The following is a 91,147-nucleotide window of genomic DNA, read 5'->3' on the forward strand; positions in this document are numbered from 1 at the left end:
CCCGGCCGGCAACGAGAGCTCCGGCGGCTTCGGCAACTGGCTGCTGATCCTGCTCGGCGGGCTCTTCGTGGCGATCGGTGTCGGCACGATCGTGCTGCTCTGGATGAAGCGCAAGGAGAACGAGGACCCCGATCCCGACGGTGAGCCCGTCGCCGGGGCACCGGCCGGTGCGGTTCCCGCAGCCCGTGGCTCGTTCGCCGGGGCGGACGACCAGACCCGGGTGGTGAACCGGGTCGGCTCCGCTCCGGATCCGACCATGGTGGGCGGTCCGGGCCTGGCCAACGCGCCGACGATGATGCACCAGCCGGTGGTCGACGACGTCCCGCCGGACCCGTACGGTGCGCCTCCGCAGCCGTACGGCGCGGCGGGCGGTTCGGGGCAGCAGGCATGGTCGGGCGGTTACGGCGACGAGCAGGGCGGCGGCTACGGCGGCGGTCCGGGCTACGGCAACGCCCCGTCCTCCGGTGGCGGCTACGGCAACGCACCCTCCTCGGGCGGGGGCTACGGCACCAGCCCGTCCTCGGGTGGCGGCTACGGCAGTCGTGACTACGGCGCGGGCGGCAGTGGGTCGGAGTACCCGCCGGCCGGTGCCGGTGGTGCCGCCGGCTACGGCGAGCGGTACGACGAGCCGACCGGCCGCTACCAGGGCGACGACACCCGTTACCCGGCGCCTGCCGACCCGTACGCGACCGGCGTCTACCAGCCGGAGGGCGGCCAGGGTTACGGCCAGCCCGAGCCTGGTGGCTACGGTCGCGGCGAGCCCGGTGGTGCCGGCTACGGCCAGGGCGAGCCCGGTGGCTACGGCCAGGGCGGCGACGCCACCCGAGGCTACGGCCAGGGCGACCCGACCGGCGGTTACGGCCAGGGCGGGCCCGGCGGCTACGGCCAGGGCGGCGGTGACGCCCCCCGGGGCTACGGCCAGGGCGACCCGACCGGCGGTTACGGTCAGGGCGGCGACGCCACCCGTGGCTACGGCCGGGGTGAGCCGACCGGCGGCTACGGTCACGGCGCGGAGCCGACCGGCGGCTACGGCCAGGGCGCCGGTTACGGCCAGGAACCACCGCAGCAGCGCGGCGGCTACGACAACTACAACGAGCCCACCGGTTACGCCCCGGGTGGCTACGGCCAGGGCGGCGGCTACGGCCAGGAACCACCGCAGCAGCGCGGCGGCTACGACAACGCCTACGAGCAGGGCGGCTACGGCCAGGGCGGCGGCTACGGCCAGGAACCGCCACGCCAGCGCGGTGGCTACGACAACGACTACGAGCAGCAGCAACAGGGTGGCGGCTACCACAGCGATCCGGCGCAGAGCGGTCGCGGTCGGCCGGACGGCCCGGGACAGGAGCGGGGCGGTCGCCGGCTGGACTGGATGGACGACTGACCACCCGGACCTCGTATCCCGCTGACGCGGAGGCACCATCGACGAAGGGCCGTGGACCTTCCGGTCCACGGCCCTTCGTCGATGGTGGATCGGTCACGTGTCCGCAGTGATCGGTCGGAACGGTCAGGCGGCGGAGTAGACGCCCTGCCGCAGGAGCGGGACCACATTGGAGGCGTCGACCCGTACCGCGACCTCGACATCGTCGGGGAAACCGGCCTCGATCAGCTCGCGACCGGACACGCAACCCCGGACCGCCGCAGGCACATCCGGCGTGCTGGCCAGCGAGGCGAGTGCCATTGCCGCCTCCACCGACAGACCACCCGGCACTCCGGAGATGGCGTCCAGTACGCAGGCCGCACCGAGCTGGTCCTCCACCGCCGGCCTGAGCGAGCCGTCCGGCCACTGCTCACCGGCGGCGACCACGCCGATCGGATCGGTGGTCGAGCCGTACCCCTGGCGCAGCAGCCAACTCCCGACGGCGCGGGCGTTACGCAGGTTGGCCGCCACCACCGGCAGGCCGGTGGCGCTGGCGGCGGCGCTGATGGCCGATCCGTTCGGGGAGGGCAGCACCAGTTCGGCGACGAAGGGTGCCCGGCTCAACGCGGCAGGCGACAGCGACCACGGATGTTGCGCGGTCTGCCGCCGACCGGTCGCGACCACCGCACCGATCCGCTGTGCGTAGTCGGCGGCCTGGGCGCCCCAGGGGAACGGGTGCACGCGCATCCCCCGGCCGACGGCAACCTCGACGGTGGTGGTGAACGACAACACGTCCACCACCACCAGTGCCGCGCAGACCCGGCCGAGTTCGGCCGCTCCCGCGAGGCCCCAGTCGAACCGGGCTCCCGATCCGGGTTGGGCGAAGACGGCCGAGGCCACCGCCTCAGCGCTCGTCGGATGCGGCAGGCTGCTCAGTGGCACCGGGCTGCGGAGCTTCGGCGCCAGCCTGGTCGACCGGCGCGTTCCCGGCCGTCGAGGTCTCACCGGCGGCGTTAGCCCGGACCGGCGGCGTCGCCCGCTCGGCCGGCCGCTCGTCTACCGACTCGTCCTCGTCCTCGGCACCCGCCGTCGTCGGCTCCTCGGATGCGACGACCGGGCTGTCGGTCGCCGGCACCTCGTCCGCCACCGCCGCCTCGTCCACCACGTCGGCGGTCTCCGGCGTCGCGTCGGCGCTCGGAGCCACCTCGGCGACCGGAGCCGCCTCGGCGGCGTCGGCGGTCGGGGCGACGTCGGCCTGGGCCGACGTCCCGACGGCCTCCGGCGCGGTCACCTCGAACGGCTGCACGCCCCCGAAAAGCTTGGGCAGGGTGCCGGTGTGCGCCTCGCGCAGCTCGTCCAGCTCGACCCGGAACTGGCCGTGCACCTCGAGTGCGGCGGCGGTGGAGTCGGTGACCCCGATCAGCTCCCACGGCACACCGTGCTCGGCGCAGAGCGCGGTGAACGCCTTCTCGTGCCCGCGCGGCACCGAGACCAGCACCCGACCGGCGGACTCGCTGAACAGGAAGACGAACGGCATCGAGCCGCCCTCGAACCGTTCCGGCACCGCGATCCGCGCGCCGACGTTGTGGCGCAGGCAGGACTCCACCAGGCTCTGCGCGAGACCACCATCGGAGAGGTCGTGCGCGGAGCTGAGGTGACCGACCCGGGAAGCGGCGGCCAGCAGCCCGGCGAGCTGCTTCTCGCGCGTCAGGTCGACCTGCGGGGGTACGCCGCCGAGGTGCTCGTGGGTGACCCAGGCCCACTCCGAGCCGGAGAGCTCGACGTGCGTCTCGCCGAGCAGGAAGAGCTGGTCGTGTTCGTTGGTGGGGTGCGCGACGAAGCCGGACGCCACCCGTTCGGCCACGTTCTCCAGCACACCGAGCACGCCGACGACCGGAGTCGGGTGGATTGCCGCCGCACCGGTCTGGTTGTAGAAGCTGACGTTGCCGCCGGTGACCGGGATGCCGAGTTCGGCGCAACCGTCCGCCAGACCGCGTACGGCCTCGGCGAACTGCCACATCACGCCCGGGTCCTCCGGCGAACCGAAGTTCAGGCAGTCGGTGACCGCGATCGGCGTCGCACCGGTGACCGCGACGTTGCGGAACGCCTCGGCCAGCGCCAGCTTGGCGCCGTGGTACGGGTCGAGCCGGGCGTACCGGCCGTTCCCGTCGACCGAGAGCGCCACGCCCAGGCCGGTCTGCTCGTCGATCCGGATCACGCCCGAGTCCTCCGGCTGGGCGAGCACGGTGTTGCCCAGCACGTAGCGGTCGTACTGCTCGGTGACCCAGGTCTTGTCGGCCAGATTCGGCGAGGCGATCATGCGCAGCAGGGTCTCGCGCAGCGCGTCCGGGTCGGTCGGCCGGGGCAGCGTCTCGGCCCGGTCGGCCTGGAGCAGGATCAGGTCGGCGGGCTCCCGCATCGGGCGGGCGTAGACCGGGCCGTCGTCCACCAGCGACCCCGGCGGCACGTCGACCACCAGGTGGTCCCGCCAGGTGATCAGCAGCCGGCCGGGCTGCCCGTCCTGCTGCGGCGCGGTGACCTCGCCGATGGCGGTGGCCAGGACGCCCCACTTCTCGCAGGTCTTGAGCACGGCGTCGAGCTTGTCCGGCTCGACGACCAGGAGCATCCGCTCCTGCGACTCGCTGGCGAGGATCTCGTGCGGCTCCATCGACGGCTCGCGCAGCGGCACCCGCTCCAGCCAGACCCGCATGCCGGTGCCGGCCGCCGCGGCGGTCTCGGTGAGCGCGCAGGTCAGCCCGGCGCCACCGAGGTCCTGGATGCCGGCGACGAGCTGGGCGTCGTACAGCTCCAGGCACGCCTCGATCAGCAGCTTCTCGATGAACGGGTCACCGACCTGCACCGACGGGCGGCGCTTCTCGCTGCCCTCGGTGAAGGTGGCGCTGGCCAGCACGGAGACACCGCCGATGCCGTCCCGGCCGGTCTTGGCGCCCATCAGCACCACGACGTTGCCGGGGCCGACGGCGGCCTTGTTCTGCAGGCGACTGACCGGCAGGACGCCGAGGCAGAGCGCGTTGACCAGCGGGTTGCCCTGGTAGCAGGGGTCGAAGACGACCTCGCCGCCGATGTTGGGCAGACCGAGGCAGTTGCCGTACCCGCCGACTCCGGCCACCACGCCGGGCAGCACCCGGGCGGTGTCGGGGTGGTCGGCGGCACCGAAGCGCAGCGGGTCCATCACCGCCACCGGGCGGGCACCCATGGCCAGGATGTCGCGGACGATACCGCCGACGCCGGTGGCGGCACCCTGGTACGGCTCGACGAAGCTGGGGTGGTTGTGCGACTCGACCTTGAAGGTCACCGCCAGCTCGTCGGAGATCTGCACCACACCGGCGTTCTCGCCGATGCCGGCCAACAGCCGGTCGCTGGGCGGAGCCTTCTCGCCGAACTGCCGCAGGTGGACCTTGCTCGACTTGTAGGAGCAGTGCTCGCTCCACATGATCGAGTACATCGCCAGCTCGGACTGGGTCGGCCGGCGGCCCAGGATGTGCCGGATGCGGTCGTACTCGTCGTCGCGGAGCCCGAGCTCGGCGTACGGCTGAAGCTCGTCCGGGCTGCCGTCGGCGGCCGGGACGGTGTCCACCCCGCCGGTCCAGTCGGTGGCCTCCTGCGCGGCGGCGTGCCGGGGCGGGGCGACCGGGGACGCGGCGGCAGCCGGGTTCGGCTGGACCGGCGCGGCCGGGTATGCCTCCGGGGTCTCCCGTACCGGGTCCGGATGCGTGGTCATGACATCTCCTCGTTGCGCTCGCCGCCGGGGAGGCGGGTGAGCTGACCGTTGATCCCGCAGCCGACGGTCACGCCGGCGCCCCCACCAGGTGCTTGAGCACCGAGGTGAAGAAGCCGAGGCCGTCGAGGGAGGGGCCGGTGAGGGCCTCCACCGCGTGCTCGGGATGCGGCATGATGCCGACCACATTGCCGGCGGGGTTGGTGATCGCGGCGATGTCGCGCTGCGACCCGTTCGGGTTGCCGCCGAGGTACCGGGCCACCACCCGACCCTCGGCCTCCAGCGCGTCGAGCGTCGCCGGGTCGGCGACGTAGCAACCCTCGCCGTTCTTGACCGGGATCAGCACCTCCTGGCCGGGCTGGAACGCGTTCGTCCAGGCCGTGCCGGTCGCCTCGATCCGCAGGACCTGGTCCCGGTTGCGGAAGTGCAGGTGCTGGTTGCGGGTGAGCGCGCCGGGCAGCAGGTGCGCCTCGCAGAGGATCTGGAAGCCGTTGCAGATGCCGAGCACCGGCAGACCACCGGCTGCGGCGTCGACGATCTTCTCCATCACCGGGGCGAACCGGGCGATGGCGCCGCACCGCAGGTAGTCACCGTAGGAGAAGCCGCCGGGCAGGACGACCGCGTCCACCCCGTGCAGCTCGGCGTCCCCGTGCCAGAGGCGGACCGGCTCCGCGCCGGCGATCCGGACGGCCCGGGCCGCGTCCCCGTCGTCGAGCGAGCCGGGGAACGTCACCACACCGACCCGGGCGGTCACGAGCGGGCGTCCGCGGCTTCGTCGGCCTCGACCAGGTGGACGGTGAAGTCCTCGATGACCGGGTTGGCGAGCAACTTGTCGGCGATCTCCCGGGCCCGGTCCAGGTCCGGTTCACCGGTGAAGTCGATCTCGATCCGCCTGCCGATCCGTACCGAGGCGACGTCGTTGACGCCGAGCCGGGGCAGCGCGTTTGCGACGGCCTGGCCCTGAGGATCGAGGATCTCGGGCTTGAGCATGACGTCGACGACGACGCGAGGCACTGGGCACTCCTGACTGTGTACGCAGTTGGGTGCCGACCCACAACGGGCGAGCGCAGCCAGCCTACCTGGCAGATACGGCGCCAGACGCACCGGCCGGACGCGGTCCCGGCGGTGTCCGACCGTACCCGCGTGGGGCCTTCGGGACCGATACGGGTTCGTTGCAGTCTCGATACGGGTTCGTTGCCGGACGGCCCGGTCCGGGCAGGTTTCACCCCCCTCCAGGCGGTCGACGGGCCCTGATCGGCCCGATCCGGCCCCCCTTCCCCGACGCCAGCGAATCCGACTGTTACATCCGGCTGTTTCGATGAACCTCTTGTGAAACACCTCACCGGGCCCTACGGTACATCGTCAGACGTCGATTAACTGTCGTCGCGGTGGCGGTTCACCCCCTCCCGCCAGCGCAGATCGACTCGGTCAACCCGGGTCGCCACACCCCGAAGGAGCCCTACCGATGCGCATCCGATCCCTGATCGTGGCCTTCGCCACAGCCATGGTCGGCGTCGTCGGCGCCAGTTCCGGCGCCGTCGCCTCCCCCGTCAGCCCGTACATCATCGGCGGCAGCACCGTCTCCTCCGCGCCGTGGGCGGCAGCGGTGTTCAGCAACGGCTCGTTCACCTGCTCCGGCACGATCATCGCGCCCCAGTGGGTGCTCACCGCCCAGCACTGCATCGGCAGCAACATGTCCGTCCGGGTGGGCAGCGTGTACCTCTCCTCCGGCGGCGTCACCCGCACGGTCAGCGCCACCTACGGCCGCTACGACCTGGCCCTGATGCGGCTCTCCAGCACGGTGAGCACCAGCTACGTCACGCTGGCCAGCAGCAACCCGCCGGTCAACTCCACCAACTCGATCTACGGCTGGGGCCGGACCTGCTACAGCGGCTGCGCGGCCTCCCCCCAGCTCAAGACCGCGTCGGTCCGGGTGACCAGCACCGGCGTCACCGACGCGTACGGCGGGCAGGCGATCCGGAGCACCCGGATCAACGGCAACGCCTGGCGGGGCGACTCGGGCGGTCCGCAGTTCTACAACGGCGCGCAGGTCGGCGTCGCCTCGACGGCCGACGGGGTGAACATCCAGAACTACGGCAGTGTCGCGTTCAACCGTGCCTGGATCACCTCGGTGGCCGGTGTCTGACGGTTAGCGCCCGGTCGGCGCGGATGGTGGGCTGCGCGCCCGCCGTCCGCGCCGCGTCGTTTTGCAGCATCCGTTCAGGTGAACAACCCTCGCGTTGGCGACCCGCACCGACTGCCAGCATCAGAAACGTGCTGGTCGTGACGACGGACCAACTTCCCGGCTACGAGATCCGCCAGATCCTCGGCGAAGTGGTCTCCTCCATGGCCAGGACCCGCAACCCCTACCGCGAGGGGGTGAAGAACCTGCGCGGTGGCGCGTACGACCCGTCCGCACCGGACAACCTCACCCGCTGGCGTACCGACTCGGTGGCGCGGCTCGGGGAGGAGGCCCGACGGCTCGGCGCGAACGCGGTCGTGGGGATGCGGTTCGACAGCCGCGACTGCGGCGAGATGTGGATGGAGATCTGCGCCTACGGCACCGCCGTGATCGTGGCACCGAAGATGCCCGACGTGATGCCGCCGGACCAGCCCCTCGTGGCGGCCGAGACCGCCCAGGACCCGTCCTTCGCCGAGACCCCGGGCGGCATCGCCGAGCCTGCCAGCGCTCCCAACCTCAGCTCCGCCGCCGAAACCCCCACCCGCGACTGACACCCATCCACCCCACCCACCCCACCCACCCCCACCGCCCCTGGGTCGGCCGGTGGCGTTGATCAAGAAGTTTGGGTCCTCCGGAGCACTCCTGGGCGACCCAAACTTCTTGATCAACGCCTGCGTCGGCGGGGGTGGGGGGTGGGGGGTGGGGGGGTGGGGGGGTGGGGGGAGGGGGGTTAGAGGATTGGTGGGGGGGTGTAGGTGGCGGCGTGTGGGTGGGACTGGACGATCTTGGAGATCCGGGTGGTCACCGCCTGGATCTGGGCGGGGGCGGCGCCGACGAAGGCGGCCCGGTCGGCGACCAGGGCGTCGATCTCGGCGCGGGTGAGGCCCAGCCGGGAGTCGGCGGCGAGGCGGTCGAAGAGGTCGTTGTCGGGCGCACCCTGCTCACGCATGGCGAGCGCCACGGCCACCGCGTGCTCCTTGATCGCCTCGTGGGCGGTCTCCCGGCCCACGCCCCGACGCACCGCCGCCACCAGGATCTTGGTGGTGGCCAGGAACGGAAGGAAGCGCTCCAACTCCCGGTTGATCACCGCCGGGTACGCGCCGAACTCGTCGAGCACGGTGAGGAACGTCTGGAACAGCCCGTCGGCGGCGAAGAAGGCGTCCGGCAGGGCCACCCGGCGGACCACGGAGCAGGAGACGTCCCCCTCGTTCCACTGGTCGCCGGCCAGCTCGCCGACCATCGACAGGTACCCCCGGATGATCACGGCGAAGCCGTTGACCCGCTCCGACGAACGGGTGTTCATCTTGTGCGGCATCGCGCTGGAACCCACCTGGCCCGGTTTGAAGCCCTCGGTGGCCAACTCCTGCCCGACCATCAGCCGGATCGTGGTGGCCAGCGAGGAGGGTGCGGCGGCCACCTGCGCCAGCGCGGCGATCACGGCCATGTCGATCGACCGGGGGTAGACCTGCCCGACGCTGTCCAGCACCCGCTGGAAGCCGAGGTGCTCGGCGACCCGCCGCTCCAGCTCGGCCACCTTCTCGGCGTCGCCGTCGAAGAGGTCCAACTGGTCGGCGGCGGTACCCACCGGCCCCTTGATCCCGCGCAGCGGGTACCAGGAGATCAGGTCCTCCAGCCGCTCGTACGCGATGATCAGTTCCTCGGCGGCCGACGCGAAGCGCTTGCCCAGCGTGGTGGCCTGCGCCGCGACGTTGTGCGAGCGCCCGGCCATCACCACGTCCGCGTACTCGTGGGCGTGCCAGGCGAGCCGGGCCAGCGTCGCCACCACCCGGTCCCGGATCAGCTCCAGCGAGCGACGCACCTGGAGCTGCTCGACGTTCTCGGTGAGGTCCCGCGAGGTCATCCCCTTGTGCACGTGCTCGTACCCGGCGAGCGCGCTGAACTCCTCGATGCGGGCCTTCACGTCGTGCCGGGTGACCCGCTCCCGGGCCGCGATCGAGTCGAGGTCGACGTCGTCGAGCACCCGCTCGTACGCCTCGACCACCCCGTCGGGCACCGGCACGCCGAGGTCCCGCTGGGCCTGGAGCACGGCCAGCCAGAGGCGACGTTCCAGCCGGATCTTCTCCTCCGGCGACCAGAGGGCGACCAGCTCGGGCGAGGCGTACCGGTTGGCGAGCACGTTCGGGATCGTCGTCACCCCGCCATTCTCCCGATGCCGCCGCCGCCCGCCCCGACCGGGTACGGCCGGCGACCCGGAGGTCAGCGTTCCAGGATCGCGGTCACGCCCTGGCCGCCGGCCGCGCAGATCGAGATGAGTCCCCGGCCGCTGCCCTTCTCGGCGAGGAGCTTGGCCAGGGTGGCCACGATCCGGCCGCCGGTGGCCGCGAACGGGTGCCCGGCGGCCAGCGAGGAGCCGTGCACGTTGAGCTTGTCGGTGTCGATGGTGCCGAGCGGGGCGTCCAGACCGAGCCGGTCCTTGCAGAACTCCGGCGACTCCCACGCGGCCAGGGTGGCCAGCACCTGCGAGGCGAACGCCTCGTGGATCTCGTAGTAGTCGAAGTCCTGGAGGGTGAGCCCGGCCCGGGCCAGCATCCGGGGCACCGCGTACGCGGGGGCCATCAGCAGGCCCTCGTCGCCGTGCACGAAGTCCACCGCCGCCGTCTCCGACCAGGTGAACCAGGCCAGCACCGGCAGTTGGTGTGCGGCTGCCCACTCCTCGCTGGCCAGCAGCACGGTGGAGGCGCCGTCGGTGAGCGGCGAGGAGTTGCCGGCGGTCATGGTGGCCCGCTCGGCGTCCGGGCCCTTGGCACCGAAGACCGGCCGCAGCGTGCCGAGCTTCTCCAGCGTGGTGTCGGCGCGGAGGTTTCCGTCGCGGGTGAGCCCCAGGTAGGGGGTCATCAGGTCGTCGAAGAACCCCTTGTCGTACGCGGCGGCGAGCCGCTGGTGCGAGCGCAGCGCCAGCTCGTCCTGGGCCTGCCGGTCGATGTTCCAGCGCAGCGCGGTCTGCGCGGCGTGCTCGCCCATGGAGAGCCCGGTACGCGGCTCGGCGTTGCGGGGGACCTCCGGCTGGAACGGCTGGGCCGGGCGCAGCTTGGCGGCGATCCGCAGCCGCTCGCCCAGCGTCCGGGCCGAGTTGAGCCGGAGCAGCGTGCGCCGCATGTCCTCGTTGACGGCGAGCGGGGCGTCGGAGGTGGTGTCGACACCGCCGGCGATGCCGACGTCGAGCTGACCGAGGGCGATCTTGTTGGCGACCAGGATCGCGGCCTCCAGGCCGGTGCCGCAGGCCTGCTGGATGTCGTACGCCGGGGTGCGCGGGTCGAGCTTCGAACCGAGCACCACCTCGCGGGTCAGGTTGAAGTCCTTGGCGTGTTTGAGCACGGCTCCGGCGACCACCTCGCCGACGCGCTGCCCGGCCAGGCCGAAGCGGGCGACCAGCCCGTCCAGGGCGGCGCCGAGCATGTCACTGTTCGAGGCGCTGGCGTACCGCGAGTTCGAGCGGGCGAAGGGGATCCGGTTGCCGCCGATGACCGCGACCCGTCGAACCTTCTGCACGATCCGCCTCCTCAGGAGTGTTGCCGTACCTTACCCGCCAGTAGGCTACGCCTATGACCGACAGGTACGCGAGTTTTGTCCAGTCGAGCGCCGGTCGAGCGCTGGTCAAGCGCCTCGGGCTACCCGATCCGCCACGACTTCGCCGACATGCGCCGGGTGAGCCGATCCTCCCCGGGCCGGTCCTGCTCGGCACCTCCACCGGGGGCCGGCTCGCCGAGCCGGTCGGCAGGATCCTGACCGGCGCCGGGCTCGCCCTGCGCGATCCGGCCACCGCCGCACCGGACCCCACCTCCGGCCGTACGCCGACCAGCTCCGCCCTGGTCTACGACGCCACCGGCATCACCGACTCGACCGGGCTGCGGCAACTGCACGACTTCTTCCACCCGCAGGCCCGGGCGGTGCAGCCCAGCGGCCGGGTGATCGTGTTGGGCACCCCGCCCGCCGAGTGCGACACGCCGCGTGAGGCGACCGCCCAGCGGGCCCTGGAGGGGCTGACCCGCAGCATCGGCAAGGAGTTCGGACGGGGCATCACCGCCCAACTGGTCCACGTCACGCGGCAGGCCGACGAGAGCACCTGGACCAGCCTGGACGCGACCCTGCGGTTCCTGCTCTCCGGCCGCTCGGCGTACGTGTCGGGGCAGGTGATCCGGGTCGGTGCCGGCCGGGCGAGCGCACCGGTGGACTGGGACCGCCCGCTGGACGGGCAGGTGGTGCTCGTCACCGGCGCCGCCCGGGGCATCGGCGCGGCACTGGCCCGGGTGCTGGCCCGGGACGGGGCGACGGTGGTGGCACTGGACGTGCCGGCCGCCGGGGACGCGCTGGCCGGCGTCGCCAACGAGATCGGCGGCAGCGCCGTGCAGCTCGACCTGACCGCCGCCGACGCGCCGGCCCGGCTCGCCGACCACCTGGCCGAACGACACGGCCGGGTGGACGTGGTGGTGCACAACGCCGGCATCACCCGCGACAAGACCCTGGGCCGGATGGACGCCGACCGCTGGGACCAGGTCATCGACGTCAACCTGTCCAGCCAGGAACGCATCAACGACGTGCTGCTGGACCGGGGCCTGATCCCGGACGGCGGGCGGATCGTCGGCGTCTCCTCGATCGCCGGGATCGCCGGCAACCGGGGCCAGACCAACTACGCGACCAGCAAGGCCGGCGTGATCGGGCTGGTCGACGCACTGGCCCCGGCACTGCGCGACCGGGGGATCAGCGTGAACGCCGTCGCGCCCGGCTTCATCGAGACCCGGCTCACCGCCCGTGTCCCGCTGGTGCTGCGCGAGGCGGGCCGCCGGATGAACAGCCTCTCCCAGGGTGGGCTGCCGGTGGACGTGGCGGAGACCATCGGCTGGCTGGCCTGGCCCGCCTCGGGCGCGGTCAGCGGTAACGTGGTCCGGGTCTGCGGCCAGAGCCTGCTGGGGGCGTGATGGCCACGCAACGGGAGCGGGTGGCGCTGTCCGCACTGCCGGCGGCCGGGCCGTTATACCGGCAGGCCCTGCTGAGCGCGGTGCCGGGGCGCGGCGGGCGGCGGACGGACGAGGTGCCGGCGGTGGAACTGGCCGTCGACCGGGTGGCCGTGGATCCGGACCGGTTGGCCGACTACGACCGGGTGTGCGGTTTCCGGCTCGCCGACCGGTTGCCGGCGACCTTCCCGCACGTGGTGGGCTTCCCGCTGGCGCTGCGCCTGATCAGCGCACCGGACTTCCCGATCCCGCTGACCGGGGTGGTGCACGTGGCGAACCGGATCACCGTGCACCGCCCGGTCACCGTGGCCGACCGGCTGGACTTCACCACGTGGGCGGAGCACCTGCGCCCGCACGACCGGGGGCGCCAGGTCGACGTGGTCCTCGTCGGGTCGGTCGACGGCGAGGAGGTGTGGCGCGGCGTCTCGACGTACCTGGGCCGGCAGCGCACTTCGGGTGGCGGCGAACGGCGCGACCCGGGTGACCGTCCCACGCCGCCGGCCGCGTCCGCGCGGTGGCGGGTCGAGCCCCGGGTGGGTACGGACTACGCGCGGGTCTCCGGCGACCACAACCCGATCCACACCTCGCGGCTGGGCGCGAAGCTGTTCGGCTTCCCCCGGCCGATCGCGCACGGGATGTGGAGCAAGGCCCGCTGCCTGGCGGCGGTGGAGAACCGGCTGCCCGAGGCGTACACGGTCGACGTGGCGTTCAAGCTGCCGGTGCCGTTGCCGAGCACGGTGGCGTTCAGCGCCACGGCGGCCCGGGCCGGGTGGGACGTCGCGCTGCACGACCAGCGAGGTCGACCGCATCTGGTGGGCACGATTCGCTGAGGTGAGGGTCGGGCACTTGCCCGGCCCTCCTTTTCGCGCTAGGTTGTTCTCACATAGAGATGTTCTCAGAGTGAGAGTGATCGAGCGTGAACGAGCAGGACTTCCTCGCCTCCTACGACCCACGGGCCTACCCGGCCGTGGCGGTCACCGCCGACGTGGTCGCGCTGACCATCCGGGACGACGCGCTGCACCTGCTGCTGATCCGCCGCGCCGAGCCGCCGTACGCCGGACACTGGGCACTGCCCGGCGGCTTCGTCCGCCCGGACGAGGACCCGGCCACCGCCGCCCGGCGGGAGCTGGCCGAGGAGACCGGGCTCGGCGGGGAGCGGCTGCGTCGCGTCCACATGGAGCAGCTCGCGAGCTACGGCGCGCCCGAGCGCGACCCCCGGATGCGGGTCGTCTCCATCGCCCACCTCGCCTTCGCCCCCGACCTGCCGGACGCCACCGCCGGCACCGACGCCGACGAGGCCGGCTGGGTGCCGGTCGCCGAGCTGCCCGGCCGGGAACTCGCCTTCGACCACCGCCGGATCGTCGACGACGGGCTGGAGCGGGCCCGCTCCAAGCTGGAGTACACGCCGCTGGCCACCCGGTTCCTCACGCCCGAGTTCACCATCGGCGAGCTGCGCACCGTCTACGAGACGGTCTGGGGTCACCCGCTGCACGCCGGCAACTTCCACCGCAAGGTGCTCTCCGTGCCCGGCTTCGTGGAGAGCACCGGCGCCAACACCGAACGCGGCGGCAGCCGGGGCGGCCCGCGTGCCCGCCTCTACCGGGCCGGCGACGCCCGGCTGCTGCACCCGGCGCTACTGCGGCCCGCCCGGGAGGAGACGGTGCGATGAGGACCGACGAGGCAATCCGCCTGGTCACCGCTGCCCGCGACGACCACGACCTGTTCGGCGCCGACGCACCGGAACGCCGCTACCGGGAACTGGTCACCGCCCTGCACCCCGACCGGCTGGACCGGACCGCCCCGGGCGTACGCGCCGAGGCCACCGAGGCGTTCGTCCGGGTCACCACCCGCTGGCGCGCCCGCCGGGTCACCGTCCTGCGCGGCTACCACTGCGGCGCACCGGCGTACTCGGGTGACCTCGCCGACCTCTACGACGTCGGCGGGGACCGGCTGCTCAAACTGCCCCGCGAGGTCGGCGACAACGACCTGATGATCCGTGAGCAGCGCGCGTTGCGCCGACTCGCCGACCACGGCGACCCCCGCTGGCTGCCGTACGTGCCCCGGCTGGTCGACACGTTCGCGCACCGGGACCCCTCCACCGGGGCGGAACGCCAGGTCACCGTCCTCGCCACCGCACCCGGCCTGCGCAGCCTGGTCGACGTGCGGCAGGCGTACCCGGACGGGTTGGACGCCCGCGACGTGGCCTGGATGTGGCGACGGCTGCTGGTGGCGCTCGGCCTGGCCCACCGGGCCGGCGTCGTGCACGGCGCGGTGCTGCCGCCCCACGTGCTGATCGAGCCCGACGCGCACGGTGTGGTGCTGGTCGACTGGTGCTTCGCCACCGAGCCCGGCGGCGTCGTGCCCGCGCTGGTCCCGGACCACCAGGAGTGGTACCCGGCCGAGGTCACCGGGCGTCGCCCCTGCGGGCCGGGCACCGACATCGACATGGCCACCCGGTGCATGACCTGGCTGATGGGGCACCGGGCCCCGCACGAGCTGCTCGCCTTCGCGGCGGGCTGCCGACAGCGATCGCTGTCGGGCCGCCCCGACGACGCCTGGCGACTGCTCGGCGAACTAGACGAGGTGCTGCACCGGCTCTACGGGCCGCGCACCTTCCGACCCTTCACCCTCACCCCCTAAGGAGGCTGCCATGGGCAGCGGAATGTGGTCCACCGACGTGTACACCGCCGCCGACCGGTACCGCCGGGCCACCGGCAAGAGCGCGTTCTCGTACAGCGACAGCGGAGCCAAGGTGGTGCACCCGCAACTGGACCCGCGTGGCGCGACGCGGGAGAGCCGTGACTCGGCCGAGCACCCGCGGTCGACCCCGGTCACGGTGCTGTTCGACGTGACCGGCTCGATGGGGCACGTGCCCCGCACCCTCCAGGCCAAGCTGCCGCAACTGCTGGGACTGCTGCTGCGCCAGGGGTACGCCCGCGACCCGCAGATCATGTTCGGCGCGATCGGCGACGCCACCTGCGACCGGGTGCCGTTGCAGATCGGCCAGTTCGAGTCCGACAACCGGATGGACGAGGACCTCGGACGGATCGTGCTGGAGGGCGGCGGTGGCGGCCAGATGATGGAGTCCTACGAACTGGCGCTCTACTACATGGCCCGACGGACGGTCACCGACAGCTGGGAGAAGCGGGGCCGACGCGGCTACCTCTTCATCATCGGCGACGAGCTGGCGTACCCGTCGGTCAAGGCCGCCGAGGTGGCCCGCCTGATCGGCGACAACCCGCGCGAGGACGTGCCGGTGCGGCAGATCGTCGACGAGGTGACCCGCCGCTGGGACACGTACTACCTGCTCCCGGCCGGCAGCCACTACTCGGGCAACCGCAAGGTGCTCGACTTCTGGCGCGGCCTGCTCGGCCAGAACGCCCTGGAGCTGGACGACCTCGACGCGGTCTGCGAGACGATCGCGCTCACCGTCGGCCTCGGCGAGCAGGCCATCGACCTCGACACCGGCCTGCGGGACCTGGACCGGACCGGCTCGACGGCCACCCGCACGGTGTCGAAGGCGCTGGCCCGGCTGAACGGCGCGCGCCGCGCCGAGGTGGCCGAGCTGCCGGCCACCCGCACCACCGGCGGCGGGGTCGTCCGGCTGTGAACGAGCCGATGACCGTCACGCGCCCGGGTGTCCCGGCACCCGGGCGCGGCCCGGCAGGCGGGTTGGCCAGCGGGCCGGCGGACCGGTTCACCGGGGGCTCGGCCGGCGGGGCGGGTCCGGAGCACGCGATCGTGGTCGACCTCGGGTACGGCGACGCCGGCAAGGGCACGGTCGTGGACTGGCTCTGCGCCACCCGGCCGGTGCACACCGTGGTCCGGTTCAACGGGGGTGCGCAGGCGGCGCACAACGTCGTCCGGCCCGACGGCCGACACCACACCTTCGCGCAGTTCGGTGCCGGCACCTTCCACCCCGGCGTACGCACCCACCTGTCCCGGCACGTCGTGGTGGACCCGCTGGCGCTCGCCGCCGAGGCCGACCACCTCGCCGCCGTCGGGGTGCCCGACGCGTTCGACCGGTTGACCGTGGACGGGGCGGCGCTGCTGGCCACCCCGTACCACCGGGCCGCCAACCGGGCCCGGGAGACAGCCCGGGGAGCCGACCGGCACGGTTCCTGCGGGCAGGGGGTGGGCGAGACCGTCGCGTACGGGCTCGCCCACCCCGACGAGGCACCCCGGGTCGCCGACTGCCGCGACCCGGAGGTGCTGCGCCGACGGTTGACCGCACTCCGGGACCGGCTCACCGCCGAACTCGGGCCGCTGGATGCCCCACCGGTCGCGGACTGCCTGCCGGCGTACCGGGCCTTCGCCGAACGGGTGGCGATCGTCGACGGCTCCTGGCTGGCCGGGGCGCTGCGGGCCGGGCCGTGCGTGTTCGAGGGCGCCCAGGGGGTGCTGCTGGACGAGTGGCACGGCTTCCACCCGTACACCACGTGGAGCACCACCACCTTCGCCAACGCCGAGGCTCTGCTGGCCGAGGCCGGGCAGGGCGGATCGGCGCTGCGGATCGGGGTGCTGCGGACCGTCACCACCCGGCACGGTCCAGGACCGCTGGTCACCGAGGACCCGTCGCTGCCGCTGACCGACCCGCACAACGCGACGAACCACTGGCAGGGCCGCTTCCGGTTCGGCCACTTCGACGCCGTCGCGCACGCGTACGCCCTGGCGGTCGCGGGCGGGGTGGACGGCCTGGCGCTGACCCACCTGGATCTCACCGAACGCGATCTCGACCTGCGCATCTGCCGCCGCTACGACGGCCTGGACCGGCTGGTCCCGGGTCCGGCCGGCGACCTCGACCGGCAGGCCGCGCTCACCGCCCGCCTGCTGCGGGCACGCCCGGTCTACGACGCCGGTCCGGCAAACTGGCCCGAGGCGGTCGGCGAGGCGCTCGGCGCTCCGGTGCTCCTCACCTCGCACGGCCCCACCTCTGCCGAGAAGCACGTTCGTAAGGAAGGGCACCTTATTAACGCCTGGTGTAGAGGAAGGGCCCCTTCCTAACAGTCCGTGCCCTGAGCATGGAGACATGGAGGCCGCGCTCGACCTGCTCCGACAGACACTCACCTCACCCTGGGTGTACCTGCTGATCTTCGGGCTCACCGCCGTCGACGCGTTCTTCCCGCTGGTGCCCTCCGAGGCGGCGGTCATCAGCGTCACCGTGCTCGCCACCGGCGGCGAGCCGAACCTGGCGCTGATCGTCGTGGCGGCCACGCTCGGCGCGACCGTCGGAGACCACATCTCGTACGGGATCGGACGCGGAGGTGGGTCGCGCCGGCTCGACCACTCACCGGTGGACAGCCGGCGCCGGGCCGGTTCGGAATGGGCCAGGCGGGCGGTCGACCGGCGCGGCGGCGTCATCCTCATCGCCGCCCGTTACGTCCCGGGCGGGCGGACGGCGGTCACCCTGGCCATGGGCGCCGTCCGTTACCCGCTGCGCCGGTTCTTCCTCTTCGACCTGATCGGCTGCGCCTCATGGGCGGTGTACTGCGTCCTGCTCGGCATCTTCGGCGGACTCGCCTTCGAACAGCACCCGCTGCACGGCATCCTGGCCGGCATCGGGCTCTCGGTCTCGGTGACGCTGCTGGTGGAGCTGATCCGCTGGCTCCGGCACCGGGCGCACCGGCGGGCGGCGAGCGGTGCGGACGGCGGCTGTTAACAGGGGACCCCGCTACTACCGCAGGCGTTAATAAGGTGCCCTTCCTTACACCTCGGGCGGGTGCCAGCTCACGCCGCGCAGGAGTTGCCCGGCCCCCAGCCAGGCGGCGTTCATCATCCGGGTCGCGGTCTTCTCCGGGTCGGCGTCAGGGTGGTCCGCGAGCCAGTCACCCAGCGACTCGGTCGCCCCGACCAGGGCGTACGCGACGACTTCCCACTCGGTCTCGGCAGCGGTACGTCCCTCGGCCCGCAGCGCGTGGTCCAGCATCCCGGCGACCACCTCGACCATCCTGGCCCGCATCTGGGCCAGTTCCCGGGCGAACGGCTGCTCGGCGCGGGCCTGCCGGTAGAGCACCGACCAACCGTCCCGGTGTGCGCCGACGAAGCCGAAGAACGCCCGCAGGCCACGCCAGAGTCGTTCGTCGGCGGGCAGGTCGGGGACGGCCGCCCCGGCGATGGCCTCCATCATCCGGGTGCCCTCGCGGTGCAGGCAGGCGACGAAGAGTTCTTCCTTGGTGCCGAGGTACGCGTAGACCATGGGCTTGGAGATGCCGGCGTCCTCGGCGATCTCGTCCATGCTGGCGCCGTGGTAGCCGCGCCGGGAGAAGACCCGCACGGCGGCGTCGAGCATCTGCTGCTCGCGTACGGCCCGGGGGAGGCGCTTGAAGGCGGGTGTCGCGGACACCTTGCGAGCATACCTACTGGTGCGTAGGGTTACGCCTGAGTAACCACTGTTCGAGAGGTGCGTTCCATGACTGACTTCGACCCGGCCAACTTCGCCAACATGGGCCCGAAGGAGTTCGCCCAGCTCGTCAAGAGCACCCCGGATAGCAAGCTCGCCGAGATCATGTCGGGCGACCTGCGCGGAAAGATCCTCGGTGAGGTCTTCCGGCGACTGCCGCAGATCTTCCGCGCGGACCGGGCCGGTTCCACCAACGCGGTGATCCACTGGAACATCACCGGCGCCCCCGACGGCGGCACCGACACGTACGAGGTGGTCATCGCCGACGGCACCTGCACGGTCAACGAGACCCCGCAGCACGAGCCGCGACTGGCCCTGACGCTGGGCCCGGTCGAGTTCCTGAAGATCGTCTCGGGTGGCGCCAACCCGGTCATGATGTTCATGACCGGCAAGCTCAAGGCAAAGGGTGACCTGGGGCTGGCCGCCAACATCGCCAACCTCTTCGACATCCCCAAGGCCTGAGATGGTCGAATTCTCGCTCGACCTGAACGAGGAACAGCGGGATCTGCGCGACTGGGTGCACGGCTTCGCCAGCGAGGTCGTGCGCCCGGCCGCCGCCGAGTGGGACGCCCGGGAGGAGACTCCCTGGCCGGTCATCGGCGAGGCGGCCAAGGTCGGCCTCTACGGCTTCGAGTTCCTCGCCACCTGCTGGGCCGACCCCACCGGGCTCTCGCTGCCGATCGCCAGCGAGGAGCTGTTCTGGGGAGACGCCGGCATCGGGCTGAGCATCTTCGGCACCTCGCTCGCGGTCGCCGCGATCTATGGCAGCGGCACACCCGACCAGCTCGTCGAGTGGGTGCCGCAGTGCTTCGGTGACGTCGACTCGCCGGCGGTCGCCGCGTTCTGCTCCTCCGAGCCGGAAGCCGGTTCGGACGTCTCCGCGATGCGGACCCGGGCCGAGTACGACGAGGCGACCGACGAGTGGGTGCTGCGCGGCCAGAAGGCGTACGCCACCAACGGTGGGATAGCCGCCGTGCACGTGGTGACCGCCTCGGTCGACCCGGAACTGGGCTCGCGAGGTCAGGCCGCGTTCGTCGTACCGCCCGGCACCGCCGGCCTCTCCGCCACCCGCAAGCTGCGCAAACTCGGCCTACGGGCATCTCACACAGCGGATGTCTTCCTCGACGACGTGCGGGTGCCCGGCCGGTGCCTGCTCGGCGGCCGGGAGGCGCTGGAGGAGCGGCTGGCCCGGGCCCGGTCCGGGCAACGCGCCTCCGGCCAGGCCGCGATGCGGACGTTCGAGCTGTCCCGACCCACCGTCGGCGCCCAGGCGCTCGGCGTGGCGCGGGCCGCCTACGAGTACGCCCTGGACTACGCCCGGGAACGGGTCCAGTTCGGCCGCCCGATCATCACCAACCAGGCGGTCGCCTTCGCGCTCGCCGACATGAAGACCGAGATCGACGCCGCCCGGCTGCTGGTCTGGCGGGCCTCCTGGATGGGCCGGAACAACCGGCCGTTCACGGCGGGCGAGGGGTCGATGTCCAAGCTCAAGGCCGGCGAGGTGGCGGTGGCGGTCACCGAGAAGGCGGTCCAGTTGCTCGGCGGGGCCGGCTTCCTCCGTGACCACCCGGTCGAGCGGTGGTACCGCGACGCCAAGATCTACACCATCTTCGAGGGCACCTCCGAGATCCAGCGCCTGGTCATCTCCCGGGCGATCTCCGGGATGCAGATCCGCTGACGTCCGGCCGTCCGACACGGACGGCCCCCGGCCGGTGCTCCCTACGTGAGCGCCGGCCGGTTCCACGTGGGCGAACCACGCCGCCAGCAGGCAAGATCGGAAGGGTGGGCATCGGGCTGCGGAAGGAGAACTCCGGGCATGGGACTGCCGTTCGTCGTCACCACGTTGACCCGGCGGGGCCTGCTCACTCCGGGCCGGCCGATCCGGGTGGCCGCCCAACTCCACGCGCTGCGTACCTGGGGTTGGAGTCTTGCCGGTGAACTACGTCAGGCGGCGGCCCGCGATCCGGACCGGATCGCGATCGTCGACGAGCACGGCACCGAACTGACCTACGCCGACCTGCTCGACCGCTCGATGCGGCTGGCTCGCGCGTTGCGCGCCGGTGTCGGTGTGCAGGCCGGCGACCGGGTCGCCGTGCTCTGCCGCAACCATGCCGGACTCGTCGAGTCGATCGTCGCCGCCACCCTGCTCGGCGCGGACGCCGTACTGGTCAACACCGGTCTCTCCGCCGCGCAGTTGGCCACCGTGGCGCAGGAGCAACGCATCCGGGTGCTGGTGCACGACGACGAGTTCACCGAGCGCACCCTCGGGCTCCCCGCCGACCTGCACCGCCTCGACGAACGGGCCCGCGAGGACCTGATCGTCACCGCTCTCGCCGGTGAGCTGCACCCACCCGACCGTGACGGCCGGATCATCGTGCTCACCTCCGGCACCACCGGGACGCCCAAGGGCGCCCGCCGGCCCATCCCCAACGGTTTCGGTCCGTTGGTGTCCATCATCGACCGCATCCCGATGCACGTTCGGGACCGCGTCCTCATCGCCGCGCCGGTCTTCCACACCTGGGGGTACGCCGCCCTCCAGGTCTGCTTCGCGTTGCGGGCCACGATCGTGCTGCACCGACGGTTCGACCCGGCCACCACCCTGGACGCCCTGGTCCGGCACCGCTGCCAGGCCCTGTTCGCGGTGCCGGTGATGCTGCAACGGTTGATGGAGGTGCCTGCGCCGGATCCCCGTCCGCCGCTCTCCGTGGTGGCCGTCAGCGGATCGGCGCTGCCCGGCGGTCTCCCGGCAGCCTTCATGGACACCTACGGCGACGTGCTCTACAACCTGTACGGCTCGACAGAGGCGTCCTGGGCCTCCATCGCCACCCCCGTCGACCTGCGTACCGCGCCCACCACCGCCGGACGGCCACCGCACGGGACCCGGCTCGCGATCGTCGACGACGATGGCGAGCCGGTGCCCAGCGGCCGGGTCGGCCGGATCCTGGTCGGCAACGACATGCTCTTCGAGGGCTACACCTCGGGCGCCGACCGGGAACGCCACGACGGCCTGCTGGACACCGGCGACCTGGGCCGGATCAACGCCGACGGACTGCTTTTCGTCGACGGCCGAGCCGACGACATGATCGTCTCTGGTGGGGAGAACGTCTTCCCGGCCGAGGTGGAACAACTCCTCGCCCACCTCCCACAGGTACGCGAGGCCGCCGTCATCGGTGTCCGCGACGCGGAGTACGGCCAGCGGCTCACCGCGTTCCTCGCGCTGCACCCCGGCGAGACGCTCGACGCCGAGGCGGTCCGCGAGTACGTGCGGCACTACCTCGCCCGGTTCTCCGTCCCCCGCGACGTCGTCTTCGTCAAGTACCTGCCCCGCAACGCCACCGGCAAGGTGCTCACCCGGGAACTACGCCGCTACTACGGCTGACCGCTCCCGCAGCGTCAGCTGGCCAAACGGCCGGCATCGAGCAACTTTGGCACCTTAAGTTCGATAGGTCTGAATGTTCATGGGATTCTCATTCGTCTCGTCCCGTTGACCACATCCCATCGCCCTCTGTCTAATTGGCGACAGCGATGAGTCCGTCCACAGTTGACTACGGGGGAGGAACGACGAATGGCATCCACGAGCCGTGACGAGGAGGCCGACCAGGGAGAGAGGGCACGGGAACATCTGCATCCTGTGCACGCCACCTATCTCACCACTGCGATGGCGCTCCTGACCGTGCTGCTGTTGGCGGTTCTCGGCGGTTGCAGCAAGACCGACGGTACGGCCATCGCCGGGATCGCGGCGGTAGGAACGATCATGACGGCCGCGTTCGGCGTCGCCGCCGTGTATGCCCGCCGACCGTCCGGCCCCCGGTCCGGCAGCCGTCGTGACGACACGCCGGGGCGATGACCGGGCAGCACCCCGCCTGGACGGATGGCAGGACACGTGTATCCGAGATGCTGGATGTAAGGAGGGGTCCCCTGCTAACGCCTACGGCATAGCAGGGGACCCCTCCTTACACGACAGCTCAGCGTTCGCTGACACGACCTATCGCGGCGGCGACTCCGCTGACCCGGTCGGCGAGCAGGCCGAGCGCGCCCACCGCGCGGTCGACCGGATCGTCGCCGCCCCCGCCCAGTGCCTTCGAGCGCTGGAAGGCGTCCTTCACCTCGACCCACCGGGCGGCCTGTTCCGGGGTGAGCCGGCCACGCAGCTCGGCGAGCTTGAGCAGGTTCGCCTCCGCACCCGCCGCGAGCGTCTGCGCCTCGCCCAGGTAGTGGTCGTCGATCACCGCCTCCAGCTCCTCGTCGGTGAGCACCGGCACGATCCGCTCGGCGAGCTTGTTCATGTTCCGGTAGGAGCCCTGGAGCTGGAACTGCGGCTCGGTGCGGGCGTCGTCGGACTGGGCGGCCGAGGCGATGTACGCCTGGTTGTTGGCCAGCACCACCTGCTGCACCCGCAGCATCTTGCGCAGCACCGACACCATCTGTTCCAGCTCCACCGGCTGGTACGGGTGGGAGAGCTGGTCGGCACGGACCGAGTCGTCCCCGCGTGCCATCCGGACCAGCAGCTCCAGGTCGCCCCGGTCCCGCCCGGAGAGCGGTGCCAGCACCGGGTTGGCGGTGAGCGCGTTCTCGATGTAGCTGAGCGCGAACGCCTCCTCCCGCCCGGAGAGCACGTCACCGAGGTTCCACACGTCGGCCCGGTTGGCGAGCATGTCCGGGATCCGGAACCGCTTCCCCGACTCGGTGTACGGGTTACCGGCCATGCAGACCGCGAACCGCTTGCCGCGCAGGTCGTACGTGCGGGTGCGGCCCTCCCAGACACCCTCCATCCGGCGCTGCCCGTCACAGAGCGAGATGAACTTCTGCAACAGCTCCGGGTTGGTGTGCTGGATGTCGTCCAGGTAGAGCAGCACGTTGTTGCCCAGCTCCAGGGCGAAGGAGATCTTCTCGACCTCCTGCCGGGCGGTGGCGTCGGGCGCCTCGGCCGGGTCCAGCGAGGTGACCTTGGTGCCCAGGGCCGGCCCGTTGACCTTGACGAAGACCAGTCCGAGTCGGCTGGCGACGTACTCCATCAGGGTCGTCTTGCCGTACCCCGGCGGTGAGATCAGCAGCAGCAGGCCGGACTGGTCGACCCGCTTGCCGTCGCCGGTGGCACCGAGCTGCCGGGCCAGGTTGTCGCCGATCAGCGGCAGGTACACCTCGTCGAGCAGCCGGTTGCGGACGAAGGCGTTCATCACCTTCGGCCGGTACTCCTCCAGCCGCAGGCGGTCCCGCTCGGCGTCCACCAGGGCGTTGCGTCGCCGCTGGTAGTCCCGGTACGCGGGGACCAGGTCGGTGCGGAACGTCCGGGTCCGGGCCAGCATCTCGTCCAGCCGTACGTCGAGCGTGGAGCCGTCGATGCGGGGGTGCGCGCCGAGCAGCCCGCCGACCGTCTCGGTCATCGTCGCCGTGCTGTCCTGCCGGGCCGGCTCCGCACCGCACAGCTCGACGGCGACCGCCTCCGGCAGGTCGTACCCGGACAGGTTGCCGTCGTCGGTGGCCAGGAACGCGGTCAGCCACGCCTCCACCAGCTGGTGACGGCCGGCGAGGTCGTCACCGAGGGCCCGCAGGTCGTCGTCGAACTCGCGGGACGACCGCGACTGCGGGCCGCCGAGTGCCCGGCGGAACCGGTCCAGCAGGGCCCGCGCCCCGCCACCGGTGACGAACCGCACCGGCGGTGAGGACAGTTCCTCGAACAGGTACTCGCCGGCCACCGCCGTCCCAGCGGGCGGCACCGGGAGTCCGGCGGACCGCAGGAACGTCTCGGCCGCCTCGGCGAGCTGCGCGCCGAGCCGGTCGGCGGCGTCCTCCCCCTCGGGACGGCCGAACCGCTGCCGGGCGCGGGCCAGCGAGGCGGCCCGGGCGGTCCAGGCGGACCGGGTCGGCTCGTCGGTGCCGTACCGCCAGAACAACTGCGCGGCGGCCCGGTCGGCCGGCGGGTAACGCAGCAGCCCGGCACCGGCGTGCAGGCGCAGCAGCACCCGCAGGATCTCGGCGGCGTCGTGGTCGTGCACGCCGCGCTCGTACCCCTCGTCGTAACGGGTCTCGGCGATCCGCCGCACCAGGTCCCGCAGCCCGTTCGCGTCCACCGCCGCGGTGTGCAGCGCGTCCAGGGTGAGCCCGTCACGGCCCGCCTCGGCGGCGGCCAGGATCGCCGTGGCCAGGTACTCGGCCCGGTACACCTGCACCGACTCGGAGACCAGCAGCTGGTCCCAGAACCGCCGGGTCTGCTGGAACTCCTCGTCGCGCACCGGTGCGCGGTAGTCGGTGCCGGTCACCGCCACCACCATGCGGCCCTCGGCCGGCACGACCGCCACGTCCACCGGTTGCGTGTTCACCGCGAAGCGGTGCCGGCCCAGCCGGATCGTCTCGCCACCGTCGGCGTACAGGTCGAGGCGGTCGCGCAGACCGCGACCGGACTCCTGGCGAGCGGCCCGGATCCGGCCGTCCAGCTCCTCGGCCCGCACCGCGTCGCCGAGGGTACGCAGTTCCTCCACCACCGAGCGGAGCTTGCCCACCATCGGGTCGGCCGCGAAGTAGGTGTTGATCTCGTCCAGTGAGCCGAGCGTGCCGGCCCGCCGCTGCACGCTGACCAGGATCCGCTCGGCCGACCCGACCAGCCGGTCGGCCCGCCGGGACCGCTCGTCCAGCAGGGCCTGCTTGCGCGCCGAGAACGCCTCGTAGATGTCGGTACGCCGGGTCGACAGCTCGGTGAGGAAGTCGTCGAACTCGCCGAACCGGGACTCCAGCTCCTCCACGCGCAGCAGCAGCCGGCCGAGTTGCTCGTCGCAGCGTTCGGCGGTGTCCGCCGCCGCCAGCGCCCCGGTCACCGCCTGCCCGAGCAGGGCGAACTCGGCGGCGAAACCGGCCCGGCCCTCCACCGCGGCCAGTTCCTGGCGTCGCTTGTCGAGCACCGCCCGGGCCCGGTTGACCGCGCCCAGCACCTCACCGACCCGGCCCAGGATGCCGGTCCGTACGGTCGCGTCGGCGATGTCCAGCCCACCGACGACGTCGGTGATGGTCTGCAGGCCGTCGGTACGGGCGGCCAGCTCGTCGCGGACGGTGCCGGCCTCGGCCACGGTGCCGATCTCGGCGGCCCGCGCGGCGAGTCGATCCACCTCCTGCTGGTAGCCGGTGAACGCCTCGTCACGGCGGAGGAACTCGACCGCGCGTCGACCGGCGACCGACAGTTCCTCGTCCAGCCGGGCGGCCAGCTCGTCGATCCGGTCGTGGTCGACGTACCGCAGTTCGCGCAACGACTCCAGGTGTCCGCGCGCCCGACGCAACCCACCGAGCTGGGTGACCCAGTCGTCGGCGGTCAGCGGCGCCTCGCCCCGGGCCCGGCGGGCCAGCGAGGCGATCTGCTCGGCGCTCTCGTCCAGCTCGGCGCGGGCCTGCTCGGTGAGCGTACGGACCTTCTCGTGCTCCTCCAGCACGGAGGTGGCGGTACGCCGCAGACCGCTCAGCGGGGTGGCCAGGTCACCCAGCTCGTCCTCGCCGAGCCAGTGGAAGTGGTCGGTGATCCGGGCACAGGCCGCGATCAGCGCCTCGTACACCCCGGCGGTGGCGCTGCCCTGCACCATCCGCGCCGCCGAGAGGCAGTCCGAGATGCCGCGTACCAGGTCGGCGTTGCCGATCCGCTCCAGCGGACCGGTGCCGGCCGGCTGCGCCGCCGCGTACGCGTCGGAGACGTACGGCGTCTGCCAGATCTGCATCGGGTGGACCCGGGTCGGCTCCTCGGAGACGGCCCGGAACACCACGAGCGTGCCGTCGTCGAAGAGGGAGAAGCCGTGGCACGGGATCGGCGCGGCCACCTCCTTGCGGATCGCGTTGTACGGCAGCAGCAGCGAGCGCCCCTCGGCCCGGGCGTGGAAGACGTAGAGCACGTCCTCACCGTTCGGCGAGCGCACCACCCGCTCGAACTCCAGGTCGGCGACCTCGGTGTCGAAGGTGCGGGTGACGCCGGTGGCCAGGTGGTACCCGCCCGGGAAGATGATGCCGTGGTCCTCGGGCAGCCGCTGGCAGGCCACCCCGATGCCGTCGAGGCGGACCACCTCCCGGGTGAGCGTGTTGAAGACCAGGTGCCGCCACTGCGTCTCCTTGTACGGCAGGATCCGCAGCAGGATCAGCGGACCCACCCGGGCCCACTGCACGTCGGCGTCGGCCAGGCTCTGCAACGGCTCGTCCACCGGCTCGCTGTAGATGCCCTCGCCGACCTCGGTGTTGTTCTCCACCTTGACGGTCAGTGTGCCGCCCACCGTCTCGACGAAGACCTCGCCGTCGATGTCGATGTGCGGGTGCCGGCCGAGGACGTGGTCCTGCCGGGTCGTCTCGATCCACTCGAAGTCGTGGCTCGGCGGGAAGACGTGGTCCCGCTCCCCCCGGCTGTCCAGGTACTCCGGGATGCCGTCCACGCCGACCTGCCAGCGCAGCACCCGGATGTCCTCGGTACGCGGCCCGGTCTGGAACACCGCCAGCAGCCGGGCGTCGACCCGGCGCAGTTGCAGCAGACGCGCCTGCCGGTAGTAGCGGTACAGCTCGCTGAAGTCCCGGACGAACTGCGGGTGCCGCAGCAGGCCGGGCAACTCGTCCTGACCGGTCTCGTCGAACCGGAAGGCGACCTCCTCCGATTCACCCTCGCGCTGTTCGCGGGTGAATCGGTGCAGCGAGAAGACGTCGTCGACGGTCGTCTCCGGCTTCAGGCCGATGAAGACGTTGTAGCCGAACAGCATCAGCCCGCCGACCGGGACGAGGTCCCGGGGCACGCAGTTGTGCTCCGTACGGATCCGCTCGGTGCTCAGCAGCCGCAGCTCGGTGCTGCCGAAGACCTCCAACCGGCGGGCGTTGAGCGACTCGGCCCGCCGGGCCAGCTCGGCGGCCTGCCCGGCGAGGCGCTTGCGCAGCACCTCGTAGCTGCCGTCGTCCAGCCCGGACCGGTTGGCGCCGTCCGACACGACCTCGGCCGGATCGGGTCCGTCGCCGGACCGGCCCGCCGGGGCCGGCCCGGCGGCACCGGGCATACGCCCGGTGGTCGCCGGACCGGCGGTCGGCTCACTCACCGGCGGGCTGCCGCGAACCGGTGAGGGCGGCGACCGGGGTGTCCGCCACACCCAGGCGCTGCGCGGCCTTCAGCAGCTCCTGGAGCTTGCCCTTGTCGGCACCGCCGGAGCGCATCTGCTGCGCCAGGAACGCCGACAGCGTGAGGTTCTGCACGTCGGCGGTGTTCAGCGAGCCGATCATCCGGGTCAGGTCGTCGGTGAAGCTGGCTTTGCCGTCCAGCCACGGTTGGGCGAGGTTCTTCGCCACGTCCGAGTGGGCCACGAAGCTGTCCACGCTCTTGCCGAACGAGATCGAGCTGAGCAGCCGGTCGAAGAAGACACTGTCCCCACCGACGATGTCGATGTTCGCCTTCTCCAGACCGGTGGAGACCAGGGCGGCCTGTGCCTCGGCGACCTGCCGCTGGGTGTCCAGCCCGGCGAGCCGGACCTCCTTCTCCAGTTCCAGGCGCAACCGGTACTCCTCGTGCTCGCGGGTCGCGTCGTCCAGCGCGGCCATCGCGGCGGCCTTCTCGGTGAGACCCTCGGCCTCGCCCTTCAGCTTCTCGCGCACCGCGTCGGCGGCGAGCAGCGCCTTCTCCCGCTCCACCGCGACCTCGGCCCGGCCGACCTTCTCGATGGCCTCGGCACTGCGCTCCTTGACCTGCACCTCGGCCAGGCCGGCCGCTGCGGTCTCGGCCTGGACTCCCTCGGCCAGCCGGATCTTCGCCCGGGCGTCCAGTTCTGCGGCCTGCTGCCGGGCCTCGGCCAGCACCAGTTCCTCGCGGGCCTTGTACTTCGCCGCCGCCTCGGCGGCCTCCGCCGCCTTGATGTCCTTGACCAGGCTCTCCTGCGCCTCGGCCTCGGCCTGGATGACCACCGCCTGGCGGGTCCGCTCGGCCTCCTCGACCACGCGCAGCCGCTTGATGTTCTCCTCCTGCTCGGCCACGGTCTTCTCCACCGCGATCCGCTCCCGGACAACCTCGGCGATGGCCCGCTTCTCGGCCTCCACCTCCTTGTCCTTGGCGATCGTGCTCAGCTCGGTCTCCCGCTCCCGGCCGATCACCTCCAGCATGCGGTCCTTCTCGATCCGCTCGGTCTCGATGGCGATGACCCGCTCGCGGTTCTTCTCCGCGACCGCGATCTCCCGCGCCCGGTTCTCGTGCTGGACGCCCAACTGCTCGTCGGTACGGATGTTCGCCGTCTCGGCCCGCAGCCGCTCCTCGGCGCGTACCCGGGTGGTCTCGGCCTGCTCGCGGGCCCGCACGGTCTCGATCTCGCGCTGCTGCTTGGCCTCGGCGTCGGCCTGCCGCCGCTCCAGTTCGAGGATCGCCTCCTTGGCGTCCACGTTCTGGCGGGTGATCTCCTTCTCCTCGCTGCGCCGGAACTCGTTCGTCCGGACGTGCTCCTGCGTGGTCAGCTCGGTGATCTTCCGGATGCCCTGGGCGTCGAGGATGTTCTTCGGGTCGAGCTGCGACATCGGCGTCTGCTCGAGGAAGTCGATCGCCGCGTCCTCCAGGCTGTAGCCGTTGAGGTCGGTGCCGATGACCCGGATGATCTGGTCGCGGAACTCGTCACGCTTGGTGTAGAGGTCGACGAAGTCGAGCTGCTTGCCGACGGTCTTCAGCGCCTCGGAGAACTTCGCGTTGAACAGCTCCTGGAGCGTCTCCCGGTCGCTGGCCCGCGCGGTGCCGATCGCCTGCGCCACCTTGATGACGTCCTCGTTCGTCTTGTTCACCCGGACGAAGAAGGTGATCCGGATGTCGGCCCGGATGTTGTCGCGGCAGATCAGACCCTCGTTGCCGGTCCGTTCGATGTCGATCGTCTTGACCGAGATGTCCATGATCTCGGCCTTGTGCAGCACCGGCATCACCACCGCGCCGGTGAAGGTCACGTCGACCCGCCGGATCTTGGAGATGATCAGCGCCTTGCCCTGCTCGACCTTGCGGAACAGCCGACTGACCATGAACACCACGCCGAGCGCGACGAGCAGGACGACGGCGAGGAGTACACCGATTCCGGTGGTGATCACTTCCATGGTTGGGCGCGCGGACGGCGGCAGCCGGCGACGGGGCCGGGGCGGGGCGCCGCGCATCCTCCTTTCGAGGGGATACGTCAGGGGCAGCGTGGCGGGCGGGCCGGACGAAGGGGGTTCGCACCGACCGCCTCGGGCGAGGTCGGGGTGATCCGCGCGGAAGCGGACTCACCAGGGGCGATTACTCGGGGGCATGTCTCAGGGGGTCGAAGGTGGGCCCGGCGGGCATCACCCAGAAGAACTCACCCTCGGTGTCGTAGTCGTAGATCAACGCGGAAGTGCCGGCCGTCATCTTCTCGTCGCCCGGCTGCCGGACCTGCACCACGGCCGACGAGCCGTCCGCCGCCGTCACCTCGGCCTGACCGAAGTCGGCGGTGACCGTACCGGTCCGCACCACACAGAGGCGGCCGACGAAGGTGTTACGGCTGGCGTCCGAATCGGTCGGGAAGAGGCGTCCCAACGGCACCGCGACCAGCCGGGTCACCGCGTACGCGCAGAACGCGGCGGCCAGCAGCACGCCGATCGAGACCGCGATCCGGGTGCCGGCGCCGAGCCCGATGCCGTCGAGCAGCGCGGTACCGGCCAGGCTGACGAACCAGGCCACCGCGACGAGCAGGGAGAAGATGATCGCACTGGGTACGCCGCCGAGCCCGAGACCGGCGAGGAACGTACCCGGTCCGCCGTCGACGTCCAGGTCGTCGCCCAGATCCAGCACCCCGGTCAGCACCAGCAGCCAGTAGCCGACGACGACCACGAGCAGGAAGCTGAACAGCACGGTGGGGAAACTGAGTGCCGTGCCGAGAAAGCCGGTCACCTTGTCCTCCTCCCCCGCACCCGGCGGCCCGAGCAGGCCACCGGCACGATGATCGTGACACGGGATGTCAACCGCACGGTCAGGGCCGATCGGCCGGTCCACCCGGTCTGACCGGCCAAGATCAGCCCAGGTTGGCCGTCACGAGAGCGTCCAGCGTCGCCGCACGGACCTGCGGCGTGTCCCCGGTCACGGAAACGAACAGGGTACGCCCGTCGGGAAGCCACGCCGACAGGTAGGCCGTCGAGGTCGCCACGTCGTCCGTGGCCAGCACCTGCGCCGCAGTCGCCACGGTGACCTCGCGGGGCACCCCGGGGAGCCCCAGCGCCGCCTCGAAGTCGAAGACCGCGACCACCCGGATCACCGGGCCGTCCCCCTCGTACGCCACCCGGTCGCCGGTCGGCACCGCCTGCGGACGCGCCATCCGCAGCACCGCCTCGGCGGGGTCGGCCGGCCGCAGATAGGCCGGCAGGCCACGTAGTTCGGGCACGGTGGGACTGACGGGCGCCGCGACCGGCGACGCTGGTGCCGGTCGACCGGCCGTCACCACGGTGAAGACCCCCAGGCCGACCACCGTGCAGAGCGCCAACGCCACGGCGACGGCCTGGACCCGGCGACGACGACGCAGGCGGGCCCGCACCGCCGGGAGCGGATCCGGACCCGACATACCCCCGCCGGGCCCGCCGTCCCAGACCTCCCGAAGAGCATCCCGGACGTCGGTCATCGCGCCACCTCCCGATCGACTCCGGTCATGCCGTCACATCCCGATCGGCTCCGGCCTCCGGGAACGGCTCCGGTCATCGCGCGGCCTCGGGAACGGCGCCGGTCATCGCACGACCTCCGGGAGGGCTCCGGCACGGACGGCCGGCAGTCCCGGGCGGATCGCGTCGAGCGCCCGGCGCCGCAGGGACCGGACGGCCGCCGGACGTCGCCCGACAGCCTCGGCGATCGCTGCGTCGTCGAGATCGTCGAGGTACGCCAGGACGAGCACCGCCCGTTGCACGGGTGGCAGCCCGGCCAGCAGTCGACGCAGCAGGCCACCGTCCTCGACGCGTTCGGACCCGAGGTCGGCCACGCGATCGGGCCCACTCTCGGCGACACGGCCGGGTTCGCTCTGGCGGCCGGATCTGCCGTCGGCGACCGGCGGAGACGCCGGCGGAGTGGGCCGGAGCAGGCGGACCAGCGTCCGGAGCCGACCGATGTGCAGCCGGATCATCTCGACTTTCGCGTACTCGACCGGGTTGCCGTCGGCGAGCACGCGATGCCACACCCCGGCCACCCGGACGTAGGTCTCCTGGAGAAGATCCTCCGCCCGGTCCGGGTCTGCGGCGACCGCACGCGCGTACCGGCGCAGCACCGGCGCGGAGCGGTGGACGAACGTCTCGAACTCGTCGGCTGCCATCCCGCCTCCCTCCCGAGTGCGGTGTCCAGAAACGTTCACCGGGCCGCGCCGCGACACCGCCAACGTTCCTGGACACCGCACTAGGCACTAATACGCTGCGGGGAGGTGATTGCGTTGCGGCCCGTCGACCACAACCGCCGACCGTTCGGTCAGCGACGTCCGGCGCGGCGGCTCGCCGGCCGAACCGGATCAGCACCATCAGGGCAGCCGGACAGCCGACCCGCCGGTCGACACCGGGCCGGTCGACACCGGGCCGGTCGACATCGCCAAGGTCGGGCGAGCCATCGGACTGGGCGACACCGTCAGGGCGCAGGCGACACCGTCAGGGCCGGACGACGCCACCGGATTGGGTGACGTCGCCGGGGCAGGGACAGACCGCCGGACTGGCCGGGGCCGCTTCGGAGGGCTCAGGCGGGGAGCGTGATCCTGCCGTCGATCGCGGACGACGCGATGTCGCCACGGTGGTGCGACCCGGCCAGCGTGATGCCGCGTACCAGTTCGTAGGCGGCGTCGCGCGCGGCGGCCAGGTCGGGGCCGGTGGCCGTACCGCAGAGGACCCGGCCGCCGGCGGAGAGCAGGGCACCGTCGGCGGCCCGGCGGGCGGTGCCGGCGTGGATGACTCCCGGGCGGTCCGCGCCGGTGATCACGTCACCGGTACGCGGCGGGGCCGGATAGCCCTCGGCGGCGACCACCACGGTCACCGCCGCGCCGTCGTGCCAGCGCAGCGGCGGGTGCTCGGCCAGCGTGCCGGTGGCGGCGGCGTGCAGCAGACCGGCCAGCGGCGTCTCCAGCAGGGCGAGCACCACCTGGGTCTCCGGGTCGCCGAAGCGGGCGTTGAACTCGATCACCCGGGGACCGTCGGCGGTGATCGCCAGCCCGACGTAGAGCAGGCCGGCGAAGGGCGTGCCCCGACGACGCATCTCGGCCAGCGTGGGGTGCACGACGTCCCGCATCACGTCGTCGACCAGGTCGGACGGCGCCCAGGGCAGCGGCGCGTACGCACCCATGCCGCCGGTGTTCGGGCCGCTGTCACCGTCACCGACCCGCTTGAAGTCCTGCGCCGGCAGCAGCGGCACGGCGGCCTCGCCGTCGGTCACCACGAACAGCGAGACCTCCGGGCCGGCCAGGTACTCCTCGACGACCACCCGACCGCACTCGGCGGCGTGCCGCAGCGCGGCGTCGCGGTCCTCGGTCACCACCACGCCCTTGCCGGCGGCGAGCCCGTCGTTCTTCACCACGTACGGCGGCCCGAACTCGTCCAGGGCAGCGGCCGTACCCGCCTCGTCGGTGCAGGTGTGGGCGCGGGCCGTGGGCACACCGGCGGCCGTCATCACGTCCTTGGCGAACGTCTTGGAGCCTTCCAGCTGCGCTGCCTCGGCCGACGGGCCGAACACCGCGATGCCCTTGGCCCGCAGCGCGTCGGCGACTCCGGCGACCAGCGGCGCCTCCGGCCCGATCACGACCAGGTCGGCGGCCACCTCGACCGCGAGTGCCGCCACGGCTTCGGGATCGGTCGCCACGACCTCCCGCAGCTCGGCAACGCCCGCGATCCCGGGATTGCCCGGTGCCGCGATCACCTGCTCAACGGTCGGATCCTCGGCGAGCCGCAGCGCAAGCGCGTGCTCCCGTCCACCACTACCCAGCAACAGAACACGCACAGCCGGCATCCTACCCACCACCCTCCTCGACCCTGTTGATCAAGAAGTTCGCGTCTCAATTCCGGCGTGTGGACGCCCAAACTTCTTGATCAACGAGGTAGGCGGGCCGGGCAGGGCGGGCGGGGCAGGGCGGGCGGGGTGGGGTGGGGTGGGGCGGGCCGCGTGAGGCTGGGGCGGCGGGGTTAGTGGGGGGTGCGGAGGGCTTGTTTGACGGTTTGCGGGATGTAGTCGGGGTGGAGGGTGTCGGACCAGGTGAAACGGAGGATGCGCCAGCCGGCGTTGACCAGACGGTTCTGTCGCATCCGGTCCGCGTAGATCGCCTGCGGTCCGTCGTGCGGCCCTCTGCCGTCCGCCTCGGCGATCAGGCGGGCCCGGCGCCAGCCCAGGTCACCGACGCCCAGGAGCCAGCCGTCCTCGTCTCGAACCTCGACCTGGAGCACGTCCGGCGGGACACCGCCGTCGACGCACCGCAGCCGGGCACGCGTCTCCAACGGTGACTGGGCCCGGCCGTCCGTCTCGGCGAGGTGCCGCCGGGCGGCGACCGCACCGCGCCGTCCGGCGATCAGAGCGGGGATCGACGCCAGGTCCGCCTCGGTGAGCAGCCGCTTGTTGAGGGCCGAGTCCAGGACGCAGACCGCCGGGTACCGGTCTGCGCGCAGGATGACGTCGGCGACGGTACGCACAGCCGTGGTGACCGGCACACCGGCCAGCACCTCGACATCCTCTGAACCCAGGGTCAACTGGTGTACGACGATTTCCGGATCCGTACGCCGCTGCGGGCGCGGGCACTGCACCGGCACCGAGACGTGGATCTCGGACGCGGCACGCAGCCCGGCGATCCCGTGCATCTCGGCGGCGGTCCCCAGCACGGCCACCGCCTCCGGCCCCAGACTGTCCACCGCCGCCCGGATCCGGGCCCGTCGTAGCGCCAACGGGTCAGGTTCGGTGGACGGCGTGAAGCGCCCCCGGGCCAGCCTGACCCAACGCCCCGACCGGACCAGGTGGCGGATCTGCCCCCGAGTGAACCCCGCCGACAGCGCCTGTTCCACCGTCACCACACCGCTTCGCGCCCCGAGTCCCGTCTCCCCCATCCCCCCACCCCACCGCCCGCAGCCCCACTTTTCCACCCCTGTGGATAACCCGCTGCCCCCTGTGGACAACCTCCGCCGCCTGCGGAGTTGATCAAGGGATTTGGGTCACCCGGGACCTCCCACCGTGACCAAAACTTCTTGATCAACGCGGAGAGGGGTGGGGGGTGGGGGTGGGGGGTGGGGGGTTAGGGGAGGAGGGGGTGGCGGGTTACGTTTTCCTCGCGGCCGGGGCCTACGCCCACGACGCTGACGCGGGTGTTGCAGAGCTGCTCGATGCGGGCGATGTAGCGCCGGGCGTTCTCGGGGAGGTCGTCCTCGGTCCGCGCCTTGGTGATGTCCTCCCACCAGCCTTCGTGCTCTTCGTAGATCGGCGTGGCGTGGTGGAAGTCGGTCTGGGTCATCGGCATGTCGTCGACGCGCTTGCCGTTGATCTCGTAGCCGACGCAGATCGGCACGGTGGCCAGGCCGGTGAGGACGTCCAGCTTCGTGACGACCAGGTCGGTGACGCCGTTGAGGCGGCACGAGTACCGGGCCACCACCGCGTCGAACCAGCCGCAGCGGCGCTCCCGGCCGGTGGTGGTGCCGTACTCGTGGCCGACCTTGCGCAGGTGCGCACCGTTCTCGTCGAAGAGCTCGGTCGGGAACGGACCCGAACCGACCCGGGTGGTGTACGCCTTGCTCACCGCGATCACCTTCGTGATCGCGGTCGGCGGGATGCCCGCGCCCACGCACGCGCCACCGGCCGTCGGGTTCGACGAGGTGACGAAGGGGTACGTGCCGTGGTCCATGTCGAGCATGGTGGCCTGGGCACCTTCGAGGAGTACGGTGTCGCCACGGTCCAGCGCGTCCCAGAGCATCGCGCGGGTCTCCGCGATGTACGGCCGCAGCCGCTCCGCGTACTCCAGGTACTCCTCGATGGTGGCGTCGACGTCCCCCGCCTTGCGGTTGTAGACCTTGAACAGCACCTGGTTCTTCTCGCGCAGCGCGAGTTCCAGCTTCTTGCGGAAGATGCCCGGGTCGAGCAGGTCCTGCACCCGGATGCCCATCCGGGCCACCTTGTCGCCGTACGCGGGGCCGATGCCCCGGCCGGTGGTGCCGATGCGGGAGCTGCCCAGGTAGCGCTCGACCACCCGGTCCAGCGCCCGGTGGTGCGGCATGATCAGGTGCGCGTCGCCGGAGATGCGCAGCCGGGAGACGTCCACGCCGCGCTCGGCGAGCCCGTCGATCTCGTTCAGCAGCACCTTCGGGTCGACCACCACGCCGTTGCCGATGACGATCACGGCGTTCGGGGAGAGCGCACCCGAGGGCATGAGGTGCAGCGCGTACTTCTGGCCGTCAGGGGTGATCACGGTGTGTCCGGCGTTGTTGCCGCCGGAGTAGCGCACGACGTAGTCGACCCGCTCACCCAGTTGGTCGGTAACCTTGCCCTTGCCCTCGTCACCCCACTGAGCGCCGATGAGCACGATCGCTGGCATCTCTTCGCCTCCAGAAGGCTCGGGTGCCAGATGGCGACCGTGTCAGCGAGCCCGGGGTGTCAGGTTAACAAGTAGTGACGGCACGACCGGCAGGGGTCGCGCCGAGAGGCAGGAGGGGCCTACCCGTGTACGACGTGGTGCTGCTCACCCTCGGCTCGGAGCGGGACGCTCCCGGGGCCGGTTGTGGCAGCGGCGGTGCCTGTTGCGGCGGAACGCCCGAGGCCGCCCCGGACCGGCCGGAACGCTGCGAGACGCCGCGCGTACCGGTGCTGGCCTGCGCAGACGCGCTGACCGCCCGAGGCGCACGGGTCGAGACGGTGACCGCCCGATCGGACGCGGAGATCGACGAGGTGCTGGCCCGACTGGACGCACCGCCTCGGCCGGACGGGCTCACCTGGCCCGACCCGGACTCCAAGGTCCGCCTCGTGCTGGCAGTGGCCGGTGACGCACAGTTGCGGGCCGTGATACGCCGGTTGGTCCGGCGGTACGCCCCGCCGCCGAGTCGTCGTCCGGCCGACCTGGCCGACGGCCGGACCGTGCCGGACCTGCCGCCCGTCGGCGTACTGCCGCTGGATCCGGCCCGCAGCACCACGCACCGGGACCTCGCCGCGCAGCTCGGCCTGCCCCGTGATCCGGCGGTGGTGGCCGCCGCCGTGCTCGACGGCACGCCCCGCCGACTGGACCTGCTGCGCAACGACGGCGGCTCGGTGACCCTGGACGGCGCGCTGCTCGGTGCCGCCGCCGAGGACGGGCGCCCGTTGCACTGGCGTGGTCGGGTGGAGGTGGACGACGCGGTGCTCTCCCACGGCGACGATCCGCTGCTGGCATGCGCGATCGGCAACGCCGCCGGGTACGCCCGGCTCGACGACGTCACCCTGCTCGCCACGCCCGACCCGACGGACGGGCTGGTCGAGGTCGCGGTGGCGGTCCCGGTGGTGACCCGGTCACGGCTGGGTCGCCGACGGGTACGCCTGGAGGTACGTCGGGCCCGGGGCCGGGCGGTGTCCGTGCTGCCCCGGGACGAGGCTGCGCTGCCGTATCTGGACGACGGCGTGGAGGGTCAGTTGACCCGTAAGCGGTCCTGGTGGACCGAGTCGGGTGCCTGGGCGGTCTGGGCGGTCTGACCCCACCCCGCGTCGGCGGCCGAGGTCGGCCGGTGGGCCTATCCTCGGCAGAGGGAATGGGGGAGGAACCGTGGTGGACGAGAACGCCGACCGGGCGCACGTGCCCGGCCAGCAAGGGGCGCCGGAACGGGACATCGAACCACTCTGGCCGCCGGACCAGGTCGAGGGCTTCGGCACGCCCGCATGGGCGACGCCACCGACGCCTCCCGCCGCGCCGCCCGTTCCGCCGGACCACTCGGCCTACCCGGTGCCGCCGACCGCCGGTCCGCCGGGTCACCTGCCGTCGACCGGTCAGCCGGCCGGTCCGCCATCGCCCGCCGACTACCCGTCGCTGACCGCCGGTGGGCCCAATGGTGTCGGCGGCGAGTCAGGTCCGCCGCCGGGATGGGCGCCGACACCACCGCCCGTGGTCGGCGAGCAGGCGAACGTGCCACCGCCCGTGGTCGGCGGGCGGGCGAACGTGCCTCCACCCGTGGTCGGCGGGCGCGCGAGTGTGCCACCGCCCACCGGCTGGGCACCCGTACCGCCGCAGCCGGAGCACGGCCGGGTCGACCTGGACCTGCCGTTCACCCTCGACCGGCCGACCTCGCTCGCGCCCCCGCACGAGCGCACGTCCGGCACCGCAGGCTCGCCGCCGGACGCGACGGCCGACCACGGTCCGCGTGCCGACGCCGACCTGCGGCCCGCCGCCGACATCGGCTCGCCCGCGGACGACGGTGGGCCGGACCTGGACGGCGGGACCGAGGCGGGGACTGCGGAGACCTCGACGGGCGGCGGCGACCGTCCGCTCGGCGACGGCCCGCCGCCGCCCCGGCCGTCGACGGAGTCGCCCTGGGCGCAACCTCCGCAGCGCCCGACCGCCAACCTGCCGGAGGGCAGCGACCCGGCCCAGACCACCGACGGCCCGCCGCGTCCCGGTTGGGCCCCCGGTATGCAGCCGCCTCCGCCGGTGCCGTCGGCCGTCGGAACCAGTCGGCCGGTGCCGCCGCAGGCCGGGACGTACCCCGTGCCCGCACCGCAGCACGGCACCCCGGTACCGCCGCCGCACCGCGACGCGTTCCCGTTGCCGCACGTCGGTCCGTTCCCCGAGCACCAGGGCGCGGTCGTGCCGCCGGTGCCGCAGCACGGCGTCCCGATGCCACCGCCCCAGTCCGGCCCGTTCCCGCCGCAGCCCGGCGTCGTGCCGCCTCAGCCCGGTGCGGTGCCGTCCCCACCCGGCGCGGTATCGCCGCAACCCGGGGCAGTCCCGACCCAGCCCGGGGTAGCGCCGACCCAGCCCGGCGCGGTGCCGCCGTATCCGGACGGCTCGTCGTACGCGGCGCCGCATCAGGCGGAGTCGCCGCCCGGACCGTTCCCGCCGCAGCCGGCCTGGAACCCGGCACCCTGGCAGCAGGGCGCGCCGACGACGGCGTCCCCGACGCCGCAACTGCCCTACCAGGGCGCGACCCCGACGCCCGTCGGCTACCCCGATCCGGCCTGGAACCCGGCTGAGCCGGGCGTCCCGCCCACCGCCGAGGACTTCGCCCGGCGGCGGCAGGTCCGCCCGGCCGACCCGGTCGCCACCATGGGCGTACGGGCGGTGGTGAACCGGACCGGCCTGGTGAAGCTGCCACCCGGCCGGCAGGAGCTGGAACTCAAGCGGGACATCGAGACGGTCCGCCGCAACTTCGGCGGGCTCCGGCAGGTGACCGTGGTCAACCCGAAGGGCGGGGCGGGCAAGACCGTCGCCATCCTGCTGCTCGCGATGACCTTTGGCCAGAAGCGCGGCGGATACGTCCTCGCCTGGGACAACAACGAGACCCAGGGCACCCTCGGCATGCGCGCGCAGCAGGACTTCCACTCGCGTACGGTCCGGGATCTGCTGCGTGACCTGGGGCAGTTCCACGGTGCCCACGGGCGGGTCGGTGACCTGTCGCAGTACGTCCGCTCGCAGGGCGAGGGGATGTTCGACGTCCTCGCCTCCGACGAGTCGGCCACCGGCGGCGAGATGCTCACCGCCTCGGCTTTCGGCGAGATCCGTGAGGTGGTCAGCCGCTTCTACAAGCTGATCTTCGTGGACACCGGCAACAACGTCCGGGCCCAGAACTGGCAGGCCGCGATGGACGCCACCGACCAACTGGTGGTCACCATGTCGGCCCGTAACGACTCGGCCGAGACCGCTGCCCGGATGCTCGACCACCTGGAGCAGAGCGGTCGGCAACGGCTGGTCCGGCAGGCGGTCACGGTGGTCTCCATGCCGCCGTCGCGCAAGGAGATCGACCTGCCCGCGATCCAGGAGCACTTCGCCGCGCGTACCCGGGGCGTGTTGCTGGCGCCGTACGAGCGGCTCATCGACACCGGAGAGCCGATCCGGTACGCCCAACTCTCGGCGGCGACCCGGGACGCCTGGCTCAAGATCGCCGCCTCGGTCGCCGAGGGACTCTAGACCCCGACCGCGTCACGTCGGGCCGCCGGCCCGGGGAGCATCTGCCCCGAGTCGGCGGCTCGACGGGCGCTCAGTTGCTGGCCAGCGCGTCGGCGGCGGCCGGGTCGCAGTCACGGAGGAACTGGGCACAGCGGGCCGCCTCGTCCGCCTCACCGATCGCGTCGGCGGCGCGGGACAGCACATAGAGGCAACGCAGGAAGCCCCGGTTCGGCTCGTGCGACCAGGGCACCGGCCCGTGCCCCTTCCAGCCGCTGCGGCGCAGCTGGTCCAGTCCCCGGTGGTAACCGGTGCGGGCGTACGCGTACGCGGCGACGATCTGACCCTCGGCGAGGGCGCGGGCGGCCAACGCCGCCCACGCGGCGCTGTGCGTCGGGAACCGGCCGGCCACCGCGGCCAACGCCTCGTCGCCGCCGTCCTGCTCGGCCGTGGCCAGCGTGGCGTCGGCCTCGTCGTGTGCGGGCAGGAGCGTGGCCGGGGGCTCCGGCAAGAGGTTCTGCATCGTCCCATTCAACCCGCTTCCGGCCATGGCCCGCGAGGGGGTCCGGCGAGCCGGCTGGCTGAACGGCCGAGAGGTCCGTCACGCCTGCGGCCCATGCCGCCGCCCGGTCCTTTCCACTACAACTAAAAGACCGGAGCCTCCCCAGGAACCGGAGTTGCGGGAGCTCGGCCAGGCCGCCGGGCTCCCGCCACCTTTCCCAGCCGGTCGGGGCCAGCTCGGGCACGGTTGCGGCAACCGGGCAGGATGGCCGGGTGCCGACCCCACCCCCCGCGGACGTCATCGAGCCGCACACCTGGTTGAACGAGATCCAGACCCGGGCCGAACTCGATCAGCGGCTCGCCGACGGAACCCTGGTCGGGCTGACCGTCCAGGGGCTCCGGCTGGACCTGGAACCGATACCCGACCTCAGCGACACCGAGGTCGCCGGAGCCCTCTTCGTCGGCTGCCGCTTCGCCTCCCGGCAGGTCGGCGCGGACCTGGTCCGGCGCGGCGCGAACGTGGTGCCGCCCTTCTCCGGGCTGCCGTACCCGACCCAGCCACCGCACCTCTACACCCCCGAGGAACTGGCCGCCGGCTTCACCGAGGGCGGCTTCGAGGCGATGTACGACAGCCGCGTGTACGCGCACTTCCGCGCGCACGGCGGGGCGCTCCCCGACGTACGCGAAGCGCTCGGCCAGCGGTTGCACGACCACGGCGTGGACAACGCGCTGGCCGACGCCACCCGGGCCTGGCTGGCCACGCACGGACCGCAGTCCGTCGTCGGGGTGATGGGCGGGCACGCCGTACGCCGAGGCAGCGCGCCGTACCGGACGGCCGCCGTGCTGGGCTGGGAGCTGGCGCGGGCCCACCGCCTGGTGGTGACCGGCGGCGGCCCGGGTGTGATGGAGGCCGCCAATCTGGGCGCGTACCTGTCGACCCGGTCGGCCGAGGACCTCACCGCCGCCATCGACCTGCTCGCCGCCGCACCCGACTTCACCGACCACGACCGCTACACGGCGGCGGCACTGCGGGTCCGGGAGCTGTTCGGCCGCTCGGTCACGCCACCACCGGAGGACGACGGCGAGCCGGCCGTCGCGTACCGGGCCGACTCGGCCGCGCTGACCACCGGCGACCTGGACTGGGCCAACTGTGGCGGGCTGGCGGTGCCGACCTGGCTCTACGGCCACGAACCGGCGAACCTGTTCGCCGGCCGGATCGCCAAGTACTTCTCCAACGCCATCCGCGAGGACACCATCCTGCGGCTGGCCCGGGGCGGGATCGTGTTCGCGCCCGGCCGGGCGGGCACGGTGCAGGAGGTGTTCCAGGCGGCCACGAAGACCTACTACGGCACGGACGGGGCAAGCGGGGCGTACGTGTTCCTGGACCGCGAGTACTGGACCTCGGAACTGCCGGTGGAGTCACTGCTGAAGCCCCTGCTGGCCACGTCGCCGTTCGGCGACCTCTCCGGCACCGTGCACCTCACCGACGACGTGCACGAGGCGGTCCGGCTGCTCCTCCGCTCGTCGGCGGAGTAGCTCCGTCCTCGGTGTAAGGAAGGGACCCCTGCTATACACCAGGCGTTAGTAGGGGACCCCTCCTTGCACGAAGCCCAGAAACGCGACGGCGGCCGGCCCCGTGGGAGGAACCGGCCGCCGTCGGCGGCGACGTCAGGACGTCACTTGGTCATCGTGGTACCGGTCGAGCGCAGGTGCTCGCAGGCCTCCGCGACCCGGGCGGCCATGCCGGTCTCGGCGGCCTTGCCCCACACCCGGGGGTCGTACAGCTTCTTGTTGCCGACCTCGCCGTCGACCTTGAGCACGCCGTCGTAGTTGCGGAACATGTGGTCCGCCACCGGCCGGGAGAAGGTGTACTGCGTGTCGGTGTCGATGTTCATCTTCACCACGCCGTAGTCCAGCGCCTCGCGGATCTCGGACAGCAGCGAGCCGGATCCACCGTGGAAGACCAGGCTGAGCGGCTTGTCCTTGCCGTACTTGGCGCCGACGGCGTCCTGGATCTGCTTGAGCACCTCGGGCCGCAGCTTGACGTTGCCCGGCTTGTAGACGCCGTGCACGTTGCCGAAGGTCAGGGCGGCCATGTAGCGGCCCTTCTCGCCCAGGCCCAGCGACTCGACCATGGCGAGGCCGTCCTCGACCGTGGTGTAGAGCTTGTCGTTGATGGCGTTCTCGACGCCGTCCTCTTCACCGCCGACGACGCCGACCTCGATCTCCAGGACGATCTTGCCCTTGGCGGCCTCGGCGAGAAGCTGCTCGGCGATCTCCAGGTTCTCCGCGACCGGCACGGCCGAGCCGTCCCACATGTGCGACTGGAACAGCGGCTCCTGGCCGTTCTTGACCCGCTCCTGCGAGATGGCCATGAGCGGCCGGACGAACTTGTCCAGCTTGTCCTTGGGGCAGTGGTCGGTGTGCAGCGCGATGTTGACCGGGTACTTCTTGGCCACCTCGTGCGCGTACGCGGCGAACGCCACCGCGCCGGTGACCATGTCCTTCACCGACGGGCCGGAGAGGTACTCGGCGCCACCGGTGGAGACCTGGATGATGCCGTCGCTCTCCGCGTCGGCGAAGCCCTTGAGCGCCGCGTTGAGCGTCTGGGACGACGTCACGTTGATCGCCGGGTACGCGTACCGGCCGGCCTTGGCGCGGTCCAGCATCTCGGCGTAAGCCTCGGGGGAAGCGATGGGCATGTCGAACGCTCCTTACTTGCCGCTGACGGCCGTGCGGCCGCCGCTCTTCGTGCGCCGGCCGTTCGGCCGCCTGTCGACGGTCGGCCGGGCAGCCGCGCGAAACTCCGTTGGCGGTCGGCCGGATGGCCGCCTGATCGCCATTGGTGCGCCGGACCGCGCTGTCCTACGCGGGCAGTATCCCGTAGCTGGACCAGCCCGGCACAACCGGCCCGGCGCCGGACGGCTCACCGACGGTCCGCACGGTCCGGCACCACGACGCTGATCAGCCAGGTCGCCACCGCCATCACGATGGCTCCCCAGAAGGCGGCCCAGAAGCCGTGCACGTGGAACGGCAGGTCGAGGGTGCCGGCGATCCAGTCCGTCAGCAGGAACAACAGCGCGTTGACCACCAGCGCGAACAGGCCGAGGGTCAGCAGGTAGAAGACGCAGCCCACCACTTTGATCAACGGCTTGAGCACCGCGTTGATCACCCCGAAGATCAACGCCACGATCAACAGGGTGAACACGGTGTCGTAGCCGGTGCGCCCGGTCACCTCGACCCCCGGCACGATCAGCGTGGTGATCCACAGTGCGACGGCGGTCGTCACCAGCCGGATGAGGAAGCCCACGGGACCATCCTGGCATCGGGGCGGCCCGCCGGTGGGCCGATTCGCCCGACTCGGCCGTACCCCGGGTGCGCTCTTCGCCCCGCCGGGTGGCGTGCCGGTTCCCAGCGCGACACCGGCACAGCCCGTACCGTGGAGCGGTACCGTCCACCGACATCCCGGAGGCACCGAATGGGCCAGCCCGGCGAGGACTTCGCCCCCGGCGACCACCTCAGCGCTGACGAACGCGACCTGGAGGCCGAGCCGGCCGACGCGGTCGAGCAGGCCACGGTGGTCAACCCCGCCGAGGTCGAGGACGAACCGCACCGCGGCCTGGAGGTCGCCGACTGGGACGCCATGGAGCAGGCCCGCGTAGTAGCCCCCGACGAAGACGACTACCGCTGACCTCCCGCACCACCCCTCCCCCTGGACTCCCCGCTGACCAGCAGCCCACCCCGCAAGCTCCCCCTCTGAGCAGCACGCCCCCCCTCGCCCTCCGACGGCGCATGCACACGTCAGGTTTCCGGGGAGCCCCACCCGCGCAGGGATCAAGCCTGACCGCCCGGAGCGGGTGGGGCTCCCCGGAAACCCACCCCGAGACAACGCCAAAACCCAAGAGCACAAGATCGACCAACCTGGCACGATGAGCCGCGTGCTGCTCACCCTGACCACCACGCACCACCCCGCGACCGACCTGGGCCATCTCCTGGTCAAGCACCCCGACCGCACGCACACCTTCGACGTGCCCGTCGGCACCGCGCACGTCTTCTATCCCGAGGCCGGGGAGCGGCGCTGCACCGCCGCGCTGCTGCTCGACGTCGACCCGGCGAAGCTCGCCGCGCAGGGCCGGGGTCGGGGCCGCCACTCGGCCACCACGCCGGAGACCTTCACCCTCGGGCGGTACGTCAACGACCGGCAGTACGCCGCGTCCAGCCTGCTCGCCTCGGCGCTGTCGCGGGTGTTCCGGTCGGCGTTGCGCGGCGAGTCGCGGGACCGCCCGGAGTTGGCGGGTACGGCCATCCCGCTGGAGGTACGGGTGCCGGTGCTGCGCTGCCGGGGCGGCGCCGACGTGGCCGTACGCCTCTTCACTCCGCTCGGTTGGGCCGTCACCGCGACCGCCGTCCCGCTCGACGAGGCGTACCCGGAGTGGGGCGACAGCCGGTACGTCGATCTGGCCCTCACCGGCACGCTGCGGGTGGCCGACGCGCTCAACCACCTGTACGTCCTGCTGCCCGTGCTGGACGACGCGAAGCACTACTGGGTGGCGCCGGACGAGGTCGACAAGCTGTTGCGGGCGGGCGCGGGTTGGCTCGGTGATCACCCGGAGCGTGCGCTGATCGCCCGCCGCTACCTGGCGCACCGGCGGGCGCTGGCCGGCGCGGCGTTGGAGCGGCTGGCCGCCCAGCGGCCCGTCGACGAGCCGACGGCGGACGACGACGTGGACGAGGTGCCGGCCCGCGCGGGCGGGGCCCGGGCGTCGCTGGCCGCGCGCCGCCGGACGGCGGTGCACGCCGCGCTGGTGACCGCCGGTGCGCATCGGGTGCTGGACCTGGGCTGTGGCGGGGGCACGTTGCTGGCCACGCTGATCGGGGACCGGCGGTTCACCGAGATCGTCGGCACCGACGTCTCCGTCCAGGCGCTCGCGTCGGCCGCCCGGCGGCTGCGGCTGGACCGGTTGCCCGAGCGTCAGCGCGACCGGGTGACGCTGCGGCAGTCCGCGTTGACCTACCGGGACGACCGGTTGCGCGGGTACGACGCGGCGGTGCTGATGGAGGTGGTCGAGCACGTCGATCCGCCTCGGCTGCCGGCGCTGGAGGACAGCGTGTTCGGGTACGCCCGACCGACGACGGTCGTGGTGACCACGCCGAACGTCGAGCACAACGTGCGGTACGAGGGGCTGGCGCCGGGTGCCTTCCGGCATCCCGACCACCGGTTCGAGTGGTCCCGGGCCGAGTTCGCCGACTGGGTGCGCCGAGTCTGCGCGACGTACGGCTACACGGCCGCCTCGTCCGGCGTCGGCGACGACGACCCGGAGGTGGGCGCTCCCACCCAGCTCGCCGTGTTCACCCGGATCTGAGCGTTCACCCGGATCTGAAAGTTAATAGGGGGCCCTTGCTCTACCGGAGGCGTTAACAAGGTGCCCTTCCTTATTCCAAGGAGCGATGATGAGCGTCCTGGACATCCCCGAGCTGGCGCTGGTGGCGTTGGTCGGAGTCTCGGGCTCCGGCAAGTCGACGTTCGCCGGCCGGCACTTCGCGCCCAGCCAGGTGCTCTCCTCGGACGCGTTCCGGGCGATGGTCGCCGACGACGAGAACGACCAGTCCGCCTCCGCCGACGCCTTCGACGCGCTGCACTACGTGGCCGCCAAGCGGCTGCGTGCCGGTCGACTCACCGTGGTCGACGCCACCAACCTCCAGCCGCACGCCCGCGCCGGCCTGGTCCGCGTCGCCCGGGAGCACGACGTGCTGCCGGTGGCGATCGTGCTGGACGTGCCGGAGGCGCTGGCCTGGGAGCGTACGGAGGCGCGCAGCGACCGCACCTTCGGTCGGCAGGTGCTCGCCCGGATGTCCCGCGACCTGCGTCGCAGCTACGGCCAGTTGGCCCGGGAGGGCTTCCGCAAGGTGCACGTCCTGCGCGGCACCGACGAGATCGACCGCGCCGAGATCCGGTACGAACGGATGTTCAACGACCGCCGGGAGCTGACCGGGCCGTTCGACATCGTCGGTGACGTGCACGGCTGCCGGGCGGAACTGGAGACGTTGCTGCTCCGGCTGGGCTGGCGGCTGCACCACGACGAGGCGGGTCGCCCGGTGGACGCGACCCACCCGTCGGGGCGTACCGCCGTGTTCGTCGGTGACCTGGTGGATCGCGGCCCGGACTCGCCCGGGGTGCTCCGCCTGGTGATGGGGATGGTCGCGGCCGGGCACGCGCTCTGCGTACCCGGCAACCACGAGCAGAAGCTGTTGCGCAAGCTGCGCGGGCGCAACGTGAAGGTGGCGCACGGCCTGGCCGAGACGCTGGACCAGTTGGCGGCCGAGCCGGCCGAGTTCACCGCCGAGGTGGCCACCTTCGTCGACGGGCTGGTCAGCCACTACCTGCTCGACGGCGGCCGGCTGGTGGTCGCGCACGCCGGGCTCAAGGAGGAGTACCAGGGCCGCGCCTCCGGCCGGGTACGCGCCTTCGCGCTGTACGGCGAGACGACCGGCGAGACCGACGAGTACGGCCTGCCGGTGCGCTACCCGTGGGCCCGCGAGTACCGGGGTGCGGCCACCGTCGTCTACGGCCACACCCCCACGCCCGAGCCCGAGTGGATCAACAACACCATCTGCGTCGACACCGGGTGCGTCTTCGGTGGGCGGCTGACCGCGCTGCGCTACCCGGAACGCGAGCTGGTCTCGGTGCCGGCGGAACGCGAGTGGTACGCCCCGGTGCGCCCGCTCGTCGCCGCTCCGTCCCGCCCCGACGAGGTGCTGGAGCTGACCGACGTGGCCGGGCGGCGGCACGTGGAGCACACGTACGGCTCGTTGACGGTGCCGGCGGAGAACGCCGCCGCCGCGTTGGAGGTGATGAGCCGCTTCGCGGTCGATCCGCGCCGGCTGGTCTGGTTGCCGCCGACCATGGCGCCCTGCTCGACGTCCCGCGTCGACGGCTACCTGGAACACCCGACGGAGGCGTTCGCCGACTACCGGGCGGCCGGGGTGGACCGGGTGGTCTGCGAGGAGAAGCACATGGGCTCGCGCGCGGTGGTGCTGGTCTGCCGGGAGCCGGACGGTGGCCCGTTCGGACCGGGCGGCGGGGTGGTCCACACCCGCACCGGACGGCCGTTCTTCGGCGAACCGCTCGACACCGAACTGCTCGACCGGGTCCGCGCGGCGGTGACCGCCGCCGGGCTCTGGGCAGAGCTGGAGACCGACTGGCTGTTGCTCGACTGTGAACTGCTGCCCTGGTCGGCGAAGGCCGGTGGCCTCATCCGGGAGCAGTACGCCGGGGTCGGTGCCGCCGGCCGGGCGGCCCTGCCGGCGGCACTGGCCTCGCTGGACGCCGCCGCCGCGCGCGGGCTGGACGTGACCGCGCTGCGCGACCGGACCGCCCGTCGCCGGGACGACGTGCTCGCCTACACGTCCGCCTACCGGGCGTACGTGGGACCCACGGACGGGTTACGCGGGGTGACGTTGGCCCCGTTCGCGGTGCTGGCCGGCGGTTCCGCCGGCTACGCCGACCGCGACCACGGCTGGCACCTGGCCCAGGCCGACCGGCTCTGCGCGGCGGACCCGGAGTTCTTCACGCCGACCCGACGCCAGGTGGTCGACCTCGGCGACCCGGACGCGGTACAGGCCGCGACCCACTGGTGGCTGGAGCTGACCGGGGCCGGCGGCGAGGGCATGGTGGTCAAGCCGTACGCCGGTCCGGCAGCCCGCAGCGAACGGGGCTCGCTGCTCCAGCCGGGCATCAAGTGCCGGGGACGGGAGTACCTGCGGATCATCTACGGTCCCGGCTACACCGAGCCGGAGGAGTTGGCCGCGCTGCGCAAGCGCTCCCTGGGACGCAAACGCGGGATGGCGCTGCGTGAGCACGGGCTGGGACTGGCCGCGGTGGACGCGTTGGTCGACGGTGCCCCGCTGTGGCGTCGGCACGAGTTGGTCTTCGCGATCCTGGCCTGCGAGTCCGAGCCGGTGGACCCCCGTCTCTGACGCCAACCGGGCATTGCTCGCGATCCCGGTAGCCTGGGCGGCCGTGGCGGGCGCCGCTCCGGCGACCGGGCGAGCGAGGCAGGAGACGGATTCTTCATGGCATTGGGCGAACGGGTAGGCCATGTCCTACGCGGTGGGGCCATCGGGGTGGCGGAAGCCGTGCCAGGGGTCAGCGGTGGCACCATCGCGCTGGTCACCGGGGTGTACGAACGGCTGATCGTGTCCGCCGGTCACGTGGTGAACGCCGTCCGGTACGCGACGTCGGACGTACCGCGTGGACGTGGCTGGACGCGGGCGGGACACCAGATGCGGCAGGCCCACTGGGACGTGGTGATCCCGTTGATGATCGGGATGGTGCCCGGCCTGCTGCTCGCCGCGAAGCTGCTGGAGCCGTTACTGACCGGCTACCCCGAGCACACCCGTGGCCTCTTCCTCGGCCTGGTGCTCGCCTCGGTGCTGGTGCCGGTCTCGATGGTCGGCAAGCCGTGGCGCGCCCGAGAGGTGGTGGCCCTGGTGGTCGCCGTGGCGGTCACGTTCACGCTCACCGGCCTACCGCAGGCCACCCTCGAACCGCACCCGCTGATCCTGCTGATCGTGGCGGCGTTCGCGGTCTGCGCGCTGGTGATGCCCGGTGTCTCCGGATCATTTCTGCTGCTCACCGTCGGTCTCTACGAACCGACCATCGCCGCCGTCAACGACCGGGACTTCGGCTATCTGGCAATCTTCGCCGCAGGCATGGTCATCGGCCTGGCGCTCTTCGTCAAGCTGCTCCAGTGGCTGCTGGACAAGCACCGTCGGATGACTCTGGCGGTGATGTCCGGCGCCCTGATCGGCAGCCTGCGCTCGCTCTGGCCATGGCAGTCCGAGGACCGGACCCTGCAGGCGCCCGGTGACGGCATCCTGCCCATCACCGCGCTGTTCCTGCTGGGCCTCGCCGTGGTCCTGGCCATGGTGGTAGCCGAGCGACGCCGGGTGAACCGGGCCGCCCGCGCGCTCACCGAGGCGTACGACGACGAGCCGACGCAGGTGCGCTGACGTCCACCGCTTGGTGGCTGCCCGGCTGGGCGGCCACCAAGCGGTTCCGGTTCAGCGAGCCTTCTTGGTGGCCCGCTTCCGCGGCGGAGTCAGCAGGTCGGCGATCGTCGCGATCGCACTCGGCACCAGCCGGTAGTAGGCCCACACACCACGCTTCTCCCGCTCCAGCAAGCCGGCCTCGGTGAGGATACGCAGGTGGTGGCTGACGGTCGGCTGCGAGAGACCGAGCGGTGCGGTCAAATCGCACACGCACGCCTCGCCCTCGGGCGCCGACTGGATCAGGCTGAGCAGCCGCAGCCGGGCGGGGTCGGCAAGGGCCTTGAGGACCCCTGCCAGCCGCTCGGCGTCGGCACGTTCGATCGGCTCGCCGGCAAGCGGCGAGATCTGAGGCATAGTCATTTCGGCCAACGCAGTTCCCACGTATTCCATCCTTCCACCAGCAGCATCGATCCGGCTGCATATCAGCAGATCCGAATCGGCAGACTTTTACGCCACAAGGCCGAGGTCAGCCAACGTATAGGCCGCCCGATAGGGCAATCCGGCGGCTCGCACCGCGTCGCCGGCACCACGATCAACGATAACCGCCACCCCCACCACGTCGGCCCCGGCCTCGCGAAGGGCCTCGACGGCGGTCATCACACTTCCGCCGGTGGTGGAGGTGTCCTCCACCGCCAGCACCCGACGTCCGGTCACGTCGGGGCCTTCGATTCGGCGTTGCAACCCGTGCGCCTTGCCCGCTTTCCGCACCACGAACGCGTCCAACGGACGGCCGGTCGCGTGCAGCATCGACATGGCGATCGGGTCGGCGCCCAATGTCAGGCCACCGACCGCGTCGTACGACCAGTCGGCGGTCAACTCCCGCATCACCCGACCGACCAAGGGGGCCGCCCGGTTATGGAGCGTGATGCGACGCAGATCGACGTACCAGTCGGCCTCCTGCCCGGAGGAGAGCACTACCCGGCCATGGACCACAGCCAGGTCGGAGATGAATTTACGCAGGTCGTCGTGGTCCCCCATGGCGATAGAGGGTACTGCGCAAGTCTGTGTGCCGGGTGGACGGGCCACCCTGGGCAACCCTTCCGGGGGACAGATGAGTGGCGATGTCCGACTACGCTACGTTGACCTGCGGTTCGGATCGAGTGATGCCGCACCCGTCGCCGCCGCACCGGTCGACGACGTGTCGCGGTCAACCGCGATCGCGGCCGATGCGTCCACGGGTGTCGCGGGCGACCCGGTCCAGCAACCCGCGCGGGGCGTGCCGCAGACCGGCGACAGCCAGCTTGTACTTCCACGATGGAACGCTGACCAACTTGCCTTTTCGCAGGTCACGCAAGGCTTCTTCCACCACGGCGGGCGCGTTGAGCCACAACCACTCGGGAGTTTTCGACATGTCGATGCCGGCTCGCTGGTGGAATTCGGTCCGCGTGTAGCCGGGACAGAGCGCCATCACGCGGACGCCGAAGGGGCGGGCGGACTGGCCGACGGACTCACTGAAGTTCGTGACCCACGCCTTGCTGGCGGAGTACGTCGATCCCGGCATGATCGCACCGAAACCCGCGACGGAAGAGACATTAATCACTGCCCCATCCCGCCGTTCGGTCATCGTGAGCAGCGCAGCGAGTGTCAAACGCATCACCGCGTGCACGTTGAGCCGGAGCAGGCGGGTCTCGTCGTCGAGGCTCGACCTGAGGAACGGTTTGTTCAGACTGATGCCGGCGTTGTTGACCAGGAGCCCGATCGGCGGTGCGGCGGCGAGCCGTCGCTCCACCTCGGCACAGCCGTCGTCGGTGGACAGGTCGGCCGGCAGGATCTCGGTCTCGACGCCGTACCGGCCGGTCAGCTCGGCGGCCTGCGCCGCCAGTCGGTCACCGTCCCGGGCGACCAGCACCAGGTGCCATCCGTCGGCGGCGAGCCGGTCGGCGAAGGCCGCCCCGATTCCCGCGCTCGCCCCGGTGATCAACGCCCATCGCTCGGTGCTCGGCTGGTCGGGCGTCACGGGTCTGTTCACCTCGGTGGGTACGGGGACGACGGCGGCGCCCCGGGCGGCGGATAGGTCTGGTGCGGCGCGACCGGCGGCGGGTACGCGGACGGCGGGTGGTGCGGCGGGTGGGGGTGGTGCGGGGGCACCGGGTGGCGACGGAACCAGGCGTTGGCGGACGGCATCGCCAGCAGTACGGCTACCACAAGGTAACCGAGCACCTGCCCGACCGAAAGGGTGGTGGTGACCGGAATCCACCACGACGGGTAGGCGTCCGCCACCAGAGCGACGAGTTCGGCGGCGGCCTGGTCGTCGCCGAAGTCCAGGGGCGTGGCGCGTTGGATCAGCAGGGCCCCGATGCCGCAGCAACCGAGGAGCGCCCCGAGACCGGCGACCACCCACGTGGACACCCGTGCGGCGGGTCGCCGGCCGGCCAGGCCCACCGCGAGGCCGGCGAGGAGCAGGGCCGCGAGCACGCTCAGCACGGCCGCTCCCACCACCACACCCCGCAGCAGGGTCACCATCGCGTCGACCTGGGCGGAGTCGGCCGACGTGCCGACGGCCGCCGCACGGAACCGGGACACCGTGCCGCCGACGGCACTCAGGCCGGTCACGGCGTACCCGAACGCACCCACCGCCATCACGACCAGCACCACCACGGCCGTCACGACCACGGCCGGCCGGCGGGGCGGCGCCTGTTCGGGGTACGACACGACGAGTCCCTCCGGTAGGTGTTCGGGTTGCAACCTACTCGGAGGGACCGTCGCAGTCGCGCCTAACTCACCGGCGGTCGGTTCGACCGATCAGTTCGGCCGGTCGGTCGGCGGCTGGTCGCCGGGCTGGCCCGGACCGCCGTACTGGGGAGGCTGTCCACCCGGACCGTCGCCCGGCCCGCCGGCGGGCGGCTGACCCGGAGTGGGCGGGTAGCCCGGCTCGGCCGACTGCGGCGAGGTGCCCGGGTAGCCCGGCTCGCCGGACTGCGGCGAGGTGCCCGGGTAGCCCGGTGCCTGCGGGTAGCCGGGCTGGCTCGGGTAGCTGCCGCCGGGCATCGGCGGCTCCCACTGCTGGGTCGGCTTGCGGAAGAACTCGTTCGCCTTCGGCAGTGCCAGCAGGATCAGCGCGGCCAGGAGCGCGAGCAGGCTGATCACACCGAGCAGAAGGCTGACCGGGGTGACCCAGCCGGGCAGCGCCTCCTCCAGCCGGCGCTGGACCTCCTCGGTGCTCGGCATGTCGCCGCTGGTCTCGGCACCGGGCGTGGTGAGGCCGCCGGCCAGCCCGCTGAGCAGACTGAAACCGGTGCAGCAGAGCATGATGCCGCCGACCACCCAGGTGGCGATCCGGGCGCCGTTCTTGCCACGCAGGTTCAGCAGGCCCAGGCCGAACAGCGCGAGCGCCACGACGAGAAGGAAGATTGCGGTGGCGACGCCGAGGACGACGGTGAAGTCGCCGAGGCTCTCCGCTCCTTCGACCGTGGAGTCGCGGTACGCCTCGTCCATCACCTCACGGACGGTGCCGATCGTGGCCAGCGACACGACCACACTGATCAGTTGGCAGATCGCGAAGAGCAACAGCAAGTAGGTGGATATCGTCACCACACCCGGCCGCTGCCGGGCCGGGGTGTTTTTCGGGTCGACCATCTTTCTCCCTCCCTGGAACGCGACTCACCGTATCGGCAACAGGCCAACCCGGCACGACACGACGCCGTCTGGACGGCGCGTCCTCCTCCGCAACGCCAGGATCGGCGCTGAGCAGGTGAGCGGACGCACCAGCCGCCCGGCTCGGGAGCGGTGTACCCAGATCCGCCCTCGGTGATGTCGGCGCGGGTCGCTGTCGAGCCGAACCGGTGTCGCTCTCACGATCCGCGTCCCTGCGGGTGCACCGTCACGTCGCCCTCATCCAGCCGGCGGCCCAGCGCGACCTCCCAGCCCGCCTCGCCGTACGCCTCGAAGGTGAGCCGCGCCCCGCCCGGTGCCCGGTAGTCGTGGTACCGCATCGTCCCGGTCGGGGGGAGCCCGGTCAGCCCGGTCGCGGTGTACCGGGCCTGGCCGGACTCGTGCCAGTCGTACCGTCGCCCGGCGACGTCGACCGCCGGAACACCGACGGTCCGCACCCTTCCCGGCTGTGGCTCCCAGAGCACCAGCGCGAACTCCGGGCTCTCGGCGACCGACAGGCGAGGACGCCCGCTGTCGTCGTCGAGCAGGTGCTCGGCCCAACTCCACTCGCCCTCGACCAGCCGGATCGATCCGCGTACCCGGTACGACAGGTCACCGATCTCGACGATGTCACCGACCTCGATGCGACGCGGGTCCGTCGACGGCCCGGCCGCGACGCGCCGACCGGGCGCGGTCGTCGGCCGGCCCCGCCGCCGCGCCACGAGCACGACGACGGCCAGCCCGGCCAGCAGACACCCGAGCGCGATCACCAGGTACGCAGTCGCGTCGTCCACCCGTCACCTCCCCAGGTATTTCGGTGACGACGGTAGCCGTGACCGGCGCGGGTGGAGCCGTCGCCGGTCGACTATCGTCCGTTCCCGCCCGGGTCCGGGTCCGATCGGTGTCCCTGGTCGGTTTCACCCGGGTCATCGTCCGACGGCGGTGGTTGCTCACCCGACGACGCAGGTGGTTCGCCTGCCGGTGCGGGCTGCCCAGTCGGCACGGGATAACCGGGCGGGACGGGCATGGGGTAGCCGGGCGGCACGGGGTAGCCGGGCGGCAGCGGGTAGCCCGGGGGCAGTGGATAGCCGGGAGGCACGACGTAGCCGGTCGGGACGGGACCGCCGAACGGCGCGGGATGGCCGGGCGGGACCGGATAGCCCGGCGGCAGCGGATAGCCGGGGGCGGGGTAGTAGGGCGTCGGGAGTGGGTAGCCGGCGAGATAGGCGTTCGGGATGTCGCCTCCGGCGGTCAGCGGTCCGGCCGGCTCCGGCTTCGGCACGAACCAGCGGTTGGCCGGCGGAATCGCCAACATCAGCACGACCACCGCGGTGAGGGTCACCACCGTCAGCACGCCGAGACCGGCCAGCGGGAAGAACACCGTCTCGAAGAGGCGCGGCTCGCCGTACAGCGCCTCGAAGAAGTCCGACTCCTGCCAGAAGTCGTCCGGTGGTGGGCCTTCCTCCATCTCGACCGCCCCGGACGCCGCGAACGCGATGAACGGGACGAAGAAGAAGCCGGCGCACGCCTGGAAGAAGCAGAGCAGCAGTTCGGCACCACCGGCCGCGAAGACCATGACCCGGGCGACGTTGCTGCCCCGGCGGACGCCGACCGCGGTCAGCGCCATCCAGAGCCCCAGGGCAAGGGCGGGGATGCCGAGGACCAGCGACATGGTCACGCTGCTGACCCGCTCGGCGCGTACCTCGGCGGGGTCGGCGTCGGGCACCTGGCGCGCCGCCCGGTCGATCGCGGCGTCCCACTGGAACGCCTCGACGACCACCAGCGCGACGAGTCCGAACAGGATCAGCGCGATCGTGAGCTGCAACCAGAAGGCCACGGTGACGGTGCCGGGGCGAGGTGGGCGAGGCGAGGGTACGGCGGCCGGATCTTCGGCGGTCGCGGTCATGGCACGGAGCGTAGGAGGACCGGACAAGATCCGGCAGCACCGATCGGACGGACCCGACCGGCCGTCGGATCACGAATCGTCGAGTCGTCGGGCGGCGTACTCGCCGACCGTGGTGCGGTCCAGCACGCACCCGACGGCGGTGTCCACCTCCGCCGGATCGGAACGCAGCCTGTTCCAGGCCGTCCGCCCGGCCGCCGGGTCGAGCTGTTCCAGCAGCGTGGCGGCGTACACCCGGGCTGCCGGAGAGCCGGTGGTGAGCAGGCGGTCGAGCTGCCCGCGTACCTCGTCGGGGTGGTCGGCCGCGATCGCCGCGACGCGCTGGTATGCCTCGGTCTCCGGCAGCGTCGCGCCCGCGATCCCGACCCCGCCGAAGGCGACGCGGCCGGCGGCGGCCAGGGCCGCGACGGCAGCGGTCAGCTCCGGGTCCTTCCTGCGCCCGATCCCGAACATGTCTCCATCCTCACCCGGACGGCCCGCCGCCGCCCGCCGAGGCGGGGGCGGCGGGGATCTCCGGCATCGTGGGTACGGGTCAGGCGGTGCTCACCGACAGGCCGTCCTTGGCGTCGGCGAGCTCCACCCGCACCGTGTCGCCGTCGCGGATCTGGCCGGCGAGCAGCGCCTTGGCGAGCTGGTCGCCGATCGCCGACTGGACCAGTCGGCGCAGCGGCCGGGCGCCGTAGATCGGGTCGTACCCGTGCTCGGCCAACCAGCCCCGCGCCGCGTCGGTGACGTCCAGCGAGAGCCGGCGGTCGGCCAGCCGTCTGCGCAGGCGGGCCAACTGGATGTCCACGATGGAGCGCAGGTCGTCGCCCCGGAGTGCGGCGAAGACCACGATGTCGTCGAGCCGGTTGAGGAACTCCGGCTTGAAGTGCGACCGGACCACCGCGAGGACGCCCTCCCGGCGCTGCTCCTCGGCGAGCGTCAGATCACTGATCACCGCCGACCCGAGGTTCGAGGTGAGGATCAGGATCGCGTTGCGGAAGTCGACGGTACGGCCCTGGCCGTCGGTGAGCCGGCCGTCGTCGAGCACCTGGAGCAGGATGTCGAAGACGTCCGGGTGGGCCTTCTCCACCTCGTCGAGGAGGATCACCGAGTACGGCCGACGACGCACCGCCTCGGTGAGCTGGCCGCCCTCCTCGTAGCCGACGTAGCCGGGCGGAGCGCCGACCAGCCGGGCCACCGAGTGCTTCTCGCCGTACTCGCTCATGTCGATGCGGACCATCGCCCGCTCGTCGTCGAAGAGGAACTCGGCGAGCGCCTTCGCCAGCTCGGTCTTGCCCACCCCGGTCGGGCCGAGGAAGAGGAAGCTCCCGGTCGGGCGGTCCGGGTCGGCGACACCGGCACGGGCACGGCGTACCGCGTCGGAGACCGCGCCCACCGCCTCGGCCTGGCCGACGACCCGCTCGCGCAGCGACTCCTCCATCCGGAGCAGCTTGGCGGTCTCGCCCTCCAGCAGCCGGCCGGCGGGGATGCCGGTCCAGGAGGCGACGACCGCCGCGATGTCGTCCGCGCCGACCTCCTCCTTGAGCATCGCGCCCGCAGACTGCAACCGGGCCAGTTCCTCCTCGGCCTTCGTCAGCTCGGTCTGGAGCGCGGGGATGCGGCCGTAGCGCAGCTCGGCGGCGCGTTCCAACTCGCCGTCGCGCTCGGCCCGCTCCGCCTCACCACCCAACCGCTCCAACTCCTCCTTGGCGGTGGAGAGCTTGGTGATGTGGCTCTTCTCCAGGTGCCAGCGCTCGGAGAGCACGGTGAGCTGCTCACGCTTGTCGGCCAGTTCCTTGCGCAGCCGTTCCAGGCGTACGGCGGAGGCGGCGTCCGGCTCCTTGGCCAGCGCCATCTCCTCGATCTCCAGCCGGCGTACCGCCCGCTCGATCTCGTCCACCTCGACCGGCCGGGAGTCGATCTCCATCCGGAGCCGGGACGCCGACTCGTCTACCAGGTCGATCGCCTTGTCCGGCAGGAAGCGGTCGGTGATGTACCGGTCGGAGAGCGCGGCGGCGGCGACCAGGGCGGCGTCGGTGATGCGTACGCCGTGGTGGACCTCGTAGCGCTCCTTGAGCCCGCGCAGGATGCCGATGGTGTCCTCGACGGTGGGTTCGCCGACCAGCACCGGCTGAAAGCGTCGCTCCAGCGCCGGGTCCTTCTCGATGTGCTCGCGGTACTCGTCCAGCGTGGTCGCGCCGACCATGCGCAGCTCGCCCCGGGCCAGCATCGGCTTGAGCATGTTGCCGGCGTCCATCGAGCCCTCGCCCTTGCCCGCGCCGACCACCGTGTGCAGCTCGTCGAGGAACGTGATGACCTGCCCGTCGGAGTTCTTGATCTCCTCCAGGACGGACTTGAGGCGCTCCTCGAACTGGCCCCGGTACTGCGCACCGGCGACCATCGCGCCGAGGTCGAGCGAGACGAGCTTTTTGTCCCGCAGCGACTCGGGCACGTCACCGGCGACGATCCGCTGGGCCAGGCCCTCGACGATGGCGGTCTTGCCGACACCGGGCTCGCCGATCAGCACCGGGTTGTTCTTGGTACGCCGGGACAGCACCTGGATCACCCGGCGGATCTCGGAGTCCCGCCCGATCACCGGGTCGATCTTGCCGTCCCGCGCGCTCGCGGTCAGGTCGACGCCGTACTTGGCCAGCGCCTGGTAGGTCTGCTCCGGGTCGGCCGTGGTGACCCGACGGTCCCCACCGCGCACGGTCGGGAACGCGGCGACCAGCGTCTCCTCGGTGGCACCGGCGGACGTGAGCGCACCGGAGACGGCACCGCCGACCCGGGCCAGCCCGGCCAGCAGGTGTTCGGTGGAGGTGTACTCGTCGCCGAGCGGCCGGGCGATCTGCTCGGCGGCACCGATGGCGTTGACGAACTCGCGGGCCAGGGTGGGCTCCGCGATGCTGGAGCCGCGCGCGGCGGGCAGCGCGTCGACCGCCCGCTGTGCGGCCCGGCGCAGCTCGGCGGGGTCGGCCCCGACGGCGCGCAGCAGGCCGGCAGCGGTCGAGCCCTCGGTGTCCAGCAGCGACAGCAGCAGGTGCCACGGCTCCACGGTGGCGTGCCCGCGCTGGTTGGCCAGGGCGACGGCACCGGTGATGGTCTCGCGGCTCTTGGTGGTGAGGCGTTCGGTGTTCATGGGCTCCCCTGGATCGGTGTGTCCACTGGTACCGACAGAACCAGAGTTGAGCCTATTCCACTCAACCTCAGAGGTGTGACATCCGACACTCCTTCGTGCGGTGGACACCGGGCGCTGCTCACGTCCTGATCCTCCGCCACTGGTCAACGTGTGCCGGGAGCCCTGTCGAGCTGAACCGCCTGTGCTGTCAACGCGGCAGACGGGCCGCACAGGGGCTCCGATGGTCCGTGTGCAGGACGCAGCGCCGCCCACCGTCGAGCGGACGGTCGCAGAAGACCCAGTGCCGGACGTGCTGCTCGTCCTCGGCGGAGACGGTGATGCCGCCCAATTCGATCGGCGCGACGAATCGCAGTGCGCGCCCGGCCACCCGGGCGAGGATCCTGGCCCGGCCCAGGTCGGCGGCGGCGACCGGTAGGTGGATCACGAACCGCCCGGTCACGACAGGTGCTTCGCGCGGGCTAACTGCGACTGCCAGTCGCGCAGCGCCAGCCGGAACCGATCGGCCTCACCCCGGCTGTCGACCAGCGCCGCGTACAGAGCATCCAGGTCGTTCGCGACCCGATCGAGGAACGCGGCGACCTCGGCTGGGTCCGCACCGCGCCGGCGCATCGTGAAGGTGCGGGTCCGCACCTGCGCCGACCGCAACGGAAGGTACGCGTCCGAGCGGTAGGTACCGCCCCTCGGTCGACTCGACGGCACTCCGACGCCGACCCGATGCGTCGGCGGACGTCCGGCTCGGCGGCGCAGGAACGGTCGCAGCAGCAGCCTCAGCATGTGAACCCGCCTCTCCACGGCACCCGAGATTTGGATGGGCGGCCCGGCCCGGCACCGTCGATCGACCGGACCGCCCCGCCCCACCACCGCAGCCCGGTTCGGCAGTACGACAGCAGGGCCCGCGAGTAGGCCGAGGCGGGCCACGGGGATACCCGCCTCGGCCAGATGAGCGCCCCAGTGCCATCCGGAAGCGTTCACAGGGAATCTACAATCGGTACCAGTTGTAGGTCAACGACCAACCTCCGATTGCTTGAGATTGGTGGTCCCCGCGTGATCGAATGGGCATGCCATCCGGGGAGTGTGTATGCCCAAGCAGCAGTACCAGGTGCTCGCAGACGAACTGCGGAACAAGATCGAATCAGGTGAGTGGCCGCCCGGCACGAAGCTGCCGAGCAGAGCCCAGCTCTGCAAGGAGTACGGGGTCTCGGACACCGTGGTCGGCAAGGCCATGATGATCCTGCGCGCGACCGGACTCACCGAGACGCTGGAGGGTGTCGGCGTCTTCGTGGCCGACAAACAGTAGGTCCTGGGACGGGATGCCCTTGGAGGGATCGGCGCCTACCAGGAGTTGTTGCCATGCCCCGAGTTTCCGACCGCCAACGCATCGCACAGGACATCCGCGACAAGATCCGCTCCGGGGACTACTCGCCCGGAGCCAAGTTGCCGTCCCTGCGTGAGATGACCGCGCACTACGGCGTCTCGGCAGAACCCGTACGGTCCGCCCTCCTGATTCTGCAGGCCGAGGGCCTGATCGAAGGTCACCAGGGCAAGGGCACGTACGTCCGAAAGCCATCCGAGTAGAACCCGAGCGATTCCTCGACGCGGGTCACTCCGTCTCGATGATCACTGCTGTCCAGGTGCGGTCGCCGGCATGGCCGGTGCCGAGCAGGACGGACTGCGGCCCAGTGGCGACGAGAGTGTTGTCGGGGAGCATCCGCAGGTGATGTTCGTCGGTCAGTGGCCAGGGCAGGTCGACGTACCCGCTGCCGACCAGCGCACCGGCGCCCCGTGGACCGACGACCGCAGCCACTCCGAAACCCAACGGGACGACCTGCCCCGTCTCCGGGTGTCCCTCGGCAGGCACCCTCTCCCAGGCAGGACCATGCCGCCACACTGCCGGAAACCCGGTGCGATCGGGCCGCTCGCCGACCAGCCACAGATCACTCTGTGTGCGCACCACTCGGAGCACACCGACTGCACCGTCGAACTCCACCGGGGTCGGCCGCCAACTCCGTCCCTCGTCAACGGAGATCGCGACGTACGGCCGGCCGTCATCGTCGGCTCCGGCTGCCACCAACGGCCCTGAGCTTTCCTTACTGTTGAACTGCCAGTCAGTTTCCACCACCGATTGCACCACGGGCAGCTTCGGCTGGACAGGCAGCGGGCGGAGTGTGCGTCCCGTCCAGCGGCCCACCTTTCCCGAACTCTCGATGAGCTGGAAGCGTCCCTGGGCCGCCTGCCACTCCGGGGGCGGGGCCTCACCGGGGGTGTGTCGGAAGGTGTCTCCGCGATCGGTGGACGTCCACCATCCGTGTGGCGAAGCGTGCAGGACCAGGATCCCTTCGGCGGTGTAGAGCTGCTGGACGTCGCCGTCCCGCTGCGGGGTGGTGTCCGTCTGCGGGTGGCGCAGTTGCTGCCAGGAGCGGCCACCGTCCCGGGTCGACCAGAGCAGGGCCGGGCAGTCCGGAGCGGTCGTCTGGTCGTCGCAGGAGGCGAAGAGGGCGTAGCCGTTCTCGGCGTCGACGAACTCGATCTGCGGCGGGGCGTACCGCTGCGGGACGGCCAGCCGGGTGGTGCGGGTCTCCGCGACCGGCGCGGGGGTGGCGGTGACCTGCGGCGGTTCGGGGGCGCTGCGCCGGATGTCGCCGATCGAGCATCCCGCCAGCAGCGTGAACAGCGGGAGAACTGCCAGGCAACGAGTTCGTCGGGCGGTCATGCGGCCTCCGTCGCGAGAGTAACCTGAGCCCGTGCGAGCACGCGTCGAGCAGACCGCTCAACCGGGCACCGGCGTACGCCACGACATGATGACGGAACTCGGCCGCTCGTTGGGGGCACCCTCCCGCCGCCGGGACGCCCTCGGCGCGTCCCGGTCGTCCGCCGTACGCGCAGCGGTCGCCTGAGCCTCGGATGCACGACTTCACCACCCTGCTGATCCAGGTCGGCGCGCTGTTGTTCCTGCTCGGGCTACTCGGCCGGCTCGGCCGGCGGATCGGGCTCTCGCCGATCCCGCTGTATCTGCTGGCCGGTCTGGTCCTCGGTCACGGTGGCGTGCTGGAGTTGCACGCCAGCGAGGAGTTCTTCGCGATCGGTGCGGAGATCGGCGTGATCCTGCTGCTGCTGATGCTCGGCCTGGAGTACTCCGCCGACGAACTGGTCGGCAACCTGCGGGCGGCGGCACCGGCAGGGGTGCTCGACGCGGTGCTCAACGCGCTGCCGGGTGCGGCGTTCGCGCTGCTGCTGGGGTGGGGCTGGGTGGCGGCGGTGGTGCTCGGCGGGATCACCTGGATCTCGTCCTCCGGGGTGATCGCCAAGATCCTGTCGGACCTGGGTCGGCTCGGTAACCGGGAGACGCCGGTGGTCCTGTCGGTGCTGGTGGTCGAGGATCTCGCGATGGCGTTCTATCTGCCACTGGTGACCGCGCTGCTGGCCGGGGTCGGGCTGGTCAAGGGTGGGGTCGCGCTCGGCGTCGCGGTGCTGACGGTGGTCGTCGTGCTGGTGGTGGCACTCCGCTACGGCGATCTCGTCTCCCGGGCCATGTCCGCCGACCACCCCGAGTCGCTGCTGCTGGGCGTACTCGGTCTGACCCTGCTGGTCGCGGGCGTCGCCGCGAAACTCCAGGTGTCGGCGGCGGTCGGTGCCTTCCTGGTCGGCATCGCGCTCTCCGGGCCGGTGGCCCACCACGCCACCGAACTGCTGACGCCCCTGCGCGACCTCTTCGCCGCCGTCTTCTTCGTCTTCTTCGGGCTCGCCACCGATCCTCGGCACATCCCGCCGGTGCTGCTGCCCGCGGTACTGCTCGCCCTGGTCACCATGGCGACCAAGACGGCGACCGGTTACCTGGCCGCGAGGCGGGTCGGCATCACCGAACCGGGACGCTGGCGGGCCGGACTGACCCTGACACCCCGGGGGGAGTTCTCCATCGTCATCGCCGGCCTCGCGGTGAGCGCCGGCAGTGTTTCGCCGAAGCTGGCCGCCCTGGCCGCCACGTACGTATTGATCACCGTGGTGACCGGGCCTGTGCTGGCCCGACTGCCCGACGCCACCTGGTTCAGGCGCTGGTCGCGACAACGGGCGGCGATGCAGCAGGCCGGGTCGGCAGCGCCGGATCGACCGTGACCGGTGACGAAACAGGGACTGAAAGTGATCGTCGGCCGTCCGGGCCACCCCGGCCAGGCAACCGATGCCGAATTGCTTTCCGTAGGGGCTACCCGTACTCACGGGTACCGCGTTACCGTTTCGCCCCAGCAGCCGGGGTTCGCGGGGGGCGGACGCCTCGGTGCCGACGCGAGCGGAAGGTTGGCCGGTGAGCGTGCAGGAATCAACGTTCCACGGCTTCGCCAACCCCGTCGACCCGAGTCCGGCGGAGTTGCGATCGTGGGCGTACCAGCCCGACTCGGTGCCGTTGACGTCCATGCCACCCGACTGGGACCTGCTCGTCTCCGGCGACCGCCTGATCATGACGTTGTTCGACCTGGCGATGGACGCGCACTGCCCGGCCCGCCGGTTCGCGCTGCACTGCCTCTACATCTATGCCGCCGACGGCATCCGGACGAACTTCCGGGCCCACCCGAAGCGTCGCTTCCGCAAGCTCGTCGACCAGGCCGAGCGCAACGGCGACGAGATGATGCGCACCTGGTCGCACAACAGCCGGGTGCTGCTGTCCCGGCCGGAGCTGTTCGTGTACCGCGAGTGGTGCGAAGGTGGGTTGGTGCGCGAGGGGCGGCGGCTTTAGCTGCTTGCTGTGGGGGGTGTGGCCCTACCGTTGCTGTGGGGGTGTGGCCTACCGTGCCCGGCTCCGGGCGGTCAGGCTTGATCCCTGCGCCGGGCACGGTAGGCCACACCTGACCTGGCGGACGTGCCGTCGCCTGCCGACCTCGTGAGGGGTGACGTATCTCGGGGGGCGGGGCAGGGGTGCCCACCTGCGCTAGGCGAGGTGCCGTTACCTGCGGTGGAACGGGAACGGGAACGGGCCGGGAGCCCCCGTGGCTCCCGGCCCGTACGTTGTGGCCCCTCAGCGGGGCGGACCGCCGTGTTCGCGGCGGTGCTGGTCGGTCCGTACCCGACCGGCGCCGTGACCGGCTCGGCCCTGACCCGGGCCGGCGGACCGACCGCCCGACGGGGCGGGTCCGGTGGACCGGCCGCTCCGGCCGCTGAACCGGCCGCTGCGGATCTGATCGGCGAACCGCCCCTTGGTGATCCGGTCGAAGCGCCGTTGGACGTTCTCGGCCAACCGGTCGAGCCGGCGTTCCGCCTGCTCGGCCACCTGCTTCGCCTCGTCCGTCATGGCTCCCCCTGCCAGCGCCGAAGTCCGGATTGAGTTGTTTGGACCTGATTTCAGGGTAACGGAGACGGGCCAGGGACGGGGCGGAATCCGCAGGGTGCGGACCGCGAACGCGATGCCGCCCCGACGCAGACACGAGACGGCCCCGGCACGGTTGTCACCGCACCGGGGCCGTCTCGATCGTCAGCGGCCGGGGCTGCGTCGGGGACGCCAGACCACCAGGGCCGTGGAGGTCTGGTTGGTCGGCACCAGGTCGCGCCCGGGGAAGCGGGCCAGCGACTCCAGCTCGGCCAACCGGCGGTACGCGGCCTCCAGCTCGGCCTCCAACTGGGCGACCCGCTGCTGTGCCTGCTCGAACAGCCGCTCCAAGCCGATGATCCGCTTGATCCCGGCCAGGTTGACACCGTCGTCCTGGCTGAGTCGCTGCACCTCGCGCAGCAGGACCACGTCCCGCACGCTGTAGCGGCGACCGCCACCGGCCGCCCGTCCGGCCTGCACCAGGCCGAGCCGGTCGTACTGGCGCAGCGTCTGCGGGTGCATCCCCGCCATCCGCGCCGCGACCGAGATCATGAGCACCTTGGCTTCATAGGTGGGGTCATCCGAACCGACGAACCCGTCCATCCCGTCCACCTCCGCACCGCTACACCCATCATCCGCTCCGACGCACCCGCGCGTCGAGATGTTCTCGCGCCGCCGGCGGGGTCTGTGCGGCGAACGTCTCCAGGGCCGCGCGTGCCTCGTCGGAGACCCGGGCCGGCACCACCACGTCGAGTGTGACGAGAAGGTCCCCGGTCTGCCCGTCCCGGCGGCTCACGCCCTTGCCCCGGGCCCGCAGGATCCGCCCGCTCGGCGTACCTCCGGGCACCCGCAGGGTCACCGCGCCGTCGAGCGTCGGCACCCGCAGGTCGGTGCCGAGCACCGCCTCGGTGAAGGTGATCGGCACGGTCAGCGTGAGGTCGTCACCGGAGCGCCCGAACAGCTCGTCCGGACGCACCTTGACGTGCACGAACAGGTCCCCCGCCGGGCCGCCGCGCTCGCCCGGCTCGCCCCGGCCCGCCAGCCGGATCCGCTGCCCGTCGGCCACTCCGGCCGGAAAACGGACGTTGAGCGTACGGGCCTTGGTGACGCCGCCCGTGCCCTGGCACTCCGGGCACTTCTCGTCGACCACGGTCCCGGCGCCCTGGCAGTTGCGGCAGGGCTCGGCGAGGCTGAACGCACCCTGGTTGCGGTGGTTCACCCCGGCGCCGTGGCAGACCTGGCAGGTCCTCGGCACCGTGCCCGGCTTCGCACCGTTGCCGTGACAGGTGTCGCAGACTCCCGGTGCCCGCAGGGTCAGCGGCAGCGTGACCCCTCGGACGGCGTCGTCGAAGTCGAGCGCCACCTCGGTCTCGATGTCGCGACCACGGGCCGGGCCGGTGGCACCGCCACCACCCGCGCCGCCCGAGAAGATCGAGCTGAACAGGTCCGAGATGCCGCCACCGGCGAACCGGCCACCACCGGCCGACTGCGCGTTGCCGAACAGGTCGGAGACGTCGAACGGCATGCCGCCGGGCTGGCCACCCTGGCGGGCACCGCGCCGGAAGGCGCCCGAGCCGAACAGCGAGCGCATCTCGTCGTACTCGCGGCGCTTGGCGTCGTCACCGAGCACCGCGTACGCCTCGGAGACCGACTTGAAGCGCTCCTCGGCCTTGGGGTCGCCGGGGTTGTGGTCCGGGTGCGACTCGCGGGCGAGCTTCCGGTACACCTTCTTGATCTCGTCAGCGGAGGCGGTCTTCGCCACGCCCAGGACCGCGTAGTAGTCCTTCTCGATCCAGTCCTTGGAACTCAACCGTCCACCTCCTCCCCACCTCCGGCTCCGGGCCGTCCCGCCCACCGGAGTTCGGCGGGTGGGACGGCCCGGTCGCCGTCGTGCACTATTCCGGGTCGGCGACCGCGACCATCGCGGGTCGCAACAGCCGCTCACCGATCTGGTAGCCCCGACGCATCACCTGCACGCAGGTGGGTTCGGTGACGTCGGCCGAGGTCTGGTGCGCCACGGCCTCGTGCAGCGTCGGGTCGAACGGGTCACCCTGCTCGCCGAACTGGGTCAGCCCGAACTTGCCGAGCGCGGTGGTGAGTTGCTCGGCCACCGAACCGAACGGACCGACCAGGTCGCCGTGTTCCCGGGCCCGGTCCAGGTCGTCCAGGATCGGCAGCAGCGCGGCCAGCACCGAGCCGGTCGCCTGCTCGGTGACCAGAGCACGGTCCCGCTCGACCCGCTTGCGGTAGTTGGCGTACTCGGCGGTGACCCGTTGCAGGTCCCGAGTGCGCTCCTCCAGGTCGGCGCGGAGCGCCTCCACCTCGGCGCCGAGCCCGCGACCGGCCGCCTCGGACGGTTTTCCGACCGGCTTGGCCGGGGAGTCCACCACGGGCGGGCCCTCGGTGGTCGGCTCGCTCAGCGCCTCGGTCTCGACCTCGATCGCGTCGACCACGACCTCGGCGTCCTCGACCAGCCCCTCGGCCGGCGTGTCGGAGCCGGCGTCCGCCGCCGTCCCCTCCGGCTCGTGGCTCTGGCTGATCTTGCGGTTGTTACGGATGACGACACGCGGCGTCTCGCCGGTGGTCGGCTCGGACGCCGAGCCACCCGGCGCCGACCCGGTGCTGCCCGGGTCGGCGGCTCGTGGCTTCTCCGTCATGCGACTACCTCATCCCTCTGCCCGTGGAGATCGGCTCGGCCAGGACCGTCACTTCTTGTCCTCGTCCACGATCTCCGCGTCGACCACGTCGTCCGCGCCGGGCCGCGCGCCGCCGGCCGGACCGCCGGTAGCACCGGCACCAGCCGCGCCGGCACCGGCCGCACCCGCGCCCGCACCGGCCGCGCCGCCCGCCTCGCCGCCCTGGGGCTGCTCGGCCTGCTGCGCGTAGAGCAGCGAGCCCGCCTCCTGCGAGACCTGCGCCAGCCGCTCGCGTGCCGACTTGATCTTATCGATGTCGCTGCCACCGAGCGCTCCGCGCAGCTCACCGAGCGCCTCGTTCAGCTTGTCGCGGTTCTCGGCGGGCAGCTTGTCGCCGTTCTCGGCGAGGAACTTCTCGGTCTGCCACTGGAGGGCCTCGGCGACGTTGCGGCTCTCGGCCTCGTCGCGACGGCGCTTGTCCTCCTCGGCGTGCTCCTCGGCGTCCCGGCGCATCCGCTCGATGTCATCCTTCGGCAGCGAGGAGCCGCCGGTGATGGTCATCTTCTGCTCCTTGCCGGTGCCCAGGTCCTTCGCGTGCACGTTGACGATGCCGTTGGCGTCGATGTCGAACGTGACCTCGATCTGCGGCACGCCACGCGGGGCCGGCGGGAGACCGGTCAGCTCGAACGTGCCGAGCTTCTTGTTGTACGCGGCGATCTCGCGCTCACCCTGGAAGACCTGGATCAGCACCGACGGCTGGTTGTCGTCGGCGGTGGTGAACACCTCGGACCGCTTGGTCGGGATGGTGGTGTTGCGCTCGATCAGCTTGGTGAAGATGCCGCCCTTGGTCTCGATGCCCAGGCTCAGCGGGGTCACGTCGAGCAGCAGGACGTCCTTGACCTCGCCCTTGAGCACACCGGCCTGGAGGGCGGCGCCGACGGCGACGACCTCGTCCGGGTTGACGCCCTTGTTGGGCTCGCGGCCGGTGAGCTGCTTGACCAGGTCGGTCACGGCCGGCATCCGGGTCGAGCCGCCGACCAGGATCACGTGCTCGACGTCCGAGACCTTGATCCCGGCGTCCTTGACGGCCTGCTCGAACGGGCCCTTGCAGCGGTCCAGCAGGTCCTGCGTCATGCGCTGGAACTCGGCCCGGCTGAGCGTGACGTCCAGGTGCAGCGGGCCGGCGGAACCGGCGGTGATGTACGGCAGGTTGATGTTGCTGGTGGTGGCGGCGGACAGCTCGATCTTGGCCTTCTCGGCGGCCTCCTTGAGTCGCTGCAACGCCATCTTGTCCTGCGACAGGTCGATGCCGTGCTCGCCCCGGAAGGTCTTCACCAGGTGGTCGATGATCCGCTGGTCCCAGTCGTCGCCGCCGAGCAGGTTGTCACCGCTGGTCGACTTGACCTCGATGACGCCCTCGGCCAACTCCAGCAGCGACACGTCGAAGGTGCCGCCACCGAGGTCGAAGACCAGGACGGTCTGCTCCTTGGAACCCTTGTCCAGGCCGTACGCCAGGGCGGCCGCGGTCGGCTCGTTCACGATCCGCAGCACGTTGAAGCCGGCGATCTCGCCGGCCTCCTTGGTGGCCTGACGCTGGCCGTCGTTGAAGTACGCCGGGACGGTGATCACCGCGTCGGTGATCTGCTCGCCCAGGTACGCCTCGGCGTCCCGCTTGAGCTTCATCAGCGTCCGGGCCGAGATCTCCTGCGGGGTGTACTTCTTGCCGTCGATGTCGACGGACCAGTTGGTGCCGATCTCCCGCTTGACCGAGCGGATCGTCCGGTCCGGGTTCGTCACCGCCTGGCGCTTGGCCACCTCGCCGACGAGCACCTCGCCGTTGCGGGCGAACGCGACGATCGACGGGGTCGTCCGCGAGCCCTCGGCATTGGCGATGACGGTGGGCTCACCGCCCTCCAGGACGCTGACGCAGGAGTTCGTCGTGCCGAGGTCGATACCGACCGCACGTGCCATCTTCGCTTCCTCGCTTCGTAACGTTGTGCAGGTGACGGGCCCCCCGTCGCCCTGACCGGCGGTGTCGCCCACAGCGACCCCACCTCAAGTTGAGTGAACGTGACTCAATAGTGCCACGCCCCCCGGAATCGTCAAGTCGAGGTTGAGTCGGGTTGGCGCAAGTCACCGTTCGATACCGACTGGTTGTCTTACCTTGTGTCGGTCGGGCACGCTTTAGCGGTGACGACGAACGGCGATTCCGCCTCACCTTTCGGCACGCCCGCCGTCGCAGCCCGCACCGGCTCCACCGGCGGGGAGGACCGGCCCGCGGCAATCGGGGACGACGCCCTGCCCGCCGTGCTGGCCAGCCTGCGGGCCGCGATCGGAGCGGCGCGATTCCCGCTGGTCCTGCCCTCGGCGGAGCCCGCCGGACGGACGGCCGCCGCTCTCGCCGACCAGCTCGACGACTACCTGCTGCCGCGGCTCTCCCGCCTCGACGCGCCGCTGCTCGTGGTGGTCGGCGGTTCCACCGGCGCCGGCAAGTCGACCCTGGTCAACAGCCTGGTCCAGGCGCGGGTCAGTGCCGCCGGGGTGCTGCGCCCGACCACCCGCTCGCCGGTCCTGGTCTGCAATCCGGCCGACTCGCCCTGGTTCCGTCGCGGCGAACTGCTGCCCGGGCTGACCCGCACCAACCAGCCCAGCGACGACCCGCGTTCGCTGCACCTGGTCACCGCCCCGGCCCTGGCCCCCGGGCTGGCGTTCCTGGACGCTCCCGACATCGACTCGGTGGTCGACGCCAACCGCGCGCTGGCCAACCAACTGCTCGCCGCCGCCGACCTCTGGCTCTTCGTCACCACCGCTGCCCGGTACGCCGACGCCGTGCCCTGGGAACTGCTGCACGGTGCGCGGGCCCGGGGCGCGGTCATCGCGCTGGTCCTCGACCGGGTGCCCGCCGAGGCCACCGACGAGGTCGCCGCCCACCTCGCCGAGATGCTGGCCGAGCAGGATCTCGGCGCGGCGCCGCTGTTCGTCCTGCCGGAGACCTGGGTCGACGGCCAGGGGCTGCTGCCGGACCGGGTCACCGCGCCGTTGGCGGACTGGTTCGCCCGGCTGGCCGCCGACGCGGACGCCCGCGCGGCGGTGGTCCGGCAGACCCTCGGCGGCGCGCTGGCCGCGCTGGCGCCGTCGGTCGAGAGTCTGGCCGTCGCCGCCGACGAGCAGGTCACCGCCGCCGACGCTCTGGACGAACGGGTGCTGGCCGCCTACCGGGCGGCGAACCGGATGGTCGAGCAGGGTCTGCGCGACGGACGGCTGCTCCGGGGCGAGGTGTTGGCCCGGTGGCAGGAGTTCATCGGCACCAGTGACCTCTTCCGCAGCCTGGAGGCGCGGATCGGGCGGCTGCGTGACCGCCTCACGGCGGCGTTCAGCCGACGCCCGGCCCCTGCCGTGGAGTTGCGCGACGCCATCGAGTCCCAGTTGACGACGTTGCTGCGGGGCGTGGCCGCCGAGGCGGCCGAGCACGCGTACACCGGCTGGAAGGCGCATCCGGCGGGTGCCGCACTACTCACACCGGATCTGGCACACCACGCGGCCGACCTGCCCGAACGGGCCGAGCGGCTGGTCCGGGACTGGCAACGCGGGGTGCTGGAACTGGTCCGGGCCGAGGGCGGTGACCGGCGTTTCGTGGCCCGTACGGCGGCGTACGCGGTCAACGCCACCGGGTTGGCCGTCATGATCGCGGTGTTCGCCTCGACGGCGTTCATCCCGACCGGCCTGGAGGTCGCCACCGGGGCCGGGACCACCGTCGCCGGGCAGGCCGTACTCCAGGCGATCTTCGGCGACCAGGCGGTGCGGACGCTGGCCGCGAAGGCTCGGGAGGACCTGCTGGACCGGGTACACGCGCTGCTCGACGAGGAGGCCGCCCGATACCTGGACCGGACCGACCAGGCCCGGCCGGCGGCCCGGCACGCGACGGCGCTGCGCGAGGCGGCCGCTCAGGTGGAGGCGGCCCGGACGCGCAGCGGCTTCGCCACGGACGATCGCAGTGGGGCGGCGGCGTGATGGGCATGGGGGGACGCCTCCGCGAGGCGTTGCGGATCAGCGACGGACGGGTGGACGCGGACCAGTTGGTCGCCCGCCTGGAGGCGGTGCACCGCTTCCTCGGCCTGGTCGACGGATACCTGCCGGACACCCCGTTGAGCCCGGCACGCACCCTGGTGGAGCGGGCCGGCACCCGGTTGTCGCTCTCCCGCGACCACACCGTCGTCGCGCTGGCCGGGGCGACCGGCAGCGGCAAGTCGAGCCTGTTCAACGCGATGGCCCGGATGGACCTGTCGCCGGTCGGGGTACGCCGTCCCACCACCGGCGTGACCCACGCCTGCGTGTGGGGTCCGCTCGACGGCGGCACCCGGCTGCTCGACTGGCTCGGTGTGCTGCCCAAGCACCGCTTCGTGCGGGAGAGCCTGCTCGACGGCGACGACGAGTCCACCCTGCACGGGCTGATCCTGCTCGACCTGCCGGACTTCGACTCGGTGCAGCACTCGCACCGCCTGGAGGTGGACCGGCTGCTCGGCCTGGTCGACCTGGTGGTCTGGGTGGTCGACCCGGAGAAGTACGCCGACCGGGTGGTGCACGCCGCCTACCTGCGCGAGTTCCAGCGGCACCGGGACGTCACCCTGGTCGTGCTGAACCAGGCCGACCGGCTGCCCCCGGCCGAGGTCCCCCGGGTGCTGGCCGACCTGCGCCGGCTGCTCGACGCGGACGGGCTGGACGGGGTGCCGTTGCTGGCCACCACGATCGTCGACCCGAGCGGCCCCGAGGTGCTGCGGGCGGAACTGGAACGCACGGTCGCCGAGCGGCAGGCGGCACTGCGTCGACTCACCGGCGACCTGGACGCGGTCGTCGACGCGTTGGACGGGATGGTCGGGGCACCCCGGTCGGCACTCCCGGCCGACGATCCGGCGGTGACCAAGCTGGACCGGGCGTTGAGCGCGGTGGCCGGGGTGCCGACCGTGCTCAGTGCGGTCGAGCAGGCATACCGGCACCGGGCCGCGTCGCGCACCGGCTGGCCGCTGGTGCGGTTCTGGCGGCGGCTGCGACCCGATCCGCTGCGTCGGCTGCACCTGCCCGGTCCGCAGCCCGTCGCGGACGATCCCGAGCGGGCTCTGGCCGCCGCGACGTCCGTGCCCGAGCCCGGTGCGGCCGACAAGTCGGCGCTGGCCCTGGCACTGCGTACGGTGGCCGAGCGGGCCGGGGAGGGGTTGCCGAGCGCCTGGCCGGCGGCGGTGAGCGCGGCGGCCCGCTCGCGCCTCGCCGACCTGCCGGACGCGCTGGACCACGCGCTGGCCGGCACCGACCTGGGGGTGAGCCGTCCCCGCACGTGGTGGCGGCTGGTCGGCGGGTTGCAGTGGGTGGTGACCGTCGCGGCCGTGGCCGGGTTGGGCTGGCTGCTCCTCGGCTACGCGCTGCGGATCCTGGGGTTGCCCGAGCTGGAGCATCCGATGGTCGGCGAGGTGCCGGTGCCGACGCTGCTGTTGCTCGGCGGGTTGCTGGCCGGGCTGTTGCTGGCCGCCCTGACCCGACCGATCAGCCGATGGGCCGCCGGCCGGGCGCGCCGCCGGGCCGAGGCCCGGCTGACCAGGGCGATGAGCCAGGTCGGCGAGGAGTACGTACTGTCGCCGGTGCGTGCCGTCATCGCCGCGCACGCCGACGCCCGCACCGTGCTGGAGGTCGCCCGGCACCGCTGAGCGCCGGCGCCCCGGCCACGCCGGTCGGTTGGCTCGGCACCTGCCCGCGCGAGCGGCGGCGTAGTGTCGGGTCATGGCCACGCCACAGACCCCCTACGACGCGGTGCTGCACGCCGCTCGCGACGTGACCAAGCTCGATACGGCGCTGGACGCGGAGATGCTCGGCGCGGCGCTGCTGGGCAGCGTCTACGAGGTGGCCGAGACCGACCGGGAGACGGCGATACGCGAGTTCGTGGGCGGGTTCCTCGCCGCCACCTCGCGACGACGGACCGCCGCGGCGACCACCGTCCGCGCGGTCTTCGCCGCCCTGGTCCCGGACGCCACCGGCGCCGACCGGGTACGCCCCGGCGCCACCGCACCGGCCTGGTCCGGCCAGCTCGGCAAGGTGCACCTCACCGGCACCTGGGCGTACGGCGACGTGTACGGCGACCAGACCTCCTACCTGGCCACCTTCGCCTACGACGACGCCACCGGCGGCCCGGAGCACGCGCTGGTGGCCCTGGTCGACCACAACATCGGCATCACCAAGGACGTCTTCGTCGGCGGGCCGGCCGCGCGGATCCTCGACCAGGTCCGGCAGCTCTGCGCCGACGACGAGCTGACCTGGTTCCGGGAGGAGGACCCGACCCGGATGCGTGCCGAGGTGGGCCGGCACCTGGCGGTGACCGACGGTCTGGGGCAGTTGCCCGGCGCGGGCTCGCTGGCCACCGACCGTGCCCTGGTCGGTGCCCGACTGGCGGTGCTACCGGCCACCCCGTCGGCACCGGATCGGGGCGACGGCGAGCCGCTGTCGGAGGCCGAGCGGTCCGACCTGATCCGGCGTTTCCTGGCCTCGCCGGAGGCGGCGCAGGCCGGGTTGGACACCATCGACGGCGGGGATCTCGCCTCCCTGCACTTCTGCCTGGGCCTGCTGCTCGACCACGCGGCCACCTTCCCGGACGCCGACCCGCTGCGGTGGAGCCCCACCGTGGCCGGGCTGTTCCTGCTCGACTGGGTGCACCGGCGGGCCGTGTTGGACATGGACGACGCGGCGATGCTGCCCCGGGTGTTGCGCGCCTTCACCGCGTACGCGGCCCGCAAGCGGGGACTGCCGCAGTCGGGGGCGAGCGCGACGGACACCGCGATCGAGGAGATGGTGCCGGAGTTCGTCCGGCTCTATGCCACCGGTGAGCGGCGCAGCCCGGCGACCGCCGCCGTCGCCCAGTTGATGGCCGACGGCGTCGACCCGGACGACCCGGCCGCCCTGGACGCCTGGATCGAGGCGAACCGGCACCGTCTCGCCGACGACGGCTGACCGCCTCACGGCTCGACCAGGGTGAGTCGGCGGGGTGCGACGTCGACGGTGAGGCGCTGCCCCCAGTCGAGCGTGAGCCGGTCGGCCTCCAGCCCGTCGGCGAAGACCACCAGACCGTCGGACTCGGCGGTCAACTCCAGCCGGTCGCCGTCGTCGAGGCGGCCGGCGGTGAGACTCACCCCGGTCACCGGGGACGGCCACGCCTCCCGGACGAACCAGCACAGGGCCGCCTCCTCCGGCGCGGGTGGGCGCGGCGCCCCCGGACGGTCCCGCGCGATGGACGCACACCAGCCGGTCGCGCCCGTACCGCTGCCCACCACCACGCCGGAGGAGGAGTGCCGTTCCCGGCGCTCCCGCCCCTCCACGGGCACCGAGAGCAGGTAGCGGGCGGACTGGTGGGAGGCGTGGCCGACGTACACCTCGTTGAGGCCGAGAAGCTCCTGGCCGTCGTCGAGCGCGGCGCGGACCATCGCCCGGGAACGGGTCGCCGCGCGCTGCGCCGCCACCGCCGGCAGCAGCGCGGCCAGCCCGTCCGCCCGGTGCCGGACCAGCACCCCGGCGTTGCGGCCCGGCTCCGGGTCGACGCCGATGACCGGCTGCCCGGTCAGGTACTTCGCCACGTTCGCGACCAGGCCGTCCGGCCCGACGGCGACGACGACGTCCTCCGGCGCGAAGAGGAAGCGCGGCAGGTCGTCGCGGTCCACCGCGCCGCGTCGCCAGTCGGCCGGCACGGCGGCACCGACCGTGGTCAGCGCCGCCGCCAGTGCCTCGTGCCGGTCGATCACCTCGGTCAGCGACCGTCCCCGGGCGGCCAGGTACCACTCGGCGGCGGCCCGGGTGCCGTGCCGGGCCAGCAACTCGTCCAGCTCACTGCGCCGGCTGACCACCACCACCCGGGGGGCCAGCCCCGGCCCGGCCCAACCGTCGGGCCCCCGACCCGCGCTCATCGGCCCGGTGCCAGCCGGCCGAGCAGGTCGGTCAGCATGTCCGGAGTGACGGTGAGCTGACCGATCTGCGGCAACTGACCGGCGAGTTCCCGGACGGTCAGGGCCCGCAGCACGTCCGGCGGCAGCTCCGCGTACGCGGCCAGCCGGGCCGCCTCCGCCTCGGCCTCGGCGTGCCCGACGGCGCGTACGCCCTCGGCCTTGGCGGCGGCCAGCAGCCGGTCCTTCTCGGCCTCGGCGGCGGCGAGCACCCGGGCCCGGTCGGCGGCAGCGGCGTCGGCCACCTTGTCCCGGTCGGCCCGGCCCTGGGCGGCGGCCAGCTCGGCGGCGGCCTCCAGCTCGGCCCGGCGGTGGGTGTTCGCGCCGTGCTGCTCGACGAGCTGCTGCTCGCGCCGGGCCAGCTCGATCTTGTTCTGGAGTTCGTTCTCGGCGATCGCGCGTTCCTGCTCGACGGCCTGTGCCCGGCGGGCGTACGTGGCCCGGTCGGCCTGGACCTGCACCGCCTCCCGGGTGGGGGTCTGTAGGGCGCGTTCCAGCTCCGGCTCGGGCCGGATCGCCACCACCCGGGCACTGACCACGGCCACCCCGATGTCGGCCAGCCGTGCCTCGGTGGCCAGCGCGTCGGAGACCGCCTCGCGGACCGGTGCGACGGTGGTCAGCGCCTCGGCCAGCGGCACCCGGGCGAGCAGGTCGAGGGCGGGTTGCTGGGCCAGCTCGGCGAGCAGGGTGGCCACCTGGTCCAGCGGGCGGGCCCGCGCCCTGCCGGTGCGCGGGTCGACCGAGAAGTCGAGCCGACCGGCGGCCAGCGCCGGGTCGGCGACCCGGTAGGTGACGGTGGCCTGCACGGTGATGTCGGCGAAGTCGCCGGTGCGGGCGTGGAAGAGCAGCGGCAGCTCGCGGTCGTCCACCGGCACCTCGCTGAGCACGGCGCGCAGCGGGCGGTACCAGAAGGACTGGCCCACTCCCTCCCGGCGGACCCGACCGCCCACGTGCAGACGCACCCAGCTGGTCGGGGTGCCGCGCAGGTGGCGCAGGAACAGTCGCCTCGTCACGTCGGCCATGACTCTCGCCTCCCTTTGTCGTCTACACGACGATAAAGGGTCTGCTACTTTGTCGTCAAGGTGGTGATAAAGAGATGGCCGAGTACCCGCCCTTCGCGGTGACCGCAGACCTGGTCGTGCTGACCGTGCGCGCGGAGCAGCTCTGCGTCCTGCTGGTCCGACGCGGCATCGAGCCGTACCTGCACAGGTGGGCGCTGCCCGGCGGGTTCGTCGGGATCGACGAGGACCTGGCCGCCGCCGCCACCCGGGAACTGGCCGAGGAGACCGGCCTGGCCGAGCCGGCCGGACACCTGGAGCAGCTCGGCACGTACGGCCGTCCCGGCCGGGACCCGCGCGGCCGGGTCGTCACTGTGGCCTGGCTGGCGCTCCTGCCCGACCAGGCCACCCCGGTGGCCGGCACGGACGCCGCCTCGGCCGACTGGTTGCCGCTGGCGCGCCTCTCCCCCGGTCAGCTCGCCTTCGACCACGAGCGGATCCTGGCCGACGGGCTGGAACGGGCTCGGGCCAAGCTGGAGTACACCCCGCTGGCCGCCGCGTTCTGCCCACCCGAGTTCACGGTGGCGCAGCTCCGGGCGGTCTACGAGACGGTCTGGGGGACATCCCTCGACCCGCGCAACTTCCACCGCAAGGTGACCAGCACACCGGGCTTCCTGGTCCCGGTCGGCCGCTCCACCGAGGGCGAACGCGGCCGACCGGCCCAACTGTTCCGGCGCGGCCCGGCCGCGATGCTGCACCCGCCGATGCTGCGACCCGACCCACCCCGCACCAGCAGGGGCTGACGCCTCCGGTCCTCAGCGCCCGGACGCGGGCCCGGCGGTCTCCGGCGTACACCCGTGCGCCTCAGACGTGCGACGCCCCCGCAGCCGGATCCGGGCACGCGACCGGGCACTGTCGTTGCCGCCGGAGGGCGGCAGCACCGGTCCGGGCAGCAGGCGGGACGGCGGGGCCGTCGGATCGGCCGGGTCCTCCGAGGTGGGACCGGCCGACGGCGGGTCACCCGAGGTGGTCGGGCCGCCCGAGGGCGGGTCACCCGACTCCGTCGGGCCGCCCGAGGCCGTCGGATCGGTCGAGGCGGTCGGGTCGGTGGACTCCGACGGGTCCGGCGTGGTGCCCGGGTCGGTGGAGATGCTCGGATCGGCCGAGGTCGTCGGGGAGGACGGCGCGTCGGTCGGCGACGGCGAGGGCGACGGCGAGGGCGAGGGCGAGGCGGTCGGCGGCGACGGGCTCGGCGAGGGGGTGGGCCTCGGCGTACGGCTCGGTACCGGGATCGGTGCGGGCACCGGGGCCGGCGTGGTGGCGGGCGGTCGGGGCGCCGGGATCGGAACCGGCGGCGCGGGACGGTGGCCCGGCGGTGGCGCGAACGGGAGGGCGGCCGGCATCGGGAGCCGCTCCGGCCCGGGATCGCCCGGCGGGGCGGCCGGGCCGACCGACGGCAGCGCGGGCACCCCGGTCGTCGGGGTGCCGCCGGGCGGCGGCGGGATCACCACCGGGCCGACCGAGGGCGTCGGGATGAACGGCGGCGTGCTGCTGCCCGGCAGTGCGGTGCTGCCGACCGTCGCCGAGCCGGTGCTGATCGCGGCCAGCACCGGCATCGAGGCCGTCCCGGCGAGCAGCGCCACGGTCAGTAGGTAACCCCGCGTCGGCGTTGCGGCTCGCGCGGCACGGTGGGCGCCCACCACCCGGCGGTAGCCGCCGGGTGCCCGGTGCCGGCCGAGGATCGGCCCCCCGGGCCCCTCACCTGGTTCGGACACCACGCACTCCTCGTCGTCGACCCCTGGCCGGGGCCGTCGACGCGGCCCCGGCGGACCGCCTGAGCTGCTTCGGAGGCCCGCGCGACCAGCGTGGTTCAGTGACTCTGCGTCAGCCAACCCCACACCGCGTGTCGACACGCTTATCTGCCCGAATGGTGGCAAACCATCACCGGATCGGTCGCGCGTCGTTCGACCCGGCACTCCGGTATTTCAGGTAACGAAGCGGACCCGTCCTGAGACGCGGGGCAGGTGGAGTGTGGGACGACTCACCTCTGATGCGAATATGGAGCCACGACGGCAGCGCAGCCGGGACCTCCGCGCACCCACGCGGTAGGCGCGACTGGGCGTCGGCGCTCCCGAACCGGGTTCGGTCAAGAATCCGGCTCACGCCGCGCGGCAACCCCCACCGGGGCTGAGCGTGGCCGCCAGGAACCGATCCCGGCACCAGCCGGGGCCGGCGCACGAGTCGCGCGGCCGGGTGACCCCCCGGTGCCGACGCAGACACGACAGGGAGAGACGGATGGCAAAGGGCGACCCCGGGGCCGGCCCCCGCGGCCGGCGAGCCGCACCCCGATCCAGGAAAGCCGCGACCGGCGACCCGGAACTCGTACAACTGCTCACCCCCGAGGGTGCGCGCGTCGACAGTGTGACCGGCCCGGACGGCGTCGAGTACCGCGTCGACTTCACCGACGAGGAGTACCGCGGCCTCTATCGCGACCTCGTGCTGGTGCGGAAGCTGGACGCCGAGGCGACGGCCCTGCAACGTCAGGGCGAGTTGGGCATCTGGGCGAGCCTGCTCGGCCAGGAGGCGGCCCAGGTCGGCTCCGGTCGGGCGCTGCGCACCCAGGACATGGCGTTCCCGACCTACCGCGAGCACGGCGTGCTCTATTGCCGGGGCATCGACCCGATCATGCCGCTGAGCCTGTTCCGGGGAGTCGACCAGGGCGGCTGGGACCCGAACGAGTTCAAGTTCAACATGTACACGATCGTCATCGGGGCGCAGACCCTGCACGCGACCGGGTACGCCATGGGCGTCGCGATGGACGGCAAGACCGGCACCGACGACGGCGAGGCGGTCATCGCGTACTTCGGTGACGGCGCCACCAGCCAGGGCGACGTCAACGAGTCGTTCGTCTGGGCCGGCGTGTTCAACGCCCCGCTGGTGTTCTTCTGCCAGAACAACCAGTACGCCATCTCCGAGCCGCTGGAACGGCAGACCCGCATCCCCCTGTACCGGCGCGCCGCCGGCTTCGGCTTCCCCGGCATCCGGGTGGACGGCAACGACGTGCTGGCCACGTACGCGGTGACCCGGCACGCGCTGGACAACGCCCGGCACGGGCAGGGCCCGAGCCTGATCGAGGCGTACACCTACCGGATGGGGGCGCACACCACCTCCGACGACCCGACCCGCTACCGGATCGCCAGCGAGGTCGAGGCCTGGCAGGCCAAGGACCCGATCGCCCGGGTGAAGGCGTTCCTGGAGCGCGAGCAGATCGCCGACGCCGGCTTCTTCACCGAGGTCGACGAGCAGGCCCGTCGCGAGGCCGTGGATCTGCGGGAGCGGGTGCTGGCCATGCCGGACCCGGAGCCCACCACGCTCTTCGAGCACGTCTACCCCAACGGTTCGCCGCTGCTGGACGAGCAGCGTGCGGAGTTCAGCCGGTACCTGGAGTCGTTCGAGGGGAGCGCGCACTGATGGCCACGGAGACGCTCACCCTCGGCAAGGCCCTCAACACCGGTCTGCGCCGCGCCCTGGAGAACGACCCGAAGGTCGTCATCATGGGCGAGGACGTCGGCAAGCTCGGCGGCGTCTTCCGGATCACCGACGGGTTGCAGAAGGACTTCGGCGACCAGCGGGTCATCGACACCCCGCTGGCCGAGTCGGGCATCATCGGCACCGCGGTCGGCCTGGCCATCCGCGGCTACCGCCCGGTCTGCGAGATCCAGTTCGACGGCTTCGTCTACCCGGCGTACGACCAGATCGTGTCGCAGGTGGCGAAGATGCACTACCGCTCGCGCGGCAAGCTGAACATCCCGATGGTGATCCGGATCCCGTTCGGCGGCGGCATCGGCGCGGTGGAGCACCACTCGGAGTCGCCCGAGGCGTACTTCGCGCACACCGCCGGGCTGAAGGTCGTCTCCTGCGCCAACCCGCAGGACGCGTACGTGATGATCCAGCAGGCCGTCGCCTCGGACGACCCGATCGTGTTCCTGGAGCCGAAGCGGCGTTACTGGGAGAAGGGGCAGGTCGACCTGGACGCCCCGCTGTCCGAGGCGTACCCGCTGCACTCGGCACGGGTGGTCCGGTCCGGCAGCCACGTCACCCTGCTCGCGTACGGCCCGATGGTGCGGACCTGCCTGGACGCGGCGACCGCCGCCGCCGAGGACGGCCGTGAGCTGGAGGTCATCGACCTGCGCACGCTCTCCCCGCTGGACCTCGGCGTGGTGTACGAGTCGGTGCGGCGCACCGGTCGCGCGGTGGTGGTGCACGAGGCACCGTCCAACGTGGGCCTCGGCGCGGAGATCGCGGCCCGGATCACCGAGGAGTGCTTCTACTCACTGGAGTCCCCGGTGCTGCGGGTGGCCGGCTTCGACACCCCCTACCCGGCGGCCCGGGTGGAGGAGGACTACCTTCCCGACCTCGACCGGGTGCTCGACGCCGTCGACCGCTCCTTCGGCTGGTGAGCGACATGTCCCGGATCAAGGAGTTCAACCTGCCCGACCTGGGCGAGGGCCTGACCGAGGGCGAGATCCTCGGCTGGCTGGTCAAGGTGGGCGACACCATCGAGCTGAACCAGCCGATCGTCGAGGTGGAGACCGCCAAGGCGGCGGTGGAGATCCCGGCGAAGTGGGCCGGTCAGGTGCACGCGATCTTCCACCCGGAGGGCACCACGGTCGAGGTCGGTGCGCCGATCATCGCGATCGACACCGACCCGGGCGCCGGGCCGATCGCGTCGACGACCGGCGCGCCCGCCGACGACCTGCCCACCCCCTCGGCGGCCTCGCTGGCCGCCGTCGAGGTGGCACCCGCCGAGGGCGCGGTGGAACCGGGCCTGATCGGCGGCCCGGCACCGGGCGGCCGGACCGCCGTCCTGGTCGGATACGGCCCACGGACCACCACGGCCAAACGCCGTCCCCGCAAGGGCGTCGTCCCGGCGCAGGCCACCGCCGCCCCGGTCGCACCGGCACCGGTCACGCCCGTGGCGGCTCCGGTGGCGCCGGCCCCGACGGTGAACGGCAACGGTCGGCTCGCGGGTGCGGTGCTGGCCAAACCGCCGGTGCGCAAACTCGCCAAGGACCTCGGCGTGGACCTCGCCACCCTGACCGGGTCCGGGCCGTCGGGTTCGATCACCCGCGAGGACGTGCAGCGGGCGGCGGCACCGGCCGCGGCGGAGCCGCTCACGGTCAGCGCCCCGGGCACGGCGGCGGCGAGCTTCGGCGCCGACCGCGAGCAGCGCATCCCGGTCAAGGGGGTACGCAAGCTCACCGCCGAGAACATGTCCCGGTCCGCGTTCACCGCACCGCACGTCACGGAGTTCCTGACCGTGGACGTGACCCGGGCGATGAAGGCGCTGGACCGGCTGCGCGGGCGGCGGGAGTGGCGGGACGTACGCGTCTCGCCGTTGCTGCTGGTCGCCAAGGCGGTGCTGCTGGCGGTCAAGCGGCACCCGATGGTCAACTCGACGTGGGCCGGTGACGAGATCGTCGTCAAGGAGTACGTCAACCTCGGTATCGCGGCGGCCACCGAGCGGGGCCTGATCGTGCCGAACGTCAAGGACGCCGGTCGACTCACGCTGCGCGAGCTGGCCGACGCGTTGACCGACCTGGTGCAGACCGCCAAGGCCGGGAAGACCTCGCCGGCCGACATGTCCGGCGGCACCCTGACCATCACCAACGTCGGGGTGTTCGGGGTGGACACCGGTACGCCGATCCTGCCGCCGGGTGAGTCGGCGATCCTGGCCTTCGGTGCGGTCCGGGAGATGCCCTGGGTGCACAAGGGCAAGGTCAAGCCGCGTCTGGTCACCACGCTCGGCCTCTCCTTCGACCACCGCATCATCGACGGTGAGCTGGGCTCGAAGTTCCTGCGCGACATCGGCGACTTCCTCGCCGACCCGGAGGCGGCACTGCTCGCCTGGACCTGATCGGCTCCACGACGGCCGGTGTGCCACGGGCGAACGCCCGGCACACCGGCCGTCGCCGTTGGTTGACGAAACCCTCTTCACAGAAGGCAGTCGACCTATGATTCGTAGGCTGGTGGCTCAGCTCACCTTCTAATCGCTGGAATTTACGCCCTGCGTGCGGTTGAATAGAGGCATCGAGGGGCCGACAACCGAATAGCAGGAGGAGAACCCCCATGAGCATGATCGAGCGAATCCGTAGCCGCCGCGACGCCAGCCGCCGCGCCCGTGCCATCGAGCGGGCCCTGCGTTCGGCCAACTCGCCCGCGGTCCGTGACGAGATCCTCGTCATCGCCCAGCGTCACATGCACTGACGCCACACGACGTTAACCACCTCCTCCAGATCGACGACCCGCCCGGGTGACCCGGGCGGGTCGTCGGCGTTCGACCGGCCATTGACACCGGGATACCGCCCCGCCGCAGCGCCCGGTACGGTGGGGCACGGTCGTCGTCCACGGCCGAGAGAGGTCGAGGCGATAGAAGCACCTCGACACCGATCGACAACGGACGGTGACGACGAACGCTCCCCGGGAGCCCATCGGCGGCCACCGGGATACGGTGCGGGGAGCCGGCACGGCCGGCACGCCGGCACCGCCGGCTGCCCTGCCGAGACCATCGGCGACGGCGGCCGACATGTGATGGAGGAGGGGCACACATGACGTCCGAGGGCCCGCACCGCCCCGGCCAGGAGCCGGACGAGGCGCCGCCGGGCGGCGGACCGGCGCCATACGGCGACCGATCGGCTCAGCCGGACGGCGGGTACGGCGCAACCGCCCCCGACCTCGGCTGGGCACCCCCACCGCCCGCGCGACCCGACGCACCCGCGCCTTCCTGGGCGAACCAGCAGGGCACCCAGTGGGGCAGCGCGCAGGCGACCCGACAGGCGGACTCCCCGCCCCCCGGCAACTGGGACCAGGCTCAGCAGCAGTGGCCGGGCCAGGCCGAGCAGGCCCCACCGGCCTGGGCGACGCCCGCCGCGCAGTCCACTCCGGACCAGCCCGCCTGGGCCACCGGCGGACAGCCGAACCCGGCCTGGGGCGCCCCCACCACATCGGACGCCCCCCAACAGCCGGAGTGGACGCCCCAGCAGCCCGCGCCCCACCAGCCCACGTCCGGGCAGCCCGACTGGGCCACCGCGCAACCGACCTCCGGCCAGCCGACCTCCGGCCCGGCCAACGGCTGGGGTGCCGGTCAGCAGCCGGAGTGGGCCACCACGCCACGAGGCGACGACCACACTCCGGGCTGGGCCGCCACGGCGACCCCGCCCGAGCCGGCCCAGCCCGACTGGGCGCCGGCCGACCCGCCGGCACCGGTCCGCGCCGAGCCGCCGGCCCGGGCCACCGCGCAGGTGCCGACGCCCAACCTGGCACCGCACCAGCCCGGCGTCGACGAGCCGGGCCGACCCGGCGCGTGGCAGCCCGAGCAGCAGGAGCAACCCGCCTGGGCCACCGGCCAGCAGCGCGAACCCGCCGCCGGCTGGCCCGGCGACCAGCAGGCCGAGAGCTGGCACCCGGGCGGTGACCGGCCGGCGCAGCCCGACTGGGCCACCCCGCACCCGGAGGCACCAGCCGACTGGGCGGGCACCCGGGCGGCAGCCGAGGAGCGGCCGCAGTGGTCGACGCCGCCTCAGGAGCAGTCCGCCCCGGCGTGGGCCCCGTCCGAGCCCGCCACCGGATCGGCCCGCCCCACCGACGCCGGTCCGCCCCCGACCTGGGCACCCGGTGGAGAACCGCTGCCCTCGCGTACCGCCGCCGACCGACCCGGGCTGACCGACGTGCAGCCGTGGGCGCCCGGCGAGGCGTGGGGCAACAGCGGCGCGGCGGAGGCCGGCTCCGACCGGGCCGACGTCGAGCCCGCGACAGGTCGGGCCGGAGACGCTCCGATCTACCAGCCCGCGCCGGCCCCGGGCATCTCCCCGAACAACATGCTGCCGTTGCCGCCGCAGGAGCAGCGCGTGCCCGGTGCCAGCCTGGCCGCCGGGCCGCCCGCCGACTACGGCCAGCCGGCGGCGTACGGCGTCGACCAGTCCGGACCCACCAGCCACCCCGGGGACCAGCAGGGCGGCGGCGTGGCCTGGGGTAAGCCCGAGCCGCGGTACGACGACCCGCAGGCCTCGGCCGCGCCGGTCATACCCGCGCCCCGCACCTCCCCCGAGGCCGACTGGTCCGCCCCGCCGACGGCCGCCGCCGGTGGGGTCTCCGCGAGCGCGTCGGTGCCGCTGGCCAGCCGGGTGACGCCGCCCGCCGACCACCCGCCGCACCCCGCCGGGCCGCCCGCCCCGCAGTCGCGGGTGTACGGCCGCCCCGCCCGCTCCGAGTCCGGCGAGTCGACCCCGGAACGGGACGAGCCGCCGGCACCCCGGTTCGACCAGAACCCGGAGCCGCACTTCGCCGACCACGAGCCGCCGGCCGGCGGGCCGGGCTCCTACTCCGGATCGGCTGCTCCCGGCTCCCCGGCGGCGCCGCCGGCCTTCCCGGCGGGGATGCCCTCCTTCGCCGACTCTCCGCCGACCAACCGTCCGGTCAACGGCACCAAGCCGCACCCGGAGCCGGAGCGTCCCGCCGACCCGTTCGGCGGCCCGCCCGGTGGCGACCGCTTCGGCGGCCACCCCGGTGGCGACCCGTTCGGTGGACCGGGTGCCGCTCCGTCCTTCGGTGGCGCACCCGGTGACCGCTTCGGTGGTCAGGGCAACGACCCCTTCGGCGGTCCGCCCGGCGGCGACCGTTTCGGGGCTCCGGGCGGCGAGCCCTTCGGCGGCCCGTCCGAGCGTTCGGGCGGCACCTACGGTGCCAAGCGCCCCGAGCCGGGCGCCGACCACACCGCGGCGTTCCCGCCGCCGGGACAGTCGCCGCCGCCGTGGGGCGCGAACGCCGGCACCGGCTCCGGTCCGTCCGACCCGGACCAGAGCCGCTTCGACTCCTTCAAGCCGGTGGCCGAACCGGCTCCGGAGACTCCGGTGCCGAAGGTCCGCAACGGTCGGGTCCTCGCCGCAGTACTGGTCGCCGCCGTGCTCATCCTGGCCATCCCGCTCGGTCTGCTGCTGCTCCTCGGCAAGATCGGCGGATCGAACGAGGCAGGGGCCTTCGACCCGGCGGTCGGCACCTGCGTCAAGCGGTCCGGCAACAGCGCCGTCGAGGCACAGTGCGGCGACACCGAGGCGTTCACGGTGGTGTCCAAGGTCGAGACGAAGGACAGCTGCCCCGACCCGACCATGCCGCTGGTGGAGCTTCGCGGCGTCTCCTCGAACCCGTTCCTCTGCCTGAAGCCGGCGACCGGGAGCTGACCACGTCACACCGAGGGCGGGGCACGGTCACCGTGTCCCGCCCTCGGTGTTCGTGTGCGCGGACGACACCGAGGTCCAGCCGGTAGGGCACGATGGGGTGCATGAGTGCACGCGTACGGGCACCCGAGCTGCGGGGCCGGGCCTGGCTGAACACCGGCGGCAAGGACCTGGGGCTGGCGGATCTGCGGGGTCGCATCGCCGTCCTGGACTTCTGGACCTTCTGCTGCATCAACTGCCTGCACGTGCTGGACGAGCTGCGTCCACTCGAGGAGAAGTACGCCGACGTCCTCGTCGTGATCGGCGTGCACTCGCCCAAGTTCGAGCACGAGAAGGACCCCGACGCCCTCGCCGCCGCCGTCGAGCGGTACGGCGTGCACCACCCGGTGCTCGACGACCCCGAGCTGGACATGTGGCAGCAGTACGCGGCCCGCGCCTGGCCGACCCTCGCCGTGGTCGACCCGGAGGGGTACGTGGTGGCCACCATGGCCGGCGAGGGTCACGCCGAGGGGCTGGCCCGGCTGATCGACGACCTGATCGCCACCCACGAGGCCAAGGGCACTCTGCGCCGGGGCGACGGCCCGTACGTGCCGCCGGCCGAACCACGGACGACGCTGCGCTTCCCCGGCAAGGCGGTGGCCATGCCCGGCGGTGGCCTGCTCGTGTCGGACTCGGCCCGGCACCGGGTGGTCGAGCTGGCCGACGACGGCGAGACCGTGACCCGCACCATCGGCACCGGGAGCCGGGGTCGGGGCGACGGACCGGCCGAGGCCGCCACCTTCTCCGAGCCGCAGGGCCTGAGCCTGCTGCCCGAGCACGTCGCCGAGGTCGCCGGTTACGACCTGGTGGTCGCCGACACCGTCAACCACCTGCTGCGCGGCGTACGGCTCGCCACCGGCGAGGTGGTCACCGTGGCCGGCACGGGTCGGCAGTGGCGTTCCACGGTCGACGACCACGCGCACGACGCGCTCTCCATCGACCTCTCCTCCCCCTGGGACCTCGCCTGGTACGACGACCGGATCGTCATCGCCATGGCCGGCATCCACCAGCTCTGGTGGTTCGACCCGATCAAGCGCACCGTCGGCATGTACGCCGGCACCACCGTGGAGGCACTGCGGGACGGCCCGTTGGCCGAGGCGTGGCTGGCGCAGCCGTCCGGGCTCTCGGTCTCCGCCGACGGCACCCGCCTCTGGGTGGCCGACAGCGAGACCAGTGCCGTCCGGTACGTCGAGAACGGCATCCTGGGTACCGCCGTGGGTCAGGGGTTGTTCGACTTCGGTCACGTGGACGGCCCGGCGGCGCAGGCCCTGCTCCAGCACCCGCTCGGCGTCTGCGCGCTACCCGACGGGTCGGTGCTGGTCGCGGACACCTACAACGGTGCGGTACGCCGCTACGACCCCGCGACCGACCAGGTCTCCACGGTGGCCACCGAACTCGGCGAGCCGAGCGACCTGGTGCTCACTCCCGACGGTGCGGTGCTGGTGGTGGAGTCGTCCGCGCACCGGATCACCCGGTTGGCCCCGGGTGCGCTCTCGGCGGCCGGGGCGGACACCGTCGACGGCCCCCGGCACCGCACCGAACGCAAGCCGACCGACCTGGCCGCCGGGGAGGTCGTGCTGGACGTCGTCTTCACTCCGGCGCCAGGGCAGAAGCTGGACGAGACGTACGGTCCATCGACCCGGCTGGTGGTCTCCGCGTCACCGCCGGAGCTGCTGGTGGAGGGGGCGGGCACCGGCACCGAGCTGTCCCGCCGTCTGGTGATCGACGGCGCGGTGACCGACGGCGTGCTCCAGGTGACCGCCCAGGCGGCGACCTGCGACGCGGACGTGGAGCACGCGGCCTGCCACCTGACCAGGCAGGACTGGGGAGTTCCGGTGCGGGTGGTCGCCGACGGCCCCACCCGCCTGCCGCTGGTGCTGCGCGGCATGGACGCCGGCTGACTGCGGTGAAAGGAAGGGCCCCTTGTTAACGCCTGCGGTATAGCAGGGGACCCCTGCTAACAAACCTCTCAGCCGAACGCGGTCGGCGTCACTCCGGCATCGATGAGTGCGGCGCGGACGAGTTCCGCGGCGGCCACCGCGCCGGGACTGTCGCCGTGCAGGCAGATCGACTCGACGACACACGGGATCGCGCTCCCGTCCACGGCCGTCACCGCCCGCTCGGTGGCCATCCGCACCGCCCGGTTCGCCACCTCCTGCGGGTCGGTGACCAGGGCGTCGGGCGAGGTACGCGGCACCAGTCGACCGTTGGGCAGATAGTTACGGTCCGCGAACCCCTCGGCCACCACGCGCATCCCGGCGCCCTGGGCAAGTTGGGCCAGCACCGAGCCGGGCGGGCAGAGCAGCGGCAGGTCGCGGTCGAAGTCGTCGACCGCCGCGACGATCGCCGCCGCCGGCATCTCCTCGCACGCCGCCGCGTGATAGAGCGCCCCGTGCGGCTTCAGGTAGCGGACCCGGGTGCGGTACGCCCGGCAGAACGCCTGGAGCGCGCCGAGCTGGTAGAGCACCTCGTCGCGCAACTCGGCGAACTCGTACGCGATCGCCCGCCGGCCGAAACCGGCGAGGTCCCGGTAGCCGACCTGCGCACCGATCGCCACGCCACGCTGCGCCGCCGTGGCGCAGACCCGGCGCATCGTGGGCGCGTCCCCGGCGTGGAAGCCGCAGGCGACGTTGGCGGAGGTGATCAGATTGAGCAGAGCCTCGTCGTCGCCGAGGGGCCAGATACCGAATCCCTCACCGAGGTCAGCGTTCAGGTCCATGAAACCTGACCGTAGTGCCTGGACGGGCCTGCGCGAGTGGGGTCACGTCGTCCACCACCGCGATGACCGGATAGCCACCGGTGGTGGGATGGTCGGCGAGGAAGACCAACGGTTGGCCGTCCGCCGGCACCTGCACCGCGCCGAGGACGATGCCCTCGCTCGGCAGTTCCCCGGCCACCGCGCGGGGCAGCGGCGCACCGGACAGCCGCGCACCGACCCGGTTGCTCAACGGACTCACCTGGTACGCCGTGCCGAGCAGCCGGTCCAGCGCGACCGGGGTGAACCAGTCCTGCCGTGGGCCGAGTCGCACCGTCAGGTGCAGCTCCGCCGGGAACGGCGGTGGCACGGTGAAGTCGACCGACGCGGGTGGATCCGGCACGACACCGAGCGGCAGCAGATCGCCGTCGCGCAGCGGTGCCGGTCCGAGCCCGGCGAGCGTGTCCGTGGCGCGACTGCCCAGCACCGGGTCGACCACGATGCCCCCGGCCACCGCCAGCCAGCACCGCAGACCCCGTCGGGCGGGACCTGTCCGGAGCACCGTTCCGCCCGGTACGGCCAGCGGGCGTCCGGTGTCGCCGGGCCGCGTACCGATCCAGACGTCCGCCTCGGCACCCACCACCGCGACCGTGGTGGCCCGGTCCAGCCGCAGGTCGCAGCCGGTCAGCGTGATCTCCAGTCCGGCCGCCGACTCCGGATTGCCGACCAGCCGGTTGGCCAGCCGCAACGCCGCCGGGTCGAGCGCACCGGAACGCGGCACCCCAAGATGGGCCCAACCGATGCGCCCCTGGTCCTGCACCGTGGTCAACGCCCCGGCCCGCAGCACCTCGATCTCCCCTCGCGGCGACACCGCCGGTACACCGCCTGCGAGCGGCATCCCACCGGTCACGGCCGGCGTAAGCGGCGGTCCGCCGGTCATGCCGGCACCAGCCGGACGCGGGTACCGGGCGTCAACAGAGCGGGCGGATCGGCCGTCACGTCGAAGAGGGTCAGCCCGGTCCGTCCGACCAGCAGCCAACCGCCGGGCGAGGCGGTCGGATAGATTCCGGCGTACGGCCCGGCCAGCCCGACCGCACCAGCCGGAACGCGGGCACGGGGTGTGGCCAGCCGGGGCACCGCCAGTCCGGCGGGCAACCCGGTCAGATACCCGAATCCGGGCGCGAAGCCGCAGAACGCCACTCGGAACTCGGTCTCCCGCAGCCGACGTACCACCGCCGGCACGTCCACCCGCCAGAGTTCGGCGACCCGAGGCAGATCCTCCCCGTCGAAGCTGACCGGCACCTCGACCACCCCACCACCCCCGCCCCACCCCGCCGCATCCGCCGTCGCGGCCTCACGCTCCATCGCGGCCTCACCGCGTCGATCATCGAGTGGTGGTCGATAGCCTGTCCTGTTATGTGACTCTTTGTCCCCACCCCAACTCCATGATCGACGCGGTGCAGTGGGGGTGTCCGCGCCGGGCGCGAGGCCGGGCGCGGGCGCGAGGCCGGGCGCGGGCGCGAGGCCGGGCGCGGGCGCGGGTCGGAGAGTGGGGGTCCAGTCGGCTATGCGGATGGCGGTTGCCTCAAGGTCCGGCACGCCGTCGAGCAGAACGGTCGTGGCCGCCGGGACGATCTCGTCGGCGACCAGGTCACCTCTATCGCGGCGACGCCACAGCTCGGCTCGCCACGCCTCCACCAGGTCGACGACCGTCCCGCCGCCAGTCGGGAATTCGCCCGCCGCGGGTCCCTCCGCCGGGGAGCCACCGGTCGGGGAGCCACCGGTCGGGGAGCCACCGGTCGGGGAGCCACCGGTCGGGGAGCCACCGGTCGGGGAGCCACCGGTCGGGGAGCCACCGGAAGGAAGGCCGTCCGTCGGGGAGCCGTTGCCGACATCGCCGCTCGGGTCTGCGGCGCCGCCGGGTTCGGGGGGCGGTGGTGGGGTGAGGTCGAGCAAAAGGGCGTGCGCGCCGACCGGTCTGATCCGCATCCCGCCATCCTGACCGACGGTCGCCCACCGGCGCGTCGACTGCTGGTCGGACGGCGTGACGCGTTGCACTACCCGAAGGTAACCTACGCTGTCGTAACCTGATTCCGTGACCACCTCAGCACGTCCCCGGCTCAAGCCGGTCGACATCGGGAAACCCCGGATGCGCGGCTGGCTGCACACGTACGCGTTCTTCGTCGCACTGATCTGCGGCATCGTGCTCTGCTCGATCGCCGCCGCCCGCCCCGGCTGGACACCCCTGGTCAGTACCGGCGTCTACAGCCTCACCGTCTGCGGCCTCTTCGGCACCAGCGCGCTCTATCACCGTCGAGTGTGGTCGACACGCGGGTACCAGGTGATGCGCCGGATGGACCACTCGATGATCTTCTTGTTCATCGCCGGCACGTACACACCGTTCTGTGTTCTGCTGCTGGAGACCCGCGCCGCCGTGATCATGCTCTCGGTGGTCTGGGGCGGCGCCCTGGGCGGCGTGGCACTGAAGTTGATCTGGCCGCACGCGTCACGGTGGCTCTCCGCTCCGCTCTATCTGGCGCTCGGCTGGGTGTCCGTGGGAATGCTGCCGGACATCCTGCACCACGGCGGGGTCACCGCCCTGGTGCTGCTGGCCGTGGGCGGTGGCATCTACACCGTCGGCGCGGTCTTCTACGCGCTGCGTCGGCCGAACCCGTGGCCCGCCGTCTTCGGCCATCACGAGTTCTTCCACGCCTGCACGCTGGTCGCGGCGATCTGCCATCACATCGCGATCTATTTCGCGCTGTTCGCCTGAGCCGAGGCGGACGGCACGACAACGGGGTGGCGGATCGTTCCCGCCACCCCGTTGTGTCTCGTACGGGTCAGACCATCGGGTCGGGTCGGCGCACCTCGCGGTACTCCTGCACCACCCGGTTGTCCTGCACCGGAACGGCGCGCTCGGCGACCACGCGCTCCTCACGGACCGGAGCGACGACCGGACGACGCCGGGAGTTCCAGAAGTAGAGGGTGACGAGCAGGCCAGCCACACCGGCGAGCATCAGCACCCAGCCGACGACGCTCAGGTTGAGCCAGCCCAGATCCGCCTCCACGGCGAACGCGAAGATCGCGCCCAGCGCGATCAGGAAGATACTGCCACCGATGCCCATGTCGTCGTCTCCTCGGCTCGAAGCTGCATTCCACTTCGCCGCGGCCATGGATGAGGTTGCGGCATCGAGGGACTTACCCCGGCACGGAGATCGCCAATCGGGCAAGCTGGTGGCATGACGGACGCCTCGGGACAGCAACGCACGCTCGTGCTGCTACGGCACGCCAAGGCCGAACAGCCCACGGCGGACGGACCGGACATCGAGCGACCGTTGAGCGCACGGGGCCGTGCCGACGCGGCGGCTGCCGGGGCGTGGCTCGCCCGGCACGGGTTGCTGCCGGAGTTGGTGATCTGCTCCGCCGCACTGCGTACGCGGCAGACCTGGCACCACGTCGAGATGGGCATGACCGGCTCGCCGCCGGAGGGTGGACCCACCGGGCCGTTTCCGGTCGTCCGCTACGAGACGGACGCGTACGAGGCGCATCCGGAGGACCTGCTGACCCTGCTGCGCCGGGTCGAACCGTCCATCGGCACCGTCCTGCTGATCGCCCACAATCCCGGCATCTCGCTTTTGTCCGAGTCGCTCGATCCGCAGGGCGCCGCCCCGGACGGGCTGCGCACCAGCGACATGGTCCGGCACCGACCCACGGTGTCCTGGGCGGAACTGGGACGGGGTACGGCCCCGATCGACGTCCGGCACACCGCACGCGGCTGACCAGCCGGGGCGACACCGCACTAGTGAAGGCCGGATCACCCGACCACCGCGCCGCGCGCCGGGTCGTGTTCGCCGGTCGACAGCGCGGGTAACCCCGCGCCGGACGGGTAACCGTCGCTGACCAGTCCGAGTACGCCCAGAGCAACCGCACGGGGGAGTGCCGCGCACATGGGCATTGGTAGTGGAATCTTCCTGATCGCCATCGGCGCGATCCTGACGTTCGCCATCAGGGCCAACGTCTGGTGGATCGACCTGCGGGCGGTCGGCTGGGTCTTCATCCTGGCCGGGCTGACCGTCCTGCTCACCACGCTCTGGTTCTGGCAGGACCGCCGCAAGCGGGCCCGGACACTGATCGTGGAGGAGAACCGGCTCTCGCATCCGACCGCGATGATGCCGCCGCCTCCCGACCCGCCACCGCCGACCGCACCGCCGAACTGACCGGTGGGTGTGGGCGTGGGTGGTGCCCCTGCGCGGTGTCGGGCCGGGGGTGTTGCCGCCGCGCTGATCGGCTTCGGGACTCCCGAGGCGTTCGTCGTGAAGGTGGGTGGAGTTGGGGGGGGGGGGGGGGGGGCCCACCCCCCCCCCCCCCCCACACCCAAAACCCCCCCCCCCCCCCCACCCCCCGCCAACACAGCCGGGAAACACACCGGTCTGCACCCCCCCCCC

82 protein-coding genes (1 of these 82 only partly in view) are annotated in these 91,147 nt (G+C 72.4%); 40 read left to right on the plus strand and 42 right to left on the minus strand.

The annotated features are described in order from the left end of the window. A protein-coding gene (locus ACFYTT_RS10040; RefSeq protein WP_387258480.1) for a carboxypeptidase-like regulatory domain-containing protein crosses the window boundary here: on the plus strand, positions 1–1,381 show its 3' portion. The gene continues 806 nt to the left of window position 1, outside the view; only the last 1,381 of its 2,187 coding nucleotides appear in the window; its start codon lies beyond the left edge, outside the window; its stop codon occupies positions 1,379–1,381. 123 nt (positions 1,382–1,504) lie between these two features. Here ACFYTT_RS10040 and ACFYTT_RS10045 read toward each other — a convergent pair whose 3' ends face one another. The 4 genes from ACFYTT_RS10045 to purS form a co-directional block, all read right to left on the minus strand. Continuing rightward, the gene (locus ACFYTT_RS10045; RefSeq protein ID WP_387258675.1) at positions 1,505–2,257 is read right to left on the minus strand and encodes a 2-phosphosulfolactate phosphatase; all 753 of its coding nucleotides are present in this window, start codon (positions 2,255–2,257) and stop codon (positions 1,505–1,507) included. Between the two features lie 4 nt (positions 2,258–2,261). Beyond that, on the minus strand, positions 2,262–5,099 hold the full coding sequence (gene purL, locus ACFYTT_RS10050; protein WP_387258481.1) for a phosphoribosylformylglycinamidine synthase subunit PurL: 2,838 nt from the start codon (positions 5,097–5,099) through the stop codon (positions 2,262–2,264). A 67-nt stretch (positions 5,100–5,166) separates the two neighbouring features. Further along, positions 5,167–5,850 (minus strand): phosphoribosylformylglycinamidine synthase subunit PurQ, encoded by a 684-nt coding sequence (gene purQ / locus ACFYTT_RS10055; protein WP_131051413.1) that lies wholly within the window; start codon positions 5,848–5,850, stop codon positions 5,167–5,169. Further along, entirely contained in the window at positions 5,847–6,110 is a 264-nt protein-coding gene (purS, locus tag ACFYTT_RS10060; protein ID WP_131051412.1) for a phosphoribosylformylglycinamidine synthase subunit PurS, read from the minus strand. The genes purQ and purS overlap by 4 nt, the downstream gene beginning before the upstream one ends. 451 nt (positions 6,111–6,561) lie before the next feature. Between purS and ACFYTT_RS10065 the strand changes: the two genes are divergently transcribed. Together ACFYTT_RS10065 and ACFYTT_RS10070 are read left to right on the plus strand one after the other, a co-directional pair. Then, positions 6,562–7,242 carry a DUF1986 domain-containing protein gene (locus tag ACFYTT_RS10065; RefSeq protein ID WP_131051411.1) on the plus strand — a complete coding sequence of 227 codons (681 nt, stop codon included), beginning with the start codon at positions 6,562–6,564 and terminating at the stop codon, positions 7,240–7,242. 23 nt (positions 7,243–7,265) lie between these two features. Then, entirely contained in the window at positions 7,266–7,829 is a 564-nt protein-coding gene (locus ACFYTT_RS10070; RefSeq protein WP_357214579.1) for a YbjQ family protein, read from the plus strand. A gap of 179 nt (positions 7,830–8,008) precedes the next feature. On the opposite strand, the gene purB is transcribed toward ACFYTT_RS10070, so the two are convergent. Then, the gene (purB, locus tag ACFYTT_RS10075; RefSeq protein ID WP_387258483.1) at positions 8,009–9,433 is read right to left on the minus strand and encodes an adenylosuccinate lyase; all 1,425 of its coding nucleotides are present in this window, start codon (positions 9,431–9,433) and stop codon (positions 8,009–8,011) included. Positions 9,434–9,495: 62 nt separating this feature from the next. After that, a complete protein-coding gene (locus ACFYTT_RS10080; protein ID WP_131056420.1) occupies positions 9,496–10,788 on the minus strand; it encodes an acetyl-CoA C-acetyltransferase in 1,293 nt (430 codons plus the stop codon). 53 nt (positions 10,789–10,841) lie between these two features. On the opposite strand from ACFYTT_RS10080, the gene ACFYTT_RS10085 reads away from it, so the two are divergent. The 7 genes from ACFYTT_RS10085 (at position 10,842) to ACFYTT_RS10115 (ending at position 17,910) form a co-directional block, all read left to right on the plus strand. Then, a complete protein-coding gene (locus tag ACFYTT_RS10085; protein ID WP_387258485.1) occupies positions 10,842–12,215 on the plus strand; it encodes a 3-oxoacyl-ACP reductase in 1,374 nt (457 codons plus the stop codon). Beyond that, a complete protein-coding gene (locus ACFYTT_RS10090; protein WP_387258487.1) occupies positions 12,215–13,081 on the plus strand; it encodes a MaoC/PaaZ C-terminal domain-containing protein in 867 nt (288 codons plus the stop codon). Before ACFYTT_RS10085 ends, ACFYTT_RS10090 begins: the two co-directional genes overlap by 1 nt. A gap of 86 nt (positions 13,082–13,167) precedes the next feature. Continuing rightward, positions 13,168–13,920 carry an NUDIX domain-containing protein gene (locus tag ACFYTT_RS10095; RefSeq protein WP_387258489.1) on the plus strand — a complete coding sequence of 251 codons (753 nt, stop codon included), beginning with the start codon at positions 13,168–13,170 and terminating at the stop codon, positions 13,918–13,920. Beyond that, a complete protein-coding gene (locus ACFYTT_RS10100) occupies positions 13,917–14,891 on the plus strand; it encodes a serine/threonine protein kinase (protein ID WP_387258491.1) in 975 nt (324 codons plus the stop codon). The genes ACFYTT_RS10095 and ACFYTT_RS10100 overlap by 4 nt, the downstream gene beginning before the upstream one ends. A gap of 10 nt (positions 14,892–14,901) precedes the next feature. Beyond that, complete coding sequence (locus ACFYTT_RS10105; RefSeq protein ID WP_387258493.1) at positions 14,902–15,861, plus strand: hypothetical protein; 960 nt, start codon at positions 14,902–14,904, stop codon at positions 15,859–15,861. 128 nt (positions 15,862–15,989) lie between these two features. After that, positions 15,990–17,255 carry an adenylosuccinate synthetase gene (locus tag ACFYTT_RS10110; protein ID WP_387258676.1) on the plus strand — a complete coding sequence of 422 codons (1,266 nt, stop codon included), beginning with the start codon at positions 15,990–15,992 and terminating at the stop codon, positions 17,253–17,255. Positions 17,256–17,280: 25 nt separating this feature from the next. Continuing rightward, positions 17,281–17,910, plus strand: a complete 630-nt coding sequence (locus tag ACFYTT_RS10115) for a DedA family protein (protein WP_131054697.1) — start codon at positions 17,281–17,283, stop codon at positions 17,908–17,910. A gap of 45 nt (positions 17,911–17,955) precedes the next feature. Here ACFYTT_RS10115 and ACFYTT_RS10120 read toward each other — a convergent pair whose 3' ends face one another. Beyond that, positions 17,956–18,594: a TetR/AcrR family transcriptional regulator gene (locus ACFYTT_RS10120; RefSeq protein WP_387258494.1), complete on the minus strand. Its 639-nt coding sequence runs from the start codon at positions 18,592–18,594 to the stop codon at positions 17,956–17,958. Between the two features lie 66 nt (positions 18,595–18,660). Here ACFYTT_RS10120 and ACFYTT_RS10125 point away from each other — a divergent pair, with 66 nt between their 5' ends. The 4 genes from ACFYTT_RS10125 to ACFYTT_RS10140 all read left to right on the plus strand — a co-directional run bounded on the left by ACFYTT_RS10125 (position 18,661) and on the right by ACFYTT_RS10140 (position 22,498). Next, positions 18,661–19,113 (plus strand): SCP2 sterol-binding domain-containing protein, encoded by a 453-nt coding sequence (locus ACFYTT_RS10125; protein WP_131054696.1) that lies wholly within the window; start codon positions 18,661–18,663, stop codon positions 19,111–19,113. A 1-nt stretch (position 19,114) separates the two neighbouring features. Next, entirely contained in the window at positions 19,115–20,329 is a 1,215-nt protein-coding gene (locus tag ACFYTT_RS10130) for an acyl-CoA dehydrogenase family protein (protein ID WP_131054695.1), read from the plus strand. Positions 20,330–20,467: 138 nt separating this feature from the next. After that, the gene (locus ACFYTT_RS10135; RefSeq protein WP_131054694.1) at positions 20,468–22,030 is read left to right on the plus strand and encodes an AMP-binding protein; all 1,563 of its coding nucleotides are present in this window, start codon (positions 20,468–20,470) and stop codon (positions 22,028–22,030) included. 186 nt (positions 22,031–22,216) lie between these two features. Then, entirely contained in the window at positions 22,217–22,498 is a 282-nt protein-coding gene (locus ACFYTT_RS10140) for a hypothetical protein (protein ID WP_131054693.1), read from the plus strand. A 118-nt stretch (positions 22,499–22,616) separates the two neighbouring features. Here the strand turns inward: ACFYTT_RS10140 and ACFYTT_RS10145 are convergent, their stop codons facing one another. The 8 genes from ACFYTT_RS10145 to ACFYTT_RS10180 all read right to left on the minus strand — a co-directional run bounded on the left by ACFYTT_RS10145 (position 22,617) and on the right by ACFYTT_RS10180 (position 36,140). After that, positions 22,617–27,692: a DNA repair ATPase gene (locus ACFYTT_RS10145; protein ID WP_387258497.1), complete on the minus strand. Its 5,076-nt coding sequence runs from the start codon at positions 27,690–27,692 to the stop codon at positions 22,617–22,619. Next, on the minus strand, positions 27,685–29,706 hold the full coding sequence (locus ACFYTT_RS10150; RefSeq protein ID WP_176092256.1) for a flotillin family protein: 2,022 nt from the start codon (positions 29,704–29,706) through the stop codon (positions 27,685–27,687). Before ACFYTT_RS10150 ends, ACFYTT_RS10145 begins: the two co-directional genes overlap by 8 nt. Before the next feature lie 178 nt (positions 29,707–29,884). Continuing rightward, positions 29,885–30,517, minus strand: a complete 633-nt coding sequence (locus ACFYTT_RS10155; RefSeq protein ID WP_176092255.1) for an OB-fold-containig protein — start codon at positions 30,515–30,517, stop codon at positions 29,885–29,887. A gap of 121 nt (positions 30,518–30,638) precedes the next feature. Then, positions 30,639–31,238, minus strand: coding sequence for a hypothetical protein (locus ACFYTT_RS10160; RefSeq protein ID WP_387258499.1), 600 nt, complete (start codon positions 31,236–31,238; stop codon positions 30,639–30,641). A 102-nt stretch (positions 31,239–31,340) separates the two neighbouring features. Further along, on the minus strand, positions 31,341–31,916 hold the full coding sequence (locus ACFYTT_RS10165; protein ID WP_387258501.1) for a sigma-70 family RNA polymerase sigma factor: 576 nt from the start codon (positions 31,914–31,916) through the stop codon (positions 31,341–31,343). Between the two features lie 407 nt (positions 31,917–32,323). Continuing rightward, on the minus strand, positions 32,324–33,574 hold the full coding sequence (gene purD / locus ACFYTT_RS10170; protein ID WP_387258502.1) for a phosphoribosylamine--glycine ligase: 1,251 nt from the start codon (positions 33,572–33,574) through the stop codon (positions 32,324–32,326). 182 nt (positions 33,575–33,756) lie between these two features. Continuing rightward, positions 33,757–34,665 carry a type IV toxin-antitoxin system AbiEi family antitoxin domain-containing protein gene (locus tag ACFYTT_RS10175; protein WP_387258504.1) on the minus strand — a complete coding sequence of 303 codons (909 nt, stop codon included), beginning with the start codon at positions 34,663–34,665 and terminating at the stop codon, positions 33,757–33,759. Between the two features lie 185 nt (positions 34,666–34,850). Continuing rightward, positions 34,851–36,140 carry an adenylosuccinate synthase gene (locus ACFYTT_RS10180; protein WP_131056071.1) on the minus strand — a complete coding sequence of 430 codons (1,290 nt, stop codon included), beginning with the start codon at positions 36,138–36,140 and terminating at the stop codon, positions 34,851–34,853. A 125-nt stretch (positions 36,141–36,265) separates the two neighbouring features. Here ACFYTT_RS10180 and ACFYTT_RS10185 point away from each other — a divergent pair, with 125 nt between their 5' ends. Next, a complete protein-coding gene (locus ACFYTT_RS10185) occupies positions 36,266–37,264 on the plus strand; it encodes a hypothetical protein (protein ID WP_387258506.1) in 999 nt (332 codons plus the stop codon). A 727-nt stretch (positions 37,265–37,991) separates the two neighbouring features. After that, positions 37,992–39,689, plus strand: a complete 1,698-nt coding sequence (locus tag ACFYTT_RS10190; protein WP_387258678.1) for a chromosome partitioning protein — start codon at positions 37,992–37,994, stop codon at positions 39,687–39,689. A 70-nt stretch (positions 39,690–39,759) separates the two neighbouring features. Here the strand turns inward: ACFYTT_RS10190 and ACFYTT_RS10195 are convergent, their stop codons facing one another. Beyond that, positions 39,760–40,188: a DUF3151 domain-containing protein gene (locus tag ACFYTT_RS10195; RefSeq protein WP_131055180.1), complete on the minus strand. Its 429-nt coding sequence runs from the start codon at positions 40,186–40,188 to the stop codon at positions 39,760–39,762. 251 nt (positions 40,189–40,439) lie between these two features. On the opposite strand from ACFYTT_RS10195, the gene ACFYTT_RS10200 reads away from it, so the two are divergent. Next, on the plus strand, positions 40,440–41,702 hold the full coding sequence (locus ACFYTT_RS10200; RefSeq protein ID WP_387258508.1) for an LOG family protein: 1,263 nt from the start codon (positions 40,440–40,442) through the stop codon (positions 41,700–41,702). A 140-nt stretch (positions 41,703–41,842) separates the two neighbouring features. Here ACFYTT_RS10200 and fbaA read toward each other — a convergent pair whose 3' ends face one another. Together fbaA and ACFYTT_RS10210 are read right to left on the minus strand one after the other, a co-directional pair. Further along, complete coding sequence (gene fbaA, locus ACFYTT_RS10205; protein WP_131055184.1) at positions 41,843–42,868, minus strand: class II fructose-bisphosphate aldolase; 1,026 nt, start codon at positions 42,866–42,868, stop codon at positions 41,843–41,845. 224 nt (positions 42,869–43,092) lie between these two features. Continuing rightward, positions 43,093–43,476, minus strand: a complete 384-nt coding sequence (locus tag ACFYTT_RS10210) for a phage holin family protein (protein WP_387258510.1) — start codon at positions 43,474–43,476, stop codon at positions 43,093–43,095. Between the two features lie 168 nt (positions 43,477–43,644). On the opposite strand from ACFYTT_RS10210, the gene ACFYTT_RS10215 reads away from it, so the two are divergent. The 4 genes from ACFYTT_RS10215 (at position 43,645) to ACFYTT_RS10230 (ending at position 49,178) form a co-directional block, all read left to right on the plus strand. Then, positions 43,645–43,857 carry a hypothetical protein gene (locus ACFYTT_RS10215; RefSeq protein WP_176092245.1) on the plus strand — a complete coding sequence of 71 codons (213 nt, stop codon included), beginning with the start codon at positions 43,645–43,647 and terminating at the stop codon, positions 43,855–43,857. 247 nt (positions 43,858–44,104) lie between these two features. Continuing rightward, positions 44,105–45,529, plus strand: coding sequence for a 3' terminal RNA ribose 2'-O-methyltransferase Hen1 (locus ACFYTT_RS10220; RefSeq protein ID WP_387258680.1), 1,425 nt, complete (start codon positions 44,105–44,107; stop codon positions 45,527–45,529). Positions 45,530–45,617: 88 nt separating this feature from the next. Further along, positions 45,618–48,143, plus strand: coding sequence for a polynucleotide kinase-phosphatase (locus ACFYTT_RS10225; protein ID WP_387258512.1), 2,526 nt, complete (start codon positions 45,618–45,620; stop codon positions 48,141–48,143). Between the two features lie 96 nt (positions 48,144–48,239). Further along, positions 48,240–49,178, plus strand: a complete 939-nt coding sequence (locus tag ACFYTT_RS10230) for a DUF368 domain-containing protein (protein WP_176092243.1) — start codon at positions 48,240–48,242, stop codon at positions 49,176–49,178. 51 nt (positions 49,179–49,229) lie between these two features. Here ACFYTT_RS10230 and ACFYTT_RS10235 read toward each other — a convergent pair whose 3' ends face one another. From ACFYTT_RS10235 to ACFYTT_RS10285, 11 genes are all read right to left on the minus strand, one after another. Beyond that, complete coding sequence (locus tag ACFYTT_RS10235) at positions 49,230–49,607, minus strand: helix-turn-helix transcriptional regulator (protein WP_007454255.1); 378 nt, start codon at positions 49,605–49,607, stop codon at positions 49,230–49,232. A gap of 57 nt (positions 49,608–49,664) precedes the next feature. Then, a complete protein-coding gene (locus ACFYTT_RS10240; RefSeq protein ID WP_131055681.1) occupies positions 49,665–50,195 on the minus strand; it encodes an orotate phosphoribosyltransferase in 531 nt (176 codons plus the stop codon). Positions 50,196–50,364: 169 nt separating this feature from the next. Then, complete coding sequence (locus tag ACFYTT_RS10245; protein WP_131055683.1) at positions 50,365–51,174, minus strand: SDR family oxidoreductase; 810 nt, start codon at positions 51,172–51,174, stop codon at positions 50,365–50,367. Positions 51,175–51,182: 8 nt separating this feature from the next. Then, the gene (locus ACFYTT_RS10250) at positions 51,183–51,869 is read right to left on the minus strand and encodes a hypothetical protein (protein WP_131055685.1); all 687 of its coding nucleotides are present in this window, start codon (positions 51,867–51,869) and stop codon (positions 51,183–51,185) included. Positions 51,870–51,959: 90 nt separating this feature from the next. Continuing rightward, positions 51,960–52,793 carry a hypothetical protein gene (locus ACFYTT_RS10255; protein WP_131055687.1) on the minus strand — a complete coding sequence of 278 codons (834 nt, stop codon included), beginning with the start codon at positions 52,791–52,793 and terminating at the stop codon, positions 51,960–51,962. Between the two features lie 215 nt (positions 52,794–53,008). Continuing rightward, positions 53,009–53,602 carry a DUF4178 domain-containing protein gene (locus ACFYTT_RS10260; RefSeq protein ID WP_387258514.1) on the minus strand — a complete coding sequence of 198 codons (594 nt, stop codon included), beginning with the start codon at positions 53,600–53,602 and terminating at the stop codon, positions 53,009–53,011. A gap of 71 nt (positions 53,603–53,673) precedes the next feature. After that, positions 53,674–54,714 (minus strand): hypothetical protein, encoded by a 1,041-nt coding sequence (locus ACFYTT_RS10265; protein ID WP_387258516.1) that lies wholly within the window; start codon positions 54,712–54,714, stop codon positions 53,674–53,676. A 69-nt stretch (positions 54,715–54,783) separates the two neighbouring features. Continuing rightward, on the minus strand, positions 54,784–55,164 hold the full coding sequence (locus ACFYTT_RS10270; protein WP_131056831.1) for a hypothetical protein: 381 nt from the start codon (positions 55,162–55,164) through the stop codon (positions 54,784–54,786). A gap of 79 nt (positions 55,165–55,243) precedes the next feature. Continuing rightward, positions 55,244–57,835, minus strand: coding sequence for an ATP-dependent chaperone ClpB (gene clpB, locus ACFYTT_RS10275; RefSeq protein WP_387258518.1), 2,592 nt, complete (start codon positions 57,833–57,835; stop codon positions 55,244–55,246). Positions 57,836–58,022: 187 nt separating this feature from the next. Beyond that, positions 58,023–58,274: a hypothetical protein gene (locus tag ACFYTT_RS10280; RefSeq protein WP_387258520.1), complete on the minus strand. Its 252-nt coding sequence runs from the start codon at positions 58,272–58,274 to the stop codon at positions 58,023–58,025. Beyond that, entirely contained in the window at positions 58,271–58,609 is a 339-nt protein-coding gene (locus ACFYTT_RS10285) for a DivIVA domain-containing protein (protein WP_387258522.1), read from the minus strand. Before ACFYTT_RS10285 ends, ACFYTT_RS10280 begins: the two co-directional genes overlap by 4 nt. 304 nt (positions 58,610–58,913) lie before the next feature. On the opposite strand from ACFYTT_RS10285, the gene ACFYTT_RS10290 reads away from it, so the two are divergent. Together ACFYTT_RS10290 and ACFYTT_RS10295 are read left to right on the plus strand one after the other, a co-directional pair. Next, entirely contained in the window at positions 58,914–59,132 is a 219-nt protein-coding gene (locus tag ACFYTT_RS10290; protein ID WP_387258524.1) for a winged helix-turn-helix domain-containing protein, read from the plus strand. A 53-nt stretch (positions 59,133–59,185) separates the two neighbouring features. Then, entirely contained in the window at positions 59,186–59,410 is a 225-nt protein-coding gene (locus tag ACFYTT_RS10295; protein WP_350697623.1) for a winged helix-turn-helix domain-containing protein, read from the plus strand. 25 nt (positions 59,411–59,435) lie between these two features. Here the strand turns inward: ACFYTT_RS10295 and ACFYTT_RS10300 are convergent, their stop codons facing one another. Next, positions 59,436–60,545 carry a hypothetical protein gene (locus tag ACFYTT_RS10300; protein ID WP_387258526.1) on the minus strand — a complete coding sequence of 370 codons (1,110 nt, stop codon included), beginning with the start codon at positions 60,543–60,545 and terminating at the stop codon, positions 59,436–59,438. A 31-nt stretch (positions 60,546–60,576) separates the two neighbouring features. On the opposite strand from ACFYTT_RS10300, the gene ACFYTT_RS10305 reads away from it, so the two are divergent. The 3 genes from ACFYTT_RS10305 (at position 60,577) to ACFYTT_RS10315 (ending at position 62,561) form a co-directional block, all read left to right on the plus strand. Continuing rightward, the gene (locus ACFYTT_RS10305; protein WP_236145907.1) at positions 60,577–60,729 is read left to right on the plus strand and encodes a hypothetical protein; all 153 of its coding nucleotides are present in this window, start codon (positions 60,577–60,579) and stop codon (positions 60,727–60,729) included. Positions 60,730–60,736: 7 nt separating this feature from the next. After that, positions 60,737–61,945 carry a cation:proton antiporter gene (locus ACFYTT_RS10310; RefSeq protein WP_387258528.1) on the plus strand — a complete coding sequence of 403 codons (1,209 nt, stop codon included), beginning with the start codon at positions 60,737–60,739 and terminating at the stop codon, positions 61,943–61,945. Between the two features lie 187 nt (positions 61,946–62,132). Continuing rightward, positions 62,133–62,561, plus strand: a complete 429-nt coding sequence (locus ACFYTT_RS10315) for a hypothetical protein (RefSeq protein WP_131055109.1) — start codon at positions 62,133–62,135, stop codon at positions 62,559–62,561. Between the two features lie 279 nt (positions 62,562–62,840). Here ACFYTT_RS10315 and ACFYTT_RS10320 read toward each other — a convergent pair whose 3' ends face one another. From ACFYTT_RS10320 to dnaK, 5 genes are all read right to left on the minus strand, one after another. After that, positions 62,841–63,113 carry a hypothetical protein gene (locus ACFYTT_RS10320; RefSeq protein WP_131055107.1) on the minus strand — a complete coding sequence of 91 codons (273 nt, stop codon included), beginning with the start codon at positions 63,111–63,113 and terminating at the stop codon, positions 62,841–62,843. 180 nt (positions 63,114–63,293) lie between these two features. Continuing rightward, positions 63,294–63,731: a heat shock protein transcriptional repressor HspR gene (locus ACFYTT_RS10325; RefSeq protein ID WP_131055105.1), complete on the minus strand. Its 438-nt coding sequence runs from the start codon at positions 63,729–63,731 to the stop codon at positions 63,294–63,296. Positions 63,732–63,759: 28 nt separating this feature from the next. Then, positions 63,760–64,938 carry a molecular chaperone DnaJ gene (dnaJ, locus tag ACFYTT_RS10330; RefSeq protein ID WP_131055104.1) on the minus strand — a complete coding sequence of 393 codons (1,179 nt, stop codon included), beginning with the start codon at positions 64,936–64,938 and terminating at the stop codon, positions 63,760–63,762. 85 nt (positions 64,939–65,023) lie between these two features. After that, positions 65,024–65,785, minus strand: a complete 762-nt coding sequence (gene grpE, locus ACFYTT_RS10335) for a nucleotide exchange factor GrpE (protein WP_387258530.1) — start codon at positions 65,783–65,785, stop codon at positions 65,024–65,026. Between the two features lie 48 nt (positions 65,786–65,833). Continuing rightward, positions 65,834–67,735: a molecular chaperone DnaK gene (dnaK, locus tag ACFYTT_RS10340; protein WP_387258532.1), complete on the minus strand. Its 1,902-nt coding sequence runs from the start codon at positions 67,733–67,735 to the stop codon at positions 65,834–65,836. A 219-nt stretch (positions 67,736–67,954) separates the two neighbouring features. Between dnaK and ACFYTT_RS10345 the strand changes: the two genes are divergently transcribed. The 3 genes from ACFYTT_RS10345 (at position 67,955) to ACFYTT_RS10355 (ending at position 72,754) form a co-directional block, all read left to right on the plus strand. Further along, positions 67,955–69,775, plus strand: a complete 1,821-nt coding sequence (locus tag ACFYTT_RS10345; RefSeq protein WP_387258534.1) for an ABC transporter — start codon at positions 67,955–67,957, stop codon at positions 69,773–69,775. Between the two features lie 5 nt (positions 69,776–69,780). Next, a complete protein-coding gene (locus ACFYTT_RS10350; protein ID WP_387258535.1) occupies positions 69,781–71,460 on the plus strand; it encodes a GTPase family protein in 1,680 nt (559 codons plus the stop codon). Positions 71,461–71,533: 73 nt separating this feature from the next. Beyond that, positions 71,534–72,754, plus strand: coding sequence for a hypothetical protein (locus ACFYTT_RS10355; protein WP_131057778.1), 1,221 nt, complete (start codon positions 71,534–71,536; stop codon positions 72,752–72,754). A 5-nt stretch (positions 72,755–72,759) separates the two neighbouring features. Here the strand turns inward: ACFYTT_RS10355 and ACFYTT_RS10360 are convergent, their stop codons facing one another. Together ACFYTT_RS10360 and ACFYTT_RS10365 are read right to left on the minus strand one after the other, a co-directional pair. Next, positions 72,760–73,701, minus strand: coding sequence for a hypothetical protein (locus ACFYTT_RS10360; RefSeq protein ID WP_176092235.1), 942 nt, complete (start codon positions 73,699–73,701; stop codon positions 72,760–72,762). After that, a complete protein-coding gene (locus ACFYTT_RS10365) occupies positions 73,698–74,759 on the minus strand; it encodes an SPFH domain-containing protein (protein WP_387258538.1) in 1,062 nt (353 codons plus the stop codon). The genes ACFYTT_RS10360 and ACFYTT_RS10365 overlap by 4 nt, the downstream gene beginning before the upstream one ends. A gap of 74 nt (positions 74,760–74,833) precedes the next feature. Here ACFYTT_RS10365 and ACFYTT_RS10370 point away from each other — a divergent pair, with 74 nt between their 5' ends. The 8 genes from ACFYTT_RS10370 (at position 74,834) to ACFYTT_RS10405 (ending at position 85,908) form a co-directional block, all read left to right on the plus strand. Further along, positions 74,834–75,538, plus strand: a complete 705-nt coding sequence (locus tag ACFYTT_RS10370; protein WP_176092233.1) for an NUDIX domain-containing protein — start codon at positions 74,834–74,836, stop codon at positions 75,536–75,538. A gap of 67 nt (positions 75,539–75,605) precedes the next feature. Continuing rightward, positions 75,606–76,391, plus strand: coding sequence for a hypothetical protein (locus tag ACFYTT_RS10375; protein WP_387258540.1), 786 nt, complete (start codon positions 75,606–75,608; stop codon positions 76,389–76,391). Positions 76,392–77,030: 639 nt separating this feature from the next. Further along, the gene (pdhA, locus tag ACFYTT_RS10380) at positions 77,031–78,206 is read left to right on the plus strand and encodes a pyruvate dehydrogenase (acetyl-transferring) E1 component subunit alpha (RefSeq protein ID WP_131054131.1); all 1,176 of its coding nucleotides are present in this window, start codon (positions 77,031–77,033) and stop codon (positions 78,204–78,206) included. Beyond that, positions 78,206–79,195: an alpha-ketoacid dehydrogenase subunit beta gene (locus ACFYTT_RS10385; RefSeq protein WP_131054130.1), complete on the plus strand. Its 990-nt coding sequence runs from the start codon at positions 78,206–78,208 to the stop codon at positions 79,193–79,195. The genes pdhA and ACFYTT_RS10385 overlap by 1 nt, the downstream gene beginning before the upstream one ends. Positions 79,196–79,200: 5 nt before the next feature. After that, entirely contained in the window at positions 79,201–80,652 is a 1,452-nt protein-coding gene (locus tag ACFYTT_RS10390; protein ID WP_387258682.1) for a dihydrolipoamide acetyltransferase family protein, read from the plus strand. A gap of 212 nt (positions 80,653–80,864) precedes the next feature. Then, entirely contained in the window at positions 80,865–81,002 is a 138-nt protein-coding gene (locus ACFYTT_RS10395; RefSeq protein ID WP_162854370.1) for a hypothetical protein, read from the plus strand. Positions 81,003–81,343: 341 nt separating this feature from the next. Continuing rightward, positions 81,344–83,971, plus strand: coding sequence for a hypothetical protein (locus ACFYTT_RS10400; protein WP_387258543.1), 2,628 nt, complete (start codon positions 81,344–81,346; stop codon positions 83,969–83,971). Positions 83,972–84,072: 101 nt separating this feature from the next. Next, positions 84,073–85,908, plus strand: coding sequence for an NHL domain-containing thioredoxin family protein (locus tag ACFYTT_RS10405; protein ID WP_387258545.1), 1,836 nt, complete (start codon positions 84,073–84,075; stop codon positions 85,906–85,908). Positions 85,909–85,976: 68 nt separating this feature from the next. Here ACFYTT_RS10405 and ACFYTT_RS10410 read toward each other — a convergent pair whose 3' ends face one another. Genes ACFYTT_RS10410 through ACFYTT_RS10420 form a run of 3 tightly spaced genes read right to left on the minus strand, consistent with a single transcriptional unit; the run spans position 85,977 to position 88,403 of the window. After that, complete coding sequence (locus ACFYTT_RS10410) at positions 85,977–86,726, minus strand: 5-oxoprolinase subunit PxpA (protein ID WP_357214509.1); 750 nt, start codon at positions 86,724–86,726, stop codon at positions 85,977–85,979. Continuing rightward, positions 86,710–87,642: a biotin-dependent carboxyltransferase family protein gene (locus ACFYTT_RS10415; protein ID WP_387258547.1), complete on the minus strand. Its 933-nt coding sequence runs from the start codon at positions 87,640–87,642 to the stop codon at positions 86,710–86,712. The genes ACFYTT_RS10410 and ACFYTT_RS10415 overlap by 17 nt, the downstream gene beginning before the upstream one ends. Further along, positions 87,639–88,403: an allophanate hydrolase subunit 1 gene (locus ACFYTT_RS10420; RefSeq protein ID WP_387258684.1), complete on the minus strand. Its 765-nt coding sequence runs from the start codon at positions 88,401–88,403 to the stop codon at positions 87,639–87,641. The genes ACFYTT_RS10415 and ACFYTT_RS10420 overlap by 4 nt, the downstream gene beginning before the upstream one ends. 394 nt (positions 88,404–88,797) lie before the next feature. On the opposite strand from ACFYTT_RS10420, the gene ACFYTT_RS10425 reads away from it, so the two are divergent. Next, positions 88,798–89,475 (plus strand): hemolysin III family protein, encoded by a 678-nt coding sequence (locus ACFYTT_RS10425; RefSeq protein ID WP_387258549.1) that lies wholly within the window; start codon positions 88,798–88,800, stop codon positions 89,473–89,475. A 67-nt stretch (positions 89,476–89,542) separates the two neighbouring features. Here ACFYTT_RS10425 and ACFYTT_RS10430 read toward each other — a convergent pair whose 3' ends face one another. Next, complete coding sequence (locus tag ACFYTT_RS10430) at positions 89,543–89,827, minus strand: DUF6458 family protein (protein ID WP_131051719.1); 285 nt, start codon at positions 89,825–89,827, stop codon at positions 89,543–89,545. A gap of 114 nt (positions 89,828–89,941) precedes the next feature. On the opposite strand from ACFYTT_RS10430, the gene ACFYTT_RS10435 reads away from it, so the two are divergent. After that, a complete protein-coding gene (locus ACFYTT_RS10435; RefSeq protein WP_131051718.1) occupies positions 89,942–90,481 on the plus strand; it encodes a histidine phosphatase family protein in 540 nt (179 codons plus the stop codon). A gap of 35 nt (positions 90,482–90,516) precedes the next feature. Here the strand turns inward: ACFYTT_RS10435 and ACFYTT_RS10440 are convergent, their stop codons facing one another. Further along, the gene (locus ACFYTT_RS10440) at positions 90,517–90,651 is read right to left on the minus strand and encodes a hypothetical protein (RefSeq protein ID WP_357214504.1); all 135 of its coding nucleotides are present in this window, start codon (positions 90,649–90,651) and stop codon (positions 90,517–90,519) included. Here ACFYTT_RS10440 and ACFYTT_RS10445 point away from each other — a divergent pair. Further along, a complete protein-coding gene (locus tag ACFYTT_RS10445; RefSeq protein WP_387258553.1) occupies positions 90,650–90,919 on the plus strand; it encodes a DUF6458 family protein in 270 nt (89 codons plus the stop codon). The genes ACFYTT_RS10440 and ACFYTT_RS10445 overlap by 2 nt on opposite strands. Positions 90,920–91,147 lie beyond the last annotated feature (228 nt).

The organism is Micromonospora sp. NPDC003816, from assembly GCF_042874705.1.
Lineage (GTDB): Bacteria > Actinomycetota > Actinomycetes > Mycobacteriales > Micromonosporaceae > Micromonospora.

Bases quoted from the DNA above. Each gene is read 5' to 3' on its own strand.
- ACFYTT_RS10435 (WP_131051718.1), top strand. From the start codon at position 89,942: ATGACGGACGCCTCGGGACAGCAACGCACGCTCGTGCTGCTACGGCAC.
- ACFYTT_RS10105 (WP_387258493.1), top strand. From the start codon at position 14,902: ATGGGCAGCGGAATGTGGTCCACCGACGTGTACACCGCCGCCGACCGG.
- grpE (WP_387258530.1), bottom strand. From the start codon at position 65,785: ATGACGGAGAAGCCACGAGCCGCCGACCCGGGCAGCACCGGGTCGGCG.
- ACFYTT_RS10415 (WP_387258547.1), bottom strand. From the start codon at position 87,642: ATGACCGGCGGACCGCCGCTTACGCCGGCCGTGACCGGTGGGATGCCG.
- ACFYTT_RS10070 (WP_357214579.1), top strand. From the start codon at position 7,266: ATGGTGGGCTGCGCGCCCGCCGTCCGCGCCGCGTCGTTTTGCAGCATC.
- ACFYTT_RS10400 (WP_387258543.1), top strand. From the start codon at position 81,344: ATGACGTCCGAGGGCCCGCACCGCCCCGGCCAGGAGCCGGACGAGGCG.
- ACFYTT_RS10130 (WP_131054695.1), top strand. From the start codon at position 19,115: ATGGTCGAATTCTCGCTCGACCTGAACGAGGAACAGCGGGATCTGCGC.
- ACFYTT_RS10230 (WP_176092243.1), top strand. From the start codon at position 48,240: ATGGCATTGGGCGAACGGGTAGGCCATGTCCTACGCGGTGGGGCCATC.
- ACFYTT_RS10390 (WP_387258682.1), top strand. From the start codon at position 79,201: ATGTCCCGGATCAAGGAGTTCAACCTGCCCGACCTGGGCGAGGGCCTG.
- ACFYTT_RS10180 (WP_131056071.1), bottom strand. From the start codon at position 36,140: ATGCCAGCGATCGTGCTCATCGGCGCTCAGTGGGGTGACGAGGGCAAG.
- ACFYTT_RS10135 (WP_131054694.1), top strand. From the start codon at position 20,468: ATGGGACTGCCGTTCGTCGTCACCACGTTGACCCGGCGGGGCCTGCTC.
- ACFYTT_RS10440 (WP_357214504.1), bottom strand. From the start codon at position 90,651: ATGTGCGCGGCACTCCCCCGTGCGGTTGCTCTGGGCGTACTCGGACTG.
- ACFYTT_RS10100 (WP_387258491.1), top strand. From the start codon at position 13,917: ATGAGGACCGACGAGGCAATCCGCCTGGTCACCGCTGCCCGCGACGAC.
- ACFYTT_RS10285 (WP_387258522.1), bottom strand. From the start codon at position 58,609: ATGCTGAGGCTGCTGCTGCGACCGTTCCTGCGCCGCCGAGCCGGACGT.
- ACFYTT_RS10385 (WP_131054130.1), top strand. From the start codon at position 78,206: ATGGCCACGGAGACGCTCACCCTCGGCAAGGCCCTCAACACCGGTCTG.
- ACFYTT_RS10160 (WP_387258499.1), bottom strand. From the start codon at position 31,238: ATGACCGACGTCCGGGATGCTCTTCGGGAGGTCTGGGACGGCGGGCCC.
- ACFYTT_RS10355 (WP_131057778.1), top strand. From the start codon at position 71,534: ATGGCCACGCCACAGACCCCCTACGACGCGGTGCTGCACGCCGCTCGC.
- ACFYTT_RS10140 (WP_131054693.1), top strand. From the start codon at position 22,217: ATGGCATCCACGAGCCGTGACGAGGAGGCCGACCAGGGAGAGAGGGCA.
- ACFYTT_RS10090 (WP_387258487.1), top strand. From the start codon at position 12,215: ATGGCCACGCAACGGGAGCGGGTGGCGCTGTCCGCACTGCCGGCGGCC.
- ACFYTT_RS10445 (WP_387258553.1), top strand. From the start codon at position 90,650: ATGGGCATTGGTAGTGGAATCTTCCTGATCGCCATCGGCGCGATCCTG.
- ACFYTT_RS10240 (WP_131055681.1), bottom strand. From the start codon at position 50,195: ATGGGGGACCACGACGACCTGCGTAAATTCATCTCCGACCTGGCTGTG.
- ACFYTT_RS10175 (WP_387258504.1), bottom strand. From the start codon at position 34,665: ATGGGGGAGACGGGACTCGGGGCGCGAAGCGGTGTGGTGACGGTGGAA.
- ACFYTT_RS10150 (WP_176092256.1), bottom strand. From the start codon at position 29,706: ATGGAAGTGATCACCACCGGAATCGGTGTACTCCTCGCCGTCGTCCTG.
- ACFYTT_RS10255 (WP_131055687.1), bottom strand. From the start codon at position 52,793: ATGGTCGACCCGAAAAACACCCCGGCCCGGCAGCGGCCGGGTGTGGTG.
- ACFYTT_RS10195 (WP_131055180.1), bottom strand. From the start codon at position 40,188: ATGCAGAACCTCTTGCCGGAGCCCCCGGCCACGCTCCTGCCCGCACAC.
- ACFYTT_RS10265 (WP_387258516.1), bottom strand. From the start codon at position 54,714: ATGACCGCGACCGCCGAAGATCCGGCCGCCGTACCCTCGCCTCGCCCA.
- ACFYTT_RS10125 (WP_131054696.1), top strand. From the start codon at position 18,661: ATGACTGACTTCGACCCGGCCAACTTCGCCAACATGGGCCCGAAGGAG.
- ACFYTT_RS10235 (WP_007454255.1), bottom strand. From the start codon at position 49,607: ATGGAATACGTGGGAACTGCGTTGGCCGAAATGACTATGCCTCAGATC.
- ACFYTT_RS10325 (WP_131055105.1), bottom strand. From the start codon at position 63,731: ATGGACGGGTTCGTCGGTTCGGATGACCCCACCTATGAAGCCAAGGTG.
- ACFYTT_RS10430 (WP_131051719.1), bottom strand. From the start codon at position 89,827: ATGGGCATCGGTGGCAGTATCTTCCTGATCGCGCTGGGCGCGATCTTC.
- ACFYTT_RS10115 (WP_131054697.1), top strand. From the start codon at position 17,281: ATGGAGGCCGCGCTCGACCTGCTCCGACAGACACTCACCTCACCCTGG.
- pdhA (WP_131054131.1), top strand. From the start codon at position 77,031: ATGGCAAAGGGCGACCCCGGGGCCGGCCCCCGCGGCCGGCGAGCCGCA.
- ACFYTT_RS10295 (WP_350697623.1), top strand. From the start codon at position 59,186: ATGCCCCGAGTTTCCGACCGCCAACGCATCGCACAGGACATCCGCGAC.
- dnaK (WP_387258532.1), bottom strand. From the start codon at position 67,735: ATGGCACGTGCGGTCGGTATCGACCTCGGCACGACGAACTCCTGCGTC.
- ACFYTT_RS10300 (WP_387258526.1), bottom strand. From the start codon at position 60,545: ATGACCGCCCGACGAACTCGTTGCCTGGCAGTTCTCCCGCTGTTCACG.
- ACFYTT_RS10225 (WP_387258512.1), top strand. From the start codon at position 45,618: ATGAGCGTCCTGGACATCCCCGAGCTGGCGCTGGTGGCGTTGGTCGGA.
- ACFYTT_RS10165 (WP_387258501.1), bottom strand. From the start codon at position 31,916: ATGGCAGCCGACGAGTTCGAGACGTTCGTCCACCGCTCCGCGCCGGTG.
- ACFYTT_RS10065 (WP_131051411.1), top strand. From the start codon at position 6,562: ATGCGCATCCGATCCCTGATCGTGGCCTTCGCCACAGCCATGGTCGGC.
- clpB (WP_387258518.1), bottom strand. From the start codon at position 57,835: ATGAACACCGAACGCCTCACCACCAAGAGCCGCGAGACCATCACCGGT.
- ACFYTT_RS10365 (WP_387258538.1), bottom strand. From the start codon at position 74,759: ATGGCCGACGTGACGAGGCGACTGTTCCTGCGCCACCTGCGCGGCACC.
- ACFYTT_RS10310 (WP_387258528.1), top strand. From the start codon at position 60,737: ATGCACGACTTCACCACCCTGCTGATCCAGGTCGGCGCGCTGTTGTTC.
- fbaA (WP_131055184.1), bottom strand. From the start codon at position 42,868: ATGCCCATCGCTTCCCCCGAGGCTTACGCCGAGATGCTGGACCGCGCC.
- ACFYTT_RS10405 (WP_387258545.1), top strand. From the start codon at position 84,073: ATGAGTGCACGCGTACGGGCACCCGAGCTGCGGGGCCGGGCCTGGCTG.
- ACFYTT_RS10085 (WP_387258485.1), top strand. From the start codon at position 10,842: ATGACCGACAGGTACGCGAGTTTTGTCCAGTCGAGCGCCGGTCGAGCG.
- ACFYTT_RS10290 (WP_387258524.1), top strand. From the start codon at position 58,914: ATGCCCAAGCAGCAGTACCAGGTGCTCGCAGACGAACTGCGGAACAAG.
- ACFYTT_RS10370 (WP_176092233.1), top strand. From the start codon at position 74,834: ATGGCCGAGTACCCGCCCTTCGCGGTGACCGCAGACCTGGTCGTGCTG.
- ACFYTT_RS10270 (WP_131056831.1), bottom strand. From the start codon at position 55,164: ATGTTCGGGATCGGGCGCAGGAAGGACCCGGAGCTGACCGCTGCCGTC.
- ACFYTT_RS10320 (WP_131055107.1), bottom strand. From the start codon at position 63,113: ATGACGGACGAGGCGAAGCAGGTGGCCGAGCAGGCGGAACGCCGGCTC.
- ACFYTT_RS10410 (WP_357214509.1), bottom strand. From the start codon at position 86,726: ATGGACCTGAACGCTGACCTCGGTGAGGGATTCGGTATCTGGCCCCTC.
- ACFYTT_RS10350 (WP_387258535.1), top strand. From the start codon at position 69,781: ATGGGGGGACGCCTCCGCGAGGCGTTGCGGATCAGCGACGGACGGGTG.
- ACFYTT_RS10215 (WP_176092245.1), top strand. From the start codon at position 43,645: ATGGGCCAGCCCGGCGAGGACTTCGCCCCCGGCGACCACCTCAGCGCT.
- purL (WP_387258481.1), bottom strand. From the start codon at position 5,099: ATGACCACGCATCCGGACCCGGTACGGGAGACCCCGGAGGCATACCCG.
- ACFYTT_RS10360 (WP_176092235.1), bottom strand. From the start codon at position 73,701: ATGAGCGCGGGTCGGGGGCCCGACGGTTGGGCCGGGCCGGGGCTGGCC.
- ACFYTT_RS10395 (WP_162854370.1), top strand. From the start codon at position 80,865: ATGAGCATGATCGAGCGAATCCGTAGCCGCCGCGACGCCAGCCGCCGC.